The organism is Halalkalibacter lacteus (assembly GCF_036663595.1).
GTDB lineage: Bacteria > Bacillota > Bacilli > Bacillales > Bacillaceae_D > Halalkalibacter > Halalkalibacter lacteus.
This window is the reverse complement of sequence record NZ_JAWRVL010000018.1, coordinates 1-90,445: the sequence shown is the minus strand read 5'-3', so window position 1 is coordinate 90,445 and position 90,445 is coordinate 1. Positions and strand designations below refer to the sequence as shown.

Genomic DNA, 90,445 nt, shown 5'->3' with positions numbered 1-90,445 from the left:
GAATACGTTCCCGGGCCTTGTACACACCGCCCGTCACACCACGAGAGTTTGTAACACCCGAAGTCGGTGGGGTAACCTTTTGGAGCCAGCCGCCTAAGGTGGGACAGATGATTGGGGTGAAGTCGTAACAAGGTAGCCGTATCGGAAGGTGCGGCTGGATCACCTCCTTTCTATGGAGTCTTTACTCTAGTCGATATATGACGCAGGTCATATACGCTTGTGCTATTTGTTCAGTTTTGAGAGAACTCAAAACACTCGATTAAAGTAAGAGCTTTTGCTCCTGCGTCTGCGAGTAACGGAAGAAGGATACAGTTTATTTGCCTTTCAAAGTCTGGTGGCGATAGCAAAGAGGGCACACCCGTTCCCATGCCGAACACGGTCGTTAAGCTCTTTTGCGCCAATGGTAGTTGGGGGCTTCCCCCTGCAAGAGTAGGACGTTGCCAGGCACCTAAAAGCATTCCGTTGAGGAATGCTTTTTTTTCTGTGCACAAAATGAGAAAGGGCGTTGAAGCGCTCTGGTCCGAAAAGCAATACCTTCCCCGAATGAGCCAATAAGATGCTATTACTTATCTACTGAGGAATTGCTTCAAGAATCTTTGAAAATATTTTTACATAAAATGGACTTGAAAGTCTGAAACTTCTATAGTATAATATTCTAAATGCATTGAAGAGGAATAGTAGGATTAATTGAGCGATCAGAGAACTGTTGGGTGGTGCGAAACAGTTGCAATAAAAAAATCCGAACTCACCTTGAAGTAGCTCGCTGAAATTGAGTAAGAGTAGGTGGAGACGGGACCTACCCGTTACAGTAGGAGGATATAAAGGATTTAAAATCCGCGTATCTGTCAAGAGTGCATACCCCGTTTTGGTATGAAATCAGAGTGGTACCACGTAAGATGTCAAAAGTCTTTCGTCTCTATTTGTATAGAGATGAAAGGCTTTTTTTATGTAACTACAGAATATAAACGAAAGGTTGATAGCGTATGAAAAATTTTGAAAAGTATTCCAGAGCGTATTTTATGCCTCCTGTAAGCAGTATGAAATGGAGTGAAAAGGAGTATATAACCGAAGCTCCTATTTGGTGTAGTGTTGACCTTCGAGATGGGAATCAAGCTTTGGTCGTTCCTATGAGTCTTGAAGAAAAGCTTGAATATTTTCAATTGCTTGTAAAAAGTGGTTTCAAAGAAATAGAGGTTGGCTTTCCGGCTGCATCTGAAACAGAGTATGCTTTTTTACGTACGTTGATTGAACAAAGTTTGATCCCAGATGATGTAACGATTCAAGTGCTTACGCAATCGAGAGAACATATTATTCGTAAAACGTTTGAATCGCTGCAAGGTGTGAAAAAGGCGGTCGTGCATCTGTACAATTCAACCTCCGTAGCCCAACGCGAGCAGGTGTTCAAAAGATCCAATGACGAAATTATCGGCATTGCTGTAACTGGAGCAAAGCTATTAAAAAAATATGCTGGTGAAACTGAAGGAGATTTTAAGTTTCAGTATTCACCGGAAAGCTTTACTGGTACAGAGATGGAGTTCGCGCTTGATATTTGCAATCGGGTCCTTGATGTATGGCAACCAACGGAGGATCAAAAGGTGATCATCAACCTACCGGCTACAGTGTCATTTTCGATGCCACATGTTTACGCAAGTCAAATTGAATATATGAGTGACCACCTGAAGTTCAGGGACAATGTTATTTTATCAGTGCATCCTCACAATGACAGAGGAACTGGGGTTGCAGATGCAGAACTGGGAATGCTTGCTGGAGCGGAGAGAGTCGAGGGGACACTGTTTGGAAATGGAGAAAGAACAGGGAATGTAGACATTGTAACGCTTGCTTTAAACATGTTTTCGCATGGAGTAGACCCAAAGCTTAATTTTGAAAATATCCCAGAAATCATTTCCGTGTATGAGCCTCTAACAAAAATGAAAGTCAATGAGAGGCATCCATACGGCGGGGAACTAGTCTTCACTGCATTCTCAGGTTCACATCAGGATGCGATTGCAAAAGGAATGAAATGGCGTGAGGAAAAAGAATGTCAGTATTGGACGGTACCTTATCTAATGATTGATCCAAAGGATATTGGCAGGGAGTACGAAGGAGATATCATTCGTATTAACAGCCAGTCAGGTAAGGGCGGGATCGGTTATGTACTTGAACAAAAATATGGGCTTCAACTGCCTCAAGAAATGCGCGAGAGTTTCGGATATAGTGTGAAAAATGTGTCGGACCGTTTACACAAGGAACTAAAGCCTGATGACATATACGACATATTTAAAAAGGAATATGTAAACATTACGGCTCCAATCGAGTTTATTAATTACAAGTTTGTTCAGCATGACACGTACCAAACAGCCGTAACCATTCGGATAAATAGTGAAATCCAGGAATTTGAAAGTGGCGGAAACGGAAGACTTGATGCCATCAGTCATGGGCTTCAAACCAACCTAGGTTTACATTATAGGAATTTAATTTACAAGGAACACGCTTTAGAAATCGGGTCCGGATCACAGGCTGTATCCTATGTAGGTATAACTTCTCAGGAGGGTGCTGTTTATTGGGGATGTGGGATTGACGTCGATATTATGACTTCTTCGGTAAAAGCTCTATTTAGTGCAGTGAATAAAATGATAGTCATCGTACCTCTTTCGATTGAAAATGCCCCCTCCACAGGTGGTTCTAACAACTAGTTGACCTCTTAATTAAAGAGTCGGTGGGTTATTCCAGAAAGGTTAGAAAAAGAAGGAAATCGGTTTACCTATGAGAATATAGAACAAGCACTTGAACAGATTGTCAAGTGAGTACGATTGTAGAGGGACTATAGTCTTGATTATTACTAAAAACATATGGAGACAGGAAACACAAAGGAGTTATCTTAAAAGGGTTTTGAGACAACCTCTTTTGTGTCATTGTTAAATTAAAATATATACTGAGCTCCATCGTAGATATCCATTTGTTTCGAAACTAGCTTGAACTATACTTCCTTACAGAAACGCTTTTAATTGGAGCGTAATCATAACGCAAGCTGTTGTTGAAGAGGGAAATGAACAAAAAAAGTGCTTCCTCTCTCACTTGTTTCTATAGTAATTATTGCATTTTGTCTTTTAGCAACTTTCTGACATATTGATAGGCCGAGCCCTGTGCCGTTCGTTTTTGTACTAAAAAAAGGCGTACCGATTTTTTCGAGTAGTTCATCTTTAATACCGCAGCCCTCATCTTGAATGGCTAAGATAACCTCGTCACTTTTTTGATAAGTTTTAATAGTAAGTGATCCACCGGATGACATTGCATCTAATCCGTTTAGTGAAAGGTTCAGAAGTAGCTGGCGGATTTCCCCTTCATCTAACTGTAAAATCGGGCAATGATCTAATTCAAGACGCACAAATTTATTAACGTACATCGCTTTTGCATTAAGGAGTGGAAACAAGGTCTCTATAATAGCATTAAGCTCAATCGGTTTACGCTTTGGTTTGTCGGTTTTTGAAATAGAAAGAAATTCAGATAAGATATCATGGGCTCGGTCTAATTCTTCGATCATAATATCGACAAATTCAGGAGACGGATGTTCCTTTGACATTTGCAAAAATCCCCGTATCGTTGTCATTGGATTACGAATTTCATGTACAATTCCTGAGGCCATTTCCCCAACAGAATTAAGACGATCTAAACGCGACATTTCCTTTTCGACTAATGCCCTTTCGGTGATATCTGTAATGACAGTCAGAAGACATCTTTCTCCGTGTACATCAAGAAATTCAGAAGACAATAAGCCTTCACGGTATTCTCCTAAATGATTTAAATAACTGATTCTCATACTTTGAACTGGATGGTTTAATTCAGACATATCCAAAACTATTTCTTCATCATCTTCCGAATGAATAATGTATTTCATTGAGTCCACTGTTTGATTAATGATATCTGTATAGTTATCGTAACCGGAGTAGGATAACCAACTTTTGTTCACATTAATATATCTCCAATCTTTGAGTGAACGCAGGGAAACAAGACATGGAGTCGCCTCGAAGATTTTGCGGAAACGTTCTTCTTCAATTATTTTTCGTTCTGTGACATCGCGAATCGAACAGACATAGACGCGCTTACCTGTAATACTCGCTTCTCCAAGTTGAATATCAACTGGAAAGTGACTTAGGTTTTTTCGCAAAGCAACCGTTTCAATCATTTTTTCTACTTGTATCGAATCTGAAAAATAAATGGACAGGTCTGGAACAAGTGTTTCGATATGATGACCAATTAATTCACTTTCGCTATAACCAAACATTTTTGCAACGGCTGGATTAATGGTAATGATCGTTCCAGTCACATCAAACGTAATAAGGGTATCAACTAGAGTCTCGCCAATGACTTTCATTAATTCATTTTGTAATTTAATTTGTTCCTGATATTGATGGATTTTTACAAAGGCTTCCACTTTCATCTTCAACGTTTCCGGGTGGAAAGGTTTTAAAATGTAGTCGATTGCCCCTGTTTCATATCCTTGTTTCACATGTTCCATCGCTTGAGAGATAGCTGTTATAAAAATAATTGGAACTTGTTTGGATTTCTTGCGAGATTTAATGATTTTCGCTGTTTCAAATCCATCTAAACCTGGCATTTGAACATCGAGTAGTATAACAGCTATATTTTCAGTCAATACATATTTCAGTGCCTCCTCACCAGAGTTGACACTGATCAGATTGTAGGAGGAAGTAGATAGTAATCCCTCAAGTGCAAGTAAATTTTCAGGACGGTCATCGACTAACAATATATTAGCTTTCTTTTGAATATTCCATTTTTCTTTATAGTTTTTCATTTGATCTATCTCCTCTTGAACTATGTACGAATGGTAGAAGTTGATTCACTTATTTGGACAACCAAACATGTAATAAAGAAAAAAGCTGATCTAGAAATACGGGTTTACTAATGTAGTCAGACGCCCCTATTTTAATGCATTTTTCTTTGTCATCTTTCATTGCCTTGGCTGTAAGTGCAATGATTGGTAATGTTTGATATTCAGGCATTTGTCGAATCGTTTGTATCGTCTCATAACCATCCATAACAGGCATCATGATATCCATAAGTATCAAATCAATATCTGGATTGTTTTTTAGAACAACTAGCCCATCTTCACCATTTTCAGCAAAGACAACGTTTATTTCTTTGTTTTCCAGTGCTGTTGATAGGGCAAAAATGTTACGCATATCATCATCAACAATAAGTATTTTTTTCCCTGTTAGGAGGGAATGTTGATCTGACTTTTCGTTAGCTCGTTCACTTGTAGCGGCTACTTCATCTAACAGGGTGCTAGGTTCATTTACGAGAGTTTTATCATTGATAGGTAAGTAAAAGGTAAACATACTCCCTTCTCCGACTTCGCTTTCAACAGCAATTCTGCCACCTAATAATTCAGCAATTTCTTGACTAATGGATAGACCTAAACCAGTACCACCGTATTTGCGGTTTATTGTACCATCTCCTTGTTGAAAGGCTTGAAAGATCAACTGCTGGTTCGCCTTAGGAATTCCCACCCCTGTATCTTTCACTATAAATGCGAGAATAGAATGGTTGTATTTAGTTGAACTATGTTTAGGTGGTTTTACTCTTTGAACATGTAACGTGACTTCTCCTTGATCCGTAAATTTAAATGCGTTTGATAATAAGTTATTGATTACTTGGTGTAGTCGGTGCTCATCTGTCCAAAGGTTGTCTGGTAAGTCATTCTCCAGTTGAACGTTAAATGCAAGACCTTTTTCTATAGCGAGAGTTGAAAATTGCCGATTAATAAAGGTGCATAAATCTCTTACATTGACCTCAGTTGGATTGATGTCAATCTTGCCCGATTCTATTTTCGCTAGATCGAGAATTTCATTGATTAAGTGTAGAAGGTCTTTTCCAGATTTAGAAATTGTATCGGCATATTCAACTTGTAGTGCTGTGAGATTCCCTTCCTTATTTTCAGTAAGCAAATGGGCCAAAATAAGCAAACTATTAAGTGGAGACCGTAATTCGTGAGACATATTGGCGAGAAATTCCGATTTATATTTGGAATTAAGTTCAAGCTGTTCGGCTTGTTTTTCCAATTCATTTTTTGTATTAGTAAGTTCTTGTGACTTTTGCTCAGACTGGTTAAATTGTTCTTCTAATTTCTCATTCATGCTAAGCAGTTCTTCCTGCTGCATCTGTAATTCCTCTGATTGACTTTGTAATTCCTCTGTTAAAAGCTTACTCTGCTGTAATAGATTTTCTATTTGCATGCGTCCTTTTACGCTGTTGACCGTAATTCCAATATGATTAGCTATTTGTTGTAAGAACTTTTCTTGAATTTGAGTAAATTTATAAAACGATGCGAGTTCAATGACGATCGTCACTTCTTCTTCAAATTCAACAGGGATAATGATCAAACTCGTTGGTTTAGCTGCTCCAATGCCAGACGAAATTTGAATATAATCTTCTGGGAGATCAGTAAGAAGGATTGTTCGCTTTTCCAGTGCAGCTTGCCCAACAAGGCCTTCATTGTGACGAAAACGGACCGACTTGATTTCTGTTGAGCTTTTGGCTGTGTACGCTAAACTTTGAAAGTATTCGTTCTCCCCAGAGCCTTGTTTTACATAAAATACACCGTAACTAGCGCCCACCATCGGGGTGATTTTCATCATAAATTGCTCAGACAATGTCTGTAAGTCATGAATTCCTTGGTACATGGTTGCGACCTCTGCGATACTATGTTCCAACCAACTTTTTTCTTGAGAAGCCATTGTCATCTTGTTAAATGCCTTAGCGATATCACCTGTTTCATCTTGGGATTTGACTTCAATCTGTGGTATATCTTCGGTGTTACTAGAGGTACTGGTAAGACTAGAAATAACGTTCATGATTTTAGATAGGTTCCGTGTAATGTTTTGTGATATAGCTAATCCGATGGTTATAAATAGAATAAGTGAGATAATGCTTAGAATAATAGTCATGCTGTATATATTTTGGACTAATTCTGTGTTTTCTGATCTTGCTTCATTCATTAATTCCTGGTTGCGATTTGTCAGGAGATTAGCAAGAGGAGCAAGTTTACTACCTGTTGGTAACACTTCTGTCATAAAATAATCTAGGGCTTCTGTCTGGTCTTTGTTCTGTTCATAGCGAGTAACTAACCTCTCATACTTCAATCTGAACTCTTGATTTAATTCATATAGATCATCTACGTCATTTTTACTTTCGGGTTGGGTTACCATCGTTCTCGTTTCGTTGATTAGCCCATTTAATTTCTCATTTGCTGTTCGTAATTCGCTTATAAAATCGGGGTCTTGAGTTAAGAGATATCCGCGTAATCCATTTGTTTGTGCGAGTGAAAGCACTTGAATGTCTTTAGTATTTGATAGAATTTGAACCCGAAGATCGATAATACTTGAATACGAGTTGTTTATTTTGTCGATGTAATAATAAAAAGTCATACTGGTGCCTCCGAAAAATAAGGCGAGAATGAAAAAGCTGATCAATAATTTTTTGCCGATTGTAAACTTCACTGTAATTGCCTCAATTCTATTCTTGAATTTTCCTTTTCAAAAGTTTCCTTTATTATAAATCGCGCAACGAATTTAGTTGAATAATATGTCAGATAATCTCACTTTAAATATGTATTTAAAATACATATTAAAAACAACTTCCTTCATTATATACCTAAAGTACGTAGACAAGAGAGAAAGGGGAGTTCACAAAATAGACACAATTCTCGTGACTAGTTTCGACAACCAGAATGAATTAACCTGTCATATACTTAGTCATGTTGAAACAAACTAGAAGAATTTGGAGGGTTATACAGTGGCGACTCTAACAATGGAAAAAAAGCAAGTGTTTTCTAATTATACAACCCAACTTTTTTATGATGAGATGTTCGATCAATCAGGAAAAGTTAGGTGTTCTTATAAAAAACTCTACCAACGATTTGTCAAGATGGGGATAACTGAGCTAAGTAATAGGAATTTGTTTATGCAATTGCAAATGGTTAGAAAGGGGATCACGTTTACTCTCTATGGAGACCAAGAGGATACCTCTTCGGAACGTACGATTCCTTTTGATATCAGTCCAAGGATTATTAATTCTGATGAATGGACGTTTCTTGAAGGTGGATTGAAACAAAGGGTGCGGGCTTTAAATGCGTTTATAAAGGATGTATATCACGAGCAAAACATTCTTCGCGAAGGGATCATTCCAAGAAAAATGATAATTACGAATCCTTATTTTCGTCCAGAAATGATGGGAGTTAACATCCCAAATGATAACTATATACCTTTATCTGGGATTGATTTGATTCGTAGTGAAACAGGAGAGTTTTATGTGCTAGAGGATAATTTGCGGAATCCTTCGGGAATGTCCTATGTCTATCAAAATCGTTCGATGATGATGCATCTTTTCCCTGAGTTATTTTTTGAATACGATGTTCGTGATATTGACCAAGGGGTAAATGACTTACTAGGTAGCTTACGTAGTTTAGCTCCCAAGGAAAAAGTTGACCCTCTCGTTGTTTTACTTACGCCTGGTGTCCATAACGCTGCTTATTATGATCACACGTTTCTCGCTCAAGAGATGGGGATTGAGCTTGTTGAAGGGAGAGACTTAACGGTTATCGATCAGAAAGTGTATGTAAAAGGTATTCAGGGACTTCGTCAAGTTGATGTGATCTATCGCCGGATTGATGATGAATTTCTTGATCCACTTGCTTTCCGTTCAGATTCATTACTTGGGGTACCCGGGTTAATGAATGCGTATCGTGCTGGAGAAGTAGCTCTTGCTAATGCACCAGGCACAGGAATTGCAGATGATAAAGCAGTTTATGCGTTTGTTCCTGATATGATTCGCTTTTATTTGAATGAAGAACCGATTTTAAAAAATGTTCCTACATATACGTTATCAACTGAGGAAGAAGTCGAATTTGTTCTGTCACACTTACAAGAGCTTGTTGTAAAAGAAAGATCTCTATCAGGTGGATACGGGATGCTAATAGGACCTAAGGCTTCTGAAAGTGAAATTAATGAATTTGCAGCAAAAATCAGAAAGGAGCCAGAACGTTTTATTGCCCAGCCGACGTTAAAGCTGTCATGCGCTCCTTCCTTAATGGAAGACGGAGAGGTGGCCCCACGTCATATTGATTTACGTGCATTTGTATTTAAAGGGAAAGAGATTCAACTCGTGCCAGGTGGTTTAACTAGAGTTGCACTAAAGAAAGGTTCGTTAGTTGTTAATTCCTCACAAGGGGGCGGAACAAAAGATACGTGGGTATTGTAAGAATTTTGCTAAAATTATTAGATAAGATGAGGTGAAGGATCATGATGAACCGTTCTGCAGAATTATTATTTTGGATTGGGCGTTATCTAGAAAGAACAGAAAATCATACAAGACTAATTGATGTAAATTATCATATGCGTCATGAATTAAAGGGAAGTGCAGACCAGCAGGAATGTGTGTGGGAGCGACTTGTAACTACAATTGGTAGTGAATATTCATGGAACAAAAGTGACGATCAATTGAATGAAACAACGGCACTTGCGCTTTTGACTTTTGATCGCACGAACGTCAATTCTATTTACACTTGTATTTATCAGGCGAGAAGCAACATGCGTGCACTTAGACAATTATTACCTGATGAGTTGTGGGATATTATGAATGCTTCTTATCTTTGGTTGAAAGAACAAGATATACATAACATTGTGGATCAATCTCCGCATTTATTTTATCAGCGAATCAGAGAGTGGCTAGCCGGGATTAATGGTACAGCAGATTCCGCTATCCTTCGAGGACAAGAATGGAATTTTATTCAGGCTGGTAAATACTTAGAACGGACAGAGAATATGTTACGTCTTTTACAGACCGTTTACAGCAATCTCGTGCAGGATCGCTTTTCTACCATCGATCAGAAACAATACAATCGAATGATTATTTTACTGAAGTCTGTCGGTGGATATGAGGCATTCCGTAAATTCCATGCTGATGATGTTACCTTTGAAAAGATATTTGAATTTATCATGCTGAATTCGCAATTTCCTCGCTCAGTCAGCTTTTCCTTAAGTTCCTTGGAAACGAGTTTACTAGCAATTAAACAGCATGAATACCAATTAGCGTCGTTATCTGATCAAGCAATTGATCTGACAGCAAGAGTGAAAGAGGTATTAAATGGTATGAAGGCTGAGGGAGACGGATTAGACCTACTTCAAGAGATGATGAACTCATGTCATCAACTTGATCGTACAATCTCAGAAAATTTCTTTCAGGAGGAGTTTGTTGAAGCGTGAAACTACAAATTTCTCACCTTACAAAATACACCTACTCTGAACCGGTCGAAGACAGCATCAATGAGGTTCGTCTGACTCCAAGGACAGATGATAATCAGGTATGCTGTGAACATTCGATCTTGATTGAACCGACCACGTCTTTATTCTCATTCAAAGACTACTTTGGTAATGTTGTTCATCACTTTACTATTCCCGCAACTCATCACAAGCTTGTGGTTGAATCACGGTCAATCGTAGAAACCGAAGAGAAACATATAGTAAAAATCAAGCCGGTTTCTTATGAGACTGAATGTAATATATTGAAAAGTGAATCTTTTCAGAATGAGTATGCTGAATATTTAACAGAAACAGACTATACGCGGATCACTCCTGAGCTTCGGATGTTTTGTGCTGAAGCCCTTCATCTTGATCATGTAAATAGTGTCTATGAGTTGCTTGAAAAAATCTCAGACTTGCTATTTAGTAATTTCATTTATGATGCAGGAGCATCTAATGTTCATACAACGGTAGAAGATACGTTACGATTAAAAAGAGGAGTCTGTCAAGATTATGCTCATGTGATGATTGCGATTTGTCGCATGTTTTCAATCCCGTCTAGATATGTAAGTGGTTATCAATTCATAGGCGATATAAATGATGATCAAAACGAAATTCAGCATGCTTCACATGCATGGGTAGAAGCAAATGTTCCTTTCATAGGATGGGTCGGCTTTGACCCGACGAATAATGGGAAAATCGATTGGCGCTATATTAAAATTGGCCATGGTCGAAACTACAACGATATTGTTCCGTTTAAAGGAATTTATAAAGGCACAGGAACACACAATTTAGACGTGTCAGTAGACGTTAAAATTTACAGACAAAAGGATCATTTAAGACACCAATATTTATGAGGTAGCAATGGTTCCGGACGTTGCGCGCCTGCGGATTGAGAAACCCACTCATAGTAGGTTTTAAAACAATGCAACGGCTTTGCTCATTGCTTAGAGGCTACTGAAAAACGACCTTTTTCAGTAGCCTCATATTTATAGAAGTGTCTTTTTATTTCAGAGCACCCTCTTCCTAAATCATATGATTTTCTCAACATTCACACGACCAGAAAAGAACGTTGCACCGCCGCCCATGTCTGCTAATCGATCAGGGGCTAGCGCATTAACCAATTGTTTCTTACCTGGCATATCTGCCCATAACCCTTGGCTCACGACAACTCCTGGTAGAACATTGTCACCAACTGCAGCTGTGATTTCGCACTCGCCACGGTCATTCCAAATTCGAACTAGCTCCCCGTCCTCAATTTCTCGCTTTTTGGCATCTTCCTGATTAAGATGAACTTTCGCTGTTTTTTCTAATTTTCTATGTTTCTCGTTATTTGAGAACGTAGAATTTAAGAAGTTGTGATTTGGCCCAGGAATAAATAAGAAAGGGAAGTCGCCGTCGTTCACTAATGGAGTATGCGTAGGAAGGCCTGGATATCCTTTTTGTTCCATTTGTTTTGAATAGAGCTCAATCTTTCCGCTCGGTGTATTGAGTTTGTTCAAAGAAAACTCTGTTCGGTCTGCTTTCATGTACTGTTCTTTGACTAAACTATTATAATTCACATGTTTAAAATAAGGATTTGCCGGATGATCAAGGGCTTGTCGAATCATCTCTTCATCTGAGTCTTTTAATGCTTCGTCTTCAAAGCCCATTGCTTCTGCAAGTAATCTGAATAGATCCATATTTGACTTGCTCTGTCCGAATGGTTCAATCACTGGCTGTTGCAAATGTACGTAATGATGCCAATAAGATGTGTAGAAGTCCAAATTTTCAAAAGCAGATGTTGCAGGTAAAACAATGTCTGCATACTGAGCAGTTTCTGTTAGAAATAAATCATGGACAACGGTAAATAGATCATCTCGTTCTAGGCCTTGACGCACTTTATTGCTTTCAGGTGCAACAAGTGCAGGGTTCGAACTATACACAAATAAAGAGTAGACAGGTGGATCTGTTTCTAGCAATACCTTCCCTAATTGATTCATATTAAACATTCTTGTTTGCTTGTTTTTAAGTAAATCAGGTCGTTGTAGGGAGGTGGTATTGTAATCTAAGAAGCTACTGTTTGATTTTATTGCGCCACCGCCTGGATTAAGCCAAGCCCCCGTAAGTGATGGCAAGCAAGCAATCGTTCGCACGGTCATTCCACCATTATCATGATGCTGCAAGCCATTTCCGATTCGAATGAAAGAAGGGGAGGTAGAGCCATACATCCGAGTTAATTTGTAAATATCTTCAACAGGAACACCCGTTATTGTAGAGACCGTTTCTGGATCATACTGTTTTACATGCTCTTCTAACTCCGCGTAACCAACCGTATATTCCTTCAAAAATTTCAGGTTGGTCATCTTCTCAGCAAACAAAATATGCATCATTCCAAGAGCGAGGGCACCATCTGTACCTGGGCGAATTGGAACGAACCAATCAGCCATCCGTCCTGTTTGGTTCTTATGAACATCAATGACAACGATTTTCGCCCCACTTTGCTTGCGTGCTTTTTGAGCAATCGTCATTTGATGCATATTTGTGCTAACGGCGTTAATTCCCCACATAAGAAAGAGCTTTGTTTCTGTTGTTTCCTCAGGGTCGCATCCAATACTAGCACCCATCGTGTATTGATAGCCTGTAGACCCTGCGACTGAACAAATAGCTCGGTCTAATTGACTGGCTCCAAGACGATGGAAGAAGCGACGATCCATCCCCTCAGCAGTAAGGTTGCCCATATTTCCGTAAAAACTATAAGGAAGAATCGACTCAGGACCGTGTTTGTCGATTAGCTCTTTCCATTTGGTTACAATCGTATTAATTGCTCCCTCCCATGTGATGGGAGCGAACGTTCCTGCTCCTTTTGGTCCAACTCGTTTTAATGGAGTCGTTAATCTATTAGAATCATAAAGACGTTCTGTCATATTTCTTACTTTATTGCAAATATTCCCTTGAGTTACAGGGTGATTAGGGTCTCCTTGGACTTTTACAAGTTTTCCGTCCTTTTTATGAACTAATAGGCCACATTGATCAGGACAGTCAAGAGAACATACGGATGGAAAGACACCATCATTCTTCGTTACAAATGATTGCATGGTTAAAATCCTTTCAAAAATAATGAAGTTAGTAGATTATAACACTTAATTTAATAGTAGAAAAGTTTCGTAAAATAGGGGTTTATTAATAGTGAACCGCCATCTCTTTTCTTATTCCTTACGAAAAAAAACCTTCTAAAAAATCCAATTTTGGGAAGAGTAAGGACAAAAGGGGTTGAGCAGCATGCATTTGTTCAGTCATTATACAGTAGAAAAGCGTGAAACTGGCTATGAGATTCTTTTGTATTTAGATCCGATGGAGGAAGAATATTCAGAAGAATTCGGACTATTAAAGGATAAAGATAAGAAAATAATTGAAAAAGAAGCAAGTCGTTATATAAAAGAAAGGCTTCCTGAATTTAAAGGGGGATTAGTAAAAGTTATGGGAGGTGCTATGTTAGTAACGACACTCGTTTTTGGAGCGGGTGCAAGTACGACCAAGGCAGCTCAAATAAATGAAGCAGAGTCACTTGATGATAAAGAGGATGTAACCAAAAGTGTGGTTGAAGAAGTTTTGTTAAATATTTCAACAAGGCATGATTCAACTAGCGATGTGTTAAAGGAACTAGAGAAGGTAAAAGGGGAGAATGAATCAATTACGATACCAGAAAGAAGCAATGAAGAAATGAATATGGTAGAAGCAGAATTTGTGTGGCTTGCTAAAATGATTTATTGTGAGGCAAAAGGTGAATCATTAGAGGGGCAAATCGCTGTTGGTGCGGTTATTTTAAATCGGGTTGAAAGTGATCAATTCCCTAATACAGTTGAGGAGGTTATTTTAGAGAAAACTTCTGGCACCTATCAATTTAGTCCAGCAGGTAGTGGGGCTATTTATTCAGCTAAGCCTGATGCCAATAGTATAGAGGCTGCTAAACGTGCTCTTGAAGGGGAGGATCCAACGAATGGCTCTCTATATTTTTATAACCCGGATAAAACGGGTGATCAATGGATTAGAACTCGAACAGTTTCGACGGTGATCGGAAATCATGTTTTTTCGTATTGATGGATGTTTTATTATAGGGAAATTCTTTTTCATAATCTGGGTATTTAAAATTGAAGTATAACTGAACGAGAGACAGAGGCCGAGTTTTATGTGCACTAACAAGTAGAAAGTGAACTTTGTGCTAATGTTACTTTTGAAAAAAACTCCCAACTATTATTTTTTTAAAAAAGTATTGAAAATGCTTTCAATATTGTGTATTGTAGGATAGCGCAGTAACCTTGTAAAAAAACATTCGTATGATTCATTTCAAAGGAGCTTGTTGATCACGTCTTCAAGCTCTCTTTTTGTTTACAATAATTGAATTTAATTCGTATTTGTTGGAGAATCCTTTCTTGCTAGGGCTTTTTTTGCTTCGTTATAGGTGAGTCCGGATTGGTCGTTCAGACGTTTGACCTCTTCAATATTTGTTCCTGAAAGGGTTTTATTCTTATGATTCATAACTATTTCTCCCTCCTATTCACGTTTTTATTAGTATGAACAAAAGGAAAGTCGTTGATGACAGTCAAACGAGAATGATTGCTGAAATCTTGTTATATTTGGAACGGAACAATATTCTCTTAGAAAAGAGGACGGTTGATCAGCTTTTAAATGAAATGGAAGAGAAAATAGAAGAAGTGGGATTACAGTTCGTATCTATTCGAAAAGGACATCCAGGGGAATTGGCGCGGCCGCGTCGGTTTGAACTGGTTGCGGCTTTGAATCGTTTGCGTAGTTTGCGGTGTGAATAGCTATAGGATAGCACTAACAGTAGTAATACGTTGATCAGCTCTTTGTCGTTCGTGGTAAGGGGGGGGAACCTAGTGAGCGATGAAAGTCCTTCTATCAAAATCATTTAATTTAAATTTTTGGAAATTGTTCATAGCCGACTTCTTTTTTTGAATAGCCACCATGTAAATAACTGATTCTATATAGTAAAACAATTAACTGTCAAAGGAGGAGTTCTATGAGTGACAGTACTCTAAGCAGTCTTATCAGCTATGTACATTCAGATGATTTTAGGGAAATGTGTAAGGAATTCAACATTAAAGTCGACAACACTCCTAGAAGCATTAAAGAATTAGAAAAAGAATTGCCAAACTTTTTTTCAATAGTTGAAGACGATGTAAAACCAAAACTTTGTATTTTATTCGGTGTTTATTTTGGAGAAGTCTTGAAAGAAACCTTTGAAGGTATGGGAGAGTGGGGCTCCTATTATCCGGTTGAACCAACTAAAACTGAGTTTAGAATAATGAATGGAGAATCTGAAGCAATCCTTCGTCCCGTATTAGCGATAAAGGACTGTATTTACAAAGGAGAGCCTTTGTCTAAGTATATAAACTCGGTTGAAGAAATAATGAATTCTGAACATGGCATAAATAACGCAAAGAAGTAACAAAAATTTTTTTGTTACTTCTTTTTAACATAACTCCGAAAGAAGCCCCTACTTCAACAAAAGTGGTTTTCTTTTGTAAGTGGCGGGTAGTTCACGTGATGCTGTGGTTTATACCAAGGATGGTTTCTATTCCTTTATAAATCTCGCCACACCAAGGCTCTGGTGGTTCACCAGTATTATTTCAATCGTATCTACTTTGTTTTCATCCTCTGAGATATTATCATCACTACTCCCACGGTTTGTCAGTCGTGATAAAACTGGCCAATTCTTTACTTCTTATTCTGTGTTCTTTGCGTTTGGCAGCTCGGTCTTCTCCGGTTTCGTGTAATTTCATTTCTTCTTTGGTTTGAGGGATTACTTTTGGAACCTTAGTTGGTTTTCCTTTTTCATCTAAAGCAACAAATGTTAAGAAGGCTGTTGCTGCTATTTTTCGCTCACCAGTAAGTAAATTCTCTGCAATGATTTTTACGAATACTTCCATCGAACTTGTTCCTGTCCAAGATACAAAAGAAATAAAGGAAACTGAGTCATCTGGTGTGATCGGATTTAAAAAATCGACGGAATCAGTCGAAGCTGTGACACATCCTCTTCTCGAGTGCCTTGTAGCTGAGATGGATGCAATCATATCGACATCACTCATTAATTTGCCTCCAAACAATGTATTGTGGTTATTAATATCATTCGGAAACACTCTGCTTGTTCTAACGACTCTAGATTCATTTGCATATTTTGATTCCATGTTTACCTCCAAGTTAGTTGTTCTCATTTATCATAGGTGCGAATTTTATTGAATTCTGTCAATTCAATGATCTTTCAAGTTAGGAAGGTTTTATTAACTTATTTATTAACTTATATGATAGTATATGAAGAAAAAATTTAGTGAATTCACATCCGAATTGAATGAGTTACATTTCTGTACATTCAGAAAATCGTTTTCTTGGGTGCTTTCGGTTTTTATTAATGCCCCATCAATCCATATTTGATAGGAGTAAACAATTAAAGGTAGGATTGTTTTGAAAATATTGGCTTCTTCATAATCATATTCTCTTAGTGCTAAGATATAGAAAAAAGGGTAGTGAGCGCACTAATATGCTTCACTACCCAATTATTTATTTACTCTGACTTTCCTTTTCTTCTTCATTTCGTGTTTCTAAATGAGCTACATGAGCTTCTCCCCACTTACTCATCATCTCTAAAATGGGGATCAAGCTTTTCCCATGTTCTGAAAGGGAATATTCCACTTTAGGTGGGATTTGGGCATAGACTTTTCTTGTTACGAGATCATGTTCTTCTAATTCTCGTAATTGCGAAGTAAGCATTTTTTGAGTAATACCTGGTATCGCTCTTTTTAATTCGTTAAACCTCATTACATTGTCATTTACTAGTGGAAAGAGGATTTTGTGTTTCCACTTTCCTACTAAGGCTTCTAATGCAGTATTTACTTTACATTCAGACATTGCTAGTCCTCCTATTAGTATCCTTTTGTATACTATACCACTTTTTTGTGCGTACTTATCAAACCTTTTTATATAGTTCATAATAACAATATCCAATAACAAATCAGTTAAGTTATTGTGAAAAATCATTACGGAGGGGAAGGTATGAGTTTTCAATTACATCCTGATACGGAGCTTGGTCCTGTTAAATTAAAAGTTAGTAATCTGGAGCGTTCGATTACTTTTTATAAAGAAGTCATAGGGTTTGACGTTTTGAACGAGCAGAATAAGGTTGCTGAGTTAACGGTAGATGGAAATGAACCGTTGCTTATTTTAGAAGAGGTTGAAGATGCAATTGTATATCCACCGGGCACGACTTTAGGATTGTATCACGTAGCGATTTTGTTGCCTGAACGACATGAGTTAGGTATGTTTCTAAAGCACATACTTGATAAGCGTATTCAAATTGGTTCAGCCGATCATTTCGTGAGCGAGGCGATCTATTTATCTGACCCAGATCATAATGGACTAGAAATATACAGGGACCGGCCACGAGACGGATGGACAAAAGAAGCGAATGGCGATTACAAGATGGTTACTGTGCGCATTGATGCTGAAGGCTTGATAAAGGAAGCAGGAGATCAAGCGTGGCAAGGGTTACCCGCTAAAACGAAAATTGGTCATATTCATTTACATGTCAGTGATTTACTAGAGAGTAGGGACTTTTATAAAAATGTACTAGGATTTGATGTAACAGTTGGAAACCTGACGAACGTAGGGATGTTGTTTCTCGGAGCTGGTGGGTATCATCATCATATTGGTTTTAATATTTGGGCGGGACCTAACGCTAAGCAGCGACCGCTTAATGGAGTGGGAATTGCATATTATACTATCATTTTCCCAAGTCAAGATGAATTGAACAAACAGATTGAACGCATAAAATTGAATGGAGTAGCTTTAACTGAACAAGGTGCCAGAAAGTGGAAGGTACAAGATCCATCTGGTGTTGAAATACACTTAACAGCACGATTATAAAATAGGAGGAAAAAAAAGATGAAAACGAGTCAAATAGGTTTATTTATTGTTCGCGTTGTGGTAGGAATAACATTTATGTTACATGGACTGGATAAGTTCCAAACTGGAATTGGCAACATTGCAGGGTGGTTTGATAGTGTTGGTTTACCTGGGTTTTTAGCATATATTATTGCTGTAATTGAGTTAGTAGGCGGGATTGCAATGATCCTTGGGATTGGAACACGAATTGTAGGGGGATTATTTGCACTCGTGATGGTTGGGGCGATAGTTACAGTCAAGTTACCTGCTGGATTTTTAGGAGGATTTGAATTAGATGTAATTTTACTTGCGGTTTCAATTCAATTAGCTATGAGTGGGAGTAGTATTTTCTCGCTAGACCAAGTTCTCACGCGCTCAAAAGAATTAGGATTCAAAGCTTAGTTCGGAAGAGCGCTCATTGCTTGGTTGGGACAGTGGCGAGTAAGTAATAATGTTACATTCTAATGATTGAGGATAAGCATGAAACTTTTTACTTGAAAACTAACTTGAGTCATTCTCAAGTTAGTTTTTTTTTTAGCAAATTCGAAGTGTTACTATTCAAAAGATGATAGTGAGTGACCGGTGAAAGACACGAATCGTGAACAGTTCCGGTTGCTCAATCGATTCAGACGATTGGACCCAATGGTCTATAATTGATAGAAGAAGATTGAAAATGCTCGAAAACAAAAGTACGATAGGCTAGAGTAGAATAAACTTTTGACTTTGAGGAGGGTTTTTAGTGGCAAATATTTCATTTGAAATTAAAGAAACGGTAGCTGTTTTATCAGAAAGTACAAAAGGATGGAAAAAGGAACTCAATCTAATTAGTTGGAACGGGAGAGAACCAAAATATGATATTCGTGAATGGTCACCCGATCATACGAAAATGGGAAAAGGTGTGACGTTATCTGAGGAAGAGGTCGCTATATTGGTTCAAGCATTAACAAAAGATTGATTAGTGAGGGGGAAATGTTTTTTTAGTTATAGCAGTTAAGAATGAATGGTTGAAATATCTTTGAGGAGTTATTTGAATGTTGCAAACCCTACTTTAGTAATGGTTAATTTTTTGATTGACAGGGTTTTTCAAATGGATGTAGACAACATTTTAGCTATGGAGATTTTACTTGAGCAATACAAATGATAACGAATTAAGATTAGGTTGTGATGTATAGCCTAAGCTTTTCTATGCCAAGATTTATTTTGCAACCACTCATTGAGAATGCGATTTATCATGGCTTAGCTGATGAAGGACGAATTTGATGTCGAAATCAACAAAGTAAACGAATGTCTTGTCATTTCAATTCATGATAACGGAAAAGGGTTGTCTGATGAGGAAATTCATACGATTTTGTATGAGGAAAGTGATGAAAATAAAACTGATATCGGATTGGAATGAACTATGTCAAAAGTATGCTAGAATCTTATTACGAGAAAAAAGCGCACTTGGATATTAAATGTGAAAGCGGCAAAGAACGACGGTTGTTCTTAGGACCCCAGTGGATAAGTGAAAAATGATTAAGATAAAGGGTGTGTTGGGTCTGCTCCATTTAAGGAGCAGGCCTCTTTCGTGGAGGATGAAAATGTGAGCAACATCACTTTTTTTTTCGTGTAAAGATTTATAATAAAGGAAATAGTGAAAAAAGCTGATGATTACATGCGTTGTAATTAATGGAGGATAGAAAGTGGACTTAATTATTTCCTTATTAGATGAACCGTTGTTATTATTATTTGTTATTTTGTTTATAGGGTCGATGCTCGGTCAAGCAAAGGTAAAAGGACTGAGTTTAGGTACCTCTGGTGTATTGCTTGTTGCGATGTTATTTGGGCATTTTGGTTATCAGATTTCTGCGACAGTACAAAATTTAGGGCTAAGCTTGTTTATTGTTGCGGTTGGACTACAAGCTGGACCACGATTTTTTCGAATGATGCGCTCAAGTGGCCTTGTTTTTGGTATCATTGGACTACTCATTGTGCTGGTCGCTGCAGTTACGACGGTCGTTGTATCTAAGCTGTTTGGTTTGTCTCCGGCACTAAGCATTGGTCTTATGACAGGAGCTCTTACTAGTACGCCGGGGTTAGCTGCCGCTCTTCAGGCAACCAATGACCCACTTGCTTCAGTGGGATATGGGATTGCTTATCCTTTCGGCGTCTTAGCTGTCGTGTTATTCGTGCAGCTTTTACCTAGAATGCTTAAGATTGACTTGGTGAAAGATTTGCACCAAACAGTTGATCCTGTACGGAATGAACGATCTCCCGAAGTGATTACGATCGAAGTAACGAATCCTTCGATTAATAAACATACGTTGAAGGAACTCCGATTTAATCAATACAAATCCGTTGTCATTAGTCGCGTCATACGTGGCGACCGAAATATTATTGCCTTAAATGATACAGTAATTCTACAAGGAGATCGTCTTGTTGCCGTAGGGTTGCGAGAAGATTTAGATCAGATTTGTAATGACATCGGAAGAGAAGTGCAGGCACACTTCAAAAATTCTGACCATGTGAAGCTTCGTAAAGTAGTAGTAAATTCAGAGGAAATGATCGGAAGGAACTTAAGAGAATTAGAGTTACGTAGAACATACGGTGTAACCGTCACCAGGATGGAGCGTGGGGGCTTTGAGTTTAATCAAAATTCAAAGTGGAGGATGGAACGAGGAGATGTCCTAACTCTAGTGAGTAGCGAAGACCGTTTAAACGATGTCGAGAAGCTGTTTAGTAAAAATAAGTTAACGGTGACAAATGTGCATATTTTTTCATTGAGTTTGATTTTGTTAATTGGGATAGTAGTAGGAATGATTCCCATTCACTTACCTCAATTAGGTACGCTTACGTTAGGGGTGGCTGGAGGCCCTTTATTTGTTGCGCTGTTAATTGGACACTTTGGAAAAATTGGTCCCATTCGTGCTCGATTTTTTCAACCATCCAATCAAGTAATCCGTGATATTGGACTCGTTCTCTTTTTAGCAGGAGCAGGTACGACTGCTGGTCAAGGTCTTGTAGAGGTCGTTCAAAGAGAAGGGCTTAGCCTTATTTTGGGAGGGGCTTTCATTACAGTTATTCCGATCTTCGTTGGTTTCTTATTAGCGAGAAAACTATTTCAATTAAGTGTCGTTCATTCATTAGGTGCCCTTTGCGGTGGACTAACGAGTACTCCTGGATTGGGTGCAGTCAATCAACTCATTGATTCAGATGATCCATCCATTGCGTATGCGGCAGCTTATCCTTTTGCACTAATCTTTGTTGCAATCGCAGCACAATTACTTGTCTTTTTCCTATGAAAGGATATCAAAGAGAAAATAGAAGGCCTATATAGTGTTTATTTCTCAATGACAGTCGAAAAAACGAACTAAATGTAGGCTTACTGCGTAAAAGAAAAAAACATTAGGAACCTTGACGTCATGTCGAGGTTTTTTTGCCAGGTAAGATTTATGTCTTTAGGCTAAAAGAATGTCTATAACTAATTTTTAAAAATAATAAGATGTAATTCAGCCAATTTAGGGTAAGTCTAATAGGAAACGATTATACCTGGGGTGAGACAGATGACGAATATTAATGGTCAAATTATATCCGGTGAATTTGATAGCGAAATGAATGAATTTGTTCTTCAAAAAGTGAAGAATTATCCAACTGAATCGACTCTGAAAGAAAGTCAATTCTCAAGACTTTACCGTTATTTGAAGGAACAAGAAGGTAGTGCAGGATCCCAAGTCATTACTTTGTATGACCAAATGTTAATCCCATTATCGAATGAAGATATTAAAGCTTTATTATCTGATCTCGAACAGATTCAACATTTGTATCATTAACTTCTAGCCGATTGCTCTTGTAAGATTATTTAATGATTTTGCAAGTGTTCATAAAGGTGTTTACAAAATTTCACCTTCTTGATATATTCTATGTGGATTTTAAGAATCAATAAATTCTTAACTTGCTAGAAGCATTGGTTCTTAAAATCATGGTAAGACATTTATATAACTGTTTAAGTTGAAACGATTACTTAGTAGTTGATAGCGTATGTTTGATTTTTGTTCATTGTTGAAAGACGAAAGGGAGGGGCTTGTGCAATGAATTTTATATGGGGTATTTTGGGTATTGTCACTGTTTTTGCGATTGCTTTTGTTTTTTCGAGTAATCGAAAGTCAATTAAACTACAAACAATCTTAGGTGGATTAGCCATTCAAATCGGTTTTGCTTTTATAGTATTAAAGTGGGAAACGGGAAAGGCGTTCTTGCAATGGCTAACATTAGGAATTGTAGCCATCATTGAATATGCCAACGAAGGGATTGGCTTTTTGTTTGGCGGCTTATTTGAAGCAGAAGGAATTGGATTTGTTTTTGCGATTCAAGTATTAAGTGTCATTATTTTCTTCTCGTCTTTAATTTCCGTTTTATATTATGTTGGAATTATGCAAAAGGTCATTCAGGTCATTGGTGGAGTTTTATCGAAGCTTTTAGGAACGAGTAAGGCTGAGTCAATGTCTGCTGCGGCAAACGTATTTGTAGGACAAACGGAAGCGCCATTGGTTGTTCGTCCGTATCTTGACAAAATGACGAAATCGGAATTATTTGCTGTAATGACAGGCGGACTGGCATCAGTCGCAGGTTCTGTTTTAATTGGTTATTCATTATTAGGTGTTCCGTTAGAGTACTTACTTGCCGCTAGTTTTATGGCGGCACCTGCTGGATTAATTATGGCGAAAATGATTATCCCAGAAACAGAGCAATCGCAAACATCTGATGAGATTCAGCTCGACAAAGATATGGATTGTGCGAATGTCATTGATGCGGCTGCTCGTGGTGCAAGTGTAGGGTTAACGTTAGCGTTAAATATTGGCGCGATGTTGTTAGCGTTTATTGCGCTTATTGCCTTACTTAATGGAATCTTAAGTGCTGTTGGGGGCTGGTTTAATTTTGAAGGATTAACGTTAGAACTAATCCTTGGGGTTCTGTTTTCACCAATTGCATTTGCTATTGGAGTTCCTTGGTCTGAGGCATTAGCAGCAGGTGGATTCATTGGTCAAAAACTAATCTTAAATGAATTTGTTGCGTATGCTTCGTTTGCGCCACAGATTGATGAGTTGTCTAATAAAACAGTTGCTGTCGTTAGTTTTGCCCTATGTGGTTTTGCAAATATATCATCGATTGCAATCTTACTTGGAGGATTAGGAAACTTAGCACCTAACCGGAGAACAGATATCGCAAAGTTAGGAATGAAAGCAGTGTTAGCCGGTATGTTGGCATCATTATTAAGCGCATCGATCGCTGGGATGTTATTTTAGAGTTTTTTCCCTTTTGGAAAAAACTCGAAGCCATTGTCTCGCCGTTTATCGCTAATGTTTAATATAATATGGAGAAGAGGATGTTATAAATGACTGCAGAAATAGCAAATATGATTGACCACAACCTATTAAAAGCAGATGCAACAAAAGAACAAATTATCAAATTAGTAGAGGAAGCAAAGGAATATGAGTTTGCTACTGTTTACGTAAATCCTGCCTGGGTAAAAACTGCTTTTCAAATTTTAAAAGATACGAATGTATTGGTTTGTACGGTAATTGGTTTTCCATTAGGAGCATCAACTAAGGAAGTGAAAGCTTTTGAAACAAAAAATGCGATTCAAAATGGTGCAACAGAAGTTGATATGGTAATCAATATTGCGATGCCTTAGCTATGATTAACGCTGGGGCGACAAGGATTGGAACGAGTTCAGGTATTTCTATTATTAAAGGTGAAGAAACAACGTCAAGCTATTAGAAGAAAGAGAGATTGAATATCAAAGATCGTATTAAGTATATTAGGAAACTTATGAATGGTCTGGTGGAATGACGATGGAGCAAAATAAACGAATGAAAATGATTGAAGCTGCAAAAATGTACTACATATTAGATTATAACCAGAGTGAAATTGCCAAGAAACTTGGGGTGTCACGACCTACAGTATCAAGGTTTTTACAACAAGCAAAAAATGAAGGGATTGTGCAAATAACGATTCATGATCCAACAGAAAATATCGAAGCATTAGAAAGAAATTTAGTAGAAAAATATCAGCTACAAAAAGTGGTTGTCGGTTCTGTTCCGTGTTTTGAAGAGGAACTGATTAAAAAAGCCTTAGGAGAAAAGGCTGCTGAATACTTGTATAAAACGATAACAGATGGCGATACGATAGGAGTCGCATGGGGGACGACGATTTATCATGTCGCTCAGGAGCTGAAGCAAAAATATTGGAAGGGTGTAAAAGTTGTTCAGTTAAAAGGTGGAGTCAGTCATTCTGAAACACATACGTATGCTTCTGAGATTTTGCATTTATTTGGGAAAGCTTTTCACACGAATCCCCATCACTTGCCACTGCCAGCCATAGTCGACCATGTCCTTGTCAAACGAGCAATGGAGACAGATCAACACATCAGAAAAATTTTAGAAATGGGAAGGCAAGCCAATGTTGCTGTGTTTACCGTTGGGGTTTCTTCATCTGATTCTTTATTGTTTCAATTAGGCTATTTTTCTGATGAAGATGCTAAAATTATCTCTTCTAAGGCGGTAGGCGATATTTCTTCTCGATTCTTCAACGAAGACGGTAACATTTGTCATCCGGATTTAAATAGCAGAACGTTGGGAATTGAGTTAGAAGAGCTAAAGCGAAAAGAAAAATCGATCCTTGTCGCTGGTGGTGCGCCTAAGCTAGAAGCGATTTACGGTGCATTAAAAGGGAGATTTGCCAATGTACTTGTTACGGATCAGTATACGGCAAAACTATTGTTGGATAAAACAGAAGATAAATAAAAATGAAAGGCGGAGCATTTTTTGTGCAGATGTATAGTGAAATACATTTGTTATTGGAAGATATTCCGTGTGATCGGATCAATTTCACTTGGAGCAGGGAAAGTATTCTTTCATTCATGGTTTTATTTATTGAAATACCTGACTCCAACGGCTATTATCATCGTTTTTCTAGATGTTTTAGGTGTGTTAGGATGGATTGGTTTGTTGTTTAGTTAAACAAATTTCAGCTGCTAATTTCACAATAGTGAAGAATAGATCCTCGCTTACACGATCGGCAATGACATGAGCTGTCGTGATATTGAAGGAGGAAAACCCTTTGTATTTACCACAAGCCAAATTGTGGGCACGTTCTTGTTCAATCGGACCTGCGATTTTTTTTACTGAAACGTGCGGAAGGATTCTATGTTGAGCCAACAATTTCTTGTTCTGTAGCGGGGCGCCTGTCAAACAAGTATTCTGATAAGGTAGAAAAACTTGAGGAGCGCTGTGAGGCAATAAGAATTAAAGCAATTTATGGATAAATTCGACTCGCCATAGTACTAGTAGACAATCTGTCCTGACTATTTATAGTTTATCGATCAATGAAAAATTCATAAAGCTATATTTCAGCACTAGTGTTGCATAAACGCTGTCTGAATTTTTAGTTTTAAATTTTTTCCTGTTTAGAGCCAAAAAGGTAAATACCCAATAAAGGTGGCTCCATCCATTTGGGGAATTATTTACAATTATACATTTATGACGACGACAATTTTATTTATTAAGGAATGGCTTTTTCTTCAATTTTCCGGAGCCAAATACGTGCCGGCTTCCACAAAGCAGCTCTTAGATAACGGCTAATTTGGAGGGTTTTTCGCTTACTTTTCGTCTCGAGTTGAACGAGAACGTGTAGGCAAAAAACAATTAATGCGATAAACACTTGATTGTGGATCGCCGATTCACTTTGACCATAAAACTTTTTGATGCTGAGATGCTGCTTGATCCATTTGAAAAACAACTCAATCGCCCAGCGTGATTTATACATCTCTGAAATTTCTTCAGCACTTAAATCAAAACGATTCGTAAGTAACTGAAGTTCATTTCCTTTGGAATCAAGCACTCTTAGAAGACGAAAGTAGTTCTCCGTACGGTTTTGATTCGTACCAATCAACACCATTTGATCAGACAATACAGTCGTACCATCGGGTAGTTTAAAATCGTAGACTTCTCGTACGACTGCGTTTTTACGCAGCCTGGATAGAAAAAAGTAGCCATCATCTGTCATTCGATCAAAGCGTTTGTAGTCTAAATAGCCGCGGTCGAACACATACATGCATTCCTTGTCATCTACTATAATTTCTAGCTGACCACGATCATGTTCATTTGCCGTTGTTAGTACAGCCTTTTTAGGGTAGGAAATCCCTTTATCCATAAATACAAGGCGCAAATGCAGTTTTACTCCTGCTTTTGTTTTCCGAAACTCTGCCCATTTATGATTGGTCAAATGAAGTGGCAATGTACTGGAATCAATGATTTTTAACGGCATGACGAGTTTGGTGTAGTGTGTTTTGGCATGGATTTGTGCGACCAAATCAAGGAAAAGAATTTGGAATAAATCAGGATTCAAACCATTTAAACGTCGTGAAAGCTGAGAAATACTAATGGAATCAAGATCAATGCCTTTTTGTAGTTGATCATCAAAAAGACAATCACTCAGAGCGTGGAGGCTTTCAACTTCTTCCAACTGCGCAAAGAGTAGTAATTTAAGAAATGATTCCGTCATTAATTTCTTTGTATAGTAATCTAATTTCATGATTTCCACCTGTTCTTCAAATAGTTGAAGATTTAATGGTGAAAACCATTGTCCAAATGACGTTTTTCGTGTAATCTTGTCCATAGAGTAGGTCCTTTTTTAGTGGATTTGGACGGGTTACCACCTGACTAATCCATTATAAAGGACTTTTTCTTTGTACAAAATAATAAAATTGAACATTTGGAGTATTTTAAATAATAAGTTTCTATTAATGCAACACTAGTGTTATCATTTAACAAATATAACCGATGAAAAAATCTGAAAACTAGTTGACTGTGAAAAGGGTTTCAAATATAATGACAGTGTAGTCGATATTACTGAACGATGTTTTATAATATAAAACAAATGGATGTGATGGATTGTATTATGTTAAGTACCGATAGTTGATCGATGACTGACAGAAGGGTTGACATACGATAACGCTAGGTTCCTCCCTTGTAAAAAGAAATTCCAAAACGAATTGTGGTATTATGACAATGATGCAAGTACATAGAGGGGGAGCAACAATGCCTATTATTCAATCAGTTGACCGAGCTTTAAAAATTTTAGATCTGTTTCATGAATATGAAACAGAACTTAAAATTACAGATATAAGTGAAAGACTTATGTTGCATAAAAGCACCGTTCATTCTTTGTTAAAAACGTTACAGGTACATCAATACATTGATCAAAATTCAGAAAATGGGAAATATCGATTAGGAATGAAATTATTTGAAAGAGGAAACTTGGTCATTCACGGCTTAGATATTCGTGAGTTGGCAAAGCCCCATTTACATACCCTTTCCAAAGAAACATTACAAACCGTTCATCTTGTAGTATTGGATGGCAAAGAGGGTGTTTATATTGACAAAGTCGAGGGGGCTACTTCAAGCGCGCTATACTCAAGGATTGGTAGACGAATTCCGATTCATTGTAGTAGCGTTGGGAAAGCATTAGTTGCTTTTAAAACAAACGAGGAAATTGAGAAGATTCTTGATGGATATGAATTCGATTTTCGTACAGAATATACGATTACGAATAAAGAAGATTTTTTAAAAGAGTTAGAATCCGTACGTCATACGGGCTATTCACGAGATAACCAAGAAAACGAACCAGGCGTTAACTGTGTGGCCATTCCTGTTCGCAATTATACGGGGGAAGTCATTGCAGCAGTGAGCATTTCCAGCCCTGCTATGAGATTTAATGATGAACAAATGGCACTTCATATTGACGTATTAAAAAGAGAAGCATCTAAATTATCGAAAAAACTAGGGTATGGATACGAGCAATAGATTCTCGTATGCGATAACAACAAAACCTAGTTTTATAATATAAAACAATTGATGGAGGGATTTATCATGAGAATCATCCGATTTGAAGAAAAGCAATCACAAAACCCTGTATTAGCATCCGTGACAGCAGAAAACAAAGTGTATTCTCTGCCTTACTCTTGTTTTTTAGAAGTTGTAGAAGTAGCGAAAACAAAAGATGTAAGACCAGTGGATCTTGTTAATGAAATAATCACACAAAGTGTACCATTAACTGAAAGCTTTGAAGAATTAGATCTACTTGTCCCCGTTCTGGCTCCTGAAGTTTGGGCTGCGGGTGTGACATATCAAAAAAGCAAGGAAGCAAGAAACTATGAAGCGACAAATGGTAAGCTTGATGCGACGACATTTTATGATAAAGTTTATGATGCAGAAAGACCTGAAATCTTCTTTAAATCGACAAAGGAAAGAACAATCGGTCCAAGGGGAGAGTTATTCTTAAGAAGTGACTCAAATTGGCAAATTCCTGAACCAGAACTAGGTCTTGTTCTTGGGAGTGAAGGGGAAATTCTTGGTTACACGATTGGCAATGACATGAGTTGTCGTGATATTGAAGGTGAGAACCCTTTGTACTTGCCACAAGCAAAATTATGGGCTAACTCTTGTTCAATCGGACCAGCTATTCTGCTAGCTGAAACAGTTGAAGACCCATATCAATTTGAAATTACATGTAAGATTTATCGTAATGATGAGCTCGTTGTAGAAGGCTCTGCTAGTACAAGTCAATTAAAACGAAAATTTGATGAGCTTGCTAGTTTCTTAAGAAGAGATAATATTGTGTTCCCTGGTACAGTCTTATTAACAGGAACGTGTATTGTGCCACCAAATGAATTTACATTAGATGATGGGGATCAAATTGAAATTGAAATTTCTAATATTGGAAAACTATCGAATCCAGTAAAAAGCCAAGTCGCACAAGTTGCAAAATAATAAAGTTGTTATGCCTTATTAACCAAAATAAAGTTCGGGAGGAATTATTTTATGGTAACGAAAACTGATGTTAAAACATTTTTAAACTTTGTCAATGGTTCATGGGTGAAGTCATCGAATTCTGAAGTGTCTGCTAGCATTAATCCGGCAAATCGCAATGAAATTGTTGGGTATGTACAAAAATCTCCAGTTGAAGATTTAGATGTAGTAGTTGCAGCTGCAAAAGAAGCACAAAAATCATGGAGAAAACTATCAGGGGCAGAACGAGGCAATTATTTGTTTAAAGTGGCAGGTATTCTTGAATCACGTATTGATGAAATCGCTGAAACGATGACACGTGAAATGGGGAAAACACTTCCAGAAGCAAAAGGCGAAACGGCACGTGGTGTAGCAATCTTGCGCTATTATGCAGGTGAAGGCATGCGAAAAGTAGGGGATGTGATTCCGTCCACAGATCCAGGCGCCCTTATGTTTACAAGTCGTACACCACTTGGAGTTGTGGGCGTGATTACACCATGGAATTTCCCTGTAGCGATTCCTATTTGGAAAATGGCACCTGCCCTTATTTATGGAAATTCAGTTGTCTTAAAACCTGCTCAAGAAGTAGCGGTCACGGCTGCGAAAGTAATTGAATGTTTTGAAGAAGCTAACCTGCCTAATGGTGTCATAAACCTAATTACTGGTTCTGGTTCTGTCATTGGTCAAGGACTTACAGACCACCCTGATATTAGTGGAATTACGTTTACAGGTTCTGATGGAGTTGGAAAACAAGTTGGGCAAGGCGCATTGGCTCGTGGGGCAAAATACCAACTTGAAATGGGCGGGAAAAACCCGGTCATTGTTGCAGAAGATGCTGACCTAAATTTAGCAGTGGAAGCGACAATCAGTGGTGGTCTACGTTCAACAGGACAAAAATGTACAGCGACAAGTCGTGTGATCGTTCATAGCGCTATTTATGAAACATTTAAAGAAAAATTAGTTTCAAAAGTACAAGAAATTACGGTTGGAAATGGACTGCAAGAGGGAATATGGATGGGACCTTGCGCGAGTGAAAACCAACTAAATACCGTGTTATCGTATATTCAAAAAGGAAAAGAAGAAGGTGCGACGTTACTCGTTGGTGGGAACCGTTGTGTAGATGCTGATTGTGCTGATGGATTTTATGTTGAGCCAACAGTTTTCGAGGATGTAACCAATGACATGACGATTGCTCAAGAAGAAATTTTCGGGCCAGTTCTTGCTCTCATTAAAGTTGATACAATGGATGAAGCAATCGAAGTCGCTAATGATGTGAAGTTTGGATTAAGTGCGTCCATTTTTACATCAAATATTCAAAAGATGCTTCACTTTATTGAAGATATGGATGCGGGTCTCGTTCGGATTAATGCCGAGAGTGCAGGGGTTGAATTGCAAGCACCATTTGGTGGAATGAAGCAATCAAGCTCGCATTCTAGAGAACAAGGTCAAGCTGCGATAGAATTTTTCACATCAATTAAAACGGTGTTTGTTAAGGGATCTTAATTAAAATGAATTGCCCTCCTAATCTGAAATTTAGGAGGGCTTTTATAGAGCTTGTTTAACAAGAGGTAATTATATCTTTTTGCCCGAAACTTTGTAGTAAGTATTTAAAATAGTTGTTTGTTATTGATAACGAAAGGGAAACATGATAGAGTCAATATCGTGGTAGTACCAGAGTACCTCGTGGTGAGTTTACTCCTTATTTTTTATTTTGAAAGCGCTTTATATGAAAACGAAGGAGGAGCTTCAGTGAGACTCGAAAGCAAAGTGGCTATAATAACAGGTGCAGGTTCAGGTATTGGGAAAGAGACCGCTTTATTGTTCGCTAAAGAAGGTGCAAAAGTAATAGTTGCAGATATTAATGCAGCAATGGGGAAGAAAACTGTTGCTGAGATTAAAGCAAATAACGGTAGTGCGCGCTTCGTACAGGTAGATGTAACAAATGAAGAAAGTGTCAAAAAACTGGCTGAAGAAATCGAAGGAAATGAACAAACGGTTGATATTTTATTTAATAATGCCGGAATAAGCGGTGTTGGACAATTACACGAAATTGAACTTAAAACATGGAAAAAAGTACTTGATGTGAATGTAACAGGAGTATTCTTAGTTTCAAAAGTTATTGTACCATTTATGGTCGAACAGAAAAAAGGTTCCATTATTAATATGTCTTCATGTATTGCTGAGATTGGGTTGGGTAATCGAGCTTCCTATGCTGCTAGTAAAGGAGCTATCCTATCATTAACGAAGTCGATGCAAGTTGACTATGCACCGTTCAATATAAGGGTGAATGCATTAATGCCTGGTACGATTTATACGCCATTTGTTGAGGATTACCTTTCAAGAGAACCTAACCGTGAAGCTGCGATTGCAAAAATTAAAGAAAGACAGCTAAGTGGTGACTTAGGGAAACCGATTGATGTAGCTTATGCAGCATTGTATTTGGCTTCTGATGAGTCCAAATTCATGTTGGGGACACCTTTTCTGATTGATGGAGGAGTCGTTAACGGAAAGTCTAGTTAATTATTTAAGCGTTCATAAAATAGAATATGTTTGGAGGTTATTGAAATGAAATTGCTAACATTTAAAGAAGATGGACAGTTAAAGTTAGGGGTTAAGACAGCTGAAGGTGTATTACATATTGGAAAAGCAGCTGAAGTTTTTGAGAGAAGCGTACCTCTTTCAATCGAAGCGGTAATCAATGAGGAAAACTCTTTAAAAGAGCTAGAATCGTTAACTATCCTAGCGCTTGAAAATAAAGAGGAGAATTTGTTTTTAGAAGAGAATAGCTTAACGTTGGGTCCTGCTGTACCTAAGCCAGGAAAAATGATCTGTGTTGGTCTTAATTATCAGAAACATGCCGAAGAATCCAATATGCCGACTCCTGAGTACCCTGTCTTATTTAATAAATTTGATAATACGGTCGCAGCACATAATGAGATTATTAATCTACCATTTAATTCAAAAGAGAACGACTATGAAGCTGAACTTGTTATGGTTATTGGGAAACAATCTAAGCGTGTATCAAAAGACGAGGCGTTGGAATATGTGTTTGGGTATTGTAATGTCAATGACTTATCCTCTCGCGACTTACAGTTCCGTACAAATCAGTGGTTACTAGGAAAATGTTGTGATGGCTTTAGCCCACTAGGACCATATTTGGTGACAAGTGATGAAGTAGATGACCCTAATCAGTTAGTGATTAAAGCCATTGTAAATGGGGAAGTACGTCAAAACTCAAACACTTCTGATATGATTTTTAAATGCAATGAGATTGTTAGTTATATCTCTGAATATATGACATTAAATCCTGGAGATATTATTTTAACGGGTACTCCTGAGGGGGTTGCTATGGGTCAACCTGAAGACCAAAGGGTGTATTTAAAAGATGGCGATGAAGTGACAATCGAAATAGAGAAGCTTGGTAAATTAACGAATAAGTTTAAGCAAGAAGTGTAATTTTCAAAGAAAGCTTGTGTTTTTAAGCTGATAGAGCCCATTTAGACTAACTGCACTCGTTAGTCTAAATGGGCTCTTAGTAATATTTTAGTAGTTAATGGAAATTAATCAACTTTTGCGTAAAATTGCTTGGCTCTTGTAAAATTGAGTTCAATTGCCTGATTTATTTGATCAGTATCTCTAGCTTTTATGGCGTTCAACAATTTTGTACGGCACTCAATACTATTTTTCCAAGCTCCAGGTACATTAAGGATCTTTAACATTGAATCATGGCGAAGGTGTACGATCGTTTGCATAAGTTTGCTGTAAATTTTATTACTACTACAAAGACCCATGTGTAAATCAAACTCATCAAGCAGATGTTGAAATGCTTCAATATCTTTTTCTTTCTCAGATAAGCTTTTTAACTGATTCAAAAAGTCTTCTAAGACAGTTATTTCATGATTTGTCATCTGTCGTGATGCTTCAAAGTAAACCTCTGATTCAATTAATTTACGTGCTGCATACACTTCTTCTAAATTATCAATTTCATTGTAATACATCCAAACAATGGTTTCAGCAGGGATAGGAGATTCACGCTTACTGACAAAGCTTCCTTCCCCTGGTTTGATTGTAATGAGGCCTATGAGAGAAAGTGCACGTAAAGACTCGCGAATACGCCCTCTATTAACACCGAATTCTTCAGCTAGCATACGCTCATTTGGGAGTTTATCTCCAGGATTTAACTGACTCGATGTAATCCAGGATGCCATTTGCTCCATAATCTGTTCCGTAACTGTTACTCTTTTAATAGGATTTATTTTAACCATTTTCTAGCCACCTTTTAACATATTTCTTATGTAAATGCTGGTACTACCAAAATACCACAAAATTGACGAGAATGTATACGTACATTGTAAAAAACATAAAAATATAAGGATATGCAGCAAAAGTAGAAGATTTAATTTTCTGAAAAACAGAAAATTAGTTGAAATCCTAAAATTTCCATGATATATTTTAAATGTACTGGTACTACCACCTGCATTTCACGAGAATTGAAAGCGCTTAAAAGGTTGTTACAAACTAGTAGTAAGGAGTCAACTAAAATTAATAGCGATTTATGTGTGTTCTGATGGTACTACCACAATACCTACGGATAAAAACACATTACGTTGTGAATTTGGTATTACCACAATACCAAAATTAGGGGTAATTCAATCACTATTCTGTGTAAAAGGAGAAAGGGGAGAATGATTTGAGCGAAAATCTTTTTCGAACCATCATTATGAAACCAATAGATAACGTAGCTTTAGCTTTACAAGATATTCCAGCAGGGACACAAATTGAGGTGACTTTTTCGAAAGAAGAATCGACCATGATAACAATAAAAGAAGCAATCACCTTTGGTCATAAGTTTGCTGTTCGACAAATTACGAAAGGGACTGAAATTAAGAAGTATGGAGAAGTAATTGGGAAAGCATTAAGGGATATTGGTGAAGGTGAGCATGTTCATGTTCACAATCTTGAAGGAACAAGAGGGAGAGGTGACAAAGTTGGTACAGATTGAAGAGGGTAAATTTTTAGGATATCGTCGTCCAGATGGAAAAGTAGGAGTTCGAAACCATGTACTAATTTTACCTACGATTACATGTGCAACTCAAACAGCGAAACAAATTACTGAACTTGTCCATGGAACAGTTAGTTTTATCCATCAACATGGGTGCGCACAAGTGGGGATTGATTATGAGCAAACATTTCGTACATATGTTGGAATGGGAAAAAATCCAAACGTGTATGGAGTTGTTGTCTTAGGTCTTGGTTGTGAAACCCATCAAGCTAAAAGTGTTGCAGAGGAAATTGCGAAGTCTGGAAAACCAGTTGTAACGGTATCAATACAAGATCATGGTGGGACGTTATCATCGATTGCAGAAGGAGCAAAAGCTGCTACGAAATTAGTTCAAGAAGCATCAGCTCAAATGAAAGAGTGGTGTGATTTCAGTGAATTAATTATTGGTACAGAATGTGGTGGTTCCGATGCCTGTTCAGGATTATCAGCAAACCCAGCCGTTGGAGCAGTTAGTGATATGATCGTCGAAAATGGCGGGACGTCTATTTTAGCTGAGACAACAGAATTAATAGGCGCGGAACATCTGTTAGCAAATCGTGCCAAGAATGACAAAGTTGCTAAACGTGTCTACGAAGTCATTACAGCTATGGAAAACCGCTCCATTCATATGGGAGTTGACATTCGTACTGGTAATCCTAGCCCTGGGAATATTGAAGGTGGATTAAGTTCATTAGAGGAAAAATCGTTAGGAGCAGCAAATAAAGCAGGGAAAAGTCCTTTAAATGAGATTATAAACTACGCTGAAGAACCAAACGAAAAAGGTTTGGTTTGGATGGATACACCAGGACATGACATTGAACAATTAACCGGAATGGTCGCAGGCGGAGCTCAAGTTGTCTTATTTACAAGTGGAAGAGGAACGCCTACCGGGTCTCCGATTGCTCCTGTTATCAAAATTTCAACGAATACGGGAATGTTTGAAAGAATGAGCGAAAATATGGATCTCAATGCAGGAACAATCATTGAAGGGAAAGAAACAGTCGAAGAAGTTGGAAAGCGAATTTTCGATGAAATTGGTTTAGTTAGCTCTGGTAAATTGACAAAAGCTGAAATTTTGAAACAACATGACTTCGGTATTTGGAGAATAGGTCCAACCTTTTAATTGAACAATGGCAAGTGAGTTTCTAAGAAATGAAAGCGTTGTCTATTTCGATGATAAGAAAAGGGGTTATCACTATGAAAATGAGTAAAAAATGGATGTTTGCATTATTGTCAATTATGTTACTAGTCATGGTTGCTGCCTGTTCACAAGGAACAAGTGAAGAGAGTACATCAACATCAGACGGTTCAACAGAAGAATCAACTGAATCCGAAGGAACAACAGATGGTGAAACATATGAAATCAATATTGCGTATGGAAACCAACCAGGAGAGCCAGTTGATCAGCTGGCAAACAAATGGAAAGAGTTAGCTGCAGAAAAAAGTGATGGAAGAATTGAACTGAAGCTTTATCCGAGTTCACAATTAGGCTCTGAAAAAGATGTAGTGGAGCAGGCTCAAATGGGTAATAACGTTATTGTTATGGCTGGGTACGACTTTTTAATGGACTATGTTCCAGATGCAGGGATATTAACAGCCCCTTACTTAGTAGATGATTTTGATGAGCTATTATATTTAACAGAAACGGATTGGTTTGAAGGATTAAAAAACGATTTAAATGATCAAGGAATTGATATTGTTACAACTAGAACTGTTTATGGTGAACGGCACTTATTAACAAATGAGAAGGTAACAACGCCAGAAGAATTAAATGGGTTAAAAATTCGAGTTCCAAATAACCAAATGTCTATTCAAACATTTGAGGCAATGGGTGCTGCTGCAACTCCAACACCACTTGGAGATTTGTATACATCCTTGCAGCAAGGACTTGTAGATGGAGCAGAAAATCCGCTTCCTGTTCTACAAGGTGTGAAGGCGCACGAAGTTTCTCAACATCTGGCTTTAACTGGCCATCAAAAATTTATTATATCTTGGATCGGTGGAACTAGGTTCATAGAAACATTGCCAGAGGATATCGTTCAAATTTTAAGAGAAACTGGTGATGAAGCTGGGGATTATGCCAGAGCTATTTTGGATGAAGAAACAGAAACAGTGATGGCCGAATTCCAAGAGCAAGGTGTGGAAGTGTATGAAGTGGATGTAGAACCGTTTAAAGAATTAGTACAAAGCGTTTATGAAGCATTTCCATCTTGGACACCTGGACTATATGAGGAAATTCAAGAGTTATTAGAAAATCGTCCATAAGCAATTGGGACCTTAGGTTATATGGGTAAATAGTAAGCATGTGCAATAGTGCATGCTTACTAATACTTTACCAAAAAAACGAGGATGAGTAATGTTTCCTTTTTAACCAAGGATCCTTCGAACAGGGGGAATATCATGATAAAAAAATGGTTTCATTTTATTGATGATGGAATATCGACATTTGCGTTATTTGCTATCATCTTGTTAACTGGTACGAATGTGTTTTCTCGATATGTGTTAAACAAACCATTACCTTGGGTTGAAGAAATAGCTATAGGGTTATTTGTTTGGCTAGTATTTATAGGGATCAGTTCAGCAATGAAGCGTGATAGTCATATTGGAGTTGATTATTTCGTGCAAAAGTTGCCGAAACCCTTGCGTATCCTTAGTATTACCATTCGTGCTATCGCCATTTACTATGTCCTCTTTTACGTATTTGTCTATCTTGGATTTACTTTTACAGCTCAAGCATCTAGTAAAGTAACCCCTATTCTTGGTATTAGCTACCAAGTTATTAATATAGCTATACCTATTGGAGGGTTGTTTACAGCTATTTACTTTACTAGGGCATTCATTCGATCCATCCAAATAGAGCTTGGAAAAGAAGGAGGGTCTTGAGATGGCTTTGACGGTCGTATTGACAGTTTTACTACTATTATTTTTACTAAATGTACCAATCGCATTTGCGCTAATAGTGAGTACAGCTGTTTACTTTTTATTTACTGATAATTTCTCAAGTATGGTATTAATTCAAAGAATGGTTGGAGGAATTGAGTCTGTTCCGCTTTTGGCGATAGTTTTCTTCGTTACGGCTGGAATTTTAATGAATTATACAGGGATCACATCGAGAATGTTACGATTTGCACAAGTACTGACAAATCGACTTCCTGGATCATTGGCACAAGTAAATGTTGTTCTCAGTACGTTAATGGGTGGATTGTCCGGATCTAATGTTGCTGATGCGGCGATGCAATCTAAAGTACTTGTTCCTGAGATGGAGAAAAAGGGATATAGCCGTGCCTTTGCAACAGCTCTGACGGCTTCAACTTCATTAATTACGCCGATCATTCCCCCAGGTATAGCATTAATTATGTATGGGTATGTAGGAAACGTTTCTATTGGAAGCCTTTTTCTTGCAGGGGTATTACCTGGTATTGTGTTATGTTTAAGCTTCATGATTTATGTGCACTTTTATGCAAAAAAGCACAAACTTGAAACGGAGAATAAAGAAAAGATTACAAAAAAATATTTTTTATTTACATTTAAAGATGCAATTTTGGCCTTGTTATTACCTATAATCATTATTGGTGGGATTCGTTTTGGGGTTTTTAGTGCAACGGAAGCTGGAGCGATCGCGGTATTTTATGCATTATTTCTTGGACTAGTTATTTACCGTGAGATGAAAATGAAGCAATTGATCAACGCACTTGTTGAAACTGTACATACGGCTGCATCTATTTTAATTATTATTGCTGCTGGTTCTGCCTTTGCGTGGGTATTAACGTTAGAGCAAGTTCCCCAAAGAATGACAGAGTTTATGGTTAACTACATTTCTTCACCCTTTATATTTTTTATTGTCGTTTTAATTTTCCTCTTAATCGTAGGGATGTTTATTGAAGGAAATGTTTCAATTATTATTTTAACACCATTATTTATGCCAATGATCCAACAATACGGGATCCATCCAGTTCATTTTGGGATTTTCTTTATTGTATGTATAAGCATTGGAACACTAACACCTCCATTAGGAACAATTATGTATACAACTTGTTCGATAACAAAGACAAAGGTGGAAGAGTTCATTAAGAGTAGCTGGCCATTTTTAGTTATTTTAATCGTTGCAGCGCTATTGCTAGCATTTATACCGAGCATTTCGTTGTGGCTACCTAGTGTTTTCAAGTAACAACTGAGTATTGAAAAAATACAATCCGATGAGGATTGTATTTTTTTCGGTACAATCATATTGTAGGGAAGAATAGTATAAATCCTGAATATATTTATAATGCCTTTTTAATAAGTGAAAAAGGGGAAAAATATGATAAAATAAATTATGGAGCTACGTTTTTTGACTCGGATAACAACGTTGTTATTTGAGTGGTGATATAATGTAAATATTGGAAGTACTTGAATGAAGTTTGTCGCCTTATTAAAAAAGCAATACATAGACTCTTATCCCACATTAAGAGACTATGTATTGCTTTTTTAATAAATAAAAACATAAGCTATATTTTAGATATGTATTTTATTTTTGCTAAAGTGTATTATAATGTGAGTAGTAGATGCGCCATAATAAATCAAATAACTACAAAATTTACGCTTTTACGAAAGGCGTTTTCAGAAAATTATTAATGTTGTATTATTTAGGGTGTCGAAATGTGGTGAAAAAAGACTAGTTAAGTGGTGAAAATATGAAATTTAAGACAAAACTATACGCAAGTATAGGCTCTATACTTGTATTGATTTCAATTGTTGTTATCGTTTTATTAAATATGCTCGAACAATCGACAGTAAATATGCACGTCATTGTAAATGAACTAAATGAGCGAATTGATATGAGTTCCAGTATAAAGTTTGAGACTGCTAATATTGGTAGAGAGTTAAGGGAGATTACAACTGAGCGATCTGAGGAATCAATCTCTATATCGATGAATGGATGGGAACAATCGCATGTGAGTTTGAAGTTGGCAATTGAATCTTTGGAAAAAATGGATGGCCAAGAAAAATCGCAAGAATTAATTGCGAAATTTAAAACATTACATGATTCCTACCAAGATACGGCACAACAACTGCTCACTATTCAAAGAATTAATAGAGAAGTAGATATAGAACCGTTGTTATGGGAGGATGCGGAATTAACTCGTCAACGAATGCTTCAAATTGCTGAGCTGCTACAAGGGTTACAAGAACAAGAATTAAAAAACGAACTTTTCCGCTCTAGAGATTCGTATAATTGGGCTGTACAGATGATTTACATATATCTTACTGTTGGGCTCGTTCTTGCGATTGCTGTTACCTATTGGATCATAAGGAGTATTACGAAAAACCTCAACAATGTAACAGCTGTGATGCAAAGTGTAACAAGTAGCAATGTTGGTCCGATGCCACGGATTGCTATTGCTACAAAAGATGAATTTGGTGCTATTGCTAAGGCCTTTAATAAAATGGCTCAATCGCTAGAGAAGCAAAGTAGATTAGAAAAGAAATTAAAGGAAGAAGCAGAAGAACATAGTTGGTTAAAAACAAAAATAGCCGAAATTGCTACGATGTACCCTGAATTTCGAAATGTTCAAATGTTGGCAGATTTATTGATCTTAAAACTTGTGCCAATGGTGGGGGGAAGCTGGGGTGTTTTCTATATAAAAGAGGCGGAAGAAGATCAGCTGTATTTGAAAAAGCGGGCTTCTTATGCGCTTTCGGATAAAAACAATGAATTCGACCGCTTTCGTATCGGAGAAGGATTAATTGGACAATGCGCAGCTGAAAAACGCATCATCTTAATGGATCAAATCCCAGGTGACAACATACAGATTCATTCTGGAATAGGAGTCGTTTCACCAAAAAATAGTATAATTTTACCGGTGCAATATGAAACAGAAGTTCTAGCTGTTATTGAAATAGCCTCAATAAGTACATTTAGTCCTTCTCAAATTAAGCTACTTGAAGAAGTTGTAAGTAATATTGGAATTACAATGAATAGTATCGCAAATCGTATGAAGGCCGATAAATTACTACAAGAGTCACAAGCATTGACAGAAGAGCTTCAAGCGCAGTCCGAAGAGTTACAAGTACAACAAGAGGAATTAAGGACAACGAATGAAAAACTGGAAGAGCAATATGAAAGCTCTGAAACAAAGAAACAAGAGCTAGAAAAAGTGCGGGAGGCACTTGAAGAAAAGGCACAGCAACTCGAGCTCAGTTCACAATACAAATCAGAGTTTCTTGCTAATATGTCCCATGAGTTACGAACACCACTTAATAGTCTATTGATTTTATCGAAAATCCTTTCTGAAAACGGTGAGGCCAATCTTACGGATAAGCAAGAAGAATATATTCGGACGATTCACTCTTCGGGTAATGATTTGCTTCATTTAATAAACGATATTTTAGACTTGGCAAAAGTAGAATCAGGGAATTTAGAGGTTATTCCAAAAGAAGTAGATCTTGAGAAAGTAAGACAGTTTGTCACTCGTCAATTTTCTCCTGTTGCTCGTCAAAAAGATGTTGAGTTTACTGTTCAACTTAAATCAGGGTTACCTGAAAGTTTTTATACAGATCAACACCGCCTGCAGCAAATTCTTAAAAATCTGCTTTCAAATGCATTCAAATTCACTGAAACTGGTAGTGTAACATTAGTCGTTCAAGAAACAAAGGATGAAGAGAATTTTATGTTGTCATTCTCAGTTACAGATACAGGAATAGGAATAGCACAAGAAAAGCAAAGGACGATTTTTGATGCTTTTAAACAAGCAGACGGAACGACTAGTCGTCAATATGGAGGGACAGGCCTAGGATTGTCTATTAGTCGTGAAATTGCTTATTTGCTCGGTGGTTATATTGAGGTAGAAAGTGTAGTTGGGAAAGGAAGTACCTTCACTTTGCATGTACCAAGTTATCAACATGATGAAGCAAGTGAGCCACCTCTTTTAGAAGAAGTTGCAGCTGGGCTTGAAGAGAACTTTGAAGAAGTAAATGTAATGGACGCCAATGAGGAAAGTAGCATTCAATTACACCGAAAAACGTTGTTAAAAGATAAGAAAATTCTTATCGTTGATGATGATGTTCGAAACGTGTTTGCCTTAACAGCAGCACTTGAAAAGTATGAAACAGATGTTATCTACGCCGAAAGTGGACGAGAAGCACTCGAAGAATTGCAGGCTAATCCAGATACTGAATTGATTTTAATGGATATTATGATGCCTGATATGGATGGATTTGAGGCAATGCGAAGAATCCGGCGATTACCTAAACATGCATCCATCCCTATTATCGCCGTTACGGCAAAGGCGATGAAACATAACCGGGAAGAATGTTTAGAGGCTGGCGCAACCGATTATATTAGTAAGCCAATTGATATAGATCAGTTGTTTTCGATTATGCACGTATGGTTGTATAGAAAAAAGGAGTAGGTGATCACGGTTAAGACACTCAATAACCAAATTCAAGAGCTAGAAAATATAGAACTAGAAATGTTACTTGAGGCAATTTATCGTTATTACGGCTATGATTTTAGAGAGTATGCGCTTCCTTTCATTCAAAGAAGAGTATATCATCGTGTTCGTAAAGAGAAACTTACAAGCATATCGGCTTTGCAAGAAAAAGTATTGCGTGACCCTCAAGTAATGCAAAAGCTGTTTTCCGACTTTTCGATAAATGTAACGGAGATGTTTCGTGATCCTCCTTTTTTCAAATCGTTACGAACGAAGGTCGTACCAATTATGAAAGAACAAAAACATATTAGAATTTGGCATGTTGGTAGCTCTACGGGGGAAGAGGTTTACTCAATGGCCATTCTTTTATACGAAGAAGGTCTCTATGACAAATCAAAAATATACGCTACTGATATTGATGCTTGTAATTTAGAAAAGGCTAAGCAAGGTATTTTTTCGATTGATGGAATGCAACTCTATACTCAAAATTATTTTGAAGCTGGTGGAAAAAGAGCTTTTTCAGAATATTATAAGGCTTTAGGCGAGCAAGTGGTATTTCATCCTTTTCTGAAGGAAAATGTCGTGTTTGCACAGCACAATCTAGCAATGGACCATTCATTTAATGAGTTTGATATGATAATTTGCCGAAATGTACTCATTTATTTTAACAAGACATTGCAAAATAAGGTCCATCAGCTCCTTTATGAAAGTTTGCGTATAAAAGGTTTTCTTGGGCTTGGTCAAAGAGAGGGGATTAGATTTACTAGTTATGGAAACTGTTATGAAGAATTCGATTCAAAAGAGAAGCTCTACCGTAAATATAAGTAGTACCGTAAATAAAAAAGTAAATATTCTAATGGTGGATGACCATCCCGAAAATCTTTTAGCGCTTGAAGCTGTACTCATATCTCCAAACTATAACTTAGTTAGTGCAACTTCTGGAAAAGAAGCGTTAAAATACATGCTAAAACAGGAATTTGCCGTTATTTTATTAGATGTTCAGATGCCTGGTCTTAATGGATTTGAAACGGCGAAACTGATCAAGATGAGGGAAAAAACAAAGAATATCCCCATCATTTTTATTACGGCAATAAGTCAGGATATGGAACATGTTCACACAGGGTATTCAGTTGGAGCAATAGATTATATTTTTAAACCGTTTGAACCTGAAACGTTGAAACAAAAGATGGAACAGTTTGTAAAAATACATCAAAAACACGAAGCCGAGCTAAAACAAAATGAGGCTAAACGGACGATCGAACTCGAAGAAGTAAATCAAAGGTTAGATGTGGCCACATTAAATTTACGCCGAACAGAGGCGTTAGCAAAAGTGATTGGTGAAACAATCCTGGACACGATTGTTACATTTGATGGGCAAGGTTACATTTTATCGGTCAATCCAGCTGTAAAAAAAATGTTTGGATATACAGCTGAGCAAGTAATTGGAAAGCCAATCGTGGATCTATTTGTAGATGTGAGGAGCAATGAAGAAAAAAATTCACCTTATTTTATTTTCTCATTAATTAAGCAGGCTGCAGAAAAGGTAATTGAATCGGTTGCGGTGCGGAATGATAATAGTTATTTTCCTGCCGATATCCAAATTGGCGAAACGTCAGTTGAAGGGGAACAAATCTTTGTTTGTACAATTCGTGATATCACAGAAAGAAAGCAGATAGAGGAAGTAAAAAAGCAACAATATACGGAATTAGAACATGTCGTAGAAGAGCGGACGGTAGAACTTACAAGAACAAATGAAAAATTACAGAAGGAAATTGTTGACCGAAAAAAAGCTGCAGATGATCTCTTTGCTTCCCAGGAGAGATTTCGGAAAATTTTTGAATCAAGCCCTTGCTTAATGGCGATCTATTCGCTCGAAGAAGAGTCCTATATTGATGTGAATACAAGTTTAGTAAATTTCACTGGTTATCATTTAGACGAATTGAAAAAGGAACAGATCAATTTGGTGCACAGTGTTGAAGGATCTGATGATCATGATATGGATCTTAGCAAACCAATTCGTAATAAGAAAATTAGCTATAAGACAAAAGATGGAGAGATTCGGGCAGGGTTATTTTCAGCTGAATTAATTGACATTCATCCGGAGCGGTGTGTTCTTCAAGTTGTGACAGATATTACAGATAGAGTTCTATTAGAGAAAGAAATGTCAAGGCTCGACCGTCTGAATCTAATCGGGGAAATGGCAGCAGGAATTGCCCATGAAATTCGAAATCCAATGACAACGGTTCACGGATTTTTGCAAGTTGCGAGGAATAATAGTGATGAATTGCCATTAGAGATCCTTGATTTAATGTTAGAGGAATTAAACAGAGCGAATTCAATTATTACGGAATTTTTAAATTTAGCTAGAAATAAAGTGAGTGATAAAAGAACACAAAATATAAATACAATTGTGAATACGTTATTTCCATTGATTCATGCAGAGGCATTACGTTCTAGTAAAGAGACCATTCTTGATTTGAATGATTGCCCGGACATAGTGGTCGATGAAAAGGAAATTCGTCAGATTATATTAAACATGGCATTAAATGGACTTGATGCTATGTCACCTGGTGGAGCACTTACCATTAAAACGTACGAGGATCAAAAGTCAGTTGTATTAGAGATTGTTGATCAAGGAACCGGTATTAGTCCTGAAGTTCTGGAGAAAATAGGAACTCCTTTTTTCACGACGAAAGAAGAAGGTACGGGGTTAGGGTTAGCGATTTGTTATAGTGTAGCGGAACGACATGAAGCTGAAATAGATATTCAAACAGGAGCTACAGGGACGGTTTTTTCCATTCGCTTTCAATCTTAACAGAGAGGAGGGATTGAATAATGAAAAAAAAATCCTTTGTTCTTATTAGTATCTTTGTTTTATTCACGATCGTAATCGGCTTTATATCGAAACCGTTCGCAGAAGAGAAGCCTAAAGTGGCCATAGTATTAAAAGATTTAAACTCACAATACTGGGAAATCGTTAAAGAGGGAGCCGAGAAGGGATTTCGTGATTTTAGTATGGATGGTCAGGTCTTAGCACCAATTGAGGGAACTGCTGAAGAACAAGGTGATATATTAAAGGCAATCCTAGAAGAAAATCTAGATATTTTAATTATTTCACCGACTGACCCCGATTACATTATGCCTATATTAGATAAGTTTGTGGAAGGCGATATTCCAGTATTGCTACTGGACACCGATCACACTTGGAAGAATAAAACATCATATATTGGAACAAATAACAGTGAGTTAGGAAAGAAGGCAGGGGCATTACTTGCTTCACAACTTCAGCCTGGCGACAAAGTTGCGATGATTGGTGGAGACTCGAACAGTCCAGTTTCAGGTGGTCGAATAAATGGGGCTAGAGGAATTTTAGAGGCTGTAGGCATTACCGTTGCTGCAGAAAAACTAAATTTAACTAATGAACCGAATTTAACTATTGAAGCGATGGAAGAAATTTTACAAGATCATTCAGATATTAAAGGGGTTATTGCATCAAATGATACTTTAGCCCTGCAGGTGATCGAGGTTCTTACTGAGCACGAGCTTGCTTTGCCTGTTACAGGGGCAGATGGCATTATCGAAATGATCGAGTTGATAGAAGCGGGTACGTTAGCAGGAACGGTAGCACAAAATCCATATGATATGGGTTATTTAAGTGTTGAAACAGCATTGAAAGTAACGAACGGAGAAAAGGTTGAAAGAACGATTGATAGCGGTGTAGATATTATTATTAAAGGGAATGCAAGGCAACGATTAGACTTTTTGAAAAATTTGTTACGGTAAAGGTGCACTAGAAATCATAAACATTAGCTGAATATAGTTTGAATGGTATATGAGGTTGGCTCATAAGCAAGTATCTGAATGTCGGATTTAACTGTAACAAACAAGTTTTTATTGTTGTTACTGAAGAAGGAGTCGGATCTAAAAAGAGCCAACCTCATTTTTCTAATTACTAATCGGAGTAAATACTAAACACTATTAAAAAGTGAAAAATTAATGGTATACTGAAAGGGGTTACACTTTTAAAGGGAATGTTGGGGTGAATATATGCCAAACCAAGGAGTAATAGGTGGGTTTTATCGAGTCAGTGAGTGGATCATGCGGTTGGCCTATATAAATATTCTGTGGATATTATTTACGATAATAGGATTGATCTTTTTAGGATTTATGCCTGCAACCGTTGCTATGTTTACGATAATTAGAAAATGGTTAATGGGAGAGGAAGATACGCCTATTTTTAAGCTCTTTCTCACTACCTATAAAAAAGAATTTATTAAGGTGAATTTACTAGGGCTTATTATGTTTGCAATCGGATATATTTTGTACATTGACTTGCAATTTTTAAGTCAAGTGAGTGGAATGTTGCAATATATATTGACTGCTGGTTTGATTATTATTGGATTCTTTTTCTTAATTATGGTCGTCTATATTATTCCTGTTTATGTGCACTATGATTTAAAGTTCTTCCAGTACCTGAGGCATTCGATATTAATTGGATTTCTTAGTCCGTTAATGACGTTAGTGCTGGGAGCTACTTTGTTAATTGCCTATTATTTGTTTATGTTCATTCCTGGTTTGATTCCAGTATTTGGCGCGAGTGTGTTTGGATTTATTAGTATGGGATCAGCTTACTTTGCTTTTAAACGACTAGGAACGAGAAAACAAAACTCTCAAGAATTAAAAGAAACTGCGCAGTAAATTGTAAAGGGTTCCAGCTTATGCTGGCACCTTTTTCTTTGGGCAATTCGTTGCTACTTTCTTCATTGGATCTGTGAACGAAAGTGATTTAGTCAAAAATGGTGGGTATCTAGGTTAATTTTACATTTATAACATTTAAATATTTACAATCATACTACCATACTAGTATGATTAATATATTGGATGGAAGCGTATCTATCACAAGGGTAATTATTTAGAAGTTAAAAAAAAGAGTGAGGTAAATGTTAGAATAGTTAACGGATGCAGCGGTTTTAACCGAACCATTATCAATTAAAGTTAAAAAGGTACACGTACCCAAACCAGCCGCAGATGAGGCATTAATAAAAGTGTATTGCATTCGGGAATAAGGAGGTAGAACAACGTGATTTTGGAATTTGGTGAGAGAAATTCGTTCTCTTCAACACGCGATTATGTCTACCATGTATTAAGAGAGAGCATTATTTCATTGAAACTTGAACCGGGTATAAATATCTCGGAAAAAGATATCTCAGAGAAGCTTCAAGTAAGTCGCACTCCTGTTAGAGAAGCCTTCGTGAAATTAGTGCAGGATGAACTATTAGAAGTCTTCCCACAAAGGGGATCATTTGTAGCGCTTATTGACCTTGATCATGTTGAGGAAGCCAGATTCATTCGTGAACATTTAGAATTAGCAGCGATCGGATTAGCATGTGAAATGTTTTCTCCTAAACATATGCAAAAATTAGAGTTTAATTTATATATGCAAAAGCGATGTGTCGAAGTAAAGGATTATAAGAAATTCTTTGAACTTGATGAAGAGTTTCATGAAACGATTTCTGAAGGCTGTGGCAAGAAACGGATTTGGACCATTATTCAGCAAATGAATGTTCATTTAAACCGGGTCCGTATGCTGAGCTTAACTGAAAATCATAATTGGAAAATTATCTTATCACAACATGAAGACATGATCGAAGCGATAAAAGAGCAAGATTCTAGAAAAGCAGAAACGATTATTCATGATCATCTAACACTTGTAAACAACGATCAAGGTAAACTGAAAGTAGCTTATCCTAATTATTTTAAATAAAAACACCAAATGACCAGTTACCACTGGTTGTTTATATATAAGATAATGAAAGCGTTATCTTTTAAAAGAACTAAGTTTAAAAAATAATGTAGGTGTATTATCAAACTTTGTTTGAATGGTAACCGATTCTATAAGTCCCCTGTCCTATACGAGACATGAGTATTTCAGGAGAATACCGAGCTAATTTTGAGCGACTTGGGAAAATTGTAAAAGACATACGTTACACAAATTTAGAGAGCTATTTAGCTTTTGAATTTAATAGAAAAAAGGAGTTTTAAGCAGATGAGAATGGTATTTCGTTGGTTTGGAGAAGGAAATGATTTAATTCCTTTAGAACATGTGAAACAAATTCCTGGAGTGGAAGGGATTGTATGGGCTCTTCATGATATTCCAGTAGGGGAAGAATGGTCCCAAGATCGCATCAAGGAAGTAAAGGAACATGCGGATCGTAATCGTCTCAACATTGATGTAGTTGAAAGTATAAATATTCATGAGGATATTAAGCTAGGTCTACCAACTAGAGAGCAATATATTGAAAACTATAAAAAAACAATTGAAAGATTGGCTCAAGTTGGGGTTAAAGTGATTTGTTATAACTTTATGCCAGTATTTGATTGGACACGGACAGATCTATTTAAAGAACTTGAGGATGGATCGACAGCTTTATTTTTCGAAAATGCAAAGATTACTGATATAGATCCTATGGAACTAGTAAAGGAAATCGCTGAAAATTCTATCCTTTTGATGCCAGGTTGGGAACCTGAGAGGCTGAAATATTTATCAAAGCTATTTAAACAATATCAAGGTGTTACAGAAGAAGACCTATGGAACAACTTACAATACTTTTTAGAGAAAATCATTCCAGTAGCAGAGGAAAACAACATTAAAATGGCGATTCATCCAGATGATCCTCCATTTTCTGTTTTCGGTTTGCCTAGAATCATCATTAATAAAGAGAACCTCCAGCGTTTTTTAAAGCTTGTTGATCGTCCTGCTAATGGTTTAACTCTTTGTAGCGGGTCATTAGGAGCTAATCCAAATAATAATGTTGCTGATATGGTACGAGAATTTGCTGATCGTATTCATTTTGCTCATATTCGTAATGTGAGAACTTATGAAAATGGCGATTTCATTGAAACATCTCATCGCTCTGCTGATGGAACAGTTGATATATTGGACATTATGAAAGCTTATCATGATGTCGGATTTACTGGATATGCAAGGCCTGATCACGGTCGTCATATTTGGGGAGAAAAATGTAGACCAGGATACGGCCTATACGACCGTGGACTTGGGATCATGTACTTATGGGGAATATGGGATTCACTTGAAAGATTGAGTGAACCCGATTTTGTTATCGCATCTAGAATCAGACAGTTCCCTCCGTAGCAAAAATCAATCCGGTACTCCTTTAACAACTGACTAGTTTTTGGGGGAATTATTCAAGATATCACCGGTTTTCTTTTTCAATTAAATGCTGATACCATGTTCATACTTCTTTGGTTTTTCATACAAGTGAACTTTAGCTGATTTTCAATTAGGCAATGATGATATGTATCACAAAAAAGGTGGCCATCTTTTGAACATTCGTTTTTTGTGATCTGAATCACCTATTTACAGTTCCGTTTTTGCTACTCTTAAAGAAACCAACTTATTAATTTCTTGGAGGGATAGACTTGGAAAATCAACAATTGCATTGCGGGATGATAGGGAATGAAACAAGTGAACTTTGTTCACCACTGAAGCAGCTCAAATCTGAACACGGACCATTACGAAAGCAAATGGAAGAGCTTTATGAATATGCAGGTTCCATAGGAATAGGAAAAAGCAGGGTAACGACTGAATGGAAGACGCAGTTATTAGAGTTGCGAGAAAAAGTCATTCAATTTACAAATCATTTGGAGCCACATTCAGAAATGGAAGAGGGCATTTTGTTTCCGCTTATGGCTAACTATATCGGGCGTGACATTGGACCGATTGCGGTAATGGAATATGAACATGACCAGGCTAAAAGCAATTTAAATACATTCTTAGATATGACATCTACAGTAAAGGACAATTTAACTCGTCTAGAAGCAGAAAAAATAGCTGTTTTTGTATCTAATGCCTATTTGATCTTATCGGAGCACTTCATGAAAGAGGAAACAGTGTTATTCCCATTAGCAGAACAAACATTATCGACAGAGGAGAAAGAAGAACTTCGAGAGAGAATTGAAAAAAGTCGTAGATTGTGATCCATTGCCGCCTACTTTTTGAACACGCTATTATATAGTAGAAAGGAATCGATGTAATCTTGATTATGCAGTCACAGGGGATTATTTAGACGGTGAACCGTACTGTAACTACATTCCAAAACGTGAACGGGAAAGAGCCAACCAATAAAAAAGGTAGTTGCCAAAGGGTCTGACTCCGGCTGTACGCTAGGAGTCAGACCCTTTGGTGTTATCTGATTAAATCATGACTACAAGACTAATAATGAAAAACACAACTCCATTGATAATTTCAATGATCCCAATCTTCATTGGTTTCATTTGCTTTTTCCGAGACGTAAACCAGTCTTTTAGCACTCCTGGTAAATACGCAAACAAGAGCAAAGGGACTCCTAGTATCCAAGGAATCACTAAAAGAAGCACGTGATAAATGTGGGATGATCTCTTGAAACGTAAATTCTTTCGTTCGCGGATCAGTGATTTTACATAAAACGCACTACCCATAAAATATACTGTTATGAATAGCAGTAGGAACATAGCTTCATATTTGAGACTTCCTACACCAATGATATAAGTTGCAACGCCTCCTAATGCAAAAGTAATAATTCCACTTAAATTGTTCCATAGGCTCCGCTCGTTCAGTTTTTTAATAAAAAAGATATTTATTCCGAGTAAAGGCAAGAGAAATGCCCCAACCACAAATAAAAAGGGATACATCCAAAGCACAGGCACTAAAAAGATAATGGCGACAACCGAATAGTTAACAAGCCAAGGCATCATGTCTGCTTTTACGTTTCGGTTTCGTATGATGTTTAACAATGGAGTAGATGACAAAAAGAGAAAAAACCAACCAATCAAAAATGGAATATGAAATATAGTAGGCTCTGATAGAAACACTCCAAGCAAATAAGGTAAGAAAAACATCATCCATGTTCCATGTTCTTTTGGTAAAACCATTTTATGTTCCTCCAGACTGTAATTTAGTGTGGTGTAATTAAAACGATATGGTTATAGTCATTTCTGAGCATAGACATTCTCCTTTTCTATAATGAATACTATGACTATAAAAGATTTGATAAATCCTTACTGTTAAAAGTGTCACATTCACCACTTTGTCTATCTTTTTTGAAAAAGGTTAATGATTTTTATCAAGAACAACCGCGATACGTAAATGCTATTGAACACAAGGTGAATTGATTACTATTTAGAACCTTTTATCTGAAACGAAGTAAAACTAAATTCGCGTACTGTATAATGTAAAAAAATCGCTTTCTCATGACTAAAAGGATGTGATGATAATGAAGGAACGAGACACGAAAGCTAATGTGAAAGCCCAGTTTGGAAAGAATGCCAGTAACTATGTGACGAGTAAGACGCACGCAAAAGGGAATGATTTACGAAAATTAGTGGAAGTAGCAAACGTGAAAGGGGATGAATACGTCCTGGATATCGCAACAGGAGGAGGGCATGTAGCAAATGCGCTAGCACCTTTAGTTAGGGATGTTGTGGCACTCGACTTGACTACTGAGATTCTAGAGGCGGCTAAGAGTTTTATTGAATCGAATGGAAATTCAAATGTTGAATTTGTCCAAGGAGATGCGGAACAGCTTTCGTTTGATGATGAAAGTTTTGACATTATTACATGTCGGATTGCTGCTCATCACTTTCCTAATATCTCTGCTTTTGTCCGTGAAGCATTTCGAGTCATCAAAGCTGAAGGAACGCTATTATTAATAGATAATGTTGCACCAGAAAGAGATGACTTCGATCAATTTTATAATAAAATTGAAAAAGATCGAGATCATAGTCATCACCGGGCATGGAAAAAATCAGAGTGGTATCAAAAGTTAGAAGTGACTGGTTTTGAAATCGAGGAGTCTTACCGGTTTCAAAAGCATTTTCAGTTTAATACTTGGTGCCAAATGATGAATCTAGCTGAAGAAAAGAAAACCTATTTATCAAATGATATGATGCAATCAACGAAAGAGCATCAAGCTAAATTTAGAATTCAAGTAAGAGATGGGAAGGTTGACTCATTTATGGGTGAGGCGATTTTGATTAAAGCAACAAAACCTAGCTTATAACAAGACAACTCGAAAAAAAGCTAACTCAAAGGTATAACGAGTTAGCTTTTTGAATTTTATAAACCTTGTACGCTTTTCAAACCGATAACTCCTGTTGCATGTTAAAGATGATTTACTTTATCCTGTGAGAAAAAGACCATTTAGGACCCAAAATAGGGTACTACCCTATTTTCCTCCTTCTTTTCGGACAAAAGACATCTGTTGCCATTTCCGTCCTCGCCAACGCCAAAGCATTAGCAGGCCCCTGAGCCATTCATCCAAAATAAAGGCAATCCAAATCCCGATTAATCCTAAGCCGAAATAGATTCCTAGAGTATAAGAAATAGTAACGGCAACTCCCCACATTGAGAGAATCCCCATATAAACTGGAAAACGTACATCACCCGCAGCTCGCAAGGAATTGATGACAACAAGGTTAAAAGCTCTACCAGGCTCTAATATAATTGTAAGTAATAATAAAATGCTTCCGAGTGTAATAATGTCTTCGTTCGAAGTGAAAATAGAGAACAACGGTCGGCCTAATAAATAGAAAATAATAGCCATAAGAGTTGAGACGATGATCGCTATTTTTAAACTTCGTAAGCAACGTTTATAGGCTTCTGTTAGTTTATTTGCTCCAACCTGATGGCCAATTAATATTTGTGTACCTTGTCCAATTGCGATCGAAAAGAGCAAGATAAACATCATAATATTTTGAGCATACACTTTTGTTGTTAGTGCCTCTGTGCCCATCGTTGCAATAAAATACGTAATCACCAATTGAGACCCATTATAGGAAAGGTGTTCACCGGCTGTTGGAATTCCAATTTTTAATAATGATTTCACTTCGTACTTTGGAAATGTCCGTAAAAAAGAAAAAGGGAGATTTCCATTTACTCGCTTATAAAGCAGATAGAGTAGAACAATAACCCCGATTGAACGACTTATAACAGTCGCAATTGCAACCCCTGTTACTCCAAGAACTGGGAAGCCTAATGCTCCAAAAATTAATAAATAATTTCCAAATATATTAAGGATATTCATTCCAACCGTGACGTACATCGCATCTTTTGTAAAACCATGACTTCGAATAATGGCTCCGATTGTCATAATTACTGCTTGAACAAATGAGAAACCACCGACAATTCGCAAATAAACAACTGCACTGTCCATGAGTTCAGGAGGTAGATTCATCATTCGTAAAAAAGTTTCGCTAAAAAAGAAAAGAACAATACTTAACAACAGTCCAATGACTACATTAGCAATTAGTGAAACGACGGAAAATTGACTTGCCTTCGTTTCCTCATTTGCACCTAAATATTGCGCAATCAGAATACTCGTACCGGTTGCTATAAAGCCAAACATAACAATAATGACGACAATGATTTGATTGGCAACCCCAACAGCAGCTACAGCATCATCTGAATATTGACTAAGCATTAACGTATCTGCATTTCCCATTACCATATGAAGCATGATTTCAATAAAAATTGGCCATGTAATCGCAAAAAGAGTTAAATTGCGTTTTGTTTGTTTATTCGTTTGTATAACGCTCACTCCTTTTTTAGTGAGTATCAAAGTCCTCCAAAGAGGAGGAGTGATAGTCATTCTTTATGTTTCGTATCGTAATAATGAATTGAATGCGCTTTAAAAATGGAGTATGTATGTTGATATAGGCAATTACGAAATTAAACATACTAACAATTTAAAGCAATGTCAATCGTTTGCACATATAGAGAAATTTAGAGGTTGAAGGTGTGAGGAAATATCAAAATTCAACATTTTTTTTAAAAAAGTATTGTCAAGAATAGTTATGGGCCTTATAATGATGGTAACCAAGTGCAACCGTTTTCACCGAGGTGGAAATGATGAGGTTTTTTTTATACACCTCCATGCAAACGATTGCTCAAATCGGCGCCGATTTCATCTGGATACCTTTAATGACTTTGTGCAAGAACTTTTTCGGCTTTTAAAAAAGATGCAATAAGTTACTCGTTTTGGTAATGATAAGCAACGAAGGCTAAATCAAACAAACTTTTTAGGGGAATTCCATATTAAAAGCTTGTATTTTACTAAGGGGGTGAATGAGAATAACTGTTTACAGCAATTGATCTATTCATTACTTTAAATCACAAGGGGGAACAGATATTATGTTCAAAAAAACAAAGTTAGTAACATTATCATTATCGTTGTCATTAGCACTTGCAGCATGTGGCGGAGCGGATGAAGCACCAGAAGAAACTGGAGTTGGTGAAGGAGCAGTAGATTTCGAGATCGTTCCTGAAGAAGGCGCAGAATTATTATTGTGGAGTGACGGTGACGAACAGCTTAAATGGGCTGAATTGATGGCTGAGAAATTCGAAGAGGAATATGGTATTCCAGTACAAGTAGAGGAAGTAAACCAAGAAGATGCGCCAGAGCGTTTAGCGACAGATGGTCCTCAAGGATTAGCAGGTGATGTATTTGCTTCTACACATGACCGTATTGGCCGTGCGATCTCTGCCGGATTGGTTCTTGAAAACTTCTGGCCAGAACAATATGAAGAAGAGTTTATGGAAGCGGCTATTACTGCTACATCATTTGATGGAGAACTTTACGGATACCCATCTGGTATCGAAACGTATGCTCTATACTACAACACTGATTTAGTAGAGGAAGCGCCTGAGACAATGGACGAATTGTTTGAAGTAGCGAACGAAGTAACAGAAGGTAATCAGTATGGGTTTATGATGGAGCCTGAGAACCTTTACTTTACGTATGCATTCCTTGGTGGATATGGTGGGTATGTTTTCGGTGATGATGGTACAAATCCCAATGATATTGGTCTAAATAATGAAGGTTCTGTCCAAGGCGCAGAAGTATTGGTCCGAATTCGTGATGAGATTCTTCCTGGTATGGCTAATGAAGATATCACCTATGATGTTAGAACGGCACTATTTGAAGGAGGAGACTTAGCATTTGATATTAACGGTCCGTGGGCTGTCCGTGGATATGAAGATGCAGGAGTAAACTTCAATGTTGCGCCACTGCCATTACTTGACAATGGTGAAAACCCAACTAGTTTCTCAGGTACCCGTGGCTTCTATGTAAACGCATATACGGACTATCCAGATGCAGCTTCATTATTAGCTCAATTTATTACGAACGAAGAAAACTTGTTAGAGTCATATCAAATCACTGGTGCTTTGCCTCCGCGCTTAGCGTTAGTCGATCATGAAGATATTCAAAGCAATGAAATTGCAGTTGGTTTCTTGGAACAAGCAACACATGCTCATCCAATGCCAAACATTCCAGAAATGCCTCTTGTTTGGGATCCAATGGCAGCGGCATTTACAGAAATTTGGAATCGTGATGTTGATATTCAAGAAGCGTTAGATCGAGCAGTGAACACGATCGAAAAGGCAATTCAAGAGCAACAGCAATAAGGGATTACGTTTTAAAGAGCAGGGTGTTATTTACTCAATGAATGATCTTCTATAAAAATATAGAAAAATTAATGGAGCAGTGAGTGTGGTCTATAGGAAAATCCCCCTAAACCACCTCACTGATTATCCATTGTACATGAAGTCATGTGCTGAATATGAAGCTTACTATTCCAGTTGAAGGGGGAATATTTGTGTCAACAAATCTAGAATCTCAAGCGTCACATAAAGATAAAAGCCATAGCAAAATAGCTGCTTTGCTGTCTGTTCTCTTTATGGGACTTGGACAAATTTATAACAAGCAATATTGGAAGGGTATTAGTTGGGCCTTGTTTGAGCTCATCATTTTAATTTTCTTTATTAAACCAATTATGAGTGGTTTACATGGGCTAATTACACTCGGTGAAACGCCTCAAGTAAGACAAAGAGGGCGTATCGTTGATCCCGGTGACCATTCGATCTTATTAATGGCTGAAGGGCTTATGTTACTGATCGTTTTGATAGCGATCGTAGGTCTTTATTATTTAAGTGTTCGTGATGCTTACCTTGTTGGAAAGATGCGTGAGCAAGGGCAAAGAATTATGAACTTCAAAGAATCGGTTCGTAATATCTGGGATAACGGGTATGCCTATATCTTGATCACACCTACCGCTATTTGTATGATCTTGTTAACGGTATTTCCACTTGTTTTTACTGCATTGATTGCTTTTACGAACTTTTCTTCCCCGAACTATTTGCCGCCAAGGGCGTTAGTTGATTGGGTTGGAATTGAGCAATTTGTTCGTTTGTTCACGATGGAATCCTGGAGAGGGACATTCCTTGGTGTTTTCTCGTGGACGGTTATCTGGGCGATATCATCTACACTGATCGTTGTGTTTGCCGGACTTTTTGTCGCCGTTGTGTTATCACAAAAAGTCGTGAAATATACAAAGTTTTGGAGAAATATTTACATTATCCCTTGGGCTGTGCCTGGGTTTGTCAGTATTCTTATTTTTCGAAATATGTACAATGGTCAATTTGGAGTTATTAATGATATGTTACGTTCGGTTGGATTGAATCCAATCCCGTGGTTATCAGACCCAACATGGGCGAAAGTAGCCGTACTAATGACAAACCTATGGTTAGGTTTTCCGTTTTGGATGGCCTTATTTACTGCAGTACTGACGACCATTAGTAAAGAATTATATGAAGCGGCTGAAGTAGATGGAGCAACAATTGTTCAACAGTTCCGCAACATCACATTCCCGATTGTTATGGTAGCTGCCGTTCCATTAATGGTCTTTACCTTCGCATTTAACTTTAACCAGTTAACATTTATTTATTTAATGACAGAAGGTGGACCGATGAACGCTAATTACAACTACGCAGGTCATACGGACATTTTATTATCATGGATATTCAAAATGACATTAGATAATGGACAATATGCCATTGCTTCTGCTGTTGCCTTAGTGGTCTTTCTTCTCATTGCAGGATTTGCGTATTTCAATTTACGAAATACAAAATCGATGAAAGGGGAGGCGTAATAGAACATGATTAGTCCTAAAGGAAAAAGAGCAATAAACTTCTTTATTGTATATAGTATTTTGGTTGCGTTAGTAATCATTTGTTTGTTCCCTGTTTATTTTATATTTATTGGGTCAGTTAACCCTGGGTCATCTTTGCATTCATCGCAAATATTTCCAAGCCCTGCTGATTGGAATTGGGGACATTATAAGGCCTTATTTGCAGAACATGATTATTTAACATGGTATAAAAACACGATGTTCATTGCTATATCAAATATGCTCATTTCGACGACATTCGGAGTTTTCTCTGGGTACGCTTTTTCGAAATTTAGGTTTGCAGGGAAGAAGCAAGGTTTGATGGCGATCATCATTTTACAAATGTTCCCAACGATTATGGGGATGATTGCGATCTATACGTTACTTGGAGCATTCGGTCTTTTGGATACTCATCTTGGCTATATTTTAGTATTAGCTGCCGGGAGTGTGGCCTTTAACACATGGATTGTCAAAGGATTCTTTGATGGAATTCCAAATAGTTTAATGGAAGCTGCTCGTATCGATGGAGCATCTAATACAGACATTTTTGTTAAAGTCATGCTTCCGCTAGCTACGCCAATTATTGCATTTGTTGCGTTTAATAGTTTCATTGGAGCGAGTATGGACTTTATTATGGCGGAAGTTATATTACGATCTAGTAGTAACTGGACGTTGGCACAAGGCTTGTTTACATTAGTATCAGGACAAGCAAATAACAACTTCACCGTATTCGCAGCCGGAGCCGTTCTCATTTCAGTCCCACTAATGGTGTTGTTCTTTGTATTCCAACGCTTTATAGTAGAAGGACTAACGGCTGGTGCTGAAAAAGGGTAACTGTTAGCAAAGTAGGTGGTTCTCTTGTTTAAAAAGTTTAAAGTACTTTCTATTATTTTATTAGTACTTGCCATTGGCTTGTTTTTATACTCTGCCTTGTTACTATGGATCGTAACAACATCATAAGATTCAGCCTTTGAGCGAGGATAAAATCAAGGGTCTGATCCCCTAAAAACTAGTCGGGGTCAGACCCTTCTCAGTTATTTATAGAAACTAAAACATATATTGATTGTCTAAAGTGTGTGTAAGAGCTAAAATAAAGAGAAACAAAAGAGGCAGGAGGTGGATACCGATGGCGGTCACCATAAAAGATGTCGCTAAACGGGCCAACGTAGCACCGTCGACGGTATCTCGAGTTATTGCAAATAGCTCTCGTATTAGTGAAAAAACGAAAGAACGTGTCAGGGAAGCGATGAAGGAATTAGGCTACCATCCAAATTTCAATGCTAGAAGTCTAGCAAATAAAAGTACGAGTACGTTAGGAATTGTCATGCCTAACTCAGCTAAAATTGCCTTTCAAAACCCGTTCTTCCCGGAAGTTATTCGTGGGATTAGTGCAAAGGCTTATCAAGAGGGATACGGACTTTATTTAACAACTGGACAAACGGAAGATGAAATTCTTGAAGAAGTTAAGCAAATGGTATATGGAGGACGGGTAGATGGAGTAGTACTTCTCTATTCAAGAGTTAAAGATAAGATCATGCCATTTTTAATTGAACAAGATTTTCCGTTTGCACTAATTGGTAGACCATATAATATGGATGAAGATCAAGTTACGTATGTTAATAATGATAATTATAAAGCAGCGAAAACAGTAACAGAGTATTTGATGTTGTTAGGTCACGAGCGAATCGGGTTTATTGGCGGGAATCTAGATTATGTCGTAACGGTTGACCATATGAAAGGGTATGAGCAAGCATTAAACAACGCCCATATACCAATTCGACAAGATTACGTTGTTCACCATGAGGAAGTAAAAGAAGGTGGACAAGATGCAGTCATTGAGCTGATGTCGATTGAAGATCGTCCTACGGCTCTTATTGTTGCTGATGATATTATGACATTTGGAGTGTTACGAATGCTGGCGGATATGAATGTAAAAGTTCCGCAAGATATTTCGATTGTCAGTTTTAATAATGTAATGATATCAGAACTATCGTCACCGACCATGACAACCGTCGATATTCATATATATGATTTAGGCTTTGAAGCGACGAAATGTCTAATTAATAAAATTGCTGATCCTGATTTTGGTGAAAAAAAGGTAATTGTTCCTCATAGGCTAATTAAGAGGGAATCATGCAAATAGTGGAGGAGCTTATTTAGGCTCCTTTTTCAGTTGTTTTTACAAGAGAATCTAAGACTACGGGTAAGAAGGGGGAATCAAATAATGAAGACATGGTGGAAAGAAGCAGTTGTATATCAAGTTTATTGGCGGAGTTTCTTTGATACAAACGGAGATGGTTATGGTGATTTAGAAGGGGTTATTGAGAAGCTTGATTACATAGATGAGCTTGGCGTTGATGTTATTTGGTTAAATCCATGCTACGAATCTCCTGATTTTGATAACGGTTATGATATTTCAGATTACAATAGCGTTATGGAAAAAGCAGGAAATTTGGAAACGTGGGAACGCCTTTTAAATGAAGTTCATAAACGAGGCATGAAGCTGATTATGGACCTCGTTGTGAATCATACGTCAAATCAGCACCCTTGGTTTTTGGAATCAAGCTCTTCTAAGGAAAACCCGAAACGTGATTACTATATTTGGAAGGACCCTAAAAATGGAAAAGAGCCAAATAACTGGCGCTCTTATTTCGCTCCGTCTGTTTGGGAGTATGATGAAAAAACTAGTCAGTACTATATGCATTCTTTTGCTGTTGAGCAGCCTGATTTAAACTGGGAGAACGAAGAAGTTCGGCAAGAAATTTATAAAATGATGCGTTTTTGGCTTGATAAGGGCATAGATGGATTTCGTTTAGATGTCATTAATTTACTTGCCAAATTAGAAGGATTTCCAAGTGTAGAAAATCCAAACGATATCAATTATCTAGGTAACAATCCTGGTATTCATGAATACTTACATGAGATGAACCGTGAAGTCCTGCAGCACTATGACATTATGACGGTTGGTGAGATCCCGTTTGTCACACCAGAAGATGGTTTGCTTTATGTTGGGGAAGATCGCCAAGAGCTCCATACATTGTTCCATTTTGAGGTCGCTGATGATATGCCTACATGGGATATGACGCGCTTCAAGGAAATCCAAACACGCTGGTATGAAGGATTAAAAGGGAAAGGAACAAACTCGCAGTTTATGAACAATCATGATCATACTCGTCAGGTGACTCGCTATGGCAATGACGGAGAATACCGAGTAGAATCAGCAAAATTATTAGCCACAATGATTCATACACTTCCAGGAATTCCGTATGTCTATCAAGGAGAAGAAATCGGTATGACTGGTGTTCATTTTGAATCAATTGATGATTACAATGATATCGCGATGAGAAATAAGTACAAAGAAGAAGTGGATAAAGGGCGGGATCCACAAGAAGTATTTGAAAGCTTATTATTGTTAAGCCGTGACAACTCCCGTACGCCCATTCAGTGGGATGATACAGACCAAGCTGGTTTTACAACGGGAGTTCCTTGGATTAAAGTGAATCCAAACTATAGAGACATTAATGTTAAACAAGCACTGGCTGATCCAGATTCGGTGTTTTATTATTATAAAAAACTGATTTCTATACGGAAAGAAAATCCTGTGATGATCTACGGGGACTATAAGGATCTTTCTGAAAAAGATGAAAGCGTATATGTTTACACGCGTAGTTATGAAGGGATTACTTGGTTAGTTATACTAAATCACTCGGATGAGAAGCATAGTTTTTCATTAGATAAGGAAAATGATGATGCGGGTAAAAAGCTTATTATCGCTAACTATGAAGATGTAACTGGAGAAGAGTCGATTCAAAGAACAGTACTTCGTCCTCATGAAGCGCGAATTTACCAAATATAAGAGTGCTATAAAGGGTTATTTAGGCTCCTTGTATCATGGACATACCAACATTTTTGGAGATGCACTGGAAAATCTAAAACCAACCTTAAAGAGATCCTCGAGGAAGTGGCAATGGCTCCGATCGTTACTTAGGTGCTCCTGAAAAAGGTGAAAACCAACCTTTTTCAGGAGCATCTTTTTTTGGAGGTTTCTCTTTTTAGTTTAGAATTAAATATCTTGGGATAAACTTTGAGGAGTTTAGTTACTTATCGAAGAGGCTTCTTTTTCATAAAACTAATTTAATGCAAACGATTGCATAATGTTAATAATTATGATATCTTAAAAATATACAAGGGGGAAGACAATATGAAAAAAAAATGGTGGAAAGAAGCAGTTGCGTATCAAATTTATCCACGTAGTTTTATGGATTCAAATGGAGATGGAATTGGTGATATTCAAGGAGTGATTTCAAAACTTGATTACTTAAAAGATCTAGGAATCGATGTTATTTGGATTTGTCCGATCTTTAGTTCACCAAATGATGATAACGGTTATGATATAAGTGATTACAAAGGAATCATGGAGGATTTCGGTACGATGGCTGACTTTGATCAGCTACTCGAGGAAGTGCACAATCGAGACATGAAATTAATTTTGGACCTTGTGATTAATCATACATCTGATGAGCATCCTTGGTTTATTGAGTCGCGTTCTTCAAAAGAGAATCCGTATAGAGACTATTATATTTGGCATCCAGGGAAAAAAGGAAAAGAGTCGAACAACTGGGAATCGATCTTTGGTGGTTCGGCTTGGGAATATGATGAGAAAACAAAAGAATATTTCATGCACGTATTCTCGCGCAAACAACCTGATTTAAACTGGGAAAATCCAAAGGTTCGTAACGATTTATACGAAATGGTTAATTGGTGGTTAGATAAAGGAATTGATGGATTCCGTGTTGATGCGATTTCTCACATCAAAAAGGTTGCTGGTTTTCCTGATTTACCGAATCCAAAGAAAAAGAAGTATGTACCATCACTTGACGGTCATATGAATCAAGAGGGGATTCATGTTTTTCTTGAAGAGCTTAAGCGTGAAACGTTTGATAAATATGATGTTATGACTGTTGGTGAAGCCAATGGAGTAAAGGTCCACCAAGCGGAAGAATGGGTTGGAGAAGAAGAAGGTTGTTTCAATATGATTTTCCAATTTGAGCACTTAGACCTTTGGGGGAAAAGTACAAGTGGGGGCTTAGATCTTGCAGCCTTGAAAAAAACGTTTACGAGATGGCAAAAGGGTCTTGATGGGATGGGATGGAACGCATTGTTCCTAGAAAACCATGACCAGCCTCGTTCGGTTTCGACTTGGGGAAACAGTGAGGAATACCGTGACAAATCAGCCAAAGCCTTAGCTACGATGTACTTTCTCATGCAAGGAACACCATTTATTTATCAAGGACAAGAAATAGGCATGACGAATGTGAAATTTTCTTCAATAGATGATTACAATGATGTGGCAATTAAAAATTTGTATCGCAATGAAAGAGCAGAGGGGAAATCTCATCAAGAAATCATGGAGATCATTTGGAAAAATGGGCGGGATAATTCAAGAACACCAATGCAGTGGAACGATGAAGAAAATGCCGGTTTCACGACAGGAACGCCATGGTTAAAGATGAACCCGAATTATACTGACATTAATGTTGAACAATCGATAGAAGATTCTCATTCGATTTATCATTATTATAAGAAGCTTATTCAACTTAGAAAAGAGCTATCTGTCCTTATTTACGGAAGCTATGATCTTGTATTGGAAGAAGATGAAAAAATTTATGCTTATACGAGAACGTTAGACGACGAAGTGGTATTAGTCATAACGAATCTTTTTGCAGAGGAAGCCAAGTTTGTATTGCCATCTAAATTAAAAGGGAAAACGACTGAGTTACTTATTAGTAACTATGAATTGATTTCAGAAGACAAAATTCATGAATTGCAGTTACAGCCATATGAAGCAAGAGTTTATAAACTAAAGTAATGTATTACAATTTTGTGCAATCGGTTGTCTTATGGAATTGAAACTTCGTCCTTGTACAGTCAGAGGGTGTCTCAAAGGTTTAGAACCTTTGAGACACCCTTTTTAAATCATTGCTAAAAACGTATAGTAAACGGGATATATGAACTTAAATGAGCAATAAAAAACTAAGTAATCAGGGCTATACCAGCGATGGAAAAAACACATTGAAAAAATGTAGTAATTTAAAATTAGACAAAAAACATCAAAAAATTAATGCAAACGATTGCTCGAGGAGTATTTCTATGATATTTTATTAGTAGATAAGGAGGAACGAACATGAATAAAACATGGTGGAAAGAAGCAGTAGCTTATTAAATTTATCCTCGTAGCTTTATGGATTCTAATGGAGACGGGATTGGTGATAGAGAAGGAGTCATTTCAAAACTAGATTACTTGAAAGCGCTTGGAATAGATGTTATTTGGATTTGTCCGATCTATAATTCGCCTAACGATGCTAACGGTTTCGACATAAGTGATTTTAAAGGAATCATGTCGGATTTTGGGACAATGAGGAATTTTGATCAACTGTGTAAATAAGTACATAAGCTTTAGCTTCCATGTATTTTCTCATGCAGGGAACATCATTTATTTATCAAGGGCGAGAAATAGGGATGACAATGTACAGTTTTCTTCAATTGATGATTATAATGATGTCGCGATCAAGAATTTGTATCGATATGAAAGAGCAGATGGGAAGTCACATCAAGAAATTATGGAGATCATTTGGAAAAATGGGCGAGATAATTCAAGAACACCTATGCAGTGGTTTGATGAAGAATATGCTGGATTCACTACAGGAACACCATGGTTATAAAACAAACCCTAATTTTATTTATATCAAAAGAGTTATCTATTAGTAACTACGAAGTCAACACAGAAATAGAAATGGATAAGCTAGTATTAAAACCATATGAAGCAAGACTATACAAAATAAAATAATTTTTTACCATTCTGTGCAAACGATTGCCCGGAAGGTGAAAAGCGCTAAATATAGGAGGAAAATAGGATGAAAATCACATCGTTTGATTTTTGGCAGAAATTTGGTAAGGCTTTAATCGTAGTAGTAGCGGTTATGCCGGCAGCGGGGATTATGATTTCCCTTGGTAAAATGATCGCAATGTTTGAAATGGATTTGGCTTTAGTTCAAACGAGCGCTGTCATCATCGAAGAGCTTGGTTGGGCAATCATTAGTAATATGCATATTTTATTCGCAGTCGCGATTGGGGGCTCGTGGGCAAAGGAACGTGCTGGTGGAGCTTTTGCTGCTTTAATTGCTTTTATTCTAATCAATCGTGTAACTGGGGCTATTTTTGGGGTTAATAACAGTATGTTGCAAGATCCTGAAGCGACAGCTACTTCTCTTTTTGGTAGTGAATTAATTGTTCAAGATTTCTTCACCGATGTTCTTGGGGCACCGGCTTTAAATATGGGTGTATTTATCGGAATTATTTCGGGCTTTTTAGGTGCTGTTATCTTTAACAAATTTTATAATTATGATAAATTACCACAAGCTTTATCATTTTTTAATGGGAAACGTTTTGTTCCATTTGTCGTTATTTTGTGGTCAATTGTTACCGCTGTAGTTCTTTCTTTAATCTGGCCCGTTATACAAGGGAGTTTAAATGATTTTGGACGCTGGGTGGCCACATCTAGAGACACTGCTCCGTTTCTAGCACCATTTATCTATGGCGCTGTAGAACGTCTATTGCTTCCGTTCGGTTTGCACCATATGTTAACGATTCCAATGAATTTTACAAACCTTGGTGGCACTTATACGATTTTAACGGGAACGAATGCTGGACAGACAGTTGCTGGGCAAGATCCTCTATGGTTTGCGTGGATTGCTGACTTGAATAACCTAAGAGCTGCTGGTGATCTTGCAACTTATAGTCAATTAGTAAATGATGTGACTCCTTCACGTTTTAAAGTGGGTCAAATGATTCTTTCGACGGCTGCTTTAATGGGTATTGCCATAGCGATGTACCGAAATGTCGATCCTGATAAGCGAACAAAATATAAATCAATGTTCTTTTCTGCTGGGTTGGCGGTATTTTTAACTGGAGTAACTGAACCAATTGAATTTATGTTTATGTTTGTTGCACCTGTTCTTTATATCGTATATGCGATTATGACTGGGTTTGCTTTTGCGGTTGTTGATCTTGTTGATATTCGTCTTTCCTCTATGGGGATGTTGGAACTATTAACGCGTACTCCGATGGTTATTAAAGCCGGGTTATGGTTAGATTTTATTTTCTTTATTGGAGCTTGCTTGGTATTTTTTGTTTTAAACTTTGCAGTGGCTAATTTCATGATCAAAAAGTTTAAATTTGCGACTCCTGGACGTTTAGGAAATTATATTGAAGAAAGTAATGAAAAAGATGGTAAAGCTGGAGCAAACGAAAATGATGGCTCTTTGGCAAATTCAATTATTGCTTTATTAGGTGGTCGAGAAAATATTGAAGAAGTAGATGCATGTATGACTAGACTTCGCGTGACAATAAAAGATGTGAATGCTGTTGCTTCTGAACAAGAATGGAAGAGAAATGGAGCATTGGGATTAATTGTTAAAGGGAAGGGTGTACAAGCCATTTACGGACCGAAAGCGGATATTCTTAAATCAGATATTCAAGACCGAATAGGAGCGTAGCACATGAGGTTATTAACATTAAATTGTCATGCGTGGCAGGAGGATAATCAGCTAGATAAAATAAAAAGTTTAGCGAAAACGATAAAAGAAACATCATATGATGTGATTGCACTACAAGAAGTAAGTCAGTCAATTAATGAGGCAGACATTGATGGCAACGTTAAAAAAGATAATTATGTTTTGGTATTACTGAACGAATTGAAAGAGCTTGGTGTAGAGGATTATGATTATGTGTGGGATTTTGCGCACATTGGATTTGAAGTTTATGAAGAAGGTCTTGCGATTTTAACAAAGCATAAAATTGAAAAGAGGCACTCGTTCTTTATTTCTCAATCTGAAGATACAAACTATTGGAAGACAAGAAAAATTGTGGGTGCGACCATCCTTTATAATAATAAGCCGGTTTCTTTTTATTCATGTCATCTTGGATGGTGGGAAGATGAAGAAGAACCTTATACTAAACAAGTAGATGCGTTACATTCATTTGTGCAAACGAATGAACAGTTCTTCTTAATGGGAGACTTTAATAATGATGCTACTATTAAAGAAGAAGGTTATGAGTATTTACTTAACAAAGGACTTTTTGATACGTATCATTTAGCTGAAGAAAAAGATAAAGGGACAACAGTAGAGGGAAAAATTGCTGGTTGGGATAAGAACAAACAAGATTTAAGAATTGATTATATTTTTACCAATTCAAAAATTGAAGTGAAAAAATCAAATGTCATTTTCAATGGTTTCAACGAGCCAATTATTTCTGACCATTTCGGCTTGGAAGTCGAGACTGCTCTATAACAATTCAAACACTAAAGGGTCTGACTCCGACTAGTTAGCATAATATATTGAGGTTGAGGATTTTTACTAACGTCATATATTTTATACTAGGGGGGAGACCTTTTATCTCATCTTGCACCAACTACTTAAATATCTTAAAATGAGCATAAGTAAAGAGAGTGCAGTAAATAGGAGGCAAAAATGAACAACCATCAGGAGCAAATTGAAAAAGCAAATAAAGAAGTTGCAAAATTAAAAGAAAGCGTTAGCAAGCATGAATGGAACTTGCAGTACCATGTCATGCCACAGGCCAATTGGATGAATGATCCAAATGGGTTTTCCTTCTTTAAAGGTGAGTACCATCTTTTTTATCAGCATCATCCGTTTGGTCCTAAATGGGGCCCAATGCACTGGGGGCATGTAAAAAGCAAAGACCTTGTCAATTGGGAGCACTTACCAATTGCTTTGGCACCGAGTGAAGAGTATGACAAAGATGGCTGTTTCTCTGGTAGTGCGATTGAAAAAGATGGAAAGCTCTATTTAATGTATACGGGGAATGTTTGGATTGATGGAAAGCTGGATGAAGATTTAAAACAAGTTCAGGCATTAGCAGTGAGCGAAGATGGGATTCATTTTGAAAAGTTAAAAGAAAATCCAGTTATAGCGGAAACACCTGAAGGAGATATCAATACGTTTCATTTCCGTGATCCAAAAGTTTGGAAACATGAGAATACATATTATGTTGTTTTAGGGTCAAAAACGAAAAAGAATACTGGTCAAGCATTATTATACCGCTCGGATGACTTGATAGATTGGGAATACGTTTCTATTATGGCAAAAGGTGAAGGCAATTTCGGTTTTATGTGGGAGTGCCCGGACCTATTTGAGCTTGATGGAAAAGAAGTTTTGGTACTGTCTCCTCAAGGGGTGAAGCCAGAAGGAAATGATTATCATAACCTTCATCAGGCAGGCTATGTCATTGGTCAACTGGAGTATCAAACAGGTGAATTGCAATATGGTTCCTACTATACATTAGATCATGGTTTTGATTTTTATGCACCGCAAACAATGATGGATGAAAAGGGAAGAAGAATCCTCATTGCATGGATGGATATGTGGGAAAGTGAAATGCCGACACAACAGTTTGGTTATTCCGGCGCTATGACCATTCCAAGACTTGTGACAATGAGAGATGATCGGTTGTATACTTTGCCTGTTCCTGAGCTAGAAGCCCTTCGTGAAAAAGAGGTTCAATATACAGATGTAGTGATCGAAGGGGAAGAGTCACTAGAAGGTGTTCACGGAGATTGCATAGAATTAAAGGTAACAATGAATGTTAAAGATGCTACTATATTTGGTTTGAAACTGAGAGTGGATGAGGCTACTGAGCAAGAGACGGTATTATCTTTTGACAAAGGAGAAGGAATCGTGACACTTGATCGAAATAAGTCAGGTAAAGGGCCAGATGGGGTTCGTAAAACTGAAGTTACGATGCTGGAAATCGTTCACCTTCAAATCTTCATCGATAAATCGTCTATTGAAGTGTTTATAAATGAAGGAGAAAAAGTGATGAGCAGCCGAATCTTTCCTACGAATGAGGCGACAGGGATTACGTTTTTTGCGGATCAGCAGATGAATATTGAGAACTTGAATAAGTGGCATTTAAAACAAGCCATTAAATAAAAATTCACATTATATGGATGACTCAATTGATTAATCATGAGTCATCCTTTTTGTTGAAATTTGAAAGGAGAAATCAAGAGTGTCGATGGGCTATTTAGAACAAATTGTCGAGCACAATTAGGGAATTAATCATAGAATGTTAACTCAAATGTCGGTTAAACAGTCTATATGTTAATCTCTCCACTCGTTATCTTCTCATAAATTCGTAAAACAGATTCGTCTTTTCTTTTTGACTCAAACATAAGATCAACGTGTCTTGACCCAATTAAGTTACTAAATTGTACTAAATCATCTTCCAATATATAGTCATGATGAGCGGGGTCTGTTATCGAGTTTCTTCCCGAACTTATATGCATTTTGGGACGTCCAATGTTTTGCCATGATTGAAAAATAATGTCTAGTGTAGTTTCTAACTCTAGATCGGTAGAGGGATTACATTTATTGTGATGAAAATCAAAACAGATTGGAACTTGTGTCATGTTGTAAATATCGATAACATCGCTAATTGTAAAAATCTTATCATCGTTTTCTAATCGTAGTGTCGCCTTTATTTCACTTGATAAATGGTTGTACGTAGCAATAAACCTTTTTTTGGCCTCTTCTTTATTCCCGTAAGCTCCTCCAACATGTAAGATCATGTCTGTTCCATTCACTAGTCTTAGAATTTTGTTGTGATATTCTAAGTCTAAAATTGCTTTTCTCACAATTTCAGGGTTTGTTGAATTTAGAATGCTAAACTGACCTGGATGCATAGATAGTCGCATCTCATGTTTCATACAAATGTTTCTGATCCGATCGGTTATGATAAGGACATCTGGATCTTTGTCCCATTTCCAAGTCATTATGTCATGAGTTGCAAAAGGAACTAAGTCGCTGCTCATTCGATAAAAGAAAATGTTATGTTCTCTATTCCATTCAAGCACTTTCCTTACTTCATTAAAATTATGTAGCGTGAGTTCTTTTATTTTTTGTAAGCCCTCTATTTCAACTGTCTTTAAACGGCATGTTCTAAATCTAGAAGGGAGAGACAAATTAATACATGCATATCCGATTTTCATTATTAATGGTTACCTCCAGTAAAAATCACGAGCACATTACATAGTTATTCTTGTAGTATGCCCCTAAAATGAATCGAAATGTAGTGGGGCTTAAAATGAGCATGATAGCTGATTTTATTTTATTCGTGTAGGAGGGAAAAATTTGCTTATTTCAAAAAAAGAAAAAAGATAAAGAAAAATTCTCTTCAATGTGATAAGATAAAGTTAATTAATTAAATTAATTAAGTATCGAAGTGATAATAAAACAACATTGCAGGAGGTTCGATTTCAATGGCGATTTTAGTAACTGGCGGGGCTGGATATATTGGCAGTCATACGGCGCTTTATTTACAAGAAAAAGGTGAAGAAGTTATTATCTTGGATAATTTAGAAAAAGGACATGCTGATGCTATATTAGGTGCGCAGTTATATAAGGGTGGTCTGCGAAATGAGAATGTACTGGATGAGATTTTTCAAACTCATCACATTTCAAGCGTAATTCACTTTGCTGCCAATTCTTTAGTTGGTGAAAGTGTAGAACAACCTCTAGAATATTATGATAATAATGTCATCGGTTCGTACACACTCGTTAAGAAAATGGTTGAACATGATGTGAAGAAAATCGTATTCTCCTCAACTGCAGCAACGTATGGTGAGCCGAAATCAATCCCTATATTAGAAAGTGACCCGACGATCCCTACAAATCCATATGGGGAAACAAAACTAGCTATTGAGAAAATGCTGAAGTGGGCTGACGATGCTTATGGCTTAAAATCAGTGTGTTTACGCTACTTTAATGCAGCAGGTGCTGATCCGTTAGGAAGGATAGGAGAGGATCATACCCCTGAGTCTCATCTCATTCCAATTGTTTTGCAAGTCGCATTAGGCCAACGTGAAAGCATTAAAATTTTCGGTGATGATTATCAGACCGAAGACGGAAGCTGTGTTAGAGATTATATTCATGTCATGGATTTAGCACAAGCACATTTTCTCGCTCTTAAAAAATTAGAAGAGTCAAATGAAAGCGGAATCTATAATCTCGGCAATGGCAAAGGATTTTCTGTTAAGGAAGTAATCGACGTATGTCGGACAATTACTGGAAAAGAAATTCCAGCGGTGGTTGCAGAAAGAAGAGCTGGTGATCCAGCAACATTAATTGCGTCATCACAAAAGGCAAAAGAACAATTACAATGGAAGCCGCAATATCCAGATTTAGGAGAAATCATCTCTCATGCATGGAAATGGCATCAAGCTAACCCACATGGCTATATTAAGGAACGTAGAATATAACTTTAGTTTTGTTTTAAAAGTATAATAATAGAAAAAACGTGCTATATATACCAGCTTTATATTACATTTTTGAATGAGGTGTCATCATTGGAGAACATAAAAAAAACATTTATCGAAGTATTTAAAGAAACCGATCAATTACGTGCTTTTTTTGCCCCGGGACGAGTGAACTTAATTGGAGAACATACGGATTACAATGGGGGGCACGTATTTCCATGTGCATTAAGTATTGGTACATTTGCTGTTGCTAGGAAACGAAAAGATTCAAAAATTCGTTTGTATTCAATGAATTTTTCGGATAGAGGAGTAATTGAAACGTCACTTGAAAATTTAATGTATGTTGAAGAACATGATTGGGCTAATTATCCAAAAGGGGTTGTAGCTAAATTAATAGAAGCTGATGCCTTAATTCTTACTGGTTTTGATGTTGTATTTAATGGAACCATTCCAAATGGAGCTGGGTTATCTTCTTCTGCTTCTATTGAATTAGTTACAGCAGTTATGATAAATGAAATGTTTCAACTTAAGATTGATCAAGTTGAATTAGTAAAACTTGCTCAAAAAGCAGAAAATGAATATATTGGAGTTCAATGTGGAATTATGGATCAGTTTGCGATCGGTATGGGGAAGAAAGATCATGCAATCTTACTTGATTGTCAGACACTTGAAGCTACATACTCTCCTATTAAATTAGAGGATATGTCTTTAGTTATTATTAATACAAACAAAAAAAGAGGGTTAGCTGATTCAAAATATAATGATAGAAGAAGTGAGTGTCAAGAGGCGTTAACGTTACTTCAACAAGTTGTTAGCATTGAGTCACTTGGGGATTTATCGATTGAAGAGTTTGAGAAACACAAGCATGTTATTAAAAATGACACAGTTCAAAAGCGTGCAAAACATGCCGTTTCTGAAAATGAACGAACTGTACTTGCAGTCGAAAAATTAAACGCTGGTGATGTTGCAGGCTTTGGGAAACTAATGAATGAGTCGCATATTTCTTTACGAGATGATTATGAAGTGACAGGGCAGGAACTTGATGCACTTGTTCAAGCTGCCTCGGACGCGAAGGTTGTTGGGGCAAGAATGACAGGTGCAGGATTTGGTGGATGTACAGTAAACTTAGTGCACAAGGAACAGCTTGCTGATTTTATTGAACGGGTCAGTTTACAGTACGCTCAGCAAACTGGACTAAAGGCAGACTTTTATACGGTAGAAATAGGAGATAAAGCAAAAGAAATTACTCTCTAGCTGATATACGGGAGGAAAGACAATGCCAACAATCAATATATATGAACAAATAGATCGGCTTATTCAGTACGGTCTTCAAAAAAATCTAATTACACCATTTGATGTCGACTATGTCTGTAATCAGCTATTAGCGATATTTGATTTAGATGATAGTGAAGAAGTGGTCGCGCAATCTGAAGAGCTTGAATCACCCCAACCGATTTTAGATCAAATGTTGGATTGGTCTTATGATAAAGGGATTCTAAAAACAAATACGATTACGTACCGTGACTTACTTGATACACAAATTATGGATTGCCTTATGCCGCGGCCATCTGAAGTCATTCATCAATTTCAGTCACGTGATAATGTAAAAGAGGCAACTAACTATTTTTATCAGTTATCAAAAGACTCTCACTATATTCGAAAAGATCGAATTGCTAAAAATGAGCATTGGTATAGTGAAACAGAATATGGAAATTTAGAAATTACAATCAATCTATCAAAGCCAGAAAAAGATCCGAAAGCGATTGCAGCAGCAAAAGGGATAAAACAGTCTTCTTATCCAAAATGTTTATTATGCAAAGAAAACGTCGGGTACCGGGGAAGGGTGAATCATCCCGCAAGACAAAATCATCGTATCATTCCTGTTACATTAAGCGGTGAAGCTTGGTATTTTCAATACTCACCATACGTGTATTACAATGAGCATGCCATTTTGTTTTCAAGCGAACATAAACCAATGGCAATCTCAAAAGAAGGTTTCGATCGATTATTGCATTTTGTCGAACAATTTCCTCATTATTTTGCCGGAACAAATGCTGATTTACCAATTGTTGGTGGGTCGATTTTGTCACATGATCATTTCCAAGGTGGTAATCATGAATTTCCAATGGCGATGGCAGACGTAGAAGAATCATTCTCTGTTTCACGATTTGCAAATGTTGAAGTAGGGATTGTCCGTTGGCCAATGTCTGTTATCCGTTTACGTGGAACCGATCGACATGAAGTTTCCGCTTTAGCAGAAGAAATTTTAGTAAACTGGCGTAACTATTCTGATGACAGTGTTTCTATCTATGCATTTACTGGTGATGAGCCGCACAATACGATTACCCCTATTGTTCGTTTTAAAGAAGGGAAATTTGAAATGGACTTAGTTCTTCGAAATAATCGGACGGATGGATTACACCCATTAGGGATTTTCCATCCTCATGACGAAGTACACCATATTAAAAAAGAAAACATCGGTTTAATCGAAGTAATGGGTTTAGCAGTATTACCAGGACGCCTTCAAGTGGAAATGGAAGTATTAGCAACATATATGTTGGAGGAGGACTTCGCTTCACTTGCTAGTAATGATGACCGAACAAAAAAGCATGTAGAATGGGCGACTAGCATTAAAGAAAAATACCAAGATCTAAACGAGGGTACGATTCATGAAATACTGCAACTTGAAATCGGTAAAGTATTCTCAGTCGTATTAGAGCATGCTGGTGTGTATAAAAGAACAGCGGAGGGAAAAGCGGCGTTTGTTCGATTTATTCAAAGTATTTAAGAAAAATAAGCGATTGTCTACCATATTTGAGGATTTTTCTTTCTTCTAGAAAAACAAGCTAACAGCAAATTTATTGATTAGTTTGTTTAGTGAACTGAAGGCCTAACACCTTATTTTTACAGGTTAGGCCTTTTTGTTTATAGATGATTGAAGCTCTATTTTATCTGTGAATATAATAAAACAGACAACTTTTATGTAACGAGTATAACTATTGGTCTCCATTCTTTAGTTAGGTGGTAACTAACTAATTTGACTTTTAGGGAGGTACTCCTTTTTTCATGTCTTGAAAGCCTTGCGAGACTAAGGATTCAAATTATGAAATTAATTCAATCATAAAAACAACAAATTTTTCTGGACATTTTCCTGACTTAACTAATATAATAAAACAAATAAGTTTAGTCGGAATTGGTGTTTGGAGTGTTTATGATGACTTTTGAAATAGGTTTTGTGATATTCGTTGTAGTAGGAATGTTGATTTGCCTAATTAAAGAAATAGCTAGACCGGATTTTATTGTTTTTTGTGCATTAGCCGTTCTTCTTTTAACAGGGATCTTATCTCCGGCAGATGCGTTAAGAGGATTTTCGAATGAAGGAATGTTAACAGTAGCACTTCTTTTTATTGTAGCTGGAGCAGTTAAACAAACTGGAATGTTAAATCATATTGTAACAAGGTCAATGGGGACTGGTAAAAGTCATAGAAAATCTCTTGTGCAAATGATGATTCCTGTATCAACGTTGTCTGCCTTTTTAAATAACACACCAATTGTTGTAATGTTTACTCCAGTTATTCGAAAATGGTGTAAAGAGAGAAATATTTCACCGTCAAAGTTTTTAATTCCTCTATCTTATGCAACTATATTTGGTGGGACCTTGACGTTAATAGGTACTTCTACAAACCTAGTTATCCATGGATTCATGCTAGAAAATGGAATGGGTGGCTTCTCGATGTTTCAACTAGCCATAGTTAGTCTTCCTGCTGGTTTACTAGGGATTTTATACATGGTGACAATTGGCTATAAGCTATTGCCGGATAGAAAAACTTCGGAGGAATCCTTTGAGGAAAGCTCTCGCGAATACTTATCAGAAGCTCTAGTAGAACCGAACTCACCGTTGATCGGAAAGACAATTGAAAAAGCAGGATTAAGAAATTTACAAGGACTTTATTTAATAGAACTTATAAGAAACGGAGACCGGACAGCCCCAGTACCTTCGTTTATAAAATTAAAAGAAAACGATCGTTTGATTTTTACAGGATTGTTATCAACGATAGTAGAATTACAAAATATAAAAGGATTACGAGTCGAGACAGGAACGAACTTGAAGTTAGAAAGTCTGCAAAACGGAAGTGCTTCGCTAGTTGAAGCTGTTGTTTCCCATCAATCTTTGTTAATTCAACAAACGGTTAAAGAAAGTAAATTTCGTAGTAAATATGATGCTGGTATTGTAGCCGTTCATAGAAATGACGAAAGAATTAACAATAAAGTTGGAGATATTAAATTAAAGGCAGGAGATACGTTACTCCTTTTAGCAAATAAGGATTTTGTCAATAGGTGGTCTAATTCAAGAGATTTTTATTTGCTTTCACCGATTGAAGATCCTGAAATTGTTGATCCTAAGAAATCAATTATCGCGATCACAACATTAATTGTTATGATACTTCTTGCAGCCTTTAGCATTATACCAATGTTCAAAGCTGCGGTATTAGCTGTTGTTACTCTTTTTGTAACCAAGACAGTCTCATTCGAAAGTGCGCGAAAATATATCCAGTTTGATGTACTGCTATTAATAGCTTGTGCTATTGGGGTCGGTATAGCATTAGAGCAAACTGGTGCTGCTACTTTGATAGCTAATCACTTTGTGCAGATCACAAAGGGTGCTGGTGTGATTGGAGCCATTATCGCTGTTTATTTTCTTACAACGTTATTTACAGAAATTATTACGAACAATGCAGCTGCTGTGTTAATGTTCCCGATATCTCTTGCTATTTCAAATCAATTGGAAGTTGACCCAATGGCTTTTTTTGTAACAATTGCCATTGCAGCATCAGCTAGTTTTGCGACCCCTATCGGTTATCAAGCTAATTTAATCGTATATGGACCTGGTGGGTATCGTTTTTCTGATTATTTGAAAATAGGAATACCACTTAATATTCTTTATTTAGTTGTTACAGTTGTCATTGTTTATTTTGTATGGATTGTCTAAAGAATATCGTAAAAAGAGAGGTTAGTATGTTATAAAAAGAATCTTAAATTCAAGTGAATTTAAGATTCTTTTTATATTCTATAAATTTAATGCGCTTACATCAAGTCAAAATAGTATACCGTTTTAGTCAATCCTGTCACTATTCTACACCTCTTATTATCACTATAATGAAATTAAGAAAGCGATTACATTAATTCGAGGCGGTGACAACACATTGGATACAACGTTAGAAACAAATAAGTCGAAAGCGAATACAGAAGTAAAGAAAGTCGTGAAAAATAACAAAAGGATGAAGAAATTTTTATCTTACGCTGCGTTTGTTGGACCGGCCATTTTATTTTTTATCGTCATTCAAATTATCCCATTTTTTATGGGGATTTATTATTCCTTTACTTCTTGGAATGGAATTAGCTCAGCAACTGAATGGGTAGGACTTGAAAATTACAAACGAATCTTTACAAATGATGAAAGGTTCTTTGATTCATTCTTGTTCACAACGAAATTTATGTTTGCTGCTGTTGCAATTAGTAATATAATAGGTTTTTCCTTTGCGTTAATTTTAAATTCCGCATTAAAGACCAGAAATATATTACGGACTGCCTTTTTTATTCCAAATGTTATTGGGGGATTATTGCTTGGATTTATCTGGCAATTCATCTTCGTAAGAGGGTTTGCGGCAGTTGGAGAGTTAACGAACATTTCCTTTTTTCAACAGGCATGGCTAGGAGATGCGCAGACGGCCTTTTGGGGAATTGTCATCGTTTTCGCATGGCAAATTAGTGGGTATATGATGGTCATTTACATTGCTGCGTTGCAAGGTGTCGATACATCCCTATTAGAAGCTGCGAAAATAGACGGCGCTAATGCGTATACGTTATTAACAAAAATTATTATTCCATTAATACTACCTGCCTTTACGATTTGTTTCTTTCTAACAATATCAATGGCATTTAAGATTTTTGATTTAAACTTATCTTTAACAGGTGGAGGTCCATTTAACTCAACTCAATCGGTAGCCATTAATATTTATCAAGAAGCATTTACAAACAATAACTATGGATTAGGATCAGCAAAATCAATCTTATTCTTTGTTGTTGTAGCGATATTTACAACCGTACAAGTGATGTTCACGAAAAAGAAGGAGGTTGAGGCATAATGAACAAAAGGTATACGAAAAAGACATTTGTATTAGAAGTCTTTGCGATATTACTCGCTCTCATCTTCCTTGTACCGTTTTATTTCGTTATTGCTAATTCACTAAAAGGGTTTTCTGAGATTCTTATTGATGCTGCAGCGTTACCTAGTGAATGGTTATTTTCTAATTACGTGAAAGTGTGGGAGATTCTTGATTTCCCAAGAGCTTTTTTCAACTCACTTGTTATTACCGTTTTCAGTAATATAGGACTTGTTGTTATTAGTTCAATGGCAGCTTGGAAAATGGTTCGCACACCAGGGAATTTCAGTAAAATTTTATTCGTAATCTTCGTATCCGCAATGGTGATTCCATTTCAGACGGTTATGATTCCACTTGTAAAACTTGGTGGAATGCTCGGGATTATGAATAGTATCCCAGGGATTATCATTATGTACTTTGGCTTCGGTGTTCCGCTTTCCTTATTCCTTTATCATGGATTTGTGAAAACCGTACCTATAGAGGTGGAAGAATCTGCTCGGATTGATGGATGTAGTCAATTTGGTCTGTTTTGGAGAATAGTATTTCCACTATTAAAGCCAATTACTGTTACAGTGGTCATTTTAAATACATTATGGATTTGGAACGACTATCTATTGCCACTTCTTGTTTTACAGGATGGGTCGCTTAGAACGATACCACTTGCAACAAGCTCTTTCTTTGCTCAATATACAAAACAGTGGGATATGGGGCTTGCAGCATTAGTACTAGGGATTACGCCAGTCGTTATTTTCTTCTTGTTTTTACAGAAGCACATCATCAAAGGAATTGCTTCAGGATCAATTAAGTAATTTATTGTTTACAAGTTTTGTGGCTAGCGCTACAAAAGATTAATATAAGCAAGTAAAAAATAGGGGATTAGGGAGGCAATTGCATATGAAACGTTTCTTATTGCTTTGCATGTCAATGTTGTTTGTCGTCGGAATTATTGCAGGGTGTTCGTCGAGTGACGCAGATAGTTCAGGTGATTCTAGTACTAGTGGGGATTCAAAAGCTGGTGATAGTGATGAAGTGGTAACTCTAAACTTCTTTCAGTTCAAGGTTGAAATTGCGGATCAGCTTCAAGAAATGTTAAAAGAATTTGAAGCAGAGCATCCAAACATCAAAGTAAAGCTTGAAACAGTTGGCGGCGGAGCAGACTACGGTGCTGCATTAAAAGCTAAATTTGCATCTGGTGAAAAGCCTGATATTTTTAACAATGGTGGTTTTAATGAATTAGAACTTTGGAAAGAGCATTTAGCTGATCTATCTGATGAGCCTTGGGTTGACCATTTACTTCCAATTGGGAAAGTGCCGATGACAGATGAAGATGGAACTCTTTATGGTATGCCAGTGAATCTTGAAGGATACGGATTTGTCTATAACAAAGATTTATTTGAGCAAGCTGGAATTACAGAAGCACCAGGGACTATGTCTGAACTCACTGCTACAGTTGAGAAATTAGAAGAAAATGGAATCACGGCATTTGCTGCTGGATATGGCGAGTGGTGGGTAATAGGACAGCATTTATTAAATATTCCATTTGCGCAACAAGATGATCCTGCCGCATTTATTGATGGATTAATAGAAGGTACAGAATCATTTGTTGGAAACAAACATTTTGAAGACTTTAAGCAAGTGATTGACACAGAAATCAACTATGGTAATACAAATCCTTTAACAACAGACTACAATACGCAAGTAACACTATTTGCTTCAGGTGAAACAGCAATATTGCAACAAGGAAACTGGACTGAGAACATGATCTATCAAATCAATCCAGATATGAATATGGCGTTCTTGCCGATTCCTTTAAATGACGAAGCTGATGCAGATCGTATTCCAGTAGGTGTCCCTAATAACTGGGCGATTAATAAAAACTCTGAGCATCTTGAAGAAGCAAAATTACTTCTAGATTGGATGGTTTCTTCTGAAACAGGTCAACGTTATATGACAGAAGAATTTGCCTTCATTCCAGCATTCGATAACATTGAACCAGTAGGATTGGGTGCACTAGGAGAGTCAATTCTAGACTATTCTGTTGAAGAGAAAACAATTCCATGGACATGGTTCATGTGGCCAGATGGAGCCAACCAAGATTTTGCGGCAGCTATTCAAGAGTATGTTGCAGGCCAAATTGAGTACGATGAAGTTCTAGAGAAGTTCCAAGCTACTTGGGATAATTTAAAGTAATTCTTCTTCCAAATTAACGAAAGCATATCTATACGTAGATATGCTTTCTGTTTTATACTTTACGTATAGAAAAAGCGGGGAGGCACTTCGTTGTTTAAAAGAAGCATAAGAAATAAACTTATTGTTTTATTATTACTAATAACGATCATCCCTTTTGGCAGTTCAATTATCGTTACGTATCTATATACGAAAGAATCATTAAAGGATCAATCAATTCAAGAAAACGTTAATCTCCTATACCAAGGGAAAGTCAATATCGATAACTATTTAAGAGAATTAAATAACTTCACTCTATCTTTTTATAGCAATCCAGATCTTATGAATTATTTACGAAAGTCATATGGCAGCAATGATTATCTGTCGATGGGTGTTGTTAATAATGTATTACGAGCACTGTTATATAGTGATGAGAACATTAACAAAGTGTACATGTCGATTGTAGGTGATCAGCAAATCGTATCATCGTCTAGACAGTCTACCATTATCTATTCTGAACAAGTAGACATAAATATGGAAGCGTATCAAAAGGCTAAGGACAACCCTAATAATTTGTATATTGAGTCAAACAATCTTTCAAATATGTTTACGATTCATCGTGCATTCAGGAATGTTCCTGCTAATCATATTCTTGCTTATCTCTCTTTAGAAATAAAACCAGATAAGATTAATGAACTGAGTCATTATCTTTATAATGACAAGGAAGAGGAATTTTATATCGCGACCCCAGAAGGTCATTTCATTTACGATTCAAGTTCAGACTTACTCGTTCATGACTATCCGAAATGGATGAATAAGCTTTTAGAATCTACTGAACAAAGTGGCACCTTTGAGTGGAAGGATTCAACATTTCAGGGTGTAGTGGTGTTTGATAGGCTTTCTGATGCTTCTGGAAGTTGGATTTTAGTTAAAAGAATTCCTTTTACTACTTTGTACGAGAGCGCATATGGCGTAGCTATTATAAATATTATATTTGGAGTCATTGGATTAACACTGGTTATATTAGCGACCTTTTTTGTTTCGTTTAATATAACATCACCGATTAGGGTACTTTTACAAAACATAAAACAAGTTGAAAAAGGAAAGATGCAAGTTCAATTTCAATCACTTGGAAATGATGAGATTGGGGTTCTTGGTCATCGGTTTAAGTTGATGATCGAAAAAATCAATCATTTAATAAATAGAGAATATAAGCTGGAATTAGAAAATAAAACAAATCAATTAAAAGTTCTACATTCACAAATCAATCCTCACTTTTTATATAATACACTGCAATCGATTGGTACAATGGCATTAAAAAGTAAGGTGCCAGAAATTTATTCGTCTTTAACTGATCTGTCGCAAATCATGAGATACAGTATGAATATGGATGAAGATGTTGTACCATTAGCAAAAGAGATCAATTACACCAAATCGTACCTTTTATTGCAAAAGCAACGATTTGGTGATGATTTACACTATATTCTCGATGTACAAGAAGATGCGCTTGATGTTAAAGTTCCGAAAATGATATTACAACCGATCATTGAAAATTATTTTAAACATGGGTTTGATATACGTGAAGGGGTAGGAGAACTAAAAATTAAATGTAGGAAAAAAGACTCTCATTTGTTTATTGCTATTCGTGATAACGGAATAGGCGTATCAGAACAACGCCTCAAAGAAATTCATGACCATTTACATGCAGAACAAAACAATAGTAAAACAGATTCTAATATAGGATTAAAAAATGTATATGCTCGATTAAAATTGTATTACTCAAATCAAGCTCTGTTTAAACTTCAAAATCGGAATTCAGGTGGCTTTCTTGTTACAATGAGGCTTCCGTTAGAGATGGAGGGTGGAATACATGAAAGCGATCATCGTTGATGATGAAAAGCATGTCCGTGAAGGTCTCCAGTTATTAGCTGAGTGGGAAAAGTATGGGATTGATACCATTCTAGAAGCGGGTGATGGTGAAGAAGCGATGAAATTAATTACTGAACATCAACCGGCTATTATTTTTACAGATATGCGCATGCCAAGATGTGATGGGATTGATCTTTTAAAATGGATCGATTCCTCCAACCTGAATTCAAAGACGATTGTCATTAGTGGTTATGATGACTTTAAGTATACGAAAAATTGTATTACGTATGGCGGTTTTGATTATATACTGAAACCTATAAATCCCAAAGAGTTGAACGATTCCTTAGCTAGGGCTGTAAAAGAATGGAGCAAAGAGAATAATAATAGGTTATCTACTTTGGAAAATGAAAAGGTGGTTTGGGATCATCTTCTCTCTGGGAGTTTGGAGAAAGCGAAACTATCGAGACGAGCTGTAAACCAAATTGAAGAAGAGTTTCAAGTTGACCTTTCGTTTACTTCTTATTCAGTAGCTTTAATTCCCATGAAGATGCTGATTCAAAAAAAATACCAAGGCGACGCAGAACATGCTTTCTCTTCCGTATTGACAGTTTGTAATGAGCTGCTACGTACAAGTGAAAATAAGGGAATTGCCTTTCGTAATCTTACGAAAGAGGAAGAGCTTGTCTTGCTTTTTTTAAGGGATCGTACTGACGTTTCAAATGTAAAGGCTAAAGTCATCTCTCAGATAATTCAAGAAATAAATATGGATTGCAAATTTGCAATAGGTAACCCTTCTCATCAATTAGTAGAGGCATACGAATCAGCATCCTCCTTTTTAAATCAAATCAATCTTCTAGATGATGCTGATCCTTCAGTGAAAAAAGAGGTTCATAGAGTAGTACACCTCTTTGATTATTCAGAGGAAATAAAATGGGCAATTCAAAGTGGAAGCATCGATCAAATTCATGGCATTTTAGAACGTATTTTTATGATGTTTAGTGAGAGAAGCTATTTTTCAATGGAACAACTTGATGTATGGGAAACCCAATTTAATATTTTAAAAGAACATTGGCTGAAAGAATATGAAATAGGTAGTCTAGATTCTTTGTATAAGGGAGTCCATTACTGGCATGACAATGGCCGTTTCTCATTTACTCATTTTCAAAAGGAAAAGAAAAGAGAATTTCATGAGTTAATTCAAGCTGTCTATCAGGTGCATTTTAAAAAAGAAAAAAACAGTCTTCAAATGATTGAAGAATATATTAGAAAGAACTATCAAAAAGATATTAAACTACAAGATATTGCCGATCGATTCTTTTTAAGCAGAGAGTATATTTCAAGAAAATTCAAGCAGGAATTTCAGGAAACGATAACGGATTATGTTACGAATATACGAATTAAAAAGGCAAAAGATTTGTTGGAAAACCCTTACCTGAAAATTTATGAAGTCGCTGAAGCAGTTGGCTATCAAAATGATAAATATTTTATTAAAGTGTTTAAGAAAATAGAAGGGATTACACCGAGTGAGTTCAGACATTCTCTTGCTAGTAAGGGAGGAGAATAATAGCAATATTAAACAGTGAACTAACTAGTATTAAGGAGTAAAGGCAGTTTTGAACCATTTCTCAAACTGCCTACTAACTATATATAATAAAAGTATTGTCTTTTTTATTAGTTTGAATTAAACTATAGTTGAAATTAGTTTATGAAAACGTTATCGTGAATAAGAACAGATTCTCCTTTAAGAAGAACCATTTATTTAGATGAAAGGAGAAATTATGGCAACGATAGAAGATGTAGCTAAATTAGCAGGGTTATCTAGAGCAACTGTCTCTCGAGTAATTAATAATCACCCATATGTTACTGAAAAAAAAAAGCAACTTGTGTATCAGGCAATGAAGGAGTTAGAGTATTATCCTAATTCATCTGCACAACGGTTAAGAAAACAAAGAACAGACGCCATTGCTGTACTTGTTCCTAGCCTGACTAATCCATTTTTCCCCTTTCTTATCGAGGGTTTAGAAATGGTAGCAGTAGAGAACGGACTGCAATTGCTAATTTGTCAAACGCACCATAACAAAGAGAAAGAACTAAGCTTTTTAAATCTTTTACAAACAAAGCAGGTAGATGGGTTAATCTTTACGTCTATCGAAAATGACTGGGAAACGATTGCTTCTTACCAAGAATGTGGACCGATTATTATGTGTAATGAATATAAATCGGAATCTCCAGTTCCCGTTGTCCGCCTTGATCAAGTGAAGGGGAGTTATAAAGGTGCTCGTCATTTGATTGAAAAAGGGCATAAGAAAGTAGCCTATTGTGGTGGCACGAAGGGTGAACTTGGTGCTGATCGTCTAAAAGGGTTTAAGACTGCGATGGAAGAATTCAAGCTCGATGTTAGGGAAGAATGGATGTTTCGTGATTCGCCTAGCATAGAGTGCGGTAAAAAAATATTGAGAGAAATTACCTCAATGGAAAACAGACCAACAGCAGTATTTGCAGGTAGTGATGAAATAGGAGTAGGTATTATTAAAGAAGCAAAAAGTCTTGGTTTGCGTATTCCAGAAGATATTGCCGTCATTGGTTTTGATGATCTACCGATCGCAGAATTAGTGGAACCACCTCTTACAACTATCAGGCAACCTATTAAAGATATGGGAAAGAAAACGATGGAAATCATGACTTCTATGTTAGCTAAACAAAGTACGAACAATGAGAAACAAGTTTATGAATTACCAATACAACTAATTATTAGAGAGTCGGTTTAATATGAGATCGATCTCAGAATTGAGATTTATTGAGTTTTTAACACGGATTTGTGAGATCGATTTCACATTCAGTATAAGTGTTTTTTAGTAGCGGTCCAATTTGAGTGAAATATTTATTAAAGGGCCTGAAATTGATTTCATAAAGGAGGTGTTAAAAAACGAAAAGGTTAGTATTGTTCTAGAAATCGGGGAAAAGTAAGGCTGATCACGAAACTTGGAATTATAAAGATAAACGAATGAAAAACACTTTTTATTAAAAGTGAAATATTAGGAGGCATAAACATGTTAAACGTAACAGTATGGAATGAGAACCGTCATGAACAAAAGAACCCGGTCGTACGCGACATTTATCCAGAAGGGATTCACGGGGCAATTGCTGGCTTTTTACAGGGAGAACAAGTAGAGGTAAAAACGGCTACGCTTGATGATCCTGAACATGGATTAACAGAAGAGGTGTTAAATCAGACAGATGTACTGCTCTGGTGGGCACATCTCGCTCATGATGAAGTAAGTGATGAGATCGTCGAAAAAGTGAAAAAGCGAGTACTAGAAGGAATGGGCCTTATCGTCCTTCACTCAGGTCATTTTTCTAAAATCTTTAAGAACTTAATGGGAACTACGTGTGACTTAAAATGGCGTGAAGCAGACGAAAAGGAACGTTTGTGGGTAGTCGATCCAAGCCATCCGATTGTGGAAGGAATTGGTGAATACATCGAGCTTGAAAAAGAAGAAATGTATGGTGAACATTTCGACATTCCGGCTCCTGATCAACTGATTATGATGAGTTGGTTCGAAGGTGGAGAAGTATTTAGGAGTGGTTGTACATACCAACGTGGGAAAGGAAAAGTTTTTTACTTCCGTCCAGGACATGAGACGTACCCAACGTATCACAACAAGGAAATTCAACGAGTGATCACAAATGCCGTACAGTGGGCAAAGCCAACAGATCGTGCAATGCCTGTTTATGGAAATGCGAAGCCGCTTGAAGAAATCAAGCTAAAAAACTAAAGATGCATTAAGCCATTGCATCGACCTTTTTATCACACACTAATATTTAGGGGGAATTGATTATGAGTAAAATTAAAGTAGGCGTTATCGGTTGTGGAAGTATTGCCAAACATCGTCATATACCTGAGTATGCGAACAACGAAGAAGTAGAAATTGTTGCTGTATGCGATATTGTTGAAGATCGAGTACATGAGTTTGCAAAAGAATATAGTGCAAAAGCTTATACTAGTTATGAAGAGTTACTTACAAATCCTGATGTTGATGCAGTCAGTGTTTGTACACCTAACTACTTACATGCTCCAATATCAATTGCTGCACTTAGAGCAGGAAAGCATGTTCTATGTGAAAAACCAATGGCTACTTCACGTGTGGATGCAGAAGCTATGATTGCAGCTTCGAAAGAAAATAACAAAAAGCTGATGATTGCCCATAATCAACGCTTTGTTCCTTCTCATCAAAAAGCAAGAAAGCTGATTGAAAACGGTGAAGTTGGAAAGATTTATAGCTTCCGTACGGCATTTGGTCATGGTGGTCCAGAAGGATGGAGTGCGGATGGTAAGGAGAGTTGGTTCTTCAAAAAGGAAGAGGCATTCATTGGGGCAATGGGAGACTTAGGTGTTCATAAAACTGATTTACTAAGATTCATTCTAGGTGAAGAGTTTGTTGAAGTGGGTGCATTCATTGAAACGAGTGCTAAGCAAAACGCAGATGTTGATGACACGGCAGTGTGTGTGTTAAAAACAGAAAGTGGTATTATCGGTACGCTTGCTGCGAGCTGGTCTTATGTATCAAAAGAAGATAATTCGACCATTATTTACGGCGAAAAAGCAATAATTCGTTTAGAAGATGATCCAGTTAACTCTCTTGTCATTCAATATAAAAATGGAGAAGTGGTCAAATATGAGCTTGGTGGTATTCAGACTAACGAAGCTGGTGGGCAAAACAATACGCAAGTCGTTGATCAGTTTATTTCTTCTATCATTCAAGATGTAGAGCCTCCTGTGACAGGAGAAGAAGGTATGAAGTCTCTTCAAGTTGTTCTATCTGCTCTTGAATCAAATGAAACAAAACGAATTACAAGCTTGTAAGGTGAGGATGACCCAGATGAAAAAATTACGAATGGGGATTATTGGGGCTGGAGGGATTGCTCAAGGTCGCCATATCCCCGCTTATCAACAATTGTCAGACAGTGTCGTAATTGAAGCTGTTTGTGATGTGAATATCGGAACAGCGCAAGCGGCTGCTAAAGAATTCGGCATTGAAAAAGTGTATTCAGACTACTGGGATCTATTCAGTGAAGTAGATGCTGTTACGATTTGTACACCGAATAAATTTCATGCGGAAATTACAATTGCAGCTCTTGAAGCGGGTGTTCATGTCCTTTGTGAAAAACCGATGGCGATGAATACAGAAGAATGTGAATCGATGATTGAAGCGGCTGATCAGTCAGGGAAAGTACTTTCAATCGGCTTCCATTATCGTTTTATGAAAGATTCACAAGCAGCCAAAAAGGTGATTTTGAAGCAGGAAATCGGAGAGCCTATTGTAGCGAGAGCACAAGCGTTAAGAAGAAGAAAAGTTCCTGGTTGGGGCGTTTTTACAAATAAAGAACTCCAAGGTGGAGGAAGTCTCATTGATTGGGGTTGTCACTTTTTAGACTTGTCGCTTTGGTTACTTGGAAACCCAAAACCTGTTGAAGTGATGGGGAAGTCGTATAATCAGTTAAGCAAAATGCCGAATCAAGTGAATCAATGGGGGAGATTTAACCATGAGACATTTGAAGTGGATGATCATGTAACTGCCTATATTACGTTTGAAAACGGGGCATCGTTGTTATTTGAAACGTCGTGGGCTGCTAATATTAAAGAAGATGTTGAAAGTGTCAGTATCTCTGGACAAACCGGTGGCATCGATTTATTTCCGTTTGAACTGAATCAAGCGAAACATGGCATGCTTATAAATAGTCAAGCGAATTGGATTCCAGGTGAAGAGGACTCTGGAATCTCTCAAGTTAAAAATTTTGTCGATACTTGCTTAGGAAACGATGATCTCATCGTGAAACCAGAGGAAGCGATGCAAGTGTCACAAATAATTGATGCTATTTATAAGAGTAGTGAAACAGGTCGGAGTGTTAAAATAGATTATAAGGAGGACTTGTAATGAAACTAGGAGTTTTTACGGTACTATTTTCTCAAAAGAACTTTGAAGAAATGTTAGATTACGTAAAAGAAGCTGGTGTGAAAGCTGTTGAAATTGGAACAGGTGGATATCCTGGTAATGCTCATTGCGATATTGATAGTCTATTAGAGAGTGAAGAATTGCGGCAGGTGTACATGGAGAAAGTGGCGTCTCGTGGTTTGGAAATTAGTGCTTTTAGTTGTCACGGAAACCCAATTTCACCTGATGAATCTTTTGCAAAAGAGTCTCACGAAGCTTTAGTGAAAACGATAAAACTCGCAAGTTTAATGAAAATTCCGGTTGTAAACTGTTTTTCAGGTACGGCAGGAGATCATGAAGGGGCGAAATACCCAAACTGGCCTGTTACTCCTTGGCCCAATGAATATGGGGACGTCCTAAAATGGCAATGGGAAGAAAAATTAATTCCATATTGGAAAGAGTGGGGCCAGTTTGCGAAGGATCATAATGTGAAAATTGGACTAGAACTGCATGGCGGATTCTTAGTTCATACTCCTTATACACTCTTAAAATTAAGAGAAGAAACGTGCGACGCAATTGGTGCAAACCTTGATCCAAGTCATTTATGGTGGCAAGGGATTGATCCTGTAGCGGCAATTAAAATTTTAGGGAAAGAAAATGCAATCCACCATTTCCATGCCAAAGATACGTACATCGATCAAGATAATGTGAATATGTACGGATTAATAGACATGCAACCTTACGGGGAAGTGCAAACAAGAGCATGGACGTTCCGCTCAGTTGGTTGTGGTCATAGTATTCAAGAGTGGTCAGATATGATCAGTGCATTGCGTACATATGGATATGATTATGTTGTAAGCATCGAGCATGAAGATCCAATTATGTCCATTGAAGAAGGATTTGCTAGAGCAGTGAAAAATCTGAACTCTATCATTATTGATGAAAAACCTTCTGATATGTGGTGGGTGTAGGTAACTAGTGATGAAAGAGGCTACTCAAATTTTTGAGATAGTCTCTTTTTTAATAGAAATTGGATTTACTCATTTGAAAAAAAATTATAAAGTTTTTATCGAAGAGGGTGTTCTGTTTTTACGAAGAAAATGAGAGACATCCTTTATAATTCTTATAATTCCGATTGGCGAACATTCTTATAATGAAAGCGATAAGCTAAAAAGGAAATGCGAATATTGGCGAAATGTTTTTTGTTAATCTACGACTCTTCTATATTGCCATTAGAATGTGATTAATCTATAATTCGAATTAGAAACAGCATCTACAAAATAATGTAATGAGTAAGGGGGATTTTTTTGGAGCAGCTCGTCAATTGGCTTAATGGTGCTCTTTGGAGTACACCGATGATCATTTTTTGTCTTGGTGTTGGGTTATTATTTTCCGTTCTTACCCGCTTTTTGCAAGTTAGACATCTAAAGGATATGGTAAGCCTTACTTTTAAAGGGAAAAGCTCCTCAGCGGGTATCTCTTCGTTTCAAGCTCTTGCTATTGCACTTTCAGGGCGTGTTGGTACAGGGAATATAGCTGGTACAGCGACAGCGATTGCCTTTGGGGGCCCGGGTGCAGTCTTTTGGATGTGGACAATTGCTTTCATTGGAGCTTCTAGTGCTTTTATTGAATCAACACTTGCTCAAATGTACAAAGAGAAGCAAAATGGTCAATACCGTGGTGGGCCAGCTTATTATATTGAAAAAGGAATCGGCTGGAAATGGTATGCTGTGATCTTTTCAATTGCTACGATTCTTGCTATGAGTTTATTAATGCCTGGAATTCAAGCTAATTCGATTGCAATAGCTGTCGAAAATGCGTTTTCAATCAAAACATCTGTTACAGGTCTTATTTTAATTGCTGTTATTGGTATTATTATCTTTGGTGGAGTGAAGCGGATCGCGAATGTAGCACAATTTGTTGTTCCATTTATGGCTGTAGCGTATATTCTTTTATCGCTTATAATTGTGTTTGCGAATATTACTGAATTACCCGCCGTTATCGCTTTGATTTTTAGTAGCGCATTTGGTGCCGACGCGGCCTTTGGGGGGATTATCGGTCTTGCTATTTCATGGGGGGTGAAACGTGGAATTTATTCAAATGAAGCAGGGCAAGGAACGGGTCCTCATGCGGCTGCTGCTGCAGAAGTATCACATCCAGCTAAACAAGGACTAGTTCAATCATTTTCTGTTTACATTGATACACTGCTTGTCTGTTCAGCGACGGCGTTTATGATTCTTTTTACAGGTATGTATAATGTTGAGAGTCCGAGTGGTGGCTATATAATTAATAATATTAGTGAGATTCCAGCTGGGGCAGGGTACACCCAAGCTGCCATTGAGTCAGTACTTCCGGGTTTTGGTGCCTCATTTGTTGCGGTTGCATTATTTTTCTTTGCTTTTACTACTATTATGGCTTACTATTATATGGCTGAAACGAACATTGCTTATTTGATTCGTGGTAAATTTACTAAATATGGAATGTTTCTTTTAAAAGTGGTTTTACTTTTAGCTGTATTCTTTGGTGCAGTTAGAGAAGCTGATCTAGCATGGGCGTTTGGAGATGTTGGATTGGGTTTAATGGTGTGGCTGAATTTAATAGCGATATTAATTCTTGCCAAGCCTGCTCTACGTGTCTTGAAGGATTATGAAGCGCAAAAGAAACAAGGGATTGATCCTGTATTCGATCCGAAGAAGCTAAATATTAAGAATGCTGATTTTTGGGAGAATGAATACGAAGAAGATCAGAAGAAAAATAAAGATAAGCTTTCAAGTTAAATAAATAAGAGTCTTCCTTTAACGGGAGACTCTTATTTTGCTTTAGCGTGCTATTGGAATTGTAGTTATCTATAAGTAATTGCTCTTGCCTAACCTTATTTTAAGGCGAGATAAGTGCGCCCTCCGTGAATCGATTAAATAATTTCTAAGCTAGGGACCATTGACTGACGAAGAATTTCTACTGAATGATCAAATTGCTTTTTCTCATTTTCATTTAATTCTATCTCTACAATTTGTCTAATTCCATTTCGGTTAAGGATAGCAGGTGCTCCTATATAGACATCGGAATGTCCGTATTCACCTTCAAGGTATACAGAAACAGGAAGTATGCTGTTTTCATTTTGCAAGATAGCTCTTGTTATTCGAACTAGTGACATTCCTATCCCGTAAAAAGTAGCTCCTTTTCGATCAATGATATGATAGGCTGCATCTCGCACATTTTCGAAAATCTTTTCTAAATCGCCTGTATTGTAGTGATCGTTTTTATCTATAATGGTATTGAGTTTCTCAACTCCGATTGTTGTGTGGCTCCAAACAGGCAGTTCTGTATCACCATGTTCTCCAATGATATAGGCATGAATGTTACGAGCGTCAATTTCAAAATAGTCGCCTAACATATAGCGCAATCTAGCGGAATCCAAGGTAGTTCCAGATCCAATGACTCGTTCTTTTGGTAAACCAGAAGTTTTCCATGTAACGTAAGTCATAATATCAACAGGGTTCGTTGCGACTAAAAAGATGCCATCGAATCCGTTGCTCATGACGTTAGTAACGATCTCTTTAAAAATGACAGTGTTCTTTGCAACTAAATCAAGTCTTGTTTCACCTGGCTTTTGTGCAAGACCTGCAGTAATTACAACCAAGTCTGCTTGTTGGCAGTCTTTATATGTTCCGCTCCATACTTTCATGGCACTTGGAGCGAAAGGAAGGCCATGATTTAAATCCATAGCTTCTCCTTCAGCGCGAAGTTCATTTACATCTATAAGAACTAGTTCTTCAATAACTCCTTGGTTTATTAATGAATAAGCGTAGCTACACCCTACAGCTCCTGTTCCGATCAGAACCACACGATTTACTTTTCCATTCATAGATAACGCCTCCTTTAAATCTCTATATGCATAGTATAACACTTGTTTGTGAAAACATTCACATTATCTGTGAATATATTGTGAAATGATTCACAATATATTCGAATATGGTAATTATTAGCAGGAGTTACTGTTGGGTTTATATAAATATTGTGGTTTAGGAATTTTATTCTTCTTTAAGATAACCTGTATATTTACTCCATATTATAGTACGAATTAATTCATTTTCAAAAAAATAATCGATTTTCATTTATATATTTGTAAATACCGTAGTTTTGTGATAAAGTATTAATTCTGAGTTTAAAAAAATATTCCGCAACTAAAAAAATATTGCGTAGAATAAAAAATTGCGGTAGAATATTTATCGGTCTTATAGATCGACAGAAAGCATCTTTTGCATCTAAAAAAATGTTCGGAAGTTGTTGCATAGAATTAAAACGTGTGTTAATATAGTAAATGTCGCTAACGAGTGACGTTTGTTGCTGAAAAGCAGCAGCGAAGAGTTCTTTGAAAACTGAACAAAAGCCAAGCGAAATAGAGATAGTTTTGTTGGTGTTTATCAACGAAACCACA

72 protein-coding genes, 2 rRNA genes, 6 pseudogenes and 1 other annotated feature are annotated in these 90,445 nt (G+C 37.0%); of the genes and pseudogenes, 67 read left to right on the top strand and 13 right to left on the bottom strand.

All coding sequences use genetic code 11. From position 1 onward, the window contains the following. From SAZ04_RS14060 to SAZ04_RS14045, 4 genes and pseudogenes are all read left to right on the top strand, one after another. A 16S ribosomal RNA gene (locus SAZ04_RS14060) occupies positions 1–170 on the top strand; the annotation flags it as partial. 160 nt (positions 171–330) lie between these two features. After that, a 5S ribosomal RNA gene (gene rrf, locus SAZ04_RS14055) occupies positions 331–446 on the top strand. Between the two features lie 209 nt (positions 447–655). Continuing rightward, positions 656–921, top strand: a binding site (T-box leader). Positions 922–983: 62 nt separating this feature from the next. Continuing rightward, entirely contained in the window at positions 984–2,693 is a 1,710-nt protein-coding gene (locus tag SAZ04_RS14050) for a 2-isopropylmalate synthase (protein WP_332696159.1), read from the top strand. Between the two features lie 12 nt (positions 2,694–2,705). Then, positions 2,706–2,804: pseudogene (locus SAZ04_RS14045) on the top strand (DUF1731 domain-containing protein); the annotation flags it as partial. Between the two features lie 212 nt (positions 2,805–3,016). On the opposite strand, the gene SAZ04_RS14040 reads toward SAZ04_RS14045, so the two are convergent. Both SAZ04_RS14040 and SAZ04_RS14035 read right to left on the bottom strand, forming a co-directional pair. Further along, positions 3,017–4,813: a response regulator gene (locus tag SAZ04_RS14040; protein ID WP_332696157.1), complete on the bottom strand. Its 1,797-nt coding sequence runs from the start codon at positions 4,811–4,813 to the stop codon at positions 3,017–3,019. A gap of 49 nt (positions 4,814–4,862) precedes the next feature. Further along, positions 4,863–7,517 (bottom strand): ATP-binding protein, encoded by a 2,655-nt coding sequence (locus SAZ04_RS14035; RefSeq protein ID WP_332696155.1) that lies wholly within the window; start codon positions 7,515–7,517, stop codon positions 4,863–4,865. Positions 7,518–7,812: 295 nt separating this feature from the next. On the opposite strand from SAZ04_RS14035, the gene SAZ04_RS14030 reads away from it, so the two are divergent. From SAZ04_RS14030 to SAZ04_RS14020, 3 genes are read left to right on the top strand one after another with little or no spacing between them, the layout of a single operon-like run. Further along, complete coding sequence (locus SAZ04_RS14030; RefSeq protein ID WP_431309009.1) at positions 7,813–9,276, top strand: circularly permuted type 2 ATP-grasp protein; 1,464 nt, start codon at positions 7,813–7,815, stop codon at positions 9,274–9,276. A gap of 41 nt (positions 9,277–9,317) precedes the next feature. Then, entirely contained in the window at positions 9,318–10,280 is a 963-nt protein-coding gene (locus tag SAZ04_RS14025) for an alpha-E domain-containing protein (protein ID WP_332696153.1), read from the top strand. Then, positions 10,277–11,173 carry a transglutaminase family protein gene (locus SAZ04_RS14020; RefSeq protein ID WP_332696151.1) on the top strand — a complete coding sequence of 299 codons (897 nt, stop codon included), beginning with the start codon at positions 10,277–10,279 and terminating at the stop codon, positions 11,171–11,173. The genes SAZ04_RS14025 and SAZ04_RS14020 overlap by 4 nt, the downstream gene beginning before the upstream one ends. Positions 11,174–11,347: 174 nt before the next feature. Here SAZ04_RS14020 and SAZ04_RS14015 read toward each other — a convergent pair whose 3' ends face one another. Continuing rightward, the gene (locus SAZ04_RS14015) at positions 11,348–13,393 is read right to left on the bottom strand and encodes a molybdopterin oxidoreductase family protein (RefSeq protein WP_332696149.1); all 2,046 of its coding nucleotides are present in this window, start codon (positions 13,391–13,393) and stop codon (positions 11,348–11,350) included. A 184-nt stretch (positions 13,394–13,577) separates the two neighbouring features. Between SAZ04_RS14015 and SAZ04_RS14010 the strand changes: the two genes are divergently transcribed. Beyond that, the gene (locus tag SAZ04_RS14010) at positions 13,578–14,396 is read left to right on the top strand and encodes a cell wall hydrolase (protein WP_332696148.1); all 819 of its coding nucleotides are present in this window, start codon (positions 13,578–13,580) and stop codon (positions 14,394–14,396) included. Between the two features lie 303 nt (positions 14,397–14,699). On the opposite strand, the gene SAZ04_RS14005 is transcribed toward SAZ04_RS14010, so the two are convergent. After that, a complete protein-coding gene (locus SAZ04_RS14005) occupies positions 14,700–14,834 on the bottom strand; it encodes a hypothetical protein (protein ID WP_332696146.1) in 135 nt (44 codons plus the stop codon). Positions 14,835–14,869: 35 nt separating this feature from the next. Here SAZ04_RS14005 and SAZ04_RS14000 point away from each other — a divergent pair, with 35 nt between their 5' ends. Further along, on the top strand, positions 14,870–15,124 hold the full coding sequence (locus SAZ04_RS14000; protein ID WP_332696144.1) for a hypothetical protein: 255 nt from the start codon (positions 14,870–14,872) through the stop codon (positions 15,122–15,124). A gap of 215 nt (positions 15,125–15,339) precedes the next feature. Further along, positions 15,340–15,768, top strand: coding sequence for a hypothetical protein (locus SAZ04_RS13995; protein ID WP_332696142.1), 429 nt, complete (start codon positions 15,340–15,342; stop codon positions 15,766–15,768). A gap of 226 nt (positions 15,769–15,994) precedes the next feature. On the opposite strand, the gene SAZ04_RS13990 is transcribed toward SAZ04_RS13995, so the two are convergent. Beyond that, complete coding sequence (locus SAZ04_RS13990) at positions 15,995–16,507, bottom strand: acyl-CoA thioesterase (RefSeq protein WP_332696140.1); 513 nt, start codon at positions 16,505–16,507, stop codon at positions 15,995–15,997. A gap of 370 nt (positions 16,508–16,877) precedes the next feature. Then, positions 16,878–17,225 (bottom strand): winged helix-turn-helix transcriptional regulator, encoded by a 348-nt coding sequence (locus SAZ04_RS13985; RefSeq protein ID WP_332696138.1) that lies wholly within the window; start codon positions 17,223–17,225, stop codon positions 16,878–16,880. A 144-nt stretch (positions 17,226–17,369) separates the two neighbouring features. On the opposite strand from SAZ04_RS13985, the gene SAZ04_RS13980 reads away from it, so the two are divergent. The 11 genes and pseudogenes from SAZ04_RS13980 to SAZ04_RS13930 form a co-directional block, all read left to right on the top strand. Further along, a complete protein-coding gene (locus tag SAZ04_RS13980) occupies positions 17,370–18,239 on the top strand; it encodes a VOC family protein (protein WP_332696136.1) in 870 nt (289 codons plus the stop codon). Positions 18,240–18,257: 18 nt separating this feature from the next. Then, entirely contained in the window at positions 18,258–18,659 is a 402-nt protein-coding gene (locus tag SAZ04_RS13975; protein WP_332696134.1) for a DoxX family protein, read from the top strand. 337 nt (positions 18,660–18,996) lie between these two features. Then, positions 18,997–19,212, top strand: coding sequence for a YdbC family protein (locus SAZ04_RS13970; protein WP_332696132.1), 216 nt, complete (start codon positions 18,997–18,999; stop codon positions 19,210–19,212). Positions 19,213–19,500: 288 nt separating this feature from the next. Beyond that, complete coding sequence (locus SAZ04_RS13965; RefSeq protein WP_332696130.1) at positions 19,501–19,653, top strand: hypothetical protein; 153 nt, start codon at positions 19,501–19,503, stop codon at positions 19,651–19,653. Positions 19,654–19,939: 286 nt separating this feature from the next. Next, entirely contained in the window at positions 19,940–21,538 is a 1,599-nt protein-coding gene (locus SAZ04_RS13960; RefSeq protein ID WP_332696128.1) for an aspartate:alanine exchanger family transporter, read from the top strand. A 261-nt stretch (positions 21,539–21,799) separates the two neighbouring features. Beyond that, positions 21,800–22,066 carry a hypothetical protein gene (locus tag SAZ04_RS13955; RefSeq protein ID WP_332696126.1) on the top strand — a complete coding sequence of 89 codons (267 nt, stop codon included), beginning with the start codon at positions 21,800–21,802 and terminating at the stop codon, positions 22,064–22,066. A gap of 258 nt (positions 22,067–22,324) precedes the next feature. Then, positions 22,325–23,539 carry a NupC/NupG family nucleoside CNT transporter gene (locus tag SAZ04_RS13950; RefSeq protein WP_332696124.1) on the top strand — a complete coding sequence of 405 codons (1,215 nt, stop codon included), beginning with the start codon at positions 22,325–22,327 and terminating at the stop codon, positions 23,537–23,539. Positions 23,540–23,628: 89 nt separating this feature from the next. Continuing rightward, positions 23,629–23,916, top strand: a pseudogene (gene deoC / locus SAZ04_RS13945) (deoxyribose-phosphate aldolase); the annotation flags it as partial. A 172-nt stretch (positions 23,917–24,088) separates the two neighbouring features. Further along, on the top strand, positions 24,089–25,039 hold the full coding sequence (gene deoR / locus SAZ04_RS13940; protein WP_332696122.1) for a DNA-binding transcriptional repressor DeoR: 951 nt from the start codon (positions 24,089–24,091) through the stop codon (positions 25,037–25,039). Between the two features lie 69 nt (positions 25,040–25,108). Continuing rightward, positions 25,109–25,255 carry a hypothetical protein gene (locus SAZ04_RS13935; protein WP_332696119.1) on the top strand — a complete coding sequence of 49 codons (147 nt, stop codon included), beginning with the start codon at positions 25,109–25,111 and terminating at the stop codon, positions 25,253–25,255. Positions 25,256–25,294: 39 nt separating this feature from the next. Next, positions 25,295–25,427: pseudogene (locus SAZ04_RS13930) on the top strand (fumarylacetoacetate hydrolase family protein); the annotation flags it as partial. Positions 25,428–25,796: 369 nt separating this feature from the next. Here the strand turns inward: SAZ04_RS13930 and SAZ04_RS13925 are convergent. Continuing rightward, entirely contained in the window at positions 25,797–26,912 is a 1,116-nt protein-coding gene (locus SAZ04_RS13925; RefSeq protein WP_332696117.1) for an IS4 family transposase, read from the bottom strand. Between the two features lie 422 nt (positions 26,913–27,334). Here SAZ04_RS13925 and SAZ04_RS13920 point away from each other — a divergent pair, with 422 nt between their 5' ends. From SAZ04_RS13920 to SAZ04_RS13900, 5 genes are all read left to right on the top strand, one after another. Then, the gene (locus SAZ04_RS13920; protein ID WP_332696115.1) at positions 27,335–28,099 is read left to right on the top strand and encodes an IclR family transcriptional regulator; all 765 of its coding nucleotides are present in this window, start codon (positions 27,335–27,337) and stop codon (positions 28,097–28,099) included. Positions 28,100–28,165: 66 nt separating this feature from the next. Further along, the gene (locus SAZ04_RS13915) at positions 28,166–29,065 is read left to right on the top strand and encodes a fumarylacetoacetate hydrolase family protein (RefSeq protein ID WP_332696113.1); all 900 of its coding nucleotides are present in this window, start codon (positions 28,166–28,168) and stop codon (positions 29,063–29,065) included. Between the two features lie 51 nt (positions 29,066–29,116). Next, on the top strand, positions 29,117–30,586 hold the full coding sequence (gene gucD / locus SAZ04_RS13910; protein WP_332696111.1) for an alpha-ketoglutaric semialdehyde dehydrogenase GucD: 1,470 nt from the start codon (positions 29,117–29,119) through the stop codon (positions 30,584–30,586). A gap of 246 nt (positions 30,587–30,832) precedes the next feature. After that, on the top strand, positions 30,833–31,603 hold the full coding sequence (locus tag SAZ04_RS13905; protein WP_332696109.1) for an SDR family NAD(P)-dependent oxidoreductase: 771 nt from the start codon (positions 30,833–30,835) through the stop codon (positions 31,601–31,603). Positions 31,604–31,648: 45 nt separating this feature from the next. Next, on the top strand, positions 31,649–32,539 hold the full coding sequence (locus tag SAZ04_RS13900; protein WP_332696107.1) for a fumarylacetoacetate hydrolase family protein: 891 nt from the start codon (positions 31,649–31,651) through the stop codon (positions 32,537–32,539). A gap of 104 nt (positions 32,540–32,643) precedes the next feature. Here the strand turns inward: SAZ04_RS13900 and SAZ04_RS13895 are convergent, their stop codons facing one another. Continuing rightward, positions 32,644–33,348 carry a FadR/GntR family transcriptional regulator gene (locus SAZ04_RS13895; RefSeq protein WP_332696105.1) on the bottom strand — a complete coding sequence of 235 codons (705 nt, stop codon included), beginning with the start codon at positions 33,346–33,348 and terminating at the stop codon, positions 32,644–32,646. Between the two features lie 425 nt (positions 33,349–33,773). On the opposite strand from SAZ04_RS13895, the gene SAZ04_RS13890 reads away from it, so the two are divergent. The 14 genes and pseudogenes from SAZ04_RS13890 (at position 33,774) to SAZ04_RS13825 (ending at position 49,534) form a co-directional block, all read left to right on the top strand. Beyond that, complete coding sequence (locus SAZ04_RS13890) at positions 33,774–34,085, top strand: UxaA family hydrolase (protein WP_332696103.1); 312 nt, start codon at positions 33,774–33,776, stop codon at positions 34,083–34,085. Continuing rightward, entirely contained in the window at positions 34,063–35,247 is a 1,185-nt protein-coding gene (locus SAZ04_RS13885) for a UxaA family hydrolase (RefSeq protein ID WP_431309008.1), read from the top strand. The genes SAZ04_RS13890 and SAZ04_RS13885 overlap by 23 nt, the downstream gene beginning before the upstream one ends. Positions 35,248–35,321: 74 nt before the next feature. After that, the gene (locus SAZ04_RS13880; protein ID WP_332696102.1) at positions 35,322–36,389 is read left to right on the top strand and encodes a C4-dicarboxylate TRAP transporter substrate-binding protein; all 1,068 of its coding nucleotides are present in this window, start codon (positions 35,322–35,324) and stop codon (positions 36,387–36,389) included. Positions 36,390–36,524: 135 nt separating this feature from the next. Further along, positions 36,525–37,007, top strand: coding sequence for a TRAP transporter small permease (locus tag SAZ04_RS13875; protein WP_332696100.1), 483 nt, complete (start codon positions 36,525–36,527; stop codon positions 37,005–37,007). Between the two features lies 1 nt (position 37,008). Continuing rightward, positions 37,009–38,292: a TRAP transporter large permease gene (locus SAZ04_RS13870; RefSeq protein WP_332696098.1), complete on the top strand. Its 1,284-nt coding sequence runs from the start codon at positions 37,009–37,011 to the stop codon at positions 38,290–38,292. A gap of 505 nt (positions 38,293–38,797) precedes the next feature. Further along, entirely contained in the window at positions 38,798–41,515 is a 2,718-nt protein-coding gene (locus SAZ04_RS13865; protein WP_332696096.1) for an ATP-binding protein, read from the top strand. A gap of 60 nt (positions 41,516–41,575) precedes the next feature. Next, entirely contained in the window at positions 41,576–42,364 is a 789-nt protein-coding gene (locus SAZ04_RS13860; protein WP_431309010.1) for a CheR family methyltransferase, read from the top strand. Further along, a complete protein-coding gene (locus SAZ04_RS13855) occupies positions 42,318–44,351 on the top strand; it encodes a PAS domain S-box protein (protein ID WP_332696092.1) in 2,034 nt (677 codons plus the stop codon). Before SAZ04_RS13860 ends, SAZ04_RS13855 begins: the two co-directional genes overlap by 47 nt. A 20-nt stretch (positions 44,352–44,371) precedes the next feature. Beyond that, complete coding sequence (locus SAZ04_RS13850; RefSeq protein ID WP_332696090.1) at positions 44,372–45,319, top strand: sugar ABC transporter substrate-binding protein; 948 nt, start codon at positions 44,372–44,374, stop codon at positions 45,317–45,319. 264 nt (positions 45,320–45,583) lie between these two features. Then, positions 45,584–46,234 carry a YesL family protein gene (locus SAZ04_RS13845; protein WP_332696088.1) on the top strand — a complete coding sequence of 217 codons (651 nt, stop codon included), beginning with the start codon at positions 45,584–45,586 and terminating at the stop codon, positions 46,232–46,234. Positions 46,235–46,616: 382 nt separating this feature from the next. Beyond that, entirely contained in the window at positions 46,617–47,300 is a 684-nt protein-coding gene (locus tag SAZ04_RS13840) for a GntR family transcriptional regulator (RefSeq protein ID WP_332696086.1), read from the top strand. Positions 47,301–47,382: 82 nt separating this feature from the next. Next, positions 47,383–47,578 (top strand): annotated as a pseudogene (locus tag SAZ04_RS23485) (glucuronate isomerase); the annotation flags it as partial. A 4-nt stretch (positions 47,579–47,582) separates the two neighbouring features. Then, complete coding sequence (gene uxuA, locus SAZ04_RS13830; RefSeq protein ID WP_332696084.1) at positions 47,583–48,689, top strand: mannonate dehydratase; 1,107 nt, start codon at positions 47,583–47,585, stop codon at positions 48,687–48,689. A 287-nt stretch (positions 48,690–48,976) separates the two neighbouring features. Continuing rightward, complete coding sequence (locus SAZ04_RS13825; protein ID WP_332696082.1) at positions 48,977–49,534, top strand: hemerythrin domain-containing protein; 558 nt, start codon at positions 48,977–48,979, stop codon at positions 49,532–49,534. A 216-nt stretch (positions 49,535–49,750) separates the two neighbouring features. Here SAZ04_RS13825 and SAZ04_RS13820 read toward each other — a convergent pair whose 3' ends face one another. Next, positions 49,751–50,467 (bottom strand): YwiC-like family protein, encoded by a 717-nt coding sequence (locus SAZ04_RS13820; protein ID WP_332696080.1) that lies wholly within the window; start codon positions 50,465–50,467, stop codon positions 49,751–49,753. Between the two features lie 341 nt (positions 50,468–50,808). On the opposite strand from SAZ04_RS13820, the gene SAZ04_RS13815 reads away from it, so the two are divergent. Continuing rightward, entirely contained in the window at positions 50,809–51,594 is a 786-nt protein-coding gene (locus tag SAZ04_RS13815) for a class I SAM-dependent methyltransferase (RefSeq protein ID WP_332696078.1), read from the top strand. Between the two features lie 165 nt (positions 51,595–51,759). On the opposite strand, the gene SAZ04_RS13810 is transcribed toward SAZ04_RS13815, so the two are convergent. After that, positions 51,760–53,151, bottom strand: a complete 1,392-nt coding sequence (locus SAZ04_RS13810) for an MATE family efflux transporter (protein WP_332696076.1) — start codon at positions 53,149–53,151, stop codon at positions 51,760–51,762. Between the two features lie 572 nt (positions 53,152–53,723). Here SAZ04_RS13810 and SAZ04_RS13805 point away from each other — a divergent pair. The 11 genes and pseudogenes from SAZ04_RS13805 (at position 53,724) to SAZ04_RS13760 (ending at position 67,551) form a co-directional block, all read left to right on the top strand. Beyond that, positions 53,724–54,998 carry a sugar ABC transporter substrate-binding protein gene (locus SAZ04_RS13805; RefSeq protein ID WP_332696074.1) on the top strand — a complete coding sequence of 425 codons (1,275 nt, stop codon included), beginning with the start codon at positions 53,724–53,726 and terminating at the stop codon, positions 54,996–54,998. Positions 54,999–55,189: 191 nt separating this feature from the next. Continuing rightward, positions 55,190–56,521 (top strand): carbohydrate ABC transporter permease, encoded by a 1,332-nt coding sequence (locus SAZ04_RS13800; protein ID WP_332696072.1) that lies wholly within the window; start codon positions 55,190–55,192, stop codon positions 56,519–56,521. Positions 56,522–56,527: 6 nt separating this feature from the next. Then, positions 56,528–57,373 carry a sugar ABC transporter permease gene (locus SAZ04_RS13795; RefSeq protein ID WP_332696070.1) on the top strand — a complete coding sequence of 282 codons (846 nt, stop codon included), beginning with the start codon at positions 56,528–56,530 and terminating at the stop codon, positions 57,371–57,373. A gap of 292 nt (positions 57,374–57,665) precedes the next feature. Beyond that, positions 57,666–58,682 carry a LacI family DNA-binding transcriptional regulator gene (locus SAZ04_RS13790; protein WP_332696068.1) on the top strand — a complete coding sequence of 339 codons (1,017 nt, stop codon included), beginning with the start codon at positions 57,666–57,668 and terminating at the stop codon, positions 58,680–58,682. A gap of 78 nt (positions 58,683–58,760) precedes the next feature. Beyond that, the gene (locus SAZ04_RS13785; protein ID WP_332696166.1) at positions 58,761–60,395 is read left to right on the top strand and encodes a glycoside hydrolase family 13 protein; all 1,635 of its coding nucleotides are present in this window, start codon (positions 58,761–58,763) and stop codon (positions 60,393–60,395) included. A 345-nt stretch (positions 60,396–60,740) separates the two neighbouring features. Beyond that, positions 60,741–62,408: a glycoside hydrolase family 13 protein gene (locus SAZ04_RS13780; RefSeq protein WP_332696066.1), complete on the top strand. Its 1,668-nt coding sequence runs from the start codon at positions 60,741–60,743 to the stop codon at positions 62,406–62,408. 372 nt (positions 62,409–62,780) lie between these two features. Then, positions 62,781–62,975: pseudogene (locus SAZ04_RS23480) on the top strand (alpha-amylase family glycosyl hydrolase); the annotation flags it as partial. 17 nt (positions 62,976–62,992) lie between these two features. Further along, positions 62,993–63,258, top strand: a pseudogene (locus SAZ04_RS23475) (alpha-amylase family glycosyl hydrolase); the annotation flags it as partial. 195 nt (positions 63,259–63,453) lie between these two features. After that, complete coding sequence (locus SAZ04_RS13770; RefSeq protein WP_332696064.1) at positions 63,454–65,094, top strand: PTS transporter subunit IIBC; 1,641 nt, start codon at positions 63,454–63,456, stop codon at positions 65,092–65,094. A gap of 3 nt (positions 65,095–65,097) precedes the next feature. Beyond that, on the top strand, positions 65,098–65,889 hold the full coding sequence (locus tag SAZ04_RS13765; RefSeq protein ID WP_332696062.1) for an endonuclease/exonuclease/phosphatase family protein: 792 nt from the start codon (positions 65,098–65,100) through the stop codon (positions 65,887–65,889). Between the two features lie 180 nt (positions 65,890–66,069). Further along, positions 66,070–67,551, top strand: a complete 1,482-nt coding sequence (locus SAZ04_RS13760; protein WP_332696060.1) for a glycoside hydrolase family 32 protein — start codon at positions 66,070–66,072, stop codon at positions 67,549–67,551. Positions 67,552–67,715: 164 nt separating this feature from the next. Here the strand turns inward: SAZ04_RS13760 and uvsE are convergent, their stop codons facing one another. Beyond that, complete coding sequence (gene uvsE / locus SAZ04_RS13755) at positions 67,716–68,609, bottom strand: UV DNA damage repair endonuclease UvsE (protein ID WP_332696058.1); 894 nt, start codon at positions 68,607–68,609, stop codon at positions 67,716–67,718. 270 nt (positions 68,610–68,879) lie between these two features. Here uvsE and galE point away from each other — a divergent pair, with 270 nt between their 5' ends. The 15 genes from galE (at position 68,880) to SAZ04_RS13680 (ending at position 88,784) form a co-directional block, all read left to right on the top strand. After that, positions 68,880–69,878 (top strand): UDP-glucose 4-epimerase GalE, encoded by a 999-nt coding sequence (galE, locus tag SAZ04_RS13750; RefSeq protein WP_332696056.1) that lies wholly within the window; start codon positions 68,880–68,882, stop codon positions 69,876–69,878. Positions 69,879–69,965: 87 nt separating this feature from the next. Next, on the top strand, positions 69,966–71,129 hold the full coding sequence (locus tag SAZ04_RS13745) for a galactokinase (RefSeq protein ID WP_332696054.1): 1,164 nt from the start codon (positions 69,966–69,968) through the stop codon (positions 71,127–71,129). A gap of 22 nt (positions 71,130–71,151) precedes the next feature. Beyond that, on the top strand, positions 71,152–72,663 hold the full coding sequence (gene galT, locus SAZ04_RS13740) for a UDP-glucose--hexose-1-phosphate uridylyltransferase (protein WP_332696052.1): 1,512 nt from the start codon (positions 71,152–71,154) through the stop codon (positions 72,661–72,663). A 423-nt stretch (positions 72,664–73,086) separates the two neighbouring features. After that, a complete protein-coding gene (locus tag SAZ04_RS13735) occupies positions 73,087–74,865 on the top strand; it encodes an SLC13 family permease (protein WP_332696050.1) in 1,779 nt (592 codons plus the stop codon). 289 nt (positions 74,866–75,154) lie between these two features. Then, the gene (locus SAZ04_RS13730; RefSeq protein ID WP_332696164.1) at positions 75,155–76,021 is read left to right on the top strand and encodes a carbohydrate ABC transporter permease; all 867 of its coding nucleotides are present in this window, start codon (positions 75,155–75,157) and stop codon (positions 76,019–76,021) included. Next, on the top strand, positions 76,021–76,848 hold the full coding sequence (locus SAZ04_RS13725) for a carbohydrate ABC transporter permease (RefSeq protein ID WP_332696048.1): 828 nt from the start codon (positions 76,021–76,023) through the stop codon (positions 76,846–76,848). Before SAZ04_RS13730 ends, SAZ04_RS13725 begins: the two co-directional genes overlap by 1 nt. An 85-nt stretch (positions 76,849–76,933) precedes the next feature. Continuing rightward, positions 76,934–78,229 carry an ABC transporter substrate-binding protein gene (locus SAZ04_RS13720; RefSeq protein ID WP_332696046.1) on the top strand — a complete coding sequence of 432 codons (1,296 nt, stop codon included), beginning with the start codon at positions 76,934–76,936 and terminating at the stop codon, positions 78,227–78,229. Positions 78,230–78,319: 90 nt separating this feature from the next. Continuing rightward, entirely contained in the window at positions 78,320–80,095 is a 1,776-nt protein-coding gene (locus SAZ04_RS13715; protein WP_332696043.1) for a sensor histidine kinase, read from the top strand. Next, positions 80,076–81,638 (top strand): response regulator transcription factor, encoded by a 1,563-nt coding sequence (locus SAZ04_RS13710; RefSeq protein WP_332696041.1) that lies wholly within the window; start codon positions 80,076–80,078, stop codon positions 81,636–81,638. The genes SAZ04_RS13715 and SAZ04_RS13710 overlap by 20 nt, the downstream gene beginning before the upstream one ends. 214 nt (positions 81,639–81,852) lie before the next feature. Continuing rightward, positions 81,853–82,842: a LacI family DNA-binding transcriptional regulator gene (locus SAZ04_RS13705; protein ID WP_332696039.1), complete on the top strand. Its 990-nt coding sequence runs from the start codon at positions 81,853–81,855 to the stop codon at positions 82,840–82,842. A 282-nt stretch (positions 82,843–83,124) separates the two neighbouring features. Next, on the top strand, positions 83,125–83,850 hold the full coding sequence (locus tag SAZ04_RS13700; protein ID WP_332696037.1) for a ThuA domain-containing protein: 726 nt from the start codon (positions 83,125–83,127) through the stop codon (positions 83,848–83,850). Positions 83,851–83,912: 62 nt separating this feature from the next. Next, positions 83,913–84,938, top strand: coding sequence for a Gfo/Idh/MocA family protein (locus SAZ04_RS13695; RefSeq protein WP_332696035.1), 1,026 nt, complete (start codon positions 83,913–83,915; stop codon positions 84,936–84,938). A 16-nt stretch (positions 84,939–84,954) separates the two neighbouring features. Beyond that, complete coding sequence (locus SAZ04_RS13690; protein ID WP_332696033.1) at positions 84,955–86,010, top strand: Gfo/Idh/MocA family protein; 1,056 nt, start codon at positions 84,955–84,957, stop codon at positions 86,008–86,010. Then, positions 86,010–86,978 carry a sugar phosphate isomerase/epimerase family protein gene (locus SAZ04_RS13685; protein WP_332696031.1) on the top strand — a complete coding sequence of 323 codons (969 nt, stop codon included), beginning with the start codon at positions 86,010–86,012 and terminating at the stop codon, positions 86,976–86,978. The genes SAZ04_RS13690 and SAZ04_RS13685 overlap by 1 nt, the downstream gene beginning before the upstream one ends. Before the next feature lie 336 nt (positions 86,979–87,314). Then, entirely contained in the window at positions 87,315–88,784 is a 1,470-nt protein-coding gene (locus SAZ04_RS13680) for an alanine/glycine:cation symporter family protein (protein WP_488803348.1), read from the top strand. A gap of 134 nt (positions 88,785–88,918) precedes the next feature. Here the strand turns inward: SAZ04_RS13680 and SAZ04_RS13675 are convergent, their stop codons facing one another. Then, positions 88,919–89,872, bottom strand: coding sequence for an L-lactate dehydrogenase (locus SAZ04_RS13675; protein WP_332696029.1), 954 nt, complete (start codon positions 89,870–89,872; stop codon positions 88,919–88,921). A 227-nt stretch (positions 89,873–90,099) separates the two neighbouring features. Further along, positions 90,100–90,445 (bottom strand): hypothetical protein (locus SAZ04_RS13670; RefSeq protein ID WP_332696027.1); only part of this gene is annotated, 346 nt, incomplete at its 5' end.

Coding starts and splice junctions, on each gene's coding strand:
- SAZ04_RS14050 (WP_332696159.1), top strand. CDS start 984: ATGAAAAATTTTGAAAAGTATTCCAGAGCGTATTTTATGCCTCCTGTA.
- SAZ04_RS14040 (WP_332696157.1), bottom strand. CDS start 4,813: ATGAAAAACTATAAAGAAAAATGGAATATTCAAAAGAAAGCTAATATA.
- SAZ04_RS14025 (WP_332696153.1), top strand. CDS start 9,318: ATGATGAACCGTTCTGCAGAATTATTATTTTGGATTGGGCGTTATCTA.
- SAZ04_RS14015 (WP_332696149.1), bottom strand. CDS start 13,393: ATGCAATCATTTGTAACGAAGAATGATGGTGTCTTTCCATCCGTATGT.
- SAZ04_RS14010 (WP_332696148.1), top strand. CDS start 13,578: ATGCATTTGTTCAGTCATTATACAGTAGAAAAGCGTGAAACTGGCTAT.
- SAZ04_RS14005 (WP_332696146.1), bottom strand. CDS start 14,834: ATGAATCATAAGAATAAAACCCTTTCAGGAACAAATATTGAAGAGGTC.
- SAZ04_RS14000 (WP_332696144.1), top strand. CDS start 14,870: ATGAACAAAAGGAAAGTCGTTGATGACAGTCAAACGAGAATGATTGCT.
- SAZ04_RS13995 (WP_332696142.1), top strand. CDS start 15,340: ATGAGTGACAGTACTCTAAGCAGTCTTATCAGCTATGTACATTCAGAT.
- SAZ04_RS13990 (WP_332696140.1), bottom strand. CDS start 16,507: ATGGAATCAAAATATGCAAATGAATCTAGAGTCGTTAGAACAAGCAGA.
- SAZ04_RS13985 (WP_332696138.1), bottom strand. CDS start 17,225: ATGTCTGAATGTAAAGTAAATACTGCATTAGAAGCCTTAGTAGGAAAG.
- SAZ04_RS13980 (WP_332696136.1), top strand. CDS start 17,370: ATGAGTTTTCAATTACATCCTGATACGGAGCTTGGTCCTGTTAAATTA.
- SAZ04_RS13975 (WP_332696134.1), top strand. CDS start 18,258: ATGAAAACGAGTCAAATAGGTTTATTTATTGTTCGCGTTGTGGTAGGA.
- SAZ04_RS13965 (WP_332696130.1), top strand. CDS start 19,501: ATGAAGGACGAATTTGATGTCGAAATCAACAAAGTAAACGAATGTCTT.
- SAZ04_RS13955 (WP_332696126.1), top strand. CDS start 21,800: ATGACGAATATTAATGGTCAAATTATATCCGGTGAATTTGATAGCGAA.
- SAZ04_RS13950 (WP_332696124.1), top strand. CDS start 22,325: ATGAATTTTATATGGGGTATTTTGGGTATTGTCACTGTTTTTGCGATT.
- deoR (WP_332696122.1), top strand. CDS start 24,089: ATGGAGCAAAATAAACGAATGAAAATGATTGAAGCTGCAAAAATGTAC.
- SAZ04_RS13925 (WP_332696117.1), bottom strand. CDS start 26,912: ATGGACAAGATTACACGAAAAACGTCATTTGGACAATGGTTTTCACCA.
- SAZ04_RS13920 (WP_332696115.1), top strand. CDS start 27,335: ATGCCTATTATTCAATCAGTTGACCGAGCTTTAAAAATTTTAGATCTG.
- SAZ04_RS13915 (WP_332696113.1), top strand. CDS start 28,166: ATGAGAATCATCCGATTTGAAGAAAAGCAATCACAAAACCCTGTATTA.
- gucD (WP_332696111.1), top strand. CDS start 29,117: ATGGTAACGAAAACTGATGTTAAAACATTTTTAAACTTTGTCAATGGT.
- SAZ04_RS13900 (WP_332696107.1), top strand. CDS start 31,649: ATGAAATTGCTAACATTTAAAGAAGATGGACAGTTAAAGTTAGGGGTT.
- SAZ04_RS13895 (WP_332696105.1), bottom strand. CDS start 33,348: ATGGTTAAAATAAATCCTATTAAAAGAGTAACAGTTACGGAACAGATT.
- SAZ04_RS13880 (WP_332696102.1), top strand. CDS start 35,322: ATGAAAATGAGTAAAAAATGGATGTTTGCATTATTGTCAATTATGTTA.
- SAZ04_RS13875 (WP_332696100.1), top strand. CDS start 36,525: ATGATAAAAAAATGGTTTCATTTTATTGATGATGGAATATCGACATTT.
- SAZ04_RS13870 (WP_332696098.1), top strand. CDS start 37,009: ATGGCTTTGACGGTCGTATTGACAGTTTTACTACTATTATTTTTACTA.
- SAZ04_RS13865 (WP_332696096.1), top strand. CDS start 38,798: ATGAAATTTAAGACAAAACTATACGCAAGTATAGGCTCTATACTTGTA.
- SAZ04_RS13860 (WP_431309010.1), top strand. CDS start 41,576: ATGTTACTTGAGGCAATTTATCGTTATTACGGCTATGATTTTAGAGAG.
- SAZ04_RS13855 (WP_332696092.1), top strand. CDS start 42,318: ATGAAGAATTCGATTCAAAAGAGAAGCTCTACCGTAAATATAAGTAGT.
- SAZ04_RS13850 (WP_332696090.1), top strand. CDS start 44,372: ATGAAAAAAAAATCCTTTGTTCTTATTAGTATCTTTGTTTTATTCACG.
- SAZ04_RS13845 (WP_332696088.1), top strand. CDS start 45,584: ATGCCAAACCAAGGAGTAATAGGTGGGTTTTATCGAGTCAGTGAGTGG.
- uxuA (WP_332696084.1), top strand. CDS start 47,583: ATGAGAATGGTATTTCGTTGGTTTGGAGAAGGAAATGATTTAATTCCT.
- SAZ04_RS13820 (WP_332696080.1), bottom strand. CDS start 50,467: ATGGTTTTACCAAAAGAACATGGAACATGGATGATGTTTTTCTTACCT.
- SAZ04_RS13815 (WP_332696078.1), top strand. CDS start 50,809: ATGAAGGAACGAGACACGAAAGCTAATGTGAAAGCCCAGTTTGGAAAG.
- SAZ04_RS13805 (WP_332696074.1), top strand. CDS start 53,724: ATGTTCAAAAAAACAAAGTTAGTAACATTATCATTATCGTTGTCATTA.
- SAZ04_RS13795 (WP_332696070.1), top strand. CDS start 56,528: ATGATTAGTCCTAAAGGAAAAAGAGCAATAAACTTCTTTATTGTATAT.
- SAZ04_RS13790 (WP_332696068.1), top strand. CDS start 57,666: ATGGCGGTCACCATAAAAGATGTCGCTAAACGGGCCAACGTAGCACCG.
- SAZ04_RS13780 (WP_332696066.1), top strand. CDS start 60,741: ATGAAAAAAAAATGGTGGAAAGAAGCAGTTGCGTATCAAATTTATCCA.
- SAZ04_RS13770 (WP_332696064.1), top strand. CDS start 63,454: ATGAAAATCACATCGTTTGATTTTTGGCAGAAATTTGGTAAGGCTTTA.
- SAZ04_RS13765 (WP_332696062.1), top strand. CDS start 65,098: ATGAGGTTATTAACATTAAATTGTCATGCGTGGCAGGAGGATAATCAG.
- SAZ04_RS13760 (WP_332696060.1), top strand. CDS start 66,070: ATGAACAACCATCAGGAGCAAATTGAAAAAGCAAATAAAGAAGTTGCA.
- uvsE (WP_332696058.1), bottom strand. CDS start 68,609: ATGAAAATCGGATATGCATGTATTAATTTGTCTCTCCCTTCTAGATTT.
- galE (WP_332696056.1), top strand. CDS start 68,880: ATGGCGATTTTAGTAACTGGCGGGGCTGGATATATTGGCAGTCATACG.
- galT (WP_332696052.1), top strand. CDS start 71,152: ATGCCAACAATCAATATATATGAACAAATAGATCGGCTTATTCAGTAC.
- SAZ04_RS13735 (WP_332696050.1), top strand. CDS start 73,087: ATGATGACTTTTGAAATAGGTTTTGTGATATTCGTTGTAGTAGGAATG.
- SAZ04_RS13730 (WP_332696164.1), top strand. CDS start 75,155: ATGAAGAAATTTTTATCTTACGCTGCGTTTGTTGGACCGGCCATTTTA.
- SAZ04_RS13725 (WP_332696048.1), top strand. CDS start 76,021: ATGAACAAAAGGTATACGAAAAAGACATTTGTATTAGAAGTCTTTGCG.
- SAZ04_RS13720 (WP_332696046.1), top strand. CDS start 76,934: ATGAAACGTTTCTTATTGCTTTGCATGTCAATGTTGTTTGTCGTCGGA.
- SAZ04_RS13710 (WP_332696041.1), top strand. CDS start 80,076: ATGAAAGCGATCATCGTTGATGATGAAAAGCATGTCCGTGAAGGTCTC.
- SAZ04_RS13705 (WP_332696039.1), top strand. CDS start 81,853: ATGGCAACGATAGAAGATGTAGCTAAATTAGCAGGGTTATCTAGAGCA.
- SAZ04_RS13700 (WP_332696037.1), top strand. CDS start 83,125: ATGTTAAACGTAACAGTATGGAATGAGAACCGTCATGAACAAAAGAAC.
- SAZ04_RS13695 (WP_332696035.1), top strand. CDS start 83,913: ATGAGTAAAATTAAAGTAGGCGTTATCGGTTGTGGAAGTATTGCCAAA.
- SAZ04_RS13690 (WP_332696033.1), top strand. CDS start 84,955: ATGAAAAAATTACGAATGGGGATTATTGGGGCTGGAGGGATTGCTCAA.
- SAZ04_RS13685 (WP_332696031.1), top strand. CDS start 86,010: ATGAAACTAGGAGTTTTTACGGTACTATTTTCTCAAAAGAACTTTGAA.
- SAZ04_RS13675 (WP_332696029.1), bottom strand. CDS start 89,872: ATGAATGGAAAAGTAAATCGTGTGGTTCTGATCGGAACAGGAGCTGTA.